Source organism: Massilia sp. LC238 (genome assembly GCF_000735635.1).
GTDB lineage: Bacteria > Pseudomonadota > Gammaproteobacteria > Burkholderiales > Burkholderiaceae_D > Telluria > Telluria varians.
The window spans coordinates 1-97,450 of sequence record NZ_JNNN01000025.1 but is presented as its reverse complement, the minus strand read 5'-3'; the positions used below and the strand labels follow the sequence as shown (position 1 = coordinate 97,450).

The following is a 97,450-nucleotide window of genomic DNA, read 5'->3' as shown; positions in this document are numbered from 1 at the left end:
CCTGCAAGGCTTTGGCGGGGTGCTGGCGGTCGTCCAGCGCGAGATTGTCGAGCGCAAGCGCTGGCTGACGCAGGAAGAATTCATCGAGGACTGGGCCGTGGCGCAGATCATGCCCGGGCCCAACGTGCTCAACCTGTCGATCATGATCGGCGCGCGCTGGTTCGGGCTGCCCGGCGCCGCGGCCGCGGTCGCCGGCCTGCTGGCCTTGCCGCTGCTGCTGGTGCTGGTGCTGGCGGCCTTCCACGCGCAGTATGCGGACCATCCCGCGGTGGCCGGCGCGCTGCGCGGCATGGCGGCCGTGTCCGCCGGCCTGATCGCCGCCACCGGCCTGAAGCTGTCGAGCGCGCTGGCCAGGAACCCGATCCCGCTTCCCTGCTCGGTCGGGATCGCTGCGGCCGCCTTCGCCTTGCTGGCCTGGCTGCGTGCGCCGCTGATCTGGGTGCTGCCCACGCTGGGTGCGCTCGGCTGCGTGCTGGCTTGGCGCAGGCTGCGATGACGGCGGCTCCGCTCGTTCTGGGATGGCACGACTGGCTCAGCCTGTTCGTCCATTTCCTGATGCTGTCGCTGATGCAGTTCGGCGGCGCGATCTCGGTCAGCGCCGACATGCAGCGCTTCCTGGTCGAAGACAAGGGCTGGCTGGCCCAGTCGCAGTTCAGCGATGCGATCGCGCTGGCGCAGGCGGCCCCGGGTCCCAACGTGCTGTTCGTCGCGCTGATGGGCTGGCACCTGGGCATGAACACCGGCAGCCTCGGCGCCGCGCTGGGCGGCGTGGCGCTGACCATGGCCGGCATCCTGCTGCCCTCCTCCATCCTCAACTACCACATCGCGCAGTGGGGACACCGCAACCGCGAGCTGCGCGCGGTGCGCGCCTTTCGCCTCGGCATGGCACCGATCGTGATCGGCATGCTGCTGGCCACCAGTTGGCTGCTCGCCGGCGCCGGGTCTGGCAAGAGCAGCTGGCCGGCCTGGCTGCTGGCCCTGCTATCCTGCCTGCTCATCTGGCGTACCCGTCTGCACCTGCTGTGGATGCTGGGCGCCGGCGCCCTGCTCGGCGCGCTCGGATTCGTGTGACTGGCAAGCTGCAACGCCACAGGGCATACTTGCGGGATTGACCACTCATCCAGCGAACCCATGCTCGAACTTCTCAGCGAACACGCCTGCTTCGGCGGCGTCCAGCGCTTCTACCGCTTCGATTCGACCGCCATCGGCCTGCCGATGCGCTTTTCCGTCTACCTGCCGCCCGGCGCCGAAGGCAAGCGCCTGCCTGTCCTGTTCTACCTCGCCGGCCTGACCTGCACCGAAGAGACCTTCATGATCAAGGCCGGCGCCCAGCGCGTGGCGGCGCAGGAAGGCCTGATCCTGGTCACGCCCGATACCAGCCCGCGCGGCGCCGGCGTGCCCGGCGAGACCGACAGCTGGGACTTCGGGGCGGGCGCCGGCTTCTATGTCGACGCCACCGAGGCGCCATGGTCGCAGCACTACCGCATGTACAGCCACATCCTGGAACTGCGCGAGCAGGTAGTAGCCCAGCTGCCGGCCGACCCGGCCCGTGTGGGCATCTTCGGGCACTCGATGGGCGGGCATGGCGCGCTCATGATGGCGCTGCGCAATCCAGGCCTGTTCCGTTCGGTGTCGGCCTTTGCGCCGATCGCGGCGCCGATGCGCTGCCCGTGGGGCCAGAAGGCCTTCGGCGGCTACCTGGGCGCCGACCAGGCGAGCTGGCGCCAGTACGATGCGAGCGAACTGATGGCCGCGATGGACACGGCGCCCTTCCCGGGCGGGATCCTGATCGACCAGGGGCTGGCCGACAAATTCCTGGCCGAGCAGCTGTATCCGGAAGCCTTCGAGGAAGCTTGCGCCCGTGCGGGCCAGCCCGTGACCCTGCGCCGGCATGAGGGCTACGACCACGGTTATTACTTCATTTCGACGTTTGTGGAAGACCACCTGCGCTTCCACCGCAGGCTGCTTGGCTGAGGACCAGGCGGACACACCTGTGCCCGCTTGAAAAGCTGCTGCCTCCATCCTATAAAGACATTGCCGGCACCCACCGGCACTCTTAGGACCTATCCCAGTAGGGAGGAGGAAGTTGATGGCGATGCATGGCAAGCGCGGGCAAGGCGCGAGGACGCCGCATGGCGAGCCATGCAAGGACGAGCAACGCGGCCCCCGCTTGTCAGGCGCGCTAGCAACGACTCATTCCCTACTGGGATAGGTTCTTAGTCCTTATCCATGGAGGCCATCATGAATCTCATTAGACGAGGCAATAGCCCGCTCCCGGCCTACCGTCCGGGCGCCGTCGAGGACCAGTTCGGGCGCATGGTCGAGAGCATGTTCCAGGACTTCTTCGCCCCGCTCGCACAGGGTGGGCAATGGGCCGGCGAAGCTGCCGCGACGCCGCGGCTGGACGTCAGCGAAACCGAGAAGACCTACGAAATCCAGGCCGAACTCCCCGGCGTGAACAAGGAGGACGTCAAGGTCTCGGTCGACGGGCAGCGTGTCACCATCGAGGCGGAATGCCGCTCGGCAAACGAACGCCGCGAGGGTGAAACCGTGGTGTATGCTGAACGCACCGCACGCAGGTTCATGCGCAGCTTCGCCCTGCCCACCGAAGTCGACGACGGTTCGGCACAGGCAAAGCTGGAGAACGGCGTACTGCAGCTGAGCCTGCCCAAAAAGCAGGGTACTGAAGCACGCCGCCTGACCATCCAGTAATCGCCCGGCCACGCGCCCGGCGCAGTCCATGGTCCGCGTCCCGCGTTGCGGCGCCCTGCCGCGGCGCGGCGCGGCCGTTTTGCGTTCTACCATGGCTACGTTTCGTTCTATGCGCTTCACCATGCCGGAGACCGAAGGCTACAAGGACCGCATCCACGCCGGCCGACAACTGGCGCGCTGCCTGCGGCATCTCGCCGGCCAGGCCGACCCGATCGTGCTCGGCCTGCCGCGCGGCGGCGTGCCGGTGGCCTTGGTGGTGGCCCAGGCCCTCGGCGCGGAGCTCGACGTCCTGCTGGTGCGCAAGCTGGGCATGCCCGGCAACGAGGAATACGCGATGGGCGCGATCGGCAGCGGCGGCGTGCGCGTGCTGCAGCCGGGCGTGCCCGGCCTGCTGGGCGTGACCCAGGAACAGGTGGACCAGGTGGCCGCGCGCGAACTGGCCGAGCTCGAGCGGCGCGACCGCCTCTACCGGGGCGGTCGCCCGCCGCCGCGACTCGAAGGCCGCTGCGTGATCCTGGTCGACGACGGCATTGCGACCGGGGCCAGCATGCTGGCCGCGGTCCAGGCGGTGCGCAAGCACCGGGTCGCGCAACTGGTGGTGGCGGCGCCGGTAGGCGCGCCCGACACCCTCGAACGGCTCGCGCGCGAAGCCGACGAAGTCGTCTGCCCGATTGCCCCGCCCCGCTTCCATGCGGTCGGCCAGTTCTACCGGTCGTTCGGGCAGACGGATGACGAAGAAGTACAGGACCTGCTGGCACAGGCATGGGCGGCGCCCGCCGCGCCGAATGGTGGGCAGCAGGGGAACAAGGACAACAGAAAGGAGCGGACATGAAACCAATTCCAACCGAGACGGCAACCGATGTGGGCAGCGTGGGTAAATGGCTGGGTGCGGCAGCGGCCGGAGCGCTGCTGATGTACCTGCTGGATCCCGAACGCGGCTCAGCGCGCCGTTCGCGCGCAGTGTCCGCGGTGCGCGCAGCCGGCGCCCGCACCGGGGCGACGGTCGACGGTGTGCTGCACAGCGCCGGCGACCGCCTGGTGGGGCTGAAGGACAGCGCCGCCAGCGCCCTGTCGCGCGGCGCCGACCGCGTGCAGGCCAAGGCGGCGCCGATGCTCGAACGCGCCCGCCACGGCGCCCAGGAGGCGACCCATCGCCTGGAAGACAGTGCGGAACGCGTGCGCGAGCGCGCCCGGGCCGCGGCCGACGGCAGCAGCATGCGCGGCTACGAATCCGATACCAGCCGTTCGCCGGCGCGCTACAACCGCTACGAGCCGGCCCGCGAGCTCGAGGCCGGGCAGCGTGCGCGCGGCGGACTGTCCGCGTGCCTGCGCGGCTCGCGCGGCAGCGCCCGGGACGAGCGCGGCCCCGACTATCTCGAAGGAGCCCATCCGGCCCTGGTGGGCGGCGGCATGCTGGGCCTGCTCAGCCTGATGCGCCGCTCTCCGGGCGGCCTGCTGATCGGACTGGCCGGCCTGGCCCTGCTGTGGCAAGGCACGCGCGACAAGACCTACCGCGTCAGCGACAACATGCCGGCCCGGCTGCCGCAGATGAACCAGCAGGACGAGCATGGCCAGGCGCCGATGATCCCCCCAAGCGAGCAATCCGGCAGCCGTTACCTGCACTGAGCGAGGCGATGCGTCCATGGCCAGCGTCACCGACCACGAAAGCGGCGTCCTGCGTGCGGCCGCCCGGCCTCTCACGGGCAGCGCGTCCGACTACGACCCGCTCCTCGAGCTCGTCGGCGATGCGCGCTTCGTGCTGCTGGGCGAAGCCACCCATGGCACCGCCGAGTTCTACGACGAGCGCGCGCGCATCACCCAGCGCCTGATCGAGGAAAAGGGCTTCACGGCGGTGGCGGTCGAAGCCGACTGGCCGGACGCCTGGCGCGTCAACCGCTACGTGCGCGGCGAAGGCGCGGACACCGACGGGCGCGCCGCCTTGTCCGGCTTCGAACGCTTTCCCGCCTGGATGTGGAGGAATACCTCGGTACTGGCTTTCGTGGAGTGGCTGCGGGAGCGCAACGACGCCGCGGGCGCCGGGGGTGGCAGGACCAAGGCCGGCTTCTACGGCCTCGACCTGTACAGCCTGTTCACCTCGATCCAGGAAGTCGTGCGCTACCTGGAAGGAGTCGACCCGGTAGCCGCCGAGGAAACCCGGCGCCGCTACGCCTGCTTCGACCACTACGACCAGGACAGCCAGCATTACGGCTATGCGGCCAGCGTCGGCCTGTCGGAGTCGTGCCAGAAAGGCGTCAACGCGGCGCTGCAGGATTTGCAGCAGCGCGCCTTCGACTACATGCAGGCCGACGGCGCCAGCGCCGAAGATGCCTTCTTCTACGCCCAGCAGAACGCGCGCCTGGTGAAGAACGCCGAGGAGTACTACCGCACCATGTTCCGCGGGCGCATCTCGTCCTGGAACCTGCGCGACAGCCACATGGCCGAAACCCTCGACGCGCTCGCGCGGCACTTGTCGCGCGAGGGCAAGCCGGCCAAGATCATCGTCTGGGAGCACAACTCGCACATCGGCGACGCGCGCGCCACCGAGATCGGGCGCCAGGGCGAATGGAACGTGGGCGAGCTGGCGCGCAAGGCCTATGGCCAGGATGCCTGCCTGATCGGTTTCACCACCTATGACGGCCGGGTGACGGCGGCCTCGGAATGGGACGGCCCTGCCGAACACAAACACGTCCGGCCCGGCATGCCCGGCAGCTACGAGCACCTGCTGCACAGCGTCGGCATGGAGCGCTTCTTCCTGCCGCTGCGCGAACCCGGCGCGGCACGCGACCTGCTGATGGAAGAACGGCTGGAACGCGCCATCGGCGTGCTCTACCTGCCGCGCACCGAGCGCCAGAGCCACTACTTCATGGCCCAGCTGCCGCGTCAGTTCGATGCGGTGATCCACATCGACCGCAGCAGCGCGGTGACGCCGCTGGATGCGACCAGCGGCTGGCATTCGGACGAGCCGCCGGAGACCTATCCGCAGGGCTTGTGATCTCGCGCCCAGGCTTACATTGTTGAACGGCCAAAGCAATCAAGTTCACAGTTACCCTCAGCACGTCGCCCCGGCGAAGGCCGGGGCCCAAGTTTCGTAGCGTTGCGGTGCAATCACCTTGAACCAGCTTGCATGAAAAATTGGGTTCCGGCCTTCGCCGGAACGACGTTGACGGGTCAGCGGGTCAAGCGCGCTGATGAGCAGTATCGAGGCTCAGCCCTCGAAAAACGCATACCCATTCCTCCCCTGCCCCTTCGCCAGGTACAGCGCGCTGTCGGCCGCCGCCAGCAGCTGTTCCTGCGGCTGGCGCGGCTGCGACAGCGCCACGCCGACGCTGGTCGAGACCTGCACCGGCCCGGAGCTGGTGCGAAACGGCACCCGCATGCTTTCCACGATCTTCCCCGCGATGTGCTCGGCCTCGACGCGCGTGCCGATTTCTTCGAGGATGACCACGAACTCGTCGCCCGACAGGCGCGCCGGGGTGTCGGTGGCGCGCACGCCGGCGCTGAGGCGGCGCGCGAATTCCTTCAGCACTTCGTCGCCGATGCCGTGTCCATGGGTATCGTTGATTTTCTTGAAATGGTCGATGTCCAGGTAGGCCAGGGCCAGCGGCTTGCCGCTGCGGCGCGCGCGGTCGAGCGCGTGGTGCAGGGTCTCGCCGAACATGCGCCGGTTGGCGATGCCGGTCAGGGTGTCGACCCGCGCCAGCTGCTGCAGCTGCTCCTCGACTTCCTTCACGTGGGTCATGTCGTGCACCAGCGCGTACGCACCCGCCACGCTGCCGTCCGGCTGCTGGTCCGGGATGTAGGTGCCCTGCAGGATGCGCGGTTCGCCCTGCACCCGAATGCGCACCTCGTGCGTCACCGCCTGCCCGCCGAAGGCCTGCTCCAGGTGCGGCGAGATGTCCGCCTCGGTTTCCGCACCCAGCAGTTTCGCCACCGGCATCCCGACCAGTTGCTCGGGCGTGATGCCGAACCACTTTTCGTAGGTGGCGTTCCCGAAGCGGAAGCAGTGGCGGCGGTCGATATAGGCAATCAGGACAGGCAGGTTGTCGGTGATCATGCGCAGGCGCCGCTCGCTGGCCGCCCGGTGGTTCTCGGCCAGCTCGCGCTCGGCCATCAGCGCATGGAAGGCCCGCCCCAGTTCGCCGATTTCGTCCTTGCGCCCGTCGCGCAGCACGTCGATGTCGGCGCCGTCCTCGCGAATCGCGGCGACGTTGTCGCGCAGGTCCTGCAGCGGCGCCAGCAGCCGGAACACCAGCACCCAGGCCAGCAGGCCGGAAGCCAGCGCCAGGCCGCCGGCGCTGAAGAAGGCGTTGTGGCGCATCCTGTCCATCGGGGCAAAGGCCTCCGCGCTCGGATAGCGCGCCGCCAGGATCCATCCGGTGGAGCGCAGGCGCTTGTAGGCGTAGATCGAATCGGTACCGTCCTTGCTTTCGGTTTCGAGCCAGCCCTCGAAGCCGGCCAGGGCGCGGTCGGTGCCCCGGTTCACGCCGGGCGTGCGGCCGACGTGCTGGAACAGGCGCGATTCGTCGGGATGGTCGATGACCATGCCCTCGGCCGTCATCAGGAACAGGTAGCCGGTCTTGCCCGGCTTGAGGGTGCTGATCTGGCGCAGGAAGCCGGAACGCCGCAGGTCCACGCTGCCGGTCAGCACCGCCGCCACCTTGCCCGACTCGTCCAGTACCGGCGCGCTGAAGACCACGATGTGGTTGCCCGTCAGGCGGCTGCGGATCGGCCGCGAGATCACGCCCTTGCGCGTCTGGAGCGTGCGCTCGAAGTAATCGGTGCCGCGCGCGGTGAGGGCCGCCGCCCCGGGCAATTCGCGCACCGACAGGCGCAGCTCGCCGTCGGCATCGAAGACCACCAGGTTCAGGTATTCGTTGGCGTCCCAGAACTTCATCTGGTCGGCGAGGAAAGCCCGCAGCCCGGCCCAGTCGGTGTGCAGACGTGGCGGAATGCCGGCGGCGAGCGCTTCGACCTGCCCCAGCCGCTCGGCCAGGCGGTCGTCCATGAACGAGGCCGCGCCGGACAGCAGGGTGTACTGCTGGTCGCCGATCACGCCCTTCATGTCGCGCTCGGCCACCGACAGCGTCGAGAGCGTTACCAGGAGGGTGGCAGCGAACACCAGTACGGCTGCCACCGAGGCCAGCCGCAGCTTGAGGTTCGCCGATGCCAGGCGTGGACCTTGTTGGGTCATGAAATATCACGAAACGGATCAGCAGGATGACAAAGTATTACACGTTCCTTGTATCCATACCGCTCCGTTAGACAGGCAATCCGTCAGTATTGTTCGGACCGTTCGATTGGATTAGCATGTCGGATTCGCTCTTATTTCTTCCCCGCAAACAACGAGGCTCCGCATGAGTAAATACACGCTGCACATCAACGGCAAGACGCAGGCCGTGGAGGTCGAACCCGACACGCCGCTGCTGTGGGCCCTGCGGGACAGCCTCGGCCTGGTCGGCACCAAGTATGGCTGCGGCCTCGGCCAGTGCGGCGCCTGCACCGTGCACATCGACGGCGTACCGGCGCGCGCCTGCCTGACGCCGGTATCCAGCCTGGGCAAGCAGAAGATCACCACCATCGAGGGCCTCGACCCGAAGGCGCAGCATCCGCTGCAGCTGGCCTGGCAGGAACTCGACGTGCCGCAATGCGGCTACTGCCAGTCGGGCCAGATCATGAGCGCCTGCCATCTGCTGAAGCAGCACCCGAAGCCGACCGATGCGCAGATCGACGAAGCGATGGCCGGCAACCTGTGCCGCTGCGCCACCTACACGCGCATCCGCGCCGGCATCCATCGCGCCGCCGAGATCGCTTCCACCGCAAAGGGCAAGAAATGAGCCAACTGAAGAGCGCACCGACCTCCCCTTCCCGCCGCAGCTTCCTGCGCACTTCCGCCGTTGGCGGCGCCTTCATGCTCGGCATGTCGGCCGAAGGCGTGCTGGCGGCGGCCGCGAACACGGCCGCCAGCGCCGATTTCACCCCGAACGCTTTCATTCGCATCGGCCGTGACGGACGCGTGACGCTCATCTCGAAGCAGCCCGAGATCGGGCAAGGCATCAAGACCTCGCTGCCGATGGTGATCGCCGAACAGCTCGAGGTGGATTGGAAGGACGTGCGCGTCGTCCAGGGCGACCTCGACCCCGCCCTGTACGGCCCGCAGGGCGCCGGCGGCTCGACCTCGACCCCGAACAACTACGAGAACTTCCACCGCCTCGGCACCGCCGCCCGCATGATGCTGGTGCAGGCCGCGGCCAATACCTGGAGCGTGCCGGTCTCCGAATGCGCAGCGGCCAAGGGCGCCGTCGTCCACGGCCAGAGCAAGCGCCGCCTCGCCTACGGCGCCCTGGTGGAAGCGGCGTCGAAGCTACCGGTGCCCGATGCGAAGAGCGTGGTGCTGAAAGACCCGTCCACCTACAAGCTGCTGGGCACCCGCATCGGCGGCGTGGACAACGCGGCCATCGTTGCTGGCCGTCCGCTGTTCGGCATCGACGTACGCCTGCCCGGCATGCTGTACGCGGTGTATGCCAAGTGCCCGGTCTTCGGCGGCAAGCCCGTCAAGGCCAACCTGGATGCGATCAAGGCCATGCCGGGTGTGAAGGATGCCTTCATCGTCGAAGGCACCAGCAACCTGAACGGCCTGCGCCCGGGCGTGGCGATCGTCGCCACCTCCACCTGGGCCGCGCTGCGCGCCCGCCGCGAGCTGCAGGTGACGTGGGACGAAGGCGAAGGCGCGAACCACAGCTGGGCCGATTTCACGGCCCAGGCCCAGGCCGCATCAAAGAAGGCCGGCGCCGCCACGGTACGCAAGGACGGCGACGTCCCGGGCGCGCTGGGCAAGGCCGCCAAGGTGGTGGAAGCGGCCTACAGCTACCCCTTCATCTCGCACGCGAGCATGGAGCCGCAGAACTGCACCGCCTGGTTCAAGGAAGACGGCGCGCTGGAACTGTGGGCGCCGACCCAGAACCCGGGCTCCGGCCAGGCCCTGGTGACATCGACCTTCGGCATCCCGAAAGAAAAAATCCTGCTCCACATCATCCGCAGCGGCGGCGGTTTCGGGCGCCGCCTGAGCTCGGACTTCATCGTCGAGGCGACCGCCATCGCGAAGCGGGTCGCGGCGCCGGTCAAGCTGACCTGGACCCGCGAGGACGACCTGCAGCACGACCACTTCCGCCCGGGCGGCTTCCACTTCCTGCGCGGCGGTGTGGATGCGGCCGGCAAGGCGGTGGCCTGGCACAACCATTTCGTGACCTTCGCCAACCGCGTCGAGCGCGAGGGCAAGAGCGTCCTGCAACCGGGTAGCGGCGGCAACCTCTCGAGCGACGAATTCCCGGGCCGCTGGCTGGAGAACTGCCTGTTCGAGCAGACCATGCTGGAAACCCGGGTGCCGATGGGCCCGTGGCGCGCGCCGGGCAGCTGCGTGTTCTCCTGGGTGCTGCACAGCTTCATCGACGAGCTGGCGCATGCCGGCGGACGCGATCCGCTCGAGTTCCGCCTCGAGCTGTTGGGCAGCAAGGACCTGGTGCCGGCCAGCTTCGAACGCGGCCAGCCCTACGACGTCAAGCGCATGCGCAACGTGCTGGTCGAAGTGGCGCAGCGCGCCGGCTGGGGCAAGAAGAGCTTCCCGCGCGGCCAGGGCCAGGGCATCGCCTTCCACTTCAGCCACCGCGGCTACGTGGCGCAGGTGGCCGAGGTGACCGTGTCGCGCGAGGGCAAGCTGAAGGTGGACCGGGTGATGGTGGCGGCCGACGTCGGTTCGCAGATCGTCAACCTGTCGGGCGCCGAAAACCAGGTGGAAGGTTCGGTCATCGACGGCCTGTCGACCATGATGTTCCCGGAGCTGAACATCGAGAAGGGCCGCATCGTGCAGAGCAACTTCCACGATTACGGGTTGCTGCGCATGCCGGATACCCCGACCAGGATCGAGACGCACTTCATCAAGACCGACAATCCGGTAACGGGCCTGGGCGAGCCTGCCCTGCCGCCGCTGGCGCCGGCGGTATGCAATGCGATCTTTGCCGCGACCGGCAAGCGGGTGCGTCAGCTGCCACTGAGCAAGACCGACCTTAGCTGGAGCTGATGGATAAGGGGCGCGGGATGGCGCCCGTTGCTTTAGTGTCTGTGCGCCGGGTCGTTGTCCTTGGCGCCGTGATACTCGAGGATTGACGCCGCCTTCTCGAGCCGCGATTCGTCGGCGGTGACGGTGACGACGCACTTGCCGATCTCGAGTCCCGGCGTGTACACGTCCTTGTAGTCGGTGCCGCCCTTCACCGCGGGCGAGTCGCCCACCGTGAAATTGGCTTCCGACGGGCCGGCCTCGTCGCCGGTATGGCTGATTTCGATGCCATCCCGGTCGAAGCCCGCGTCCAGCAGCGCCTGGCGCGCGCGCTCCGCATCCTGCACGTTTTCGATCACACGTACGATCTGCTTGTTCATGGTGCCTCCATCGATTCCTGTTGGAGAGACCGTACCAGAAATGCGCGCGGGCCGGCGCTCACCCTGCTTTTAGCGCCCCTTGCTGATCTGTTGCAGCAGCTTGAAGGCTTCGCTCTCCAGCACCGGCTGCGCATCGGCGAGCTCCTTGCTGGCCTTGACGTAGGCGGCGCGCTTGCGCTCCTTCTTCTCTTCCGGCGGCACGACCGGCTTGGCGCCCGGGAACATGATCTGCGGACCGCTGTTGAACTTTTGCTGGATGAGCTGCTTGCCGTAGGGCGTGTTGTAGAAGCGGGTCATCTCGGTCGCGGTATCGACGGAGATCACCTTCGCCATCGGCAGCGCCAGGCGCCGATGGACCTCGGCGGGCGGCGTGCGGTCGAGCTTGGCGAACACGTCCTTGCGCTGTGCTTCGCTCGGATAGCGGCTGCGCGCGGCGACGCCGCGCAGTGTTTTCTCGGCCTGCATGGCGGCCAGCAGGTCTTGCACGGCCTTGACGTGGGCAGGACTTTGCGCCGCAACCTGTGCCGGCGGCGCCGCGGCGGCGGCAAAGGCGGGGTTCACGGCGACCAGCGACAAGCCGAGCATGGCATGGACTGCAAACTTCATGGTTTTCCTTTCGGATGAGGATCTCATCGCGAATGATGCCATGTCCCAGCCTAAAGATATGCGTGGAAACTCACTTAAGGCTGGCTGCGCTCACGCTAGCGCCCGATGCCGATGCCGATCCCCAGGCCGCTGCGTCCCCCGCTGCCGAAGCCGCCGAAGATCGAGGTCGATACGCCGCCGCGTCGGACACCGTCGCGCTCGGCCAGCTGGACGACGCAGTTCCGCCAAGGGTCGGAATTGACTGCAAAACCCAGCTGGGTGCAGGCTGGTCCGAATTCGGTGATCAGGCGCTCCATCTCGGCTTGCTGCTGCATTGCCTTTTCCTGGGGCGTCGCACACCCGAGCAAGCAAAGGGCGCTTGCTGCCGTCACGATCAATGCGCGCATGGCGGTTCTCCCTATCTCAGGTTTGGTATCGCCAACTTACCGCGATGTGCAGAAAGGGGCAAGGTGCTCGACACTTGCCTTGACGTAGGAGCGCTCCTGCGGCGGCGTCCGCCCGGAACCTGGCGTGCCGCTCAGCGCCGCCTGGCTTGCGCCCCTTCCAGATAGGCGCGCAGCTCGTCGAAGCTGACGGCCCCGCGCCCCCGGGTATCGATGGCGTCGAAATGCCGGGAGACGAATCCAAACCCTTTCGCCTCCTCGCGCGACAACGTGCGGTTGCCATCCAGGTCGGCCGCCCGGAACTGCGCCTCCAGCTTGGCCAGCGCCTGCGCACGCAGCGCCGCCCCCGCCGCCGGCGACGCGTCGGCCGGACGGTTCCGCAATGCCGGCGGAAGCTGGGCGTCGGCGCCAAGCGGCACCTGCGCGTCAGCCGCACCCGCCGTACCCAGGAGGAAGAAAAAGAGCAGCATGATCTTCATTGTGCCACCGATACGCTGTTGTAGAAAGCACGCAGATCCGCCTTCTGGAGGCGGCGCACGCGGTCGTCCAGGTAGCTCATGTGGCCGCTGTCGTAGTTGCGGATCTGGATTGCGTTGCCTGCACCCAGGCGCGCCAGGTCGAGCTCGGTCTGGTAGAAGGGTGTCGCCAAGTCATGGTAGCCGCTCATGGCGATCGGTTTCAGCGCGGGATCGAGCGTCAGGGCTGCGGCGAGGTCCGGGATAAGGCCGACAATTGGCAGACTCAGCTTCCCTATGTGCTTGTTCACGGTGTTTGAAGAACTTCCCGAAGGTTCTGCCTGAGTTGTTCAGCCTTCTCTGGATGAGGAGCGTATTGGATAGCTAGTGCAGCAGCCGATTTGGCTTCCGCTTTTCTGTCCAGTGCGTAAAGCACGTGAGCCTCTTCCAGCCGTGTAAGCCAACTGCCTGGCGCATGGCTGAGTGAGGGAGCCAGGGTGTCAAGCGCACGTGCGCTTTCGCCAAGCCGAAGAAGATGGTCTGCGAGAAAATAGCGCGCAACGATAAGCGCCGGCGATCCTTCCACCTCGCCCTGGGCGATTTCGGTCTCCAGGGACTTTTCCAACTGGGTAGTCGCCTGATCATGTCGGCCGAGGTGCTTGAGTACACACGCGTACTCGCCGTGGTAGCCCGATAGCCTGTAGTGTTGTGGGTCAGCCAAAGCAATGGCTTCTTCATACAGCAGCCGGGATTGCTCATGCCGACCAGCTTGCCAGTGGTCAAACGCTTCGGTTGCCAGCCTCGATGCTTTCGCTTGATCGATCATTCAGTTCCAAACGCCTGTTCTTGCTACCGACATCTAGTAAAGCGAATCGCGCTGCCGCTGTGGCAGAGCACTGTCATACGCGCCGCCATCGATCTGGCCGCGGGTGAGCGCGGCCAGCATCGTCCCCGGCGACGGTACGCCCGCGGTATCGTGCTCCTGGGGATGCCAGAGCCGCGAGCGCAGGATCGAACGCGCACATTGGAAGAAGACCTTGTCGACGGCAATGCGCAGGACGCAGATCGGCCGCTTGCCTTCGTGTTCGAACGATGCGAGCAAGTCCGGCTCGACGGAGATCTGCGTGCGGCCCCGCACCCGCAGGGTTTCGCCGACGCCCGGAATCATGAACAGCAGGCCGGCGCGCGGATCGGCGACCAGGTTACGCAGGCTGTCGATGCGATTGTTCCCGCGCCGCTCCGGCAACAACAGCGTCTGTTCGTCGACGATCCGCACGATTGGTCCGGCGTCGCCACGCGGCGAGACGTCCAGTCCCTGCGGCCCGTTCGTGGCCAGCAGGGCGAAGCGCGCCTGCGCCAGCCAGCGCGCGTAGACAGGGTGCAGGCTGTCGGTTTCCTTGGCGAGCGACGGCGCCGCGACGTCGCCGAACAGGGCCTCCAGCGAGGCGAGGTCGGTCACGAGATGGTCGGTCATGGGCCTTCCGTTCAATCCGGCACCACGGCAGTCACTTCGATCTCGATGCGGGCGCGTTCTTCCATCAGCGCCGCCACCTGCACCGCGCTCATGGTCGGATAATGGCGCCCGATCACGTCCCGGTAGGCGGCGCCGAGCGCCGCGCCGGCCTGCAGGTATTCCTGCCGGTCGAGCACGTACCAGGTCATGCGCACGATGTGCTCGGGCCCGGCCCCTGCCTCCTTCAACACGGCGACCACGTTTTCCAGCGCCTGGCGCGCCTGCTCCACGAAATCGTCGGTCTGGAAGCGGCACTCGGCATCCCAGCCGATCATGCCGCTCACGTAGACCTGGCGGCCACGGGCGGCGACGCCGTTCGAGTAACCCTTCGGGCGCACCCAGCCGGGTGGTTGCAGGATATCCATCAGTTCCCCTCCTGGGCCAGCAGTTCGCGCGCAATGATCAGGAGCTGCACTTCGCTCGCGCCCTCGTAGATGCGCAGCGCGCGGATTTCACGGTAGAGCGTCTCGACGGTCTCGCCGCTGACCACGCCCTGCCCGCCGAACAGTTGCACGGCCGCGTCGATCACCTGCTGGGCGGTCTCGGTCGCGGTCAGCTTGGCCATGGCGGCTTCTTTCGTCACGCGCTTGCCCCCGTCGCGCAGCCAGGCCGCACGGTAGGTCAGCAGCGCGGCGGCATCGATCCCGGTGGCCATCTGCGCCAGCTTGGCCTGGGTCAGCTGGAAGTCGGCCAGGGTCTTGCCGAACATCGCCCGTTCGCGGGCACGCTTCAAGGCTTCATCCAGCGCCCGGCGTGCGAAGCCGAGGCTGGCCGCCGCCACCGAGGTGCGGAACACGTCGAGCGTGGCCATCGCCACCTTGAAACCCTGCCCTTCCTCGCCGATGCGGTTGGCAAGCGGCACCCGGCAGGCCTTGAAGCGCAGGCGCGCCAGCGGGTGCGGGGCGATCACCTCGATGCGCTCGGCGATCTCGAAGCCGGGCGTGCCGGCTTCGACGATGAAGGCGGAGATGCCGCGCGAACCCCTGCCGCCCTCGCCGCCGCCGTCGCCGGTCCGTGCGAACACGACATAGAAGTCGGCAATACCGCCGTTGGAGATCCAGGTCTTCTCGCCATCGAGCACGTAGCTGTCGCCATCGGGCCGGGCGGCGCACTGCATGGCGGCCACGTCCGAGCCGGCCTGCGGCTCGGACAGCGCGAAGGCGGCGATGGCCTGGCCGCCCGCCACGCGCGGCAGCCAGGTTTCCTGCTGCTCTGCCTTACCGAACAGCGAGATCGCGCCGCTGCCCAGTCCCTGCATGGCGAAGGCGAAATCCGCCAGGCCGGCATGGCGCGCCAGCGTTTCGCGGATCAGGCAGATGGCGCGGGTGTCGATCTGCCGGCCGGCGCCGCCAACGGCATGCTGCAGCCAGCCGCCGGCGCCGAGTTCCTTTACCAGCGCGCGGCAGGCAGCATCGACGTCGCGGCCATGCGCATGCTGCAGGTGTTCACCCGCCCACGCATCGAGCGCCAACGCCAGCGCGCGGTGACGCGGCTCCAGGAAGGGCCAGTCGAGGTAATCGCGGTCCGCCATCTCAATCCCCCTCGAAGCGTGGCGTGTCCTTGGCCACGAAGGCGTGGTAGGCACGGTGGAAGTCATTGGTCGCCATGCAGATCGCCTGGGCCTGGGCTTCGGCCTCGATGGCTTCGTCCACGCCCATGTTCCACTCCTGTTGCAGCATCTTCTTGGTCATGCCGTGCGCGAAGGTCGGGCCGTTGGCGAGCGTTGCTGCGAAGGCCTGCGCTTCGTCCAACACCGTATCCGGCTCGCACAGGCGGTTGAAGAAGCCCCAGCGTTCCGCTTCCTCGCCCTTCATGGCGCGGCCGGTATAGAGCAGCTCGGCCGCCCTGCCCTGGCCGATCACGCGCGGCAGCAGCGCGCAGGCGCCCATGTCGCAGCCGGCCAGGCCGACGCGGGCAAACAGGAAGGCGGTCTTGCTGCGCGCGGTGCCGTAGCGGATGTCCGAGGACAGGGCCAGGATCGCGCCGGCGCCAGCACAGACCCCGTCCACGCTGGCGACGATCGGCTGCGGGCAGGCGCGCATGGCCTTGACCAGGTCGCCCGTCATGCGGGTAAAGGCCAGCAGGCCGGGCATGTCGAGTTTGGTGAGCGGCCCGATGATCTCGTGCACGTCGCCGCCCGAGCAGAAATTCTCGCCCGCGCCTGCGATGACGATCGCCTTGACGTCGTCCGCGTAGGCCAGGGCGCGGAACAGGTCGCGCAGCTCGGCGTAGGAGTCGAAGGTGAGCGGATTCTTGCGCTCCGGCCGGTTCAGGGTGATGGTCGCCACCCGGTCCTGCACGGCGTACTGGAAGTGGGTGGCCTGGTAGCCGGCAAGGCTGGCGCGGCTGCCCGGCAGCCGGTGCGCTTCGCCCGGAGAATAGTGCATACGGTGACTCCTGATTAAATAAATTCAGCCTTCGAGCAGGCGTGCGGCCAGCTGCTGCGGCGTCAAACCGCTGCCGGCCGCGTGCATCTGGCGCTCGCGTTCCAGGTTGCGTTCGAGCTGCAGCTTGCCGGATTGGTACTGGCGCGGCCAGGCAGCGCCGGTGTAGCCGATGCGCGCCGCTTCGTTCAGCGTCCAGGCCGGGTTGGCCAGGTGTGGCCGGGCCACGGCGCACAGGTCGGCGCGGCCAGCCGAGACGATGCCGTTGACGTGGTCGGCCTCGTAGATGGAGCCGACCGCGATGGTGGGGATGCCGGCTTCGTTGCGGATGCGATCCGCGAACGGGGTCTGGAACATGCGCCCATATACCGGCTTTTCTTCCTTGCTGACCTGGCCCGAGGAACAATCGATCATGTCGGCGCCAAGCTCCTTGAACAGGCGCGCGATTGCCACCGCATCATCCGGGGTAATGCCGCCCTCGACCCAGTCGTGGGCTGACAGGCGCACGCTGATCGGTTTGTCTGCGGGCCAGGCGGCGCGGATCGCGGCGAATACCTCGAGCGGATAGCGGCAGCGGTTCTCCAGGCTGCCGCCATAGGCGTCCTGGCGGCGGTTGGTCAGCGGCGAGATAAAACTCGACAGCAGGTAGCCGTGGGCGCAGTGCAGTTCCAGCCAGTCGAAGCCCGCCTCGTACGCCGCGCGGGTGGCGCGCACGAAGTCGCGCTTGATGCGTTCCAGGTCCTCAGGCGTGGCTTCGCGCGCCAGCTGCGACACCCCTTTCAGGTATTGCTGGGGCGAGCTCGAGACCAGCGGCCAGTTGCCCTCCTCGAGCGGCAGGTCGATCCCGTCCCACATCGGCCGGGTCGAGCCCTTGGCGCCCGCGTGGCCCAGCTGCACGCCGATCTTCGCGTCGGAATTCGCGTGCACGAAGTCGACGATGCGCTTCCAGGCCGCCGTGTGTTCCTCCGTGTACAGGCCGGGGCAGCCGGGGGTGATGCGCGCATCGCTCGAGACGCAGGTCATCTCGGCCATCACCAGCGCCGCGCCACCGAGGGCGCGTGCGCCCAGGTGGGCCAGGTGGAAGTCGCCCACCGCGCCGTCCACCGCCGAGTACTGGGCCATCGGCGAGACGATCACGCGGTTCTTCAGCAGCACGCCGCGCACTTTATACGGGGTGAACATCGGCGGCGTGAAGCCACTTGGCGCCGGCACGCCGGCCTGCGCCGCCGCCCGCGCGGCGAACCAGCGCTCGAAGCCGGACACGTAGGCAGGGTCGCGCAAGCGCAGGTTTTCGTGCGACAGGCGCTGGCTGCGCGTGAGCAGCGAATAGGCGAACTGCTCGGCCTCCATGGCCGTATAGCGCTTGACGTTCTCGAACCATTCCATCGAATTGCGCGCCGCGCTCTGCAGCTTGAGGAGCTCGACCCGGCGCGCTTCCTCGTAGGCGCCCAGGGCCTGTTCCATGGGCACGGCAGGGTCGTCGAGGCAGCGCGCCAGCTCGATCGCGTCTTCCAGCGCCAGCTTGGTGCCGGAGCCGATCGAGAAGTGCGCGGTATGGGCGGCGTCGCCCATCAGGACCACCGGCACGCGGCGCCCGTCGATCTCGTTCCAATGCACCCACTGGCGGCAGGCGATGCGCGGGAAGCGGATCCACATGCTGGAGCCGCGCAGGTGGGCGGCATTGGCCATCAGCGGCTGGCCGTCGAGGTAGCGGGCGAACAGGCGCTCGCAGAAGGCCAGCGCCTCGCCCTGGTCCATCGCTTCCAGGCCGGCGGCCTGCCAGGTTTCCTCGGGTGTCTCTACGATAAATGTCGACGTGTCGCCGTCGTACTGGTAGGCGTGGGCCTGGAACCAGCCGTGTTCGGTCTCCTCGAAGGCGAAGGTGAAGGCGTCGAAGCGCTTGCGCGTGCCGAGCCAGACGAAGCGGCAGTGGCGCCGTTCGACCTCCGGCTGGAATACGTCCGCATACCGGTTGCGTACCGCGCTGTTGACGCCGTCGCAGGCCACCACCAGGTCGGCCTGGTAGGCGCGCGCCAGCTCGGCGTCGTCGCGCACTTCGTGCTCGAATTCCAGCCGTACGCCCAGCGCGGCGCAGCGCTCCTGCAGGATGTTCAGCAGGCGCCTGCGGCCGATGCCGCAGAAGCCGTGCCCGCCGGAGGTGACGCTGCGTCCCTTGAAGTGGACGTCGATCGCGTCCCAGTGGTTGAAGGACTGCAGGATGGCGCGTGCGCTGTCCTCGTCGGCCCCGGCCAGGTGGCCGAGCGTCTGGTCGGAAAACACCACGCCCCAGCCGAAGGTGTCGCTGGCGCGGTTGCGTTCGACGACGGTGACGGCGTAGTCCGGGTGGCGCTTTTTCATCAGGAGGCCAAAATACAACCCCGCCGGACCGCCGCCCACGCACACTATGTTCATTCCCGCTCCCACTTAGGTGTTGCCGACATCTTACATGCGCGAATGCTTTAAGTGTCAAGCAATGTTGGGGGCAGCTTGCAAGCGGTATATCCGACAGCATTGTTTTAGTACAATACAGAAACGCCTGCACCTTATTGGTGCATGGGCAACCGCACTTACCGAGACTGAATGAATCCTTTGCTCCAGCGCCTACGCCTGAACAGCCTGCGCAGCCGCCTGATGCTGCTGGTGGCGCTGGCGATCACCCCCATCGCGATCATGACCGTGCTGGGCGGCGTGCGCGAACGCGAGGCGGCGATCCGCGCCTCCGAAGAGAATCTGCAGCGCCTGACCGGCATGGCTGCCGCCAACGAAGCCCAGTCGCTCGATCGCGCACGCCAGATCCTGGTGGACCTGGTCAGCGTGCCGGACCTGATGGGCCCGACCGAGCGCTGCAACGCCCTGCTGGCCGACGTCCTCGACCGTAACGAAGGCTACGCCAATTTCGGCCTCATCCAGCTGGGCGGCGAGGTGACCTGCAGCGCGGTGCCGATGCTGCACCCGGTGAACCTGGGCGACCGCAGCCACTTCCGGCGCGCCATCGCCGAGCGCCGCTTCATCGCCGGCGACTACGTGTTCGGCCGGGTGATCCGCCGCCATACGATCAACCTCACCTACCCGGTCACCAACCGCAGCGGCCGCGTAGTGGCCGTGGTGTTCTCGGCCATGGACCTGGCCGGGCTCGACACCTTCGTCAACGAGATCAACCTGCCGGCCGGCTCGATCCTGGAGACGGCCGACGCCAACGGCCTCCTGATCTCGCGCCGGCCCGATCCGGAGCGCTGGTTCGGCAAGAAGATCAGCGCCCCCCTGCTCGCCGCCATGCGCGACCCGGCGCTGCGCCCGGTGCTGCTGCGCGGCGAGGACGGCATCGAGCGCCTGCATGCCTTTGCCCGCGTGGGCGGCCCCTCGCTGTCGGAATACACGGTGACCATCGGCGTGCCGGTCGAAACCATCACCGCGGCGGCGCGCGAGGCCCAGCTGATGTCGCTGCTGGGCCTGGGCGTGACCACCATGCTGGCCTTGCTGGCGGCCTGGCTGGCCGGCGACATCCTGATCGTGCAGCGGGTGCGCAAGCTGATGGACACCGCGCGCCGCATCGCCGCCGGCGAGCTGCAGGCGCGTTCCGGAATCAGTTCCGGCAACGAGGAGATCGGCCGCCTGGCCGTCGCCCTCGACGAGATGGCGGCCGCCCTGCAGGCCAAGGAGGCGGCGCGCAGCCAGGCCGAGCGCGAACTGCGCGCGGCCGACCAGCGCAAGGACGAATTCCTGGCGATGCTGGCCCACGAGCTGCGCAACCCGCTGGCGCCGATCAGCACCGGCGCCCACCTGCTCAAGCTGCTCCATTCGGACAACGCCCAGATCACCCAGACCTGCGCCATCATCGCGCGCCAGGTCGAGCACATGACCAGCCTGGTGGACGACCTGCTGGACGTCTCGCGCGTCACGCGCGGCCTGGTCTCGCTGTCGACCGGGGTGCTGGACCTGCGCAAGGTGGTGGACGATGCGGCCGAACAGATCCGCCCCTTGATTTCGGCGCGGCGCCACAAGGTGGTGCTCGACCTGCCGAGCGAGCCGGTGCGGGTGAAAGGCGACCACAAGCGCCTGGTGCAGGTGGTGGCCAACCTGCTGGGCAACGCCACCAAGTACACGCCCGAGGGCGGCCACATCACGCTGCGCCTGTTTGACGACGAGGACAGCTACGTGCTCACCGTCACCGACGACGGCATCGGCATGGAGCCGGCGCTGGTGGACCGCGTGTTCGACCTGTTCACCCAGGCCGAGCGCACCCCGGACCGCTCGCAGGGCGGCCTGGGCCTGGGCCTGGCGCTGGCGCGCAGCCTGGTCGAGCTGCACGGCGGCAGCGTCAGCGCGGCCAGCCCGGGACTCGGCAAGGGCAGCACCTTCACCGTGCACCTGCCGCGCTGCGGGCCGGAAGCCGAGGTGCAGGTGCTCGATGTGGGCCGCCATGCGGCCGCCGCCCAGGCGCCGCTGCGCGTGCTGGTGGTGGACGACAACCTGGATGCCGCCCATACCCTCAACCTGTTCCTGGCCTCCAGCGGGCACCGGGTCGAGATCGCCTACAACGCGCTGGACGCGATCGAAGTGGCGAAGGTGTTCTCGCCCCAGGTCTGCCTGCTCGACATCGGCCTGCCGGACATGGACGGCAACGAACTGGCGCGCCGCCTGCGCCGCCTGCCGCAGACCAGCGGCGCCCTGCTGGTCGCCGCCACCGGCTACGGCCGCCAGCAGGACCGCGACGCCGCCCGCGACGCCGGTTTCGACCATTACATGGTCAAGCCGGTCAATACGGTGCAGCTGAGCGAGCTGCTGGCCTCGGCCGGCGCCGCACCGGCCACCAGCTGAGGCAACAGGCCACACTCCCTGGGCGACGCCGCCCCGCCGGCGCTTCGCATATCATCGGGCTTTACGTCGAGGGGCGCGCATGGGTGAAGTCGGGGTGGTGCTGGCCATGTTGGTGGCGGTGGTGGCGAGCGGCTACCTGGTAAGGGTGCTGCCGATCGCCCTTCCGCTGCCCCTGGTCCAGATCGGGCTGGGCGTCCTGATCGCCAGCATGGGCTGGCATCCGGTGCGGCTCGATCCGCACACCTTCTTCATCCTGTTCCTGCCGCCGCTGCTGTTCCTGGACGGCTGGCGCATTCCCAAGGTCGGGCTGTTCCGCGACAAGAACGTGATCCTGGAACTGGCGCTCGGCCTGGTGCTGTTCACGGTGGTCGGCGCCGGCTTCCTGATCCACTGGCTGATCCCCGAGCTGCCGCTGGCCGTGTCCTTCGCGCTGGCCGCCATCCTGGCGCCGACCGATCCGGTGGCGGTCGGCTCGATCGCGGCGCGGGTACCGATCCCGCCGCGCCTGATGCACATCCTGGAAGGCGAATCCCTGCTCAACGATGCCAGCGGCCTGGTGTGCTTCCGCTTCGCGGTGGCGGCCGCCCTCACCGGGACCTTCTCGCTGTCGAACGCCGCGCTCACCTTCCTGTGGGTGGCGCTGGCCGGCGTCGCCTCCGGCGTGCTGGTCACGCTGGCCATGGGCGGCCTGCAGCGCCTGCTGGCCAAGCGCTTCGGCGAGGAGCCCGGCGCGCCGATCCTGCTCAACCTGCTGCTGCCCTTCGGCGCCTACCTGGTGGCCGAGCACATCGGCGCCTCGGGCATCCTGGCGGCGGTCGCCGCCGGCGTCACGATGAGCTACGTGGAGCTCAGCGGACGGGCACTGGCCACTACCCGGGTGCGCCGCAACGTGGTCTGGGATACCGTGCAGTTCGCACTCAACGGCGTGATGTTCGTGCTGCTGGGCGAACAGTTGCCGGACATCGTGCGCGCCGCGGTGAACGGCCCGGACCTGGCGGTGCCGCGCGACTTCTGGTGGCTGGCGGGGCACGCACTGGCGATCAGCTTCGGGCTGATCGTGCTGCGCCTGGTGTGGGTCTGGGTCTCGCTGCGGCTGTCCATGGCGGCAGCGCGGCGCCAGGGGCGTGCGGGCATCATGCCGCGCAAGCGCCTGATCCTGGCCACCTCGCTGGCCGGGGTGCGCGGCGCCATCACCCTGGCGGGCATCCTCACCCTGCCGCTGGTGCTGCCGGGGGGCGAACCCTTCCCGGGACGCGACCTGGCGGTATTCCTGGCCAGCGCCGTCATCGTCATCTCCCTGGTGGTGGCCAGCATCGGCCTGCCGCGCGTCCTGCACGGGCTGGAACTGCCGCCGGAAACCACGCTCGATGCCGAGGAGGACCAGGCCCGCGAGGCGGCCGCGCTGGCGGCGCTGGGCGCCATCGACAGCGCCGGCCCACCCCAGCCCTTCGACGAGAAGGATGCCGACCTCCATGCCAGCGCCGCCGAGCAGGTGCGCGGCATGTACCAGCACCGGCTCGGCGGGGCCGGCGACAGCCACCATCCGGGCCGCGCGCGGGTGGCCGAGGAAGCGGAACGCCACTACCGGCTGGCCGCGCTGGCGGCGGAGCGCAAGGTGCTGCTGCGGATGGCGCGCAACGGCCAGATTTCCGACGAGACAGCGCGCCGCCTGGTGCGCGAGATCGACCTGGTCGAGGCGCGCTACCAGCCCAGCCGCCAGCACTAGCGCACTACGTTAGCTCCCGTACGGCGCGGGCGCCGGCTTCGGCGTAGGATCGGGCAACCAGACTGGAAGGAAGCCCATGCACAGCGAAGAAAACGGCAGCGCCGACAACCCGCTCAGCGATCCACCCGCCGCCGCGAAAGCCGCCGGCCTGCGCTACGTCCACGACGACCGCCCCGGCATCCGGCGCGAAAAGTCCGGCGACGGATTCCGCTACCTCGACGCCGGCGGCGACCCGGTCACCGACGAAGCAAGCCTTGCCCGCATCAAGTCGCTGGTGATCCCGCCGGCCTGGACGGACGTGTGGATCTGCCCGCAGGCCAACGGCCACCTGCAGGCCACCGGCCGCGACGCCAGGGGGCGCAAGCAGTACCGCTACCACCCGAAGTGGCGCGCCGTGCGCGACGAGGTGAAGTACGAGCGCATGCTGAACTTCGGCCAGGCCTTGCCGGCCATCCGCAAGGAAGTCGACCGCGCCCTGTCCCTGCCCGGCATGCCGCGCGAGAAAATGCTGGCCACCATCGTCTATCTGCTCGAGGCGACCATGATGCGCGTCGGCAACGAGGAATATGCGCGCACCAACAAGTCGTTCGGCCTTACCACGCTACGCAACCGCCACGTCAAGGTCGACGGCAGCGACGTCGAGTTCCGCTTCCGCGGCAAGAGCGGCGTCTACCACAAGGTAGAGGTGCACGACCGCCGGGTGGCGCGCATCATCCGGCGCTCGCGCGACCTGCCCGGCCAGGAACTGTTCCAGTACGTGGACGACGAGGGCGAAACCCACAGCATCGACTCGAGCGACGTCAACGACTACCTGCGCTCAATCACCGGCGAGGACTACACCGCCAAGGATTTCCGCACCTGGTCGGGCACCGTGCTGGCTGCCCTGGCGCTGCAGGAGTTCGAGAAGTTCGACTCCGAGGCCCAGGCCAAGAAGAACATCGTGCGCGCGATCGAGTCGGTGGCCGAGAAGCTCGGCAATACGCCCTCGGTCTGCCGCAAGTGCTACGTGCACCCGGTGGTGCTCGACGCCTACCTCGACGGCACGGTGCTGGAAACCCTGCGCGAGCGCACCGAGCAGGAACTGAAGGAAGAGCTGCACGCCCTGCAGCCGGAAGAAGCCGCGGTGCTGGCCATGCTGCAGCAGCGCCTGCGCCATGAACAGGAACAGGAGCAGAAACGCGCCAGGGCCGCACCTGGAAAGTCCGACAAGCCCAAGCGCGCGCCGCGCCGCCGCAGCGCGCCCCAACCCATGAGAGGAGCAGCATGAGCAAGCAGTCAGGATGGTCGATCGAACAGGTCACCGCTTTCGAGCACCAGGTGACCGGCGTCTCGGTCTCGGAGGACAACCGGATCTTCGTGAATTTCCCGCGCTGGACCGAGGACAGCGCGGTGTCGGTGGCCGAAGTCGGCAAGGACGGCAGCCTGCGCCCCTACCCGGACCAGGAATGGAACGCCTGGCGCAACGCGCGCAAGGATGAACTGCCGCCCGACCGGCACTGGGTCTGCGTGCAGAGCATCGTCGCCGACGGCCGCGGCAGCCTGTGGGTGCTGGATCCGGCCGCGCCCGCGCAGGCCCACCTGGTATCGGGCGGCGCCAAGCTGGTGCAGATCGACCTGGCCACCGACCGGGTCAGCCGCAGCATCGCCTTCGACGAAGAAGCCGCCCCGCAAGGCTCCTACCTGAACGACGTGCGCTTCTCGAACGACGGCAAACATGCCTTCATCACCGATTCGGGCGTGGTCGGGGCGATCCTGGTCGTCGATCTTGCGAGCGGCAAGACGGTGCGCCTGCTCGACGGCCATCCGTCCACCCAGATGAAGAAGGGGCTGAACGTGAAGGCCGACGGCAAGGAGCTGCGCCGGCCGGATGGGCGCGGCGTCGAGTTCTCGGCCGACGGCATCGCCTTGTCCGATGACGGCCAGTGGCTGTACTGGCAGGCGATCAAGGGCGATACCCTGTACCGCATCGCCACGTCAAGCCTGCTGGGCGCGGGCATGCAGGGGCAGGACGTGGGCGGCGAGGTCGAGGAGTTCGGCAAGAACGGCGTCTCGGACGGCCTCCTGATCCCGCGCGGGACCAACCGGATGCTGCTCAGCGCCGTCGAGGACGATGCGGTGAAAGTGCGCGACCTCGACGCCGGGCCCGGCGGCCAGCCCGAGATCCTGGTGCAGGACAAGCGCCTGCGCTGGCCGGACACCTTTACCCAGGGCCTGGACGGCACGGTCTACGTGACCACCTCGCATATCCAGGATTCGGCCTTCTTCAAGCCGGATGCGCCGCCTGCCCTGCCGACCCAGCTCTGGAAGCTGGTCGGCGGACAGTTCTAGGCCTTACTTGATGTAGTAGCCGGACACTTTCCAGCTGCCGTCCGGCTCGCGCATCGGCACCACGGTCTCGACGCCGGCCTTGTTGGCGAACTCGGTCTGGTACTGGATCACGACATACTCGCCCGCGGGGGCGTTGGGAAGGCTCGTGGTGTGGTGGGCGCGCAAGAAGCTGCGCGACCGCACGGCGCCATACGGCGCGCGCGTCTTGCGCATGGCGTCATTCCATTGCTGCTGCGTCACCAGGCCGCGGAAGCTCGCTGCGGTCCGCGACCAGCTGCCGGCATAGTCGGCTCCATCGACCAGGGGCAGCCAGGCTTCGGCCGCGGCGGCGGCGGCCTGCGTCGGCGTGGCGGATTCCTGCGCGATGGCAGGCTGCACGCATACTGCAAGGCTCAATAAGGCGGCGGCAAACTTCATGGCGATCTCCGGTCGTGGCTGGTAGCGGTGCCACCAGCATACCGGATCATCTTCGCAACAATGTCTCGCATTGTTGCATCTAGCTCAAGCTACCTTGGCCTGGAATTCCGAAGAAGCGATATCGGCCAGGTCGCACAGCGCCTGCAGTTCGGCAGAGCGCAGGCGGCGCGGTTCGCGGTCGATCACGCACAAGGTCCCCATCGGCAGGCCGGAACGGTCGCGCAGCGGCACGCCCGCATAGAAGCGGATGTGCGGCTCGGCCAGCACCAACGGGTTCTCGCGGAAGCGCTCGTCGGTGGCGGCGTCTTCGACCATGAAGGGCGCATCCTGCAGGATGGCGTGCGAGCAGAAGGCCCATTCGCGCGGCGTCTCCTGTGGTCCCAGGCCGACGCGCGCCTTGAACCACTGGCGGCGCGCGGTCAGCAGCGACACCAGGGCGATCGGCGAGGCGGTGACGGTGGCCGCCAGGCGCACGATGCGGTTGAAGCGCTCTTCCTGCGGGCTGTCGACCAGCCTGGACGCCGCCAGCGCCGCCAGGCGGCGCGGCTCATCGGCGATGGTCGGGAAGGTTTCGTCCCCCTGCAGCAGGAATTCCGGATCGGTCGGCGCCTGCACCAGCGTTTCGCCGGAAAGCGCGCCCGACAAGGGTCCTGCACGGTCCAGCATGGCCTGGATCGTACTTTGACGGGTACGCCGATGGCCCCCCGGGGTTTTCCACGAGGGGATGGCGCCGCTCTCCATCCATAACTGAACGGTGCTGGTTGCGACGCCCAGCATGCGCGCCGCGGCACTGGTAGTGAGGATCGGGTCCTCTTCGGTGAACTTGCTCTGCATTAGCGGTCCTGGTTATCTCTTGAAGTATACCCGAAATGACGAAATCCCTCATTTAAAACACGCATTCTAGAGATGAGTTTCAGATATACACAATTAACTCAAATTCAGTTGCAATTAGGAAATTATACATACATACTCTTGCGCAATTTAAGCAGATTCAATTATTCAGTTACTAACTTTTCGTTCATTTACCTGAAAAGGTCATCATGCACTTCTTCCAGCGCGCGGGCATTACAGCCAGGCTAAGCACGGCATTTGCCCTGATTTTGTCGGTCACTCTCATCCTCGCGGCGTTCGCGGTGTCGCGCGTGAACAGCATCGAACGTGCACTGCACAGCTTTGACTCGGTCAGGAACAGCGAACTCGAACCCCTGTATGCCGCGCGCGAAGCACTGGCCCAGACCGGCATCGCGGCGCGCAATGCCTACATCTTCCAGGACGCCGCCGCGGCCCGGCGCGAGCTGGACCTGGTCGACGCGCGCAAGGCCGAGTACCTGGCTGCCCTCGCCCGCCTCGACCCGGTCCTGCGCGACAACGCGCAGTACGGCAAGGTGCGCGAGGGCATGCTGGCCATGGCACGCGAGCTGGAACGGCCGCGCGCCTATCGGGCGAGCGGCGACATGGAAGGCTTCGGCCGCTTCCTGGTCGAGGAATGCAGCCCGCTGCGCCGGAGCATCGTGGCCGACATCGACGTGCTGCTCAAGGGATTGCAGGCGCGTACCGCCGAGGCCGTCCAGCTTGCCAAGGCCGAGGCCGCGGGCACGCGCTACTGGATCAGCGGCCTGAGCATGCTGGCCGTGGTCCTGTGCGTGCTGGTGGCGCTGGTGCTGGTGCGCAGCCTGCTGGCCCAGCTCGGCGGCGAACCGGCCTACGCCGCCCGGGTGGCGCGCGCCATCGCCGGCGGCAAGCTGCACCAGGCGGTGGACACGGCCCGCGCCCGGCCGTCCAGCCTGCTGTATGCGATGAGCGCGATGCGCGACGGCTTGAGCGGCATCGTCGGCAAGGTCCGCGGCGGCACCGACGCGATCGCCTCGGCATCCATCCAGATCGCTTCGGGCAATCTCGACCTGTCGACCCGCACCGAGACCCAGGCCGCCGCGCTGGCCGAGGTGGCGAGCTCGATGAAGCAGCTGATCGAGTCGGTGCGCCGGAACGCCGAGTACGCGGCGCAGGCCAGCCAGCTGGCCGGCACCGCGTCGAGCATCTCGGTCAAGGGCGGCGCGGCGGTGGAGGAAGTGGTCACCACGATGCAGCTGATCGACACCTCCTCGAAGAAGATCGTCGACATCATCGCGGTCATCGACGGCATCGCCTTCCAGACCAATATCCTGGCGCTGAACGCGGCGGTCGAGGCGGCGCGCGCCGGCGAACAGGGGCGTGGATTCGCCGTGGTGGCGAGCGAGGTGCGCAATCTGGCGCAGCGCTCCGCCGCGGCCGCCAGGGAGATCAAGGCGCTGATCGAGGACTCGGTGAGCAAGGTCGGCCTGGGCGCGGCGCTGGTGGGCGAAGCCGGCGAAACGATCCGCCAGGTGGTCGACGGCGTGCACCGCGTCACCGACATCATGGGCCACATCAGCAGCGCGACCGGCGCCCAGCGCGCCGACATTGAACGCGTGGACGACGCCATTGCGCGCCTGGACGAGATGACGATCCAGAATGCGGCGCTGGTCGAACAGGCGGCAGCGGCGGCGCAGTCGCTGCGCCGGCAGGCGGCCGAGCTGGCGGCGGTGGTGGATACCTTCCAGCTCGAGGAGGAAAGGTCGTCGGCGCGCCAGGCGGCGCGCCCATGATCAGCCCGGGCCCGGGTGGTTGAACACCTGCCGCAGGTAGGCCAGGAAGGTCTCGTCGGTACACATCGACTTGCCCGGCGTATCCGACAGCTTGGCCACCGGCTGTCCGTTGCAGTGGGTGAGCTTCATCACGATGTTCAGCGCCTGGTAGGGCGTGTCGTTGGTGAGCTTGGTGCCGATGCCGAAGCCCAGCATGGTGCGGTCGGCGAAGTGGCGGTACAGGGCCAGCGACTTGGGCACCGTGAGCGCGTCCGAGAACACCAGGCGCTTGCTGCGCGCATCGATGCGCAGCTTGGCGTAGTGCGCCAGGGCCTTCTCGCCCCACTCCACCGGGTCGCCCGAATCGTGGCGCAGGCCGTCGAACAGCTTGGCGAAATACAGGTCGAAGTCGCGCAGGAAGGCGTCCATGCCGACCACGTCGGTGAGCGCGGTGCCGAGGTCGCCCCGGTATTCCTGCACCCAGTCTTCCAGCGCCGCCTTCTGGAAGTCGCGCAGGCGCACCCCGAAGGCCTGGTAGGCCTGCAGGTACTCATGCGCCATGGTCCCGATCGGCACCAGGTTGTACTTGTGCGCCAGGTAGACGTTCGAGGTGCCCTTGAAGAACTGCGGCAGCTCGCGCGCCATGGTCTGCACCACCTCGTCGTGCCACTCGCCGGAAAAGCGCCGGCGCACGCCGAAGTCGAAGAACTCGAAAGGCGTGGCGCGCGGCGGCTCCTTCGCGAAAGCGCGCAATTCGTCGATCTTCTGCTGCAGGCGCAGCCGCGCCTCGAGGATCGCGGCCTCCTGGTCGAAGCGGCGGAAGTACAACTCGTTGACGATGTAGAGCACGAAGATCTCGAAACCCATCACATGCACCAAAGGACCGGTGGCGCGGATGCGCAGGTGCGGGCCGTCGGTCTCGACCTGGATGAACTTGCGCTGGAAGCGGAACAGCGTGAGGAAGTCGGCGAAGTCGCTCTTGATGAAGCGCAGGTTGCGCAGGTAGGCGACTTCGTGGTCTTCGAACAGCATCGAGCACAGGTGGTCGAGCTCGCGCTCCACATCATCCTTGAGCTCGGCCAGCGGATAGGCCGGCTGGTTCCGGCACAGGAATTCGTATTCGCCGATCGCGTCCGGGTGGCTGTGCAGCAGCGCCTGCCACATGGTGAACTTGTACAGATCGGTCTCTAGCAGGCTGCGGACGACGGGCTTCATCAGGCTCCTTCAGGCGGTGGCGGGATTTTTCTTGGTACGCTTCTTCGGCGCCAGCATGGTGCCGGTGCAGCCGGGCGTGCCGCAGCGGCAGGCGAACAGCTTCTTGAGGGCCGGCGTGTGGCGCTCGTCGTAGATCAGGGCGTAATTGTAGTTCAGCTCTTCGCCGGGCGCGATGTCGCGCATCGCGTGGATGTAGACCCGCCCTTCGTCCTCGAAGGCTTCGCAGTTGGGCGAGCAGGCGTGGTTGATCCAGCGCGCCGCATTGCCGTGGCTGCCGCCATCGATCACGCGGCCGTCCGCCAGCGTGAAGTAGAAAGTGTGGTTGATCGGTCCGCCTGCCTCGGCCGCGCGCCGGGTCGCCTCGTCCCAGCTGATGCGTTCGCCCCGGTATTCGATGATGCGCTCGCCGACGCCGATCGGCTTGAGCGCAAACACGCCGTTGCCGTGGACGGGAGACTTCCTGACTTCATAGGCCTTGGCGGCGGCAGTGCGGGCTCTGGTGCTCATCGGGTCCTTGTCTGGTGTTGCATGTCGAGCACGTATTATGGAGCCAATCGCCGGCGCGATGCCGCACATTTTGATGCGCCGCAGCGCCGTCACTCCCGCGCCGATGGTTCCGGCGCGCAGGGCAGCATCCCGGTGCTGGCGATCAGGCGCTCCGCGCTCCAGCCGTCGCCGAGCAGGATCATCCGGGTATGGAAATCATCGCCCAGGCAGGGGGCGGCGCCTGGCGCCTGCTGGCGCAGCTTCTTGTCGCGCAGCGCCACGTACAGCAATTCGCGCCGCCGCGCCAGGGACAGCCAGAGCGCATGGGCGCCGGCCGACTGGCGCGCACCACTGATCAGGCAGTTCCCGCCTTGCAGCCACCAGCGGTAGATGGCGGTCGCGATCCCCTTGCGCTGGTAGGGAGGCGCAAACTTGGAATGCGGCGCGCGCAGGTGGCGGTCGGCGCGCCGGTCCAGCTCGACCAGGCGGTTGAACACCGTGTAGCCCGCCAGGCGGCGCAGCTGCAGGTCTTCCGCATACACATAATGCTCGCCGTCGGCCTCGCGGTGGCGGAACACCAGAGCGGGATATTCGCCGGGCGCCACCGGCACGGTGGCCATCCCGTGCAGCCGGTGGCCGGGGCGCTGCATGCGGCGGTACAGTTCATCGAGCTCGCGCCCCAGGTCGTCGGGGCGATGCACCACGTCGATCCGCAGTTCCGCGGGACGCTGCCAGGCCCAGCCGAAGCCCGGCGCCAGGATGCTAGCCATCGGCAGCTCCGCAGCGCGGCACCCAATGGCCGCTCAGCAGCTGGCGTGGCCGTTCGCTCGCGTGCACCTGCGCGCTGCAGTCCCAGCGGTCCTGCTGGATCGCCAGACCGGCGAACACGCCGTAGCCTTCCCCGGCACGGATCTCTTCGCCGGCCAGCAGGCTTTCGCCGGCCCGGATCGCCCCCGCGGCCACCAGGGCGCCGTTGGCCTTGATGCCCCAGGCGGCTTCGAGATGCCCGCCGCTCTCGATGCTGCCGCCCGATTCGATGCCGCGGCCGGCGCGGATGTCCGCCTGCCCCGTGATCGCACCCCCGGCGCGGATGCCCTGCTCGCAGCGCGCCGGGCCGCCCAGCACGATCTCGTGTCCGGCGCTGCAGTCGCCATCCAGGGACAGCGTGCCGCCGCAGGCGATGTCCCAGCCGGCCCGCAGGGAGCCTGCCACGCGCATGTCGCCCAGCACGTGGATGCCCCAGCCGGCGTCGACGCCGCCTCCGGCCGTCAGCGTGCCGGCGCACTGGATGCCGCCGCCGGCGCGGATGTCGTCGCCGCCTTCGATCGACTGGCCGGCGCGGATGCCGCCGCCGGCGCGGATGGCGCCGCCGGTCCTGAGCACGGTGTCGATCTCGATGTTGCCCTTCACCTCGAGCGAGCCGGCGAACACCAGGGCCTCGGCCTCGATCGCGTCGACCGTCATCACCGCCGAGCTCGGGCCGAACTGCCCCAGCAGCCAGCAGGCGTCGTCCACCCGTCCGGCGGCGACCAGGGCGTCGAGCAGGGGCTGGTAGTCGCTGCCCTGCGCGTGGTGTTGCAGGAACCAGCGGAAGCCTTCCGCACAGGGACGCTTCGTCTTGATGAAATTCTTGTTCAGATCCATGTGATTCTCTTCGTGCATAGAACGGCCGGCCGCGCTGCGACAGCGCGCGGCCGGCGGCAGTATCGGTGAAATCGGCGGGGCTGCCTATTCGCCCGGGTCCGTACGGGAAACCCTTAGAGGCGCGGCTAGGCTGCGGGTGTCGGGCTGGCCGGCAGGCAACGCCAGGATGTCGCAGTCGGAGCGGGCCAGCGCCTCGCCGACCAGGCTGCGCAGGAACAAGCGCCGCAGCCGCGCCGTCCGCTCGTTCGGCAGCACCAGGAGGTCCGGTTGCAGGCGCCGCTCCGCATACTGGAGCACGGTGGGCGCGTAGCCATGCTCGACGATGCGCACGACGCCGTCGGGCGCGCCCATGCCTTGCAGGGCGTCTTCGCGCTGCTGCTGGACGGAGGCCTCGATCCGGTCTTCGCCGGCGCCGGAGGCGCGCAGCCGGTTCTCGCCCTTGCGCTCGAGCGCCGCCAGCAGCACGATCTCGGCCCCGGGCGCGACGCCGCCGAGGTGGGCGAGCGTCTCGGTGATGGAGACGGCGGGGTCGACCAGCACCAGGGCGCGCCGATAGGCATGCGCGACGTCGCGCCGGACCATCAGCACCGGGTGTGCGGCGCCATGCGCGATGCCTGGTGCGAGGCGCAAGACATGGCGGCCCGGGCCCCAGGCGCGGTACCCTTCGACCACGCTCAGGCGCGCCTGGCCGAAGCGCTTGCACAGCTCGGCCCCGCTGCGCGGCGCGCCGCGGTGGGCTTCGACCTCGAACAGGAATCCGGTCTGGCGCTCGACCAGCTGGGCGAGCTGCTCCAGGCGTTCGCGCTGGTGCCGCGCGCAGGCCTCGGCGCTCATGCCGCGCACGAGATGCTGGAGACCGTAATGATGGAAGTGCACCAGCAGGCCCCGCTCTCCACGCTGCTGCGCGAGGCAGGCGGCGCGGCGCGCCACCTGCACGGTCCTGTCGGACCATTCGGCCGCAACCAGCGTCCAGTCGCGCGCCGCGCCCTCCTTCGTCATCTCCATCGGTCCTCCAGGGCGCCCAGTGCGCCCCCTGCGCATCGACGGCTGCCCGACGCCTCCAGTATAATGAGGCGCCGGTGCCACCACATCCGCAGCCCGCGTAAGGGAAGCCCTTAGCCTGGCGCGCCCGACACGACGGGGCGCATCCGAGGAATCCGCCATGTTCGATCTCCGTGCCGTCCGCGCCGCCTGGCTCGGCGGTGCTTTTTGCCTTGCCTATGTCGCCCTGGACGTAACCAGCGGTCCCGAGGCGCGCCACCAGACCATCGCCCCGGTCTGGCACCCCGCGGCGGGCCTGGCCCTGTTCCTGGTCCTGCGCTGCGGGCGCCGCGCGGCCCTGCCGCTGGTCCTGGCCGCCCTGCTGGCGGCCGCGATCACCCCCGCCCTGCCGGCGCGGCCGGCATTCTCGCTGCTCATCGGGCTGCTGCCCCCAGCCATCTACCTGGCCGTGGGCACGGCAATGCGCCGCCACCTGCCCGGCAGCGCCTTCCATGCGAGCCACCAGGGCCTGCTGCTGTGGGCGGTGTTCGCCACCATGGGCAGCCTGGCCGGCGCCCTCGCCTACGCCAGCATGCTGCACGGGCCGGAGGTGTTCGCCACGCGCGGATGGCTGGACGTGGTGGCGCGCTACGCGATCGCCGAGACCGCCGGCATGCTGGTGGTGGTGCCGATCTGCCAGTTCCTGCTCGACGAGGAACTGCGCGCGGCCTACCTCGGCCGCATCCTGCGCTGGGAAACCGCCGCCTACATCGCCCTGATGGCCGCGGTGCTGGCGGTGGCGCTGCAGCGGCCCGCGCCGGAATCGCTGGCCTACTACCTCCTGATCCTGCCGCTGGCCTGGTCGGCCGCGCGCCAGGGCATGGCCGGCGCGGTCACGGCCGCCCTGGTGCTCGAGATCGGCGTCACCGTGGCCTCGCTGCGCCCGATCGCCTATGCCGCGCAGATGCCGAACGTGCAGATGCTGGTGCTCACCCTGACCCTGTCCGGCTTCCTGATCGGCATCGCCGTCGACGTCGCGCGCCGCGCCAGCCATGAGCTGCGCCATTCGCTGCGGCTGGCGGCGGCCGGCGAGATGGCGGGCGCGGTCGCGCATGAACTGAACCAGCCGCTGACCGCCCTGTCGATGTACGGCAGCGCCTGCGAGCGCCTGATGGCGCGCGGCGACAGCGAGGAACTGCTGCAGAAGACCATCCGCGCCATGGTCGCGGAATCGCAGCGCGCCTCGGAGGTGCTCAAGCGCCTGCGCGAGTTCTTCCGTACCGGGACCACCTCGCTCGCGCCGGTGGCCCTGCCCGCGCTGGTGGGCGACATGCTCGCGTCCTTCGCCGACCAGGCGGCCCGTGAAGGCGTGCGCCTGGAAGCGGGGCCGCTGCCCGACGCCTGCGTGCTGGGCGACCGGGTGCAGCTCGAGATCGTGCTGCGCAACCTGCTGTCGAACGCCATCCACGCGGTGGCCTCGATGCCGGCGGGCGTCGAGCGCCGGATCGCGCTGGACGCCGGCGTGGAGGGCGACTCGGTGTGGATCCGCATCGCCGACAACGGCCCGGGCATCGCCGACAAGATCCGGGCGCGCCTGTTCGAACCCTTCATTTCGCTGAAATCCAGCGGCCTGGGCCTGGGACTGGCGATCAGCCGCGCCATCATCGAGACCCACGGCGGCGCACTCAGCGTCGAACCGGGGCGCCACGCCATCCTGAGAATCACCCTGCCGGCCCACAGCGAGGACGGCGAAAGGACCTCCTGACATGAACCGCAACCAGACCGTGTACATCGTCGACGACGATGCCGCCGTGCGCGACGCGCTCGGCCTGCTGCTGAGCCTGCATGGCTACCGGACTGCCTTCTTCTCCGACGCGGACTCGTTCCTGCGCGCGTGGACGAGCGAAGCCAGCGGATGCCTGCTGCTCGATATCCGCATGCCGGGAATGGATGGATTGAGCCTGCAGAAGAGGCTGCGCGAACTGGGCAGCCGCCTGCCGGTGCTGATCATCACCGGCCATGGCGACGTGCATTCGGCGCGCGAAGCGTTCCGCTCGGAAGCCGTGGATTTCCTGGAAAAGCCGCTGCAGGAAGGGCCGCTGGTCGCGGCGATCGAAGAAGCGCTGGCGCGGGCGGCGCAGCCGGACGCCGGCCAGGCTTCGCCCGAGTACCTGAAACGCCACGCCAGCCTGACCCCGCGCGAGCGCGAGGTGATGGAGCTGGTCGTGGCGGGGCGGCACAACCGCGAGATCGCCGAAGAACTCGGGATCAGCGTGCGCACCGTGGAAGTGCACAAGTCGCGGGTAATGGAGAAACTGCAGGTGGATTCGATCGCGGACCTGGTCCGCCAGCACCTGCAGAACCCGATCGGGTAGTCAGGCCGCGCGCAGCGCCTCGCCCTGCGCGGCAGGCGGCGCGCCGCCCGGCTGTGCCACGGCCACCTCGCCGAACATCAGCTGCCCGGCCAGCAGCGCCGCCAGCGCGGCGGCCATGGTCTTGAGCACCGTGCGCCGCCATTGCGCATTGCGCTCCACTAGGTGCTTCGCCAGGCGCCGCTTGCTGCGCCGCTCCATTCGCTGTTCCATCCGCTGCTTGGCGCGCAGCGCCGCATCCCGGCCAAACAATCCCGGTCGATACATTGACATTCCGTCCTCCAGTTCGCCCCTGCTGCGGGGCATTCATCATGTCGCGGCGCCTGGGCCGCGGGTCGTCGTCGCAAGGGGGCTCGGGAGCTGCGTAGCGGCGGGCCAGAAGGCCGCGCCGACGCAATCCCGAGCCCAGGCGAGGCCGGCGTGGCCTCGCATCCGGCGCAACCGGTACATGACGATGGGAGTGACGGGAATCATGCCGTCAGCCGTGCCGGCGTGCCAGCGCCGCGTCGAGCTGGCGACCGGCCAGCACCAGGCCTTCGCGCAGGGCGGCGGCGTCGCCGGTGCGCACCGCCAGCGCGGCTTCGAGCGCATCCCGGAACGGCAGCAGGGCCAGGGCCAGGTCCTGGTGTCCATACCGGGCCGCGAGCGCGAGATCGGCCGTGGCGCGCCGCCGTGCATGGCCGAGTTCCTCCACTGCCCCATCCAGCTGGCGCTGCAGCGCCGCGATACGGCGTCCGGTGGCGGCGATGCGCTCCTCGATGCCGCCCGCGGTACGCGGTCCGTCTTGCGGGTGGAACGACCCGGCACAGTTCATCTCGGTCATGGGGTTCTCCTTTCCGGTGGGTTGCAAACTGGGTGGTATGGCGCCGGCGGCGGGATGCGCGCCGGCGCGTCCACTCCGACAATGTCGACCAGCATGGAGCGCGCGTTCGGCAGCTCGATCTCCACGCTGCAGCCTTCGGCATGCCCGAGCAGCCCCAGCGCCAAGGGCGACAGGATGGTCACCCGCGCCAGCAGGGCGTTGGCGTCATACGGGCAGGCGATCACGATCGAACTCAGGTCGCGCGCGCCGTCGGACCGGTAATGAACCGTCGCCCCCAGCGTCACGTGGCGCGGCGCGGCGTCGGTCTCGGGCAGCGGCAGGGACGAGGCGAGCAAGGCGGCGAGCTTGCGTCCGGACGGGTCGCGCACCTCCGCACCGATGCCCTGTTCGCGTGCGAACCGATGGAGGATCGCCAGGTCGTGCTGGCTCAGGTAATGCTTGTTGCACATACAATGCCTTTCCCAGCCCAGTGGGCTGGCCGACAGTCAGGAAACCGGCCGCGCGCCGGAAGGTTCAAGCCGCACGCGCAGGCGGCAGCAGCAGCAGGTCGCACTCGGTACGGGCCAGCAGTGCGCGCAGGCGCGCGCGCCAGCGCCACGCCGCCCAGGGACCGCCCCCGCCATCGGCCAGCACCAGCAGGTCCGGGCGGGCCATGGCGGCATGCGCCGCGACCGCCGCGTGCCACGGCTGGCGCAGCACCACGAGCACCGGGCGGACCTCGCGCGGCGGCAACTGCGCGGCGAAGCGCCAGAGCGCCGCGCGCGCCGCGCCTTCGCTGCGGCGGCGGCAGGCGTCGAGCGCGGCGTCGCCGACACCCGCGGTGCGCATGCTGCCTTCGCCGCCGACGCGGCAGCCGTGCAGGAGCGTGAAGCGCATGCGCGGCAGCGTGCGCATCGCCAGGCGCAGGCTGTCCAGGGAGGACGGCGACAAGTCCGTCGGGAACAGCGCCTGGCCGTCGCGGCGCTCAAGGGGTTGCCGGCCGGCGCGCACCAGCAGCACGGCGCCCGCGCCGGCACGCAGCGCCGCCAGCGCGCGCCCGGCGTTATGCCTTACCGGCCAGCACGGGTGTGCCTGCCAGTGGAGCACCTGCATCTCGCCCGCGGCCGAAGCGGCGGCGGGGTGTCGGGTGAGGCCGCCCTGCCGCATGGTGGTGGTATCCACATCATTCCTCCTCGATCACATCGCCATGGCCGCGGCCTCGCCCAGCACCAGCAGGCTGGCCAGCATCGCCGCCATCCCCGCCGCCAGGCCGCCGGCAACCATGCGGCGCCAGCGGGCGCTGCGCTCCAGCAGGCGCTTCGCGAAGCGGCGCTTGCCCTTTCTTTCCATGCCGGGCCGCAGCTGCGCGGCGGCATCCGGGCTGCTTCCATCCGCTCGATTCCACTTCATGTCCATTCCTTCTTCGATTGATTCACGCCGCCAGTCGGCGGTCGATGCCGTCGCCCTGCCGGTCCGGTCCGACCAGGAGGTCGCATGCGCCCTCGTCCATCAGTTTTTGCATCACGTTGGTGCTCGACAGCCGCGCGCCGGGATGGCAGGCGCCCCGTCCCAGCACCAGCAGGTCGGCCTGCTGGCGCCGCACGCAGTCGCGGATGACTTCGTATGCGCGGCCGGCGTGCACTTCGCGCCGTCCCGGGGGCACATCGTGCAGGAACAGCTCGACAAATTCGTCCAGCTTCCTGCGCGCGGCTTCCCAGCCCTGCTCCCGGTAGGAGCGGATCACGCGCGGCGGCAGCTCCAGCTCGCGCATCATGGCGGTCTCGGGCTGCTGGAAGGCGTGCACGAACACGAAACGGGCGTTCGGCGCCAGCAGCGCGGCCGTGCGCGCCGCCGCCAGCGAAGCGCGCGAAAAATCGGTCGCCACCACCACGTTGCGGTAATCGTGGCGCGGCTCGCCATGCACCAGCAGCACGGCGCCGCGGCACAGGCGCACGACATCGGCGTCACGCGAGGGCCTCGCCCACAGCGGCAGGCGCGGCCTCCCGCTGCCCGCCATCAGCGTCAGGTCGGCCTGGATGCTGTCGGCCGTGACCGCGATCACGTCGGCCGGATGGCCGCGCCGGACCATCCATACCTTGTCCAGCTCGTCCGGTGGCGGGAAGTTGCCGAGCGCCCTGGCTTCGCCATCGACCAGCGCCCTGAGCCTGCCGCCATCCACCTGGACGTGGCTGTAGGCGGTGGTGGGGCGCAGGCCGTTGCCGGCGCGCTTGACGGCCAGCACGTCGAAGGCCTCGACGCCCAGCGCGGGCGCCAGCAGCGAGGCGCGCATTTCCACGCGGCCGGGATGGGCCTGGTGTATCGCGAGCAAGATCCGGTCGATTCTACGCACGGTGTCCTCCATGAATGCTGTCCTCCGGCGTGCCATGTGCCGGCGCGCTGGCCGGCTCCTCATGCCCGTAGCGCTCGGCCTGTGCGAGTCCGGCGGCCGCGCGCCCGCGCGTGTGGGCCAGCTCGGCAAGCGCTTCATCCAGCCGCCGCTGCAAGGCCGCGATACGCTGGCCGGCGGCCGCGATGTGCTCTTCGATGCCGGGCTTGCGCCCCGGCGCTGGCTTGTGCTGGATATCGGTCATGGCTTCTCCTTCAAGCACTCAAAGCGGCAGGGCCGCAGGCGGCTGGACCTCGACGATTTCCAGGCGCAGGGTGCGCCCGAGGGCCAGGTCGACGTCGACGGTGCAGCCCTCGGCGTGGCCGAGCAGGCCCAGCGCAAGCGGGGCCAGCACCGAAACACGCGGCGTCATGGCTTGCGCATCTTGCGGACAGGCGATGACGACGGTATCCAGGTCGGCGCCGCCCCGGGTGCGTTCATGGATGGCGGTGCCGCAGGCGGCGACGCGGTAGCGCACGCTCGCGCCGAGCGAGACGCGGCGCTCGCCGCCGTCGCTATCGCCGTTGGGAAGCGTGCGCGATACCGCGGTCAGGTGCGCGAGGCGGCGCACGGCGGCCTCGACCCGGCCCGGGTCGGCCGATCGAGCCCGCACGAAGCGTGTCAGGACAGCCAGGTCGTGCTGGCTGAGGTAAGTAGTGGTGCACATGGCTTGCCTTTCCCAGCCCGTTCAGGCTGGCCAATAAGAACGAATGGCGTGCCGCGGCAAATGCATCCGCATATGCGCAGCGCTTCAGACGATGCTTTGGAGGGGGCTCGGGAGAGTGGGAAGCTGGGCTTCGCCGGCTCTCGCCGAGCTCAGGAGAGGCAGGCGAGATCGCGCGTCGACAATTGTGCGAGACGAGCGTGGAAGACGCTCAGTCCGAGCGACAGGGGAAGGTGGGAGAAAACCTGCGAGACGCCGGCAGCGCACACGGCAACAGCGCGCGGGGTCCGCACGCTGGAGGAACAACCAATGCCGTAGGAAGAAATGCAGCGCATGCCGAAGTCGGATCTCATCAATTGGATACCGGACCAGTATATACCACCTGTTTTTTTCGTCAACCGAGCTGGACTGGGGCGAACGGCGCGCCCCGCCAGCGACGGGCGGCTCAGGCGGGGAACTCTTCCTCGCGGTATTCCACGCCCTGCCCTTGCACCTGCGCCGCCCCGGCGGCGCGCCCGGCTTCTTCCTTGCGCAGCTCGACGCGCCGGATCTTGCCCGAGATCGTCTTGGGCAGCTCGCGGAACTCGATGCGCCGGATGCGCTTGTACGGCGCCAGCCGCTCGCGCGCGAACGCGAACAGCGACGCCGCCAGCTCGCGCGAAGGCAGGACGCCCTGGCGCAGGGTGACGAAGGCCTTCGGCACCGACAGCCGCAGCGGGTCCGGGCTCGGCACGATCGCCGCTTCCAGCACGGCTTCGTGCTCGATCAGGACGCTCTCGAGCTCGAAGGGGCTGATGCGGTAGTCCGAGGACTTGAACACGTCGTCGTTGCGCCCGACGTAGAAATAATAGCCGTCCGCGTCGACCGTGGCGGTGTCGCCCGTATGGTAGTGGCCGGCGCGCATGACCTGGGCGGTCTTCTCTTCGTCGCCCTCGTAGCACATCATCAGGCCCAGCGGCGCCGGGTCGAGCGAGAGCGCGATCTCGCCTTCCTCTGCGGGCTGCTCGTCGATGTCGAGCAGCGCCACCCGGTAGCCCGGCAGCGGCCGCCCCATCGAACCGGGCTTGATCGGCTGGCCCGGCGGATTGCCGATCTGGCAGGTGCTTTCCGACTGGCCGAAGCCGTCGCGGATGCGGATGCCCCAGGCCTGCTCCACCTGCTCGATCACCTCCGGGTTGAGCGGCTCGCCGGCGCCCACCAGCTCGCGCAGCGGCGGGCGCCAGGCGCTCAGGTCTTCCTTGATCATCATGCGCCACACCGTCGGCGGCGCGCACAGCGAGGTCACGCCGCAGCGCTGGATCGTGTCGAGCGCGGCCTTGGCGGAGAAGCGCTCGTAGTTGTAGACGAAGATGGCGGCGCCCGCGTTCCAGGGCGCGAAGAAACAGCTCCAGGCATGCTTGGCCCAGCCCGGCGAGGAGATGTTCCAGTGAACGTCGCCCGGCTGCAGGCCGATCCAGTACATGGTCGACAGGTGGCCGACCGGATAGCTCTGGTGGCTGTGCAGCACCAGCTTGGGCTTGGCCGTGGTGCCGGAGGTGAAGTACAGCAGCAGCGGGTCAGTGGCACGGGTCTCGCCTTCCGGGGTGAAGACGGACAGGACGTCGCGACTGTCGGCGAAGTCGCGCCAGCCGTCCGGCTTCTCGCCCGCTGCGGCGCCCACGGCGATGCGGGTGAAGCTGCCCGCCATGCCCTCGAACTTGTGCGCCTCGGAGGCCTGGGCGATGACGTGCCTGACACGGCCGCGCTCGAGGCGGTCCTGCAGGTCGGCGCCCGAGACCAGCATGGTGGTCGGCACCAGCACGGCGCCGAGCTTGATCCCGGCCAGCATGATCTCCCACAGCTCGACCCGGTTGGGCAGCATCAGGAGCACGCGGTCGCCGCGCTTGACCCCGCATAACTGCAGGTACTCGGCCACCTGGCACGAACGCGAGGCCATGTCCGCGAACGAGATCTTCTGCTCGAGGCCGTCTTCTTCGACCACCCACAGCGCGGTGGCGTGGTTGTCCCTGGCCATCTGGTCGAAGTAGTCCAGGCCCCAGTTGAAGGCGTCGAGCCGGGGCTGCCGGTACTCGCGGTAGGCGGTGTCATAGTCGAGGCGGTGCTGTAGCAGGAAGTCGCGCGCTTGCAGAAAGCGCTGGGTCGGCGTCATGGTGTCTCCTGGTCGCTAAGGTGGCATGGCCGCGTTGGCCATCCCTGGCCATTTTGCCATGTTTGCAAACGCTGTTGTAGGGTAGGCGGGAGTAATTCAGGCCAGTGGCCTGCATGACAAACCGCCCACCCCACGAGCATCAGTCCCGCCTGAGGGCGGTGACGCGCATCTCGTCGCGCGGCTCCATCATGTCGATGACGCGGCAGTCGCCGCACATGCGCAGGCGGTCGAGGTGGCCGCTGAAGGCGGGATGCGAGGCCAGGCGGCCGAGCATGTTTTCGACCATCTGCAGGGTGCCGAAGGGCTGGTTGCAGCGGATGCAATGGAAGGGCTGGGACTCGTTGAGCACCACCGCCTGGGCCCGCGTCTCCATGAAGGACAGGCGCGGTGCGAGCGTGATGGCGTTCTCCGGACAGGTGCTGGCGCACAGGCCGCACTGGACGCAGTTCTTCTCGATGAAGCGCAGCAGCGGCGCGCCCTGCCCGTCCTGCAGCGCCCCGGCCGGGCAGGCGCCGACGCAGGACATGCACAGGCTGCACGCCTTGCGGTCCACCTCGATCGCACCGAACGGTGCGCCGGCCGGCAGCGCCACCTGCTCGGGCTTGAGCGGCGCATGGCGGTGCAGGTGCTCGAGGGCGTAGTCGAGCGTGTTGCGCTTGTCGTTCGCCAGGTGGAACACGGCCGGCTCGCCCGGCGTGCGGCCGCGCGGGGCGTGGCGCAGCGCCACCGCCAGTTCGTCAGGCGCATCCACGCGCAGCAGCTGGAAATGCGGGCCTTCGTAGCCGAGGCCGCCCAGTACCGCCTGGGCGATCTCCATCTGCTGGTCCAGCAGCGCGGCGTACTGGGGCGCCTCGCGTCCCGTCAGCAGCACCGAGATGCCTGCCGCGCCATAGGCCACGGCGGCGAACCAGACGTCGATGCCGGTCGAGGCGGTGTGCTGCAGCGCCAGCGGGATCACGCGCCCGGGCAGCGAATCGCCGAGCTGGGCCAGCAGCGCGGCGCCGTGTTCGGGGTCGTGCAGCACGAAGACCGGATCCTGTCCGCCGCCCTCGCGGTAGGAACGCAGCGCCGCCTGCATGCGCTTGCCGGTCAGCGCCGCCGGCGGGAAGGCATAGCTGATGGCGCCGGTCGGGCAGGCCGTGGAGCAGGCGCCGCAGCCGGCGCACAGGTAGGGGTTGACCTTGATCCGGTCGCCGTCGTCGGCAATCGCCTGGGCCGAGCAGATCTCGATGCAGGCGCTGCAGCCCTTCTGGCCGTTGCGGCCATGGGCGCAAGTGCGTTCCTTGTACGCGAAATACTTGGGCTTCTCGAAGTCGCCGACCATCTCGAGCATGCTCTCGACTGCCTCGTCACGGGCGGCCTCGTCGTAGATGGGTGCGTAATAGCCGTGCGGGCGTTGGTGGCTGGGGATCAGGCGGCTCGGGCTGAGGTCGAGCACGAGGTCGAAGCGGCCCTGCTGGACCGGCTGGCCGGGCGCCTGCCAGCGCGCCTCGAAAGCGCCCAGCCAGCCCGCCACCGCGACGGTGCGCGCCACCTGGACCGGATAGGGGCGCACCGGCATGGTTTGCTGGCTGTCGAGCAGCAGCACGGTGACCGGCAGCGCGCCGGCGAGCCGGTCGGCCCAGGGCAGGGCCTGTTCGGCCGAGCCCACCACCAGGGTACGGCCGCTGGATTGGTAGCTGACCGTGATCGCCGGCTCGAACACGGGAATGGCATCGGCGGCCAGGATGGCCGCGCCCCGGGCCTGGACATTGCGGCCTTCCTGGACCGGGTCGAGCGGCGGATGATCGGTAAAGCGGATGTTCATGCGTTCCCTTGTCGTGTGGACGGCGGCGCCTGCTCGTGTTCCCTCACTGGCTGCTGTTCCTGTGCCTGCGCTGCCGCCGCCTCGGCCTGCTGCTGCCGGTCGTCGAACAGGCGCGTGACCAGGCCCTGCGCATGCTTGAGCGAAGCCAGCATGGCCGGGGTGAGCGGCGCCGCCTTGTTGTAGTCGTTCATGTAGATATCGAGCCCGTCGATCGCGTTGAAATGCGGATCGGCGAACAGTTTTTTGAGCGCCAGGCGCCGCACCGATTGATCGACCCCTTTGGCCACGAAGGCGGAAAAGTCGGCGTCCGGCGTGAGCCGCGCCGCGTCTTCGAGGGTCGGCAAGGGTGCACGCGGGGCCGCTTCGGCTTCCTGCATGGCGCCCGCGGGAGGCTCGCCCACGGGTACAGGGGGCGCCGGGGCGCGCGGGTCTTCGGCCGGCGCGTCCCCGCCGGATGACTTCAGCCGCGCCCAGCGCCGGAAGAAACCTTCTTCGGACATGCTGGCTCCCCTCATCCGTGCTGGCGGCCGCGGCGCCCGCGCGGCTTGGGCTGGTAGTGCTCGCGCAGGTAGCCGGCCACCCAGGCATAGATCTCGGCCGGCATGGCGACGCCGTCGGCCTGTTCGCCCGAGTCGAACATGCGCGTGCCCTCGACGTAGCTGACCGAGGCGCGCACCGGGATGGCCTTGCCCTCCTCCATGCGCCACAGCACGAACACCTTCGATTCCGGCGCCATGCAGTTCTCGTAATAGCCTTCGTTCTCGTCGGTGTACAGCTCGAGTTCGAGGCCGGAGACGAGGTAGTAGTCGCGCTCCGGACTCTCGCTCAGCACCTGCAGGCGCGGCAGCTTGCCGCGGTCCGGCACCACGCCGACCGCCTCCCAGGCCTCGTCGGCCCAGCGGTGCTGCACGGCGCGGCGCTGCATGATCACCGCGATTGGCATGCTTCCCATCTTCATTGCTTGTTCGCCGTCTTGGGGCTGTGTTCCTTCTCCACCGCCGGTGCCGCGCCCTTGGGCACGGACCGGGTCTGCCTGGCCTTGACGTCCTCGCTCGGCGCCGCGGTACCCAGCTTTTCGCTCTTGATCGGGACGTTGGCCGCGTTCAGGGCCTGGGGACTGTAGGGCGCGGCGCCTGTGGCGGGCGCGGCGGCGGCGGGGCCGGGCGCCGCATTCGCCGGCGCCGCCGCCGGCATGCCGGCGTTGGGCGGCGTGACGCCCGGCGGCACAACGCCTGCCGCAGCGGCGGCACGGGCCGCGCCGGGCGGGGCGGCGCCAGGCGGCACCGGGTTGGCGACCTGGCCCGGCGCCATGCTGCCGGGGCCGGCCACGCCCGGGGCCAGGCCCTGTCCCGCGGCCACGGGGGCCGCGGCGACCGTGGTCGGCTGCACGATCTTGTAGCCCTTGGCCGGCGCTTGCGCACGCCAGCGCGCGCTGACCGCGTCCATCGACGCTGCAAGCAGTTCCTTGTCCTTGGCCGCCTTGGCATCCGCGGAGGCCTTCTTGGCGGCGGCTTCCTGCTGCTGGGCCGGAGTCGGCGGCTTCAAGGCCGCCCAGCTGGAAGCGCTGCAGACCAGCAGGCCGGCAAGCACCCAGCGCAGTCGGCGAGGTGTATTCATGTTCATTGCTTGGCTCCCAATGTTCCCGGCGCGGCGGGGCCCTGCGGGGCCGCGTTGGTGGCGGCCGGCGCCTCCACCGTGCCCGGCGCCGGCGCCGCCGGTTTGCCGTGGTCGCCGGGCTGGGTCTGCGTTCCCGGCTGTGGACCGGATGACGGCGCCACACCCGAGGCCGGCCCTCCGCCGGTTTCGCTCGTGCTGCCGCCGAGCTGCGCTCCGCCGGTATTGCCGCCTGAACCGCCCGCAGTGCCCGGTTGCCCGCCGGCATAGGTGGCGTCGGTGACCGGCTTGGCCGTGCTGGCGATGATGGCGCCCGCGGTGCGTCCGCCGGCCGTGACCTGGCCCGGGTACTTGGTCTGTTCGATGCCGCCCGCGCTCGGGTTGCGGCCGCGGTCGCAGCCGCTGGCCAGCACCGCAAGCAGGGCCAGCGCGCCGTGGGTGATGATGGTGGATGCTTTCATGGTGTTCCTCGGTGTGCCTCAGGCGGCCGGGCCCGGACGGGGGCTCGGGCGGCCCGGCCTGGCGTCGGGATGTTGACGGTGCGCCGGGTCGGTCGCCGTGCCGTTGCGGACCTGCTCCAGCCACAGCGAATGGTGGGCGGCGGCCCAGTTCTCGTCGACGTGGCCTTCGCGCATGGCCTGGTAGGCGCCCGGCGTGCCCCAGGTACCGATGTAGATGTGGCCCATGGCGGCGGCGATGTACAGGGCGGCGCCGCCGATGTGCAGGTAGTTCGCCACCTGCAGCACGTAGCGGGTCTGGCCGAAGGTGACGAAGTCCAGGATCAGGCCGGTGATCGACATGAGGATGCCCAGCAGGGTCACGCCGAGCCAGAACCAGGCCTTTTCGCCCGCGTTGAAGAAGCCGGCCGGCGGATGCTTGTGCGACACCAGCCCGCCGCCCTGCTTCACCCACTGCCAGTCGTTGCGGTTGAAGAAGTTACGGCGCAGGAAGGTGATGAACATCAGCACCGAGCAGACGATGAACAGCGGCCCGACGAAGTTGTGCAGGTACTTGGAGATGATGGCGAACCAGGAGAACAGGTCGTGTCCCATCCACGGCAGCATGATCTTCTTGCCGTACATGATGATGATGCCGGTGATCGCCAGGGCGATGAAGCTGTAGGCCGTGGCCCAGTGCACCTGGCGCTCCCATTTGGTGAAGCGCTTGATCTGGCGCCCGGACGGCGGCACTTCCTTGGCGGCGCCGACCGCCTTGTAGAACACGAAGATCAGGAGCGGCACGGCCAGCAGGATGAAGCCGGCGATGCTGGCGAGCGGGCCGTTGCGCAGGTGGCGCCAGGTGTTGCCGCCGCGCTGGACGATGACGTTGGCCTCGGTGGCGCCGTACTGGCCCAGGAAGTGGCGGTCCATGTGGACCCGGCCCGAGGCCGCGTTGGTCAGGCCCGGCTCCTTCACCACCGAATCGCCTTCGATCTGGAGCATGGTCTGCTCCTCGGCGTAGGCAGGCTTGGCGTCCTTGTTGGGTACGCCGGCCCAGGCGGCGGTCGACAGCAGTGCCAGCACCAGGCCAGTAATCAGCAACTGCGTCAGCAACAGCGACGCGCGCGAGGAAATGGCGTGCATGGTCGGCTCCTCAGGGGTTGGCCCGGTTGTATTCGTTCTGCTTCATGGCACGGTTCTGGACCGTCGCCGACCAGGCCAGCCGGTCATTGTGGAAGCGTTGCTGGAAATGGCGCTGGTCTTCCTTGCCGGCATATTCGCCGTGCAGCCAGCCGGGGAACTGCTCGACCTCGAGGCAGCCGGACAGCAGCAGCGGCAGCGCCAGGACACAGTAGCGGAATTTGTTCATGTTCATTGCACGATCCTCCCGGGGTCGTTCTGCACGTCGCCGACCTGCTGGTTCACCCGCGGCAGGTCGCCCTTGGCCTTGATCTCGCCGCCGCGCTTGGGCCGGCCGTAGGCGATCTTCCAGCCCCACAGCTCGGGGCCGTAGCCGCGCGTCTCGACGCGCTGGCGGTAGATGTCGGCGATCTGGTTCGCTTCGCCGCCCAGCAGGGCCTTGGTGCCGCACTGCTCGGCGCAGGCCGGCAACTTGCCTTCGGCGATGCGGTTGCGGCCGTACTTCTTGAACTCGGCTTCGGAGGTATCCGGTTCCGGGCCGCCGGCGCAGAAGGTGCACTTGTCCATCTTGCCGCGGTGGTTGAACATGCCGGTTTCCGGGAACTGCGGCGCGCCGAACGGACAGGCGTAGTAGCAGTAGCCGCAGCCGATGCACTGGTCCTTGCTGTGCAGGACGATGCCGTCCTCGGTGTGGTAGATGCAGTTGGTCGGGCACACCGCCAGGCAGGGTGCGTCGGTGCAGTGCATGCATGCCACCGACACCGAGCGCTCGCCCGGGATGCCGTCGTTGATGGTCACCACCCGGCGCCGGTTGATGCCCCAGGCCAGTTCGTGTTCGTTCTTGCATGCGGTCACGCAGCCGTTGCAGTCGATGCAGCGCTCTGTGTCGCAGATAAATTTCATTCTCGCGGCCATGCCGTTCTCCTCCGCTCTGCTCAGTTGAAAGCGCTGCGCCTCAGGCCTTGACGACCCGGCACTGCGATACCTTGGTTTCCTGCATCATCGTCACGGCGTCGTAGCCGTAGGTCCAGCCCGTGTTGCAGGCCTCGCCGCGCACCGTCGGCGCCCCGCCTTCCGGATAATGGCGTTCGAGGTCCTCGCCCATCCACCAGCCGCCGAAGTGGAAGGGCATCCAGACCAGGCCGATCGGCACCCGCTCGGTGACCATCGCCATCATCTTCAGGCGTGCCCCGGTCGGGGTCTCGACCCAGACGTAGTCGCCGACCTTGGCGGCGATCTGGGCTGCGTCGCGCGGGTTGATCTCGACGAACATGTTCTGCTGCAGCTCGGCCAGCCAGGGATTCGAGCGGGTTTCCTCGCCGCCGCCCTCGTACTCGACCAGGCGGCCGGAGGTCATGATCAGCGGGAAGTCCTTCGAGTAGTCGACCTCCTGCACCGACTTGAACAGCGTCGGCAGGCGCCAGAAGTTGGCCTTGTCGTCGTAGGTCGGGTACTTGGCGACCAGGTCGCGCCGCGGCGAAGCGAGCGGCTCGCGGTGGGTCGGCACCGGATCCGGGAAGTTCCACACGTTGCAGCGCGCCCGCGCATTGCCGAAAGGCGCGCAGCCGTGGGCGATGACGACGCGGATGATGCCGCCCGAGTTGTCGGTCTTCCAGTTCTTGCCCTCGGCCATCGCCTGTTCCTGTGGGGTGAGTTCGGCCCACCAGCCGAGCTTCTTCAGGAACACGTGGTCGAATTCGGGGTATCCGACGTCGAGCTGGCTATCCTTGTTGGTCGAGCCGTCGGCGGCCAGCAGCGACTCGCCGTTGTGCTCGACGCCCCAGTTGGCGCGGAACGGCAGGCCGCCCTCGGCCACCGACTTGTTCAGGTCGTACAGGATCGGCGTGCCGGGGTGCTTGAGTTCCGGCGTGCCCCAGCACGGCCACGGCAGGCCGTAGTAGTCGCCCTTGCAGGGACCGTCGTCGGCGCGCAGGGTGGTCGGGTTGAAGGTGTGCTTGTTCTCCATGTGGAGTTTCAGGCGCTCCGGCGAGCAGCCGGTGTAGCCGATGGTCCAGCAGGAGCGGTTGATCTCGCGCAGGATGTCTTCCACCACCGGCTCGTTGAGCACCACCTTGATGTTCTTGCACAGTTCGTTGTGGAAGCCCAGCTTCTTGGCGAACAGGTACATGATCTCGTGGTCGCTCTTGCACTCGAATAGCGGCAGGATGACGCGCTCGCGCCACTGGATGCTGCGGTTCGAGGCGGTGCACGAGCCCGAGGTTTCGAACTGCGAGGCGGCCGGCAGCAGGTAGACGCCGTCGGTGCGGCCGTGCATCGAGGCGGTCATGCTCGGGTAGGGATCGATCACCACGAGCATGTCGAGCTTCTGCATCGCCGCCTTCATGTCCGGCAGGCGGGTCTGGCTGTTCGGCGCGTGGCCCCAGTAGAACACCGCGCGCAGGTTGCTCGGCTGGTCGATGTACTGGTTCTCTTCGTTGACCGCGTCGAACCAGCGCGACACCGTGATGCCCGGCTTTTCCATCAGCTCCTTGGAGCCGAAGCGCGACTTGATCCATTCGTAGTCGACGCCCCAGACGCCCGCGAAGTGCTTCCAGGCGCCCTCGGCGATGCCGTAGTAGCCCGGCAGCGAATCGCCGTTGGGGCCGACGTCGGTGGCGCCCTGCACGTTGTCGTGGCCGCGGTAGATGTTGGCGCCGCCGCCCGGGACGCCGATGTTACCCAGCGCCAACTGCAAGATCGACAGCGCGCGCACGTTGGCGGTGCCCACCGTGTGCTGGGTGATGCCCATGCACCAGACCACCGAGGAAGGCTTGTTCTTGGCCAGCATCTCGGCGGCCATCTTGACCGAGGCTTCCGGCACGCCGGTAATGTCGGAGACTTTATCCGGGGTCCATTTCGCGACTTCCTTGCGCACGTCCTCCATGCCGTAGGTGCGGGCCGCGATGTATTCCTTGTCCTCCCAGCCGTTCTGGAAGATGTGCCACAGGATGCCCCACACCAGCGGGATGTCGGTGCCGGGACGCACCCGCACGTAGTGGTGGGCGAAGCGCGCGGTGCGGGTGAAGCGCGGGTCGATCACGATCATCTTCGCGCCCAGCTCCTTGGCGTGCAGGAAGTGCAGCATCGAGATCGGGTGGGCTTCGGCCGGGTTGGAGCCGATGAACATCACCGCCTTGCTGTGGTGCAAGTCGTTGAAGGAATTGGTCATCGCCCCGTAGCCGAAGGTCTGGGCCACGCCCGCGACCGTGGTCGAGTGGCAGATGCGCGCCTGGTGGTCGCAGTTGTTCGAGCCCCAGAACGAGACCCACTTGCGCAGCAGGTAGGCCTGTTCGTTGTTGTGCTTGGAGCTACCGATCACCATCAGCGCGTCCGGCCCGGATTTCTGGCGCAGCTCGATCAGCTTGTCGCCGATCTCGTTGATGGCCTGGTCCCAGGACATGCGCACGTACTTGCCGTTCACCAGCTTCATCGGGTAGCGCAGGCGGTGCTCGCCGAAGGCGTGCTCGCGCACCGAGGCGCCCTTGGCGCAGTGCGCTCCCATGTTGATGGGCGAATCGAAGGCGGCTTCCTGGCGCACCCAGACGCCGTTGGCCACCACCGCGTCCACCGAGCAGCCCACCGAGCAGTGGCTGCAGATGGTGCGCTTGATCTCGGTGGGCACCGGGGCGTCCGGCGCCTGGTCGGCCCGGGCCGGTTCGATCACGTTCAGCGGCAGCTGCCGGGCCAGGGCGCCGGCGCCGGCGGCGATACCTGCGCCGACCAGGAAGCGGCGCCGTTTGAGTCCGCTGTCGCGGACGGACTTCACGAGGGACATGCTGGTTCTCCCGTTGTGCTCACCAGTAGGCGGCGGTCTCGTAGTAACGACGGATGTGCTCGGTTTCGTGGTAGCCGCGCTTGACCTGCGGCTTCGCGGCGGGCTGGGGTGCCGGCGTATCGGCGGCCTCGGCGGTGCCTGCCACGACGGCCAGCGCTCCCAGCGGCGCGGCCTTCAGGAAGCCGCGGCGGCTGGGGTCCGGCACATCGTGCCCGGCGCCTGCGGCCGGCTTGCCGTCCGGTCCGTGTTCAAGTAGCTGCGGATGCTGTTCCATGCTGTGCCTCGCTTCAGTTAAACCATTGATTCATTGAGCGCTTCCCCGACCACGAAGGCTTCGGCTTCGATGGCGAGGAAGGCGCCGGCCAGGCGCGCGACCAGCCGGTAATAATTGGCGCCCTCGCTTGATGCGATGTCGGCCAGGCAGCGCTCGTACCAGGACGCGATGTGGACCTCGAAGAAGGCCTGCTGCCGCGCGAGCGGCTGGCGCGCAATGCCGGGGGCGCCGGTGATCAGGACGCGCATCGTCTCGCACAGGGCGCCAAGGTGGTCTTCGAACTCGCCGACGCCGCGCACCCGGCCTATGCCGAAGCGCGCCAGATCGGCGCGCAACTCGGCCAGCGGGGTGTTGTTCATGAAGCCGGCCAGGTAGCGCGAGCCGTAGGGATTGACGGGCGGCGTGCCGACGCTGATGAAGAGCGCATCGAATTCCTCGGACACCGCATCCGGGTCCATGACGCCCGAGGCCAGGCTCAGGGCTTCCCAGGCCTGTTCCAGGGCCGGATCGCCTCCTTCGGAAAGGATGGGGTCGGCATGCGCCAGCGCGTCCAGCAGCGCACCGTCCGGCGCCGCCAGCAGCAGGCGCGACAGCAGCGCGTACAGATCGGCGCGCGCCTGGTCCTCGCCCGACAGCGGTAGCGGTACGGCGACGGTGATGGCGGGATCGGCGGGACGGTTGATCGACGGCGCGTCAGGGTGGGACACGTGCTGCTCTCCTGTTGGCAAAGGGTCACCAGCAGTGTAGCCCTCCAGCGCAGCAGGCCGCGCACGGTTGATGACACGGTGCTATCAAATCATGCTCAACGCATGCCCAGGGCATGCATGAGGGTGCGGATCACGTAGGCTACCGCCGACAAGGTAAACACGCCACCGAGCCAGAGTGCCGCCAGCCAGGCCAGGCGCCGCAGCCATTCGCGCCGGGTCACCATCAGTGATACCCCGCGTCGGCCTTGACCTTGCCCCGGAACACCCAGTACGACCAGGCCGTGTACATCAGGATGATGGGCAGGATGAACAGGGTGCCGACCAGCGCGAAGCCCTGGCTGCTGGGCGGCGAAGCTGCTTCCCAGATCGAGATCGCGGGCGGCACGATATGGGGCCAGATGCTGATCGCCATGCCGCTGTAGCCGAGGAAGATCAGGGCCAGCGCCGCCACGAAGGGCACACGATGCGGGTCGCGCTTGAGCGAGCGCAACAGCAGCACGATGAACACCGCCACCAGCACCGGCACCGGCGCCAGGAACACGATGTTCGGGAAGCTGAACCAGCGCGCCGCCACCGCCGGGTCGCGCCAGGGCGTCCAGATGCTGACGATGAAGATGGCCGCGAGCAGCATCAGGGCCAGGGGACGAGCCACCTGGATCATGCGCGCCTGCAGCTCGCCCTCGGTCTTCATCACCAGCCAGGTGGCGCCCAGCAGGGTGTAGGCGATCATCACCCCGAACCCGGCCAGCAGCGGGAAAGGTGCGATCCAGTCGAGCGGCCCGCCAGCATAGCTCCGGCCCGACACCGCGATGCCGTCGAGAAAAGCGCCCAGCGAGACGCCCTGGAAGAAGCTGGCCACCACCGAGCCGCCGATGAAGGCCTTGTCCCACAGGTGGCGCTCGTGCTCCTTGGCCTTGAAGCGGAATTCGAAGGCCACGCCGCGGAACACCAGGCCGACCAGCATGAAGATCAGCGGCAGGTAGAGCCCCGACAGGATGATCGAATAGGCCACCGGGAAGGCCGCCAGCAGCCCCTCGCCTCCCAGCACCAGCCAGGTCTCGTTGCCGTCCCAGACCGGCGCCACCGTGTTCATCATGGTGTCGCGGTCGCGCTTTTTCGGGCTGAAGGGAAACAGCAGGCCGATGCCCAGGTCGAAGCCGTCCAGCAGCACGTACATGAAGACGGCGAAGAAAATGATGATCGCCCAGATGACGGTGGTGTCAATGCCCATGACCGGGTTCCTCCTTGTCGCGGCCGAGGCGATCCGGGCTGGCCTCGCCCTCGTCGTCGTCGTTCTGCACGTCGGCGGCCGACAGCGGCCGGCTGGGCGTGCGTTCCTCGCCCGGGCCGCCCCGGGCCGGCGTATGCAGCTCGAAGCGCTGCGGCCCCTTGCGCATCATGCGCAGCAGGTAGACGGTGCCGGTGCCGAACACGAAGATATAGGCCACCACGAACAGGACCAGGGTCAGGCCGAGCTCGGCGGCTCCATGCGGGGAGACCGCATCGGCGGTGCGCAGCACGCCATACACGACCCAGGGCTGGCGCCCCACTTCGGTGGTGGTCCAGCCGGCCAGAATGGCGACCAGGCCCGCCGGTCCCATCCAGACGGCGAAGCGCAGGAAGGGGCGGTTGTGCCACAAGCGCGGCTCCCCTCCCCGCTTGCGCCGCAGCCACAGGCTCCAGGCGCCGAGCGCGATCATGAGCAGGCCCAGGCCCACCATCAGGCGAAAGCTCCAGAACACGATCAGCGAGTTCGGCCGCTCGTCGCGCGGGAAATCCTTGAGTCCGGGGAACTGGCCGTTCCAGGAATGGGTGAGGATCAGGCTGCCCAGGTGCGGGATGCCGACCGCGTACTTGGTGCGTTCCTCTTCCATGTCGGGCACGCCGAACAGCAGCAGCGGGACCGCCTTGTCGCCTTCGTTCTGCCAGTGCCCTTCCATGGCCGCCAGCTTGGCCGGCTGGTGCTTCAGGGTGTTCAGGCCATGGAAGTCGCCCACCACCGCCTGGATCGGCGCCACCAGCAGGATCATCCACATCGCCATCGACAACATCTTGCGCACCGCCGGGTTGTCGCGGCCCTTGAGCAGCTGCCAGGCTCCGGTGGCGCCGACGATCAGGGCCGTGGTGAGATAGGCGGCGATCACCATGTGCAGCAGCCGGTACGGGAAGGACGGGTTGAAGACGATCGCCAGCCAGTCGGCCGGGACCATGCGGCCGCCCTCGATGGCATAGCCCTGCGGGGTCTGCATCCAGCTGTTGGCGGCCAGGATCCAGGTGGCCGAGATCAGGGTGCCGACCGCGACCGCGCAGGTGGCCCCGAAGTGCAGGCCCGGCCCGACCCGGGTCCAGCCGAACAGCATCACGCCCAGGAAGCCGGCCTCGAGGAAGAAGGCGGTCAGCACCTCGTAGGACAGGATCGGCCCCATGATGCTGCCGGCGAACTCGGACAGGTAGCTCCAGTTGGTGCCGATCTGGTAGGCCATCACGATGCCCGACACCACCCCCATGCCGAAGCAGACGGCGAAGATCTTGAGCCAGTAGTGGTAGAGGTCGACGTAGACCTGGCGCTTCGTGCGCAGCCAGCACAGCTCGAGCACGGCCAGGTAGCTGGCCATGCCAATCGTCATCGCCGGGAACAGGATGTGGAAGGACATCGTGAACGCGAACTGCACGCGCGCCAGATCCAAAGCGGACAAACCGAACATGCGGGCCCCTTTTGCTCGTCGTACTGCTATCAAGAAGGTGTGCAAACGTTTGCACCGTCCTCTTCCTGCCCCGAACCGTCTTGCCGACCGTATTCGTTTCTAACAGGCGTCACTTTCCCGCCTTCCGCCGGAAGCCTTCCGGCAGCAGTGCCCGGCGTCACCGCCTGACTCGCCACGGGTAGCGCCATTGCCGCCGCAAGGGCGCCGGTGGCGAGCCGGTGTAAGTTGACGGCCGCGTTGACGTCACGGTCGTGGTAAGCACCACAAATACAGGTCCAACTCAGTTCTCCCAGACCCAGCAAAGAATTCTTTGCCCCGCAATGCGAGCACAGCTTACTCGACGGATACCAGCGATCGGCCACCACGATCGTTGTGCCATAACGCAGCGCCTTGTACTGCAACTGGCGCCGGAACTCGTAGAAACCGATGTCGGAAATAGCTCGCGCCATCCGGCTGTTAGCCATCATTCCCTTTACGCATAAGTCTTCGATTGCCACCGCTTGGTTTTCGCGGCACAGGCGAGTCGTCAGCTTATGGAGGAAATCGCTGCGCACGCGGGCGATACGCGTATGAAGGCACGCCAGCGCATGCGCCCCTTTTTTTCGATTCTGAGAGAAGGTAAGCCGGGTGCCTTTCGGAATCTCGCCTGCTATCTCTGCCCCGGCCTTGGCAGCTTGCAGTTTGCGAGACTGACGCCGACTGCGGATGCGCATGCGCCGCAGCTCCGCGCTTAAGGGTAGTGGGGCAGCAAGCTTCTCACCGCTACTCAAGGTCGCGGCGACTGTTATTCCTAAGTCGACGCCAACGATGCTATCAGCACTCCGAGGAAGCAGGGCAGCGTCATCGAATACATCGACCTGTACAGCGAGAAACCAGTGGTTGGCCTCGCGCGACACACTCGCCCCCATGATTTTTCCAGGAAGACGTAGCGCCTCCGCGAGAAGAGCTCGTCCCACTTTCGGCAGGATCGCGCTTTTACCCTCTAGACGTAGCCTGTCGTTGGCAACGTAGAAACTGTCGCGGCAACGGCCCTTCCTCTTAAATGCAGGAGGATGTGCCGGCTTGCCCGCTTTAAGGGCGCTGAAGTAGCGGCCCCACGCACTGCCGAGGTTTGCGAAAGGCTGCGCGTGGGCATCACGGTGGATGGTTCGCAACCACGGTTTTCCTTCGCTGTCGAGCCAGTCCGAGTGAGTATACTTTATCGCGTTAAACTGCTTTTTCAGAACCACTACATCGGGTCGCTGGCCACAGGAAACCATTCGCTGACACTCGGCCAGGGCGAAATTCCAGACACGGCGTGCGGTGCCAGCCGCCCGCGCGAAGTAATCGCGCTGTTCGGATGTCGCTTCGATACGAATACGGTGCGACAGCAGCATTGTTGGAGGAATGCTTGAGCAGAATTCGTTCGACCGCACCGACCATGGCAGGTTCCAGCCGCTAAGACAGGGTAAGTGCGCGATGTCGTCCATGTCCGCCAATGTACATTCATCGTTTAAAGGCTCTAGTGTTCAGAATCTAGCATGCGGGAGGGGTGCGCACGCTTGGCGATGTCGATTTGATACGCCAAAACCTGGCTTCGGCGGCATGCGAGTCGCTTTTTATGCATGCGCAAGACCGGGTCTGCTTTCGGCGTCGAAACCTTTCACTTCCACAGAAAACTCGGGGTCACTGATCCATATTAATGACCCATCAGATCGATCCTGCCGACCCAATCCACTCGTCTATATTGGCTGACGATTCGAGCCCGGCGGCAGCCGGAATCCTGTGTATCCAGCATGCATGCGGACTCGCGATCCGGCGGCCCGGCCTCCGCCCTCGCCACGCGGTGGAACGGGCCATCCATCGATCGTCGATGTGAAAGGAGATGGTCATGACTACTCATCAGAACCACGCGGCGGCAACGCGGATCGCGGCGCGTGCCGGGGAAGCGGAGGTGCTGGTCACTTCCTCGGCCATGCCGGCCAGCTTCCGCGAACTGCGCCAGCAGGCCGATGCGGCCGCGGTCCGGCAACTGTTCGGGACCGCGCCGGCCCGGGCCGGCCAGCCCGAGCCCGAACTGAGCGGCACCGGTTTCACCTATCGTCACGACTGGGGCGCGCGGCGCGGCCAGTGGGTGCTGCGCCTGAACTGGGATGTCATCCAGCCCCCTCCCGGGTCCTGGTGGCGATCGGCGAAGGCGTGCCGGGCGGCCCGTCCGCCGGCAAGTTCATCGGCGCCGCCCGCTACACCCTGCACAACGTCGCCTCACGCTGGAACGGCGTCGACATCTGGGTCGACATCGCGTGGAGCAGCGACATCTCGCTCTACGCCGATTACCTGGTCATCAACCCTTGAAGCGCACCAGGAGATTCCCATGGCACCAAATGATCGTCTCGACCAGGACGCAGCACTGCTCCTCGATCCCGGAACGCAGGAGCGCGCGGATTCATCAAGCACCGAAGGCCCCTGGGCCGTCGCCGAAGCGAGCGTCGGCACGGAAGGCGTGCAGCCCGCGCTGCAGGGGACCGGATTTACCTACTGCCACGACTGGGGCATGCGCCGCGGCGAATGGCTGCTGCGGCTCAACTGGGACCTGATCCAGCCCGGCTCGCAGGTCTTCGTGGCCATCGGCGAAGGCGTGCCGGGCGGACCGCCCGCCGGCAAGTTCATCGGCGCGGCCCGCTACACCCTGCACAACGTCGCCCCGCGCTTCAACGGCGTCGACATCTGGGTCAACATCGAGTGGAGCGCCGACATTTCGCTCTACGTCGACTACCTGGTCGTCAACCCGCCCTCGGCGCCCCCTAGCCTGCGCACGGTCTCGGTCACGGTGCACCGCCACAGTAGCGTGGCCCTGAGCGAAGCCGAGGCCGACCGGATCCTGGCCGACATGGGCACGATCCTCCAGAACGACGACAGCGGGCCGGATGTCGCGACCCCGGTCCGTTTCGTGCGCAACGGCGCTGTCCGGCTGCTGCCGGCGAACATTCCCGGCACCATCCAGACCTCAAGCGACCTGAATGCCCTCCTGACCGCCGGCAGCGGGGTCAAGATCGTGCAGGCCATCCGCTGGTGCGGCGGGCCCGGCGACGGCATCATCGGCTGCGCCCCGGTCGGCAGCGCCTCGGTCAACGTGGCCGCGGTGCGCTTCACCGCCAACCAGGAAGGCCTGATCTGGGTGCACGAGTACGGCCACAACTGCGGCCTGCCCCACCGTACCGACGACCCGCGCGCGGTCATGTACCCGTCCGTCGGCGCCGACCACAACGTGGTCAACGCGGCCGAGTCCTCGGCCTTCCTTTCGGGCCCGCTCAGCATCAGCGGCAAGGTGATGGCCGCCGGCGGCTGCTCCTGCGGTGCGGGCGGCCTGGCGCTGCCAGCCGACGTGCGCGACTTCGTCTCCCAGCACTGGATCGAGGGCGTGCCATGGGAGCTGGCCTCGCAGTACGGCGAGAAGGACGCCCGCCTGCTGCTGGACTGGCTGGTGAACGAGCCGGAGAAGCACGAGGAGTTCCTGACCCAGATCGTGGCCACCCTCGGCTACATCGGCAGCGAGATCGCGGTCCAGCCGATGATCGACTTCGTCGAAAGTGCGCGCGCCGGCCGTGCCGTGTTCAATGCCAGGAACACGGCCCTGCTGCGCCTCGGCGACCTGGCCAACCGCTCCGGCAGCCGCGCGGCGCTCGATTTCCTGGCGCGGGTCGCCGGCGACATGGACCTGGCGCGTACGCTGGCGGCGCCCCAGGCCAGCGCCGAGCTGCAGGCGGCCAAGGCGCTGCAGGACGTGGTGGCGCCGAGCCTCGACACCCTGGCCGCCGAGCTGGCGGTGTCGGCCACCTTCGGGCTGGCGCTGGCGGGCACGGCGCAATCGCAGCAGGCCGTGGAAGCGCTCAAGGGGAACGCCGACGCCTTCGCGACCGTGAACCAGGCGGCCCAGGAAGCCGCCGAGATCGCCGCGACCGTGCGCGCCAAGGGCCGCCAGGAGTACTACAGGATGAAGGCGGAACACCGGCATCACCTGTAATCGGGCTTGTATTTTAGAAATGAAACCCGCGGACGCGGCCTTTGTCTATAATGGCCGCGTCCGCATTTTCGTTTCCCTGCCATGAACCAACCCATCTCGCTCCCGGGCGAAGCGAAGGTCATCCAGGCCCTCAAGGCCAGCTGCAGCGCGTGCAGCATGCACCAGCTGTGCCTGCCGATGGGCCTCGAGGATGCCGACATCAATCGCCTCGACCAGATCATCGGCCGCCGCCGCCGGCTCGCGCGCGACGAGCGCCTCTACGCCATGGGCGAGCCCTTCCGGAACCTGTACGCGGTGCGCTTCGGCCATTTCAAGACCTATCAGGTCAACGCCGCCGGCGAAGCCCAGATCACCGGCTTCCAGATGGCCGGCGAACTGCTGGGCATGGACGCCATCAGCGGCACCCACCACTGCGACGCCGTGGCCCTCGAGGACAGCGAGGTGTGCGAGATCCCGTTCTCGCGCCTGGAAGAGCTGTTCGGCCACGTGCCGGCCCTGCTGCGCCACTTCCACCGCATCATGAGCCAGGAGATCACGCGCGAACAGAACGTCATGCTGCTGCTCGGCAATATGCGGGCGGAGCAGCGTTTCGCCGTCTTCCTGGTCAACCTGTCGGCACGCTACGCGGCGCGCGGCTATTCGCCGCACAGCTTCCAGCTGCGCATGTCGCGCGAAGACATCGGCAACTACCTCGGGCTCACCATCGAAAGCATCAGCCGCCTGCTGTCGCGCTTCAAGAAGCAGGGCTGGCTGCAGGTCGACAAGCGCGAAGTCACCCTGCTCGACCCGGCCAAGCTCAAGGCGCTGGCGGCCGGCACCGACGTCTGCAGCCCGATGGGCTAGCGACACCGCCATGGCCGCTGCCCTGCTCGACCTGCATCTACGCAGCTATGGCGCCGCGCGCAGCTCGGACCGCCACGAGTTCGGCCAGCTGGTGCTGCCCGTGAGCGGCGAAGTCGCCCTGGAAATCGAAGGCCGCCAGGCCAGGCTCGATCCGCTGCGCGTGGCGGTGGTGGCGCCCGGCGCCTGGCACTCGCAGTGCAGCCCGGTGGCCAACCGGTCGCTGATCGTCGACCTGGGACCGGATACCTTCGCGCAAGGACCCTGGCAGCGCCTGCTCGAGCAGCCCTTCGGCGCCATCGGTCCCGCAGCGCGCAAGCTGGTCGAATTCATGGGCATCATGGCCGCCACCGCCCCGCCCGCGCCTTCCGTGCTGGCCGGCTGGACCCCGCTGCTGCTCGACACCCTGGTGCTGGGGGCGCCCGCGCCAAGCTCGCGCCTGGCCGCCCTGCTCGCCCGCATCGAGGCCGAACCCGGCCTGCCGTGGACCACCGAGGCCATGGCGCGCGCCTGCAGCCTGAGCGTCAGCCGCCTGCATGCGCTGTTTCGCGAAGAGCGCGACAGCACGCCCCACGACTGGCTGCTGGACTGCCGCCTGCGCCATGCCTGCGAATGGCTGCGTGCGACGGCGCGCCCGGTGGCCGAAATCGCGCTGGCAGCGGGCTTTTCCGAGCAGAGCGCGCTGACCCGTGCCATGCGCAGGGCGATGGACACCACGCCCGCGGCCTACCGGCGCGCGTATCGCGAGAATCTGTCAAACCAGCAGTAGCCAGGGTCAAGCGCGCCGCGGGTATCCGGCCGACAATCTCCCTTCCCAAGGAGATCGTCCATGCTTTCGCAGATTCACGCTACATCCCACACTACCCAGCTCAGCATCGGCGCCGGCATCACCGCGGGCGCCTTCTGGGGCCTGGTGTTCCTGGCCCCGGAACTGGTGCCGGGCTTCTCGGCCCTGCAGCTGTCGGCGGGCCGCTACCTCGCCTACGGCATCGTCGCCGCCATCCTCGTCGCCCGCGCCTGGCCGCGGCTCAGGCAGCGCCTGACCCGGGCCGACTGGCGCGGCCTGGCCTGGCTCAGCCTGGCGGGCAACATCGTGTACTACCTGTTCCTGGCCCAGGCCGTCCAATTGGGTGGCGTGGCCATGACCTCGATCGTGATCGGGCTGCTGCCGATCACCGTGACCCTGGCGGGCGCGCGCGAGCACGGCGCGGTGTCCTTGCGGCGCCTGGTCCCCTCCCTGCTGCTGGGCGGGGCAGGCCTGGCCTGCATCAGCTGGGATTCCTTGTCTTCCCTGGACGGCGGCTCGGGCATCGGCCTCTTGTCGGCGATCGGCGCGCTGCTGTCGTGGACCTTCTATGCGGTCGTCAACCGGCGCTGGCTGGCGCGCCTCGAGGGCATTTCGGCCAACGAATGGAGCCAGCTGGTGGGGGTGATGACCGGCGCCCAGGCCCTGCTGCTGGCGCTGCCGGCCTTCCCGCCCGGCGGCGCCGCGCACACGGGCAGCGAATGGCTGCAGTTCATCGGGGTGGTGACGGCGGTCGGGATCTTCTGTTCCGTGATCGGCAACGCCTTGTGGAACTACGCCAGCCGCGCCCTGCCGATGGCGCTGATGGGCCAGATGATCGTGTTCGAGACCGTGTTCGCCTCGCTCTACGGCTTCCTGTGGGAGGCGCGCTGGCCCAGCGGCCTGGAGGCGGCGGCGCTGGTGCTCTTGTTGGCTGGCGTGGTGTCCTGCGCCGCCGCCCACCGCAGTTAAATCTCGATCACCAGGTCCGGGCGGAAGGCTTCCTGCTCGCCCTTGCTGAGGTAGCCGAGCGGGTTGGCCACCACGCGGCAGGACCAGGGCCGGCCGGCATCGACGCCGCTGACCACGTAGTCGTTGGCGCAGTGCAGGTGGCCGTGGATCCAGATGTCGGCCTGGGGGAACAAGCCGTCGAGCGCATTGCAGAAGCCCGCGGTGCCGGGCGTGAGGCCGTAGCGCGGATCGGCGCTTTGCAGGCTGGGCGCGAAATGGGTCACCACCACCGTGCTGCCCTCGAAGGGCGCCGCCAGCGCCCCGCGCAGCCAGTCCTGGCAGTCCAGCGCCAGCTCGCGGATGCCCTCGGCCAGCACCTTCTCGCCGTTCTTCAGGGTGGTGTTCTTCGACAGGTACCAGTTGGCGGCGCGGAAGGCCTTTTCGCGTTTTTGCAGCTGCTTGCTCAGCTCCTGCTCGCGCAGCGCCAGCGCGTCGAAGTCGCTCCACAGGGTGGTGCCGATGAAGCGGATATTCCCGATGACGAGCGTTTCGCGGTCCAGCCATTCGATGCCGAGGCGCGCGCAGCTGGCGCGCAGGCGCGCGTAGGCTTCGTCGTAGTCGAGGCCATCGAATTCGTGGTTGCCGGGGATGTACAGGACGCGCGCGCCATTGGCGCCGGGGCGCAGCGGCGAGAAGCGTTCGAGCCCGAAATCGGCGTCGGTCAGGCGCGACCCGGCCTGGTAGGAGCCGATGTCGCCCGCCAACACGACGACGTCGGTGTCGGCGTGGATCTGCGGATTGAAACCGGCGTAGCGTTCGAGGTGCAGGTCGGAGAAAATCTGGATGCGCATGGTCGGCGCAGTATAGCGGTTTCCACCGCAGGCTGCGCCGCCGTGTCAGAAGCTCACGCGCACGTAGGGCGCGCTTTGCTTGGCCTCGCCGTGGTAGACGGCTTCGATGTTGTTGCCGTCCGGGTCCAGCACGAAGGCGCCGTAGTAGCCCGGGTGGTAGGCGCGCTCGCCGGGGCGGCCGTTGTCCCTGCCGCCGGCGGCCAGGGCCGCGAAATAGAAGGCATTGACCATCTTGCGGTCGCGCGCCTGGAAGGCCAGGTGGTGGCGACCGGTGAGCACGCCTTGGGCGGCCGCGCTGTCGCGGCTGGAGATGAAGAGTTCGTCGGCCCAGAAATAATCGTCGCCCGCGCCGCCCAGCGGAATGCCCAGCACCTCGAACACGGCGCCGTAGAACCTGCGCGATGCGGGCAGGTCCCTGACCACGAGCTGGATGTGGTCGATGAGTCGGCCGCGGTAGATTTCTTGTGTTTCCATGCTGCGCTCCTGCGAAAGAAGGTCGTGAAAGACAGCGTGTGCGCGAGCAGTGTAGAGGGAAAGCAGAACCGTGGCAACGATTGCCGGGCGCTTACTCCCAGACCGGAGGGAGCCTGCCGTTTGCGGTGTCGCGCAACATCGCGAGGGTGTTCCCAGCGATGCGCGAAACGCCGGTCGGCCACCACCCAGAACAAGGCTTGTGCAAGCGCGCGCAGCCAGTCGGGCACTACGGTGCTCCTTCCTTCGGTGCGGCGATCGCGCCGCGGTACAGGGCGTCCGTGATGCGCTCCTGGAAGCGCGCCTCGGACGAGAAGCGTCCGGGGTGGCGGTCGGGGTCGTCGCCCACGCCGCTGGCCACGTAGATCATGCCGTTCTTCGTTGTCGGATCGAACACGAACAAGGCGTTCAGGCCCCAGGACCAGCCCAGGTGGCCGACGCCGGTGAAGCCGCCGCCTTCCACCAGGCGGTCGCCGCTGGCCCGGCCGTCCGCTACGATGCTGGTGTCCGTAAAATGCTGGTTGCCCAGGCCCCAGGCGTGGTACAGGCCGCGGAAGTTGTCGCTGTCGCCGTTGCCGCTGCCCGGCCGCAGGGTCCATTGGCGCGCCAGCATTGCGGACACCGTTTCCGGCTTCAGTATCTGCCGGCCCTGATGGTACCCCCCGTTCATCAGCATCAGCATGAGCTGCGCCAACTCGCCGGCCGAGATGCGCAGGCTGCCCTGCGGGCCGAACAGGGTGCCGTTGGTGCCCACGACGTAGTGCTCCAGCCTAGGGGGCGCAAGCGGCGCCTTGACGTGGAAATCGTCGGACTGCGCGATCCACGGGCCTTGCGGGTCCCAGCGTTCGTCGCCGTCCTTCTCGCGGCGGCGGTACAGCGTCGCCGCATCCTCGATCCTGGCTGGCGCGAAGTCGGCCAGGTAGAAGCCGGCCTTCAGACCCATCGGATCGAACACCAGGCGCCGCATCAGGCGGTCGAAGCGCTCGCCGCCGGCGCGCTCCATGATGGTGGCGATGATGCCGGAATTGAAGTTGACGTATTCGAAGAAGCGCCCCGGCGCATGGGTGCTGGACCACATGGCGCCCTTGCCGTGCAGGCGTCCGCCCGGCTGCAAGACCTCCTTCAGGTCGACCGCGGGGTCGAACTTGAAGCCGCCCTCGTCGCGCAGCGAGGAGGTGTGCGTGAGCAGCATGCGCAGGGTGATCGGCTGGTCCGGGAACTGCGGATTGCGCAACCGGTAGCCGAGCCAGGCGCTGACGTCCTGGTCCAGCGCCACCCTGCCCTGCTCCACCAGCTTCATGGCGCCCAGCGCGGTCACCAGCTTGGACACCGAGGCGATGCGGAACATCGTATCGGCATCCATCGGCTGCGCAGGCAGGCCAGGGCTGGCCAGGCGCTTGTAGCCGAACTGGCGGCTGTAGACGATCTCGCCGCCACGGACCGCCACCACCGCCAGGCCGGGCAGCGAGATGGCGGGGTCGTCGACGATGGCCGCTAGCTGCCGCGTCAGCGCCTCGGCCTGGGGTGCGGACAGGGGAGCGGCTGCGCTCGCACAGGACAGCGCCGACAGCGCAAGCATGGCCAGCGTCGACTTCACGGCCCCGTCACGCCTTCATCTGCTTGGCGATCCAGCCGTCCACCAGCTCGCCCAGCACGTCGAGCGGCACCGAGCCCGCGCCCAGCACCAGGTCGTGGAAGCCCGGGAGCGAGAACTTGTCGCCCAGTTCCTTCTTCGCCTTCTCGCGCAGCTCGATGATGCGCAGCATGCCGATCATGTAGGCATTCGCCTGGCCCGGCCAGACGACGTAGCGCTCGACTTCCTGGGCGCCGATACCGTAGTCGATCGCCTGCTGGCGGGTCCAGCCCTTCGAGTGCAGGCCGGTGTCGACCACCAGGCGGCGGGCGCGGAACAGCTCCGAACCGAGCGCCCCGAGCAGGCCCGGCACGTCGCCTTCGTACCAGCCCTGCTCCACCGCCAGGCGTTCGGTGTACAGCGCCCAGCCCTCGGCATGGGCGCTGCCGCCGCTGAAGATGCGCTGGCTGCGGAATTTCGGGATGCCGGTCAGTTCCTGCTGGATCGCCAACTGGAAGTGGTGGCCCGGCACCGCCTCGTGGTAGGCCAGGCTGCGCATGCGGATCATGTCGAAGCTGGGCCCGCGCAGCGGCACCCAGAAGATGCCCGGACGGGTGCCGTCCGGCGCCGGCAGCGTGTAGTGGGCGGCGGCCGAGGGTTCGGTCAGCGGCGGCACGCGGCGCACCTCGACCGGCGCGCGCGGCTTCAGGTTGAACAGCGGGGCGCTGCGGCGCTCGGCGTCCTTCACCATCTCGCCGTAGCTGGCGATGATGGCCGGGCGCGGGTCGCCTTCTCCCTTCGGCTGGAAGCGCGCATCGAGCTGCTTCATGCGGGTTTCGATGTTGCCTTCAAGGAGGCCGAGCGAGCGCAAGTGGCGATCCATCTCGCCTTCGATGCGCGCCACTTCGCGCAGGCCGATCTCGTGGATCTCGTTCGGCGACAGCTTGGTGCTGGTGAAGTTCTCGACCGCGCGCGCATAGGCCGCGGCGCCGTTCGGCAGGCGCGAGATGCCGGCCACGTCACCGGTGCGCGGGTGGATCTCGGCCATGAATTCCTGCACCCGTTTGTAGGCCGGGCGGATGCGCTCGTCCACGATGCGGGCGGCGCGCGCCAGTGCGGCGTTGCGCACGTCCGGGTTCAGGCCTTCGATCTTCTCGGTGCGCTGGGCCAGCGAGGTGACCAGGACGTTCTCGTTCGCCGCCGGCTTGAGGAAGCTGTCGACCTGGAATTGCGCGCGCTCGAGGATGAAGCGCGGCGGGATCAGGGACTTGGCGGCGGCCTCGCGGGCACGCGCCAGCGCTTCGTCCATGCGGGTGCCGACCTGCTCCAGGCGCGCCAGGTAGCTGTCGAGGTCCTGCGGGTTGCGCAGCGGATGGGTGGTGTTCATGAAGTTGACCAGGCCGACCTGGACGCCGCTGAACTGCGAGAACACGAAGGCATGGTCCTCGTAGGGCTCGTTGGCGATCACGTTCTGCAGCGACCAGCGCATGACCGCGGCCGAGATGCGCTGGTTTTCGTCGAGCGGGCCGGCCATCCACTTGTCCAGGCGCGCCAGGCCGGTCCTGGCCAGCGCCTGCATCTTCTGGCGGTGGGCTTTCGTCATCGGCGTCAGCTCGCGGTCCAGCTTCGCCTGCGCGGCGCCGCTGAAGTACTGGGTGGACGTGGCCATCTGCGGGTTCAGGCGCACCCAGTCTTCGGCAAACTTGTCGGCCCAGGTATCGAAGGCCTTGTTCGGCTTGGCGCTGGCAGCCTTGGCCGCGGGCGCGGCCAGCGCGGCGCTCGGCAGGCTTGCCGCCGCGATGGCGGCGGGGATGAACAGGGCGGCGATGGCGGCGCGCAAACTGCGCTGGCGGAGGGATGGCATCTTGGTCTCGTATCCTTGGTCGTTGTGGTGTCGGTCGACGGCGCCGGGCGCCGTGCTTGCCGCGGAGGAATCTAACATGGAAAAGCTCAAAGAAACAACGCGCCCGTGGTATGTACAGACAGGCCGTCCATACGCTGCTAGACTGGGCCGGAGCCATCCACGACGACCCGACATGCGCATGCTCCGACGCCCGTTAGCCTCCCTTGCCTCCCTGGCCTTCCTAGCCTTCCTGCTGGCGGGGATCGATGGCCGCGCCGCTGAACCCACCTACCCGACCACCATGGCCGAATTGCCGGACGCGGTGCGCGAGCTGCTGGTGCGCCGCGAGGATGGCATGGCCGACGTCGGCGGGCCGTTCAGCGAGGCTTGCGTGCGCAAGCCCGGCACCTTCCATGCGCGGCTGGTCTGGGCCGAAGTGCGGCCGGATACGGTGCTGGTACGCTACGAGCGCGGCGGACTCGCCGGCCCGCGTCCCTACCAGGTGGAGTTCACCAGGATCGGGGACAGCTGGAGCGAAGTGGTCCAGCATACCCGTCTTACCTGGTCGGGCCGGCCACGCGTGTTCGGCCCCGCACATTAAGTTCGATTATTGAACTATTATTGCCCTTGCCTTCAGGCATCCGCTCACTGCCATTGTTGCGGTGGAATAATAATTCATAATCGAGACAAAAATGAAATTTTCTTTCATGGCGCCGGCATTGCTGTGCGCTTCCCTGCTGGCTGCCTCGCCAGCCCAGGCCGAACAATTCAACGTCCTCGTGTTCACCAAGACCGCAGGCTGGCACCATGACGCCGTGCACGCGGGCGTCAGCGCCGTGGAGGAACTGGGCAGGCTGCACGACTTCAAGGTCTTCTGGACTGCCGACGCGGGACGCGTGATGAACGACGCCGAACTGTCCAAGTACCAGGCCGTCGTCTTCCTCTTGACCACCGGCGACGTGCTCGACGACAAGCAGCAGGCCGCCTTCGAGCGCTACATCCGCAAGGGCGGCGGCTTCGTGGGCGTGCACAGCGCCTCGGACACCGAATACGGCTGGCCGTGGTACACCAAGATGGTCGGCCACATGTTCCACGTGCACCCGGCGGTGCAGACCGCGGTGCTGCAGGTCCGCGACCGCAACTTCCCCGGCATGGAGCGCTTCGCGCCGCGCACCCTGTTCACCGAGGAATGGTATGAGTTCGGTCCGCCGACTTCCGGCAAGCTGAATTACCTCTTGAGCGTCGACGAGTCCACCTACAAACCCGAAACCGGCAAGAGCAAGGGCATGGGCGCCTTCCACCCGATCAGCTGGTACCAGGCCTACGATGGCGGGAGCGCATTCTACACGGCGCTGGGGCACATGCAGGCCACCTACCGCGACCCGGTGTTCCTGCACCACCTGTATGGCGGCATCTACTGGGCGGCGACGGGGCGCGGCTTCAAGGCCGAGTAGGATGTCGTTGCAGCGCAAGCGGCTGCAGGTGGCGTGATGCCTTGCTGCCGCATGTCAAGAGCGCTGCTGTGATGACCAACTATGCTGTTTCCACATGAAAACCCAATGGAGGCAGGCATGGACAAAACGGCAGACAGCATCCCCATCACCGATAACCAGGCGATCGCGTTATGGAACCCGACCGCCGCCGCACTGTGGAGCCTGGTCTTCACACCGGCCTTCGGCGCCTGGCTCCACATGCGCAACTGGGAGCGGCTCGGACAGCCGGACAAGGCCAGGCAAGCGCGCTACTGGTTCGCCGGCATGCTCCTGATTGCCATCGCCAGTTACGCCGCCGGCGCCGCCGGCGCCCTGCTTGGCCGCGACGATCTCTCCGTGCCCTGGTGGGCCTCGCTGGCATTGTTCGGCGCCTGGGGTGCGGGGTCGGCCTACCAGCAGATCAAGCATGTCGACGACCACCACGGCGAAAGCTATGCGCGCCGTTCCTGGGCTGCGCCGATGCTGATCGGCGTGGCGGCGATCTGCGCCATTCCGTTTGCGGCCGGTGTCGTGACCGCCTTCCGGGTCGCGGCCGCGTAATCCGCCGCGGGCCCGAGCGCGCTGGCCGGCGAGCTTACTGCCCCGCGGCGGCCAGCGCGCCGCCCTCCTCGAGCCGGCGCCGCAGCAGGTCCTCGGCCACCCCGAGCGCCTTGTCCGGCGCCGCCGCAATGTCCGGAATCACGCCCGCGCCCTCCCAGTTGGACCCGGTGATCGGGTTGATGGCGCGCCTGCTGGGAATGAAGGCAAGGAAATGCTCGCCGATTACCGTGCCGCGCTTGAGCGCCTGCATCGTGTAGACGAACTCTTCGCCTGCCGACTTGGTGTCGGGGTCGACCAGAATCAGGACCGGCTGCTTGCTGCCATAGCGCTTTCCATCGAGCTTGTCGACGCTCCAGTGCTGCTGGCTGGTGCCGGTGCTGCGATCCCAGATGTCGTTGAGGCGGGTACGCTGGTCCACGAAATAGCTGATGAGCAAGGCCACGCCTTCCGGATTGCCGCCGCGGTGCCCGCGCAGGTCCATGATCAGGCCATCGGTGCCGGCAAGCTCATCCATGGCAGCGGCGAACCTGCGGCCCGAGATGAAGGGTGGCGGGAAACCGGAGATCTTCAGGTAGCCGATGTTGCCGTCCAGGTGCTCGACCTTGTCGACGGGGTTCGCCATGACGTAGGTGATCTGGCGCATCACGAAGTTGTTGCGCCGCTCCCAGTCCGCCTGCGTCTCCGGCCGCGGCCCGCCCTTGCTGTCAGGAGGGAGCGGGTCGGCGCTGAACCCGACCATCATGTGGCGGTCAGGGCCGATGCGCTGGACGTCGTCGGTGAGCTGCTGCGCCAGCTGTTCGGCGTCCGTTACCCGATCGTAGATGCCCTCCTGCTGGCGCTGGCGCAGGAGGGCCTCGACCTGCTTCGCCTTGTCGGGCAAGACATAGTGCCTGTCAGCTGTCATGGAAGAGGCACCCCGAATCAGGGCTTGGCGCCGCTCCCCGCCTCCACATCCGCCGTGATCGCCAGCACCGGCTCGCGCTGCCAGCTCCAGCTGCGCGCCAGGCGCCAGTCGCGCGCGCTCCCTTCCACCACGACCTGCCAGTGGGTCGCCTCCAGTCCCGGCGCCTGCGCCACGAAGCGGCCGCGGGCGTCCGGCAGGGCTTCCAGGACGCGGTCGCGTTCCGGCTGGGTCGGATGCGCGAGGCGGATGTGGAAGGGTGCGCGCACCGGCTCGCCATGGCTGAGCAGGGTGCCGGTGACGCGCCCGGCCGCGGCATCGTAGCCGGCCTCGAAGCGCAGCCCGAGGCGGCTGGCGGCGCGGTCGCGCTTCAGTTCCTGGTTGATGGCCTTGCCCTGCTTGTAGTAGTCGCCGACCACCATCGCGTCCGGGCGGCTCAGCGCCAGCGAGAGCATGACGAAGCCGCCGACCAGCACCAGCACGGGGCCGATCATCAGGAACCAGGGCCAGCGGTGCCGGTACCAGGGGGCGGCCGGCTGCAGGCTCGTATTTGCTCGCATCTTGTTTGCTCCTTTTTACTTGGGCACGATGAATGCCGCTTCTTCCGTCACCTGCAGCGCGGCGCCGTCTGTCGATGCCAGCGTGAAGGCGATCCGGTTCGAGCCGGGCCGGCCATCTCCACCGGCGATGCGCACCCGCACCGGCACGGCGCGCGTGGTGGCCGCATCGATCTCGACCACGTCCTCGTCCACCACGTTCGCCGAGGCGATGCCGTCCACCGTGATGCGCAGGCGCTGCGCCTGTTCCAGCGTGTTCATCACCTGCAGCCGGTACACGTTCTCGATCATCCCGTCGTCGACTTCCCGGCCCATCGAGCCGCGGTCGCGGATCACGTCCAGCTTGAGCGGGTTGCGCAGCGCCAGCGAGGCGACCATGGCGCTGCCGAGGATCGCCAGCACCGCGGCATAGATCATCACGCGCGGACGCAATACGCGCCGCCGCACCTGGCGCGGAGAGAGTTTCGCCGCCAGCGCGTTCTCGGTCGCATAGCGGATCAGGCCGCGCGGCCGCTCCACCTTGTCCATCACGCCGTTGCAGGCGTCCACGCAGGCGGCGCAGCCGATGCATTCGTACTGCAGGCCCTTGCGGATGTCGATCCCGGTCGGGCATACCTGCACGCACATGCTGCAGTCGATGCAGTCGCCGCCATTCGGGGTCCCGGTGCGGGCATGGACCGCGCCACGCGGCTCGCCGCGGGCGGCGTCGTAGGTGACGATCAGGGTGTCCTTGTCGAACATCGCGCTCTGGAAGCGCGCATACGGGCACATGTACTTGCACACCTGCTCGCGCAGCCAGCCGGCGTTGCCGTAGGTGGCGAGCCCATAGAACAGTACCCAGAAGCTTTCCCATGGTCCCAGCCCGAACGTCGCGATGTCGAAGCTCAGCTCGCGCACCGGGGTGAAATAGCCGACAAAGGTAAAGCCGGTCCACAGCGCCACCAGGCCCCAGGCCGCGTGCTTGCCGCCCTTTCGCGCGATCTTTTCCAGCGTCCAGGGCTGGCGGTCGAGGCGGATGCGGCTGCTGCGCGCGCCTTCGAACTTGCGCTCGATCCACAGGAAGATCTCGGTGTAGACCGTCTGCGGGCAGGCGAAGCCGCACCACACCCGGCCCGCCACCGCCGTCACCAGGAACAGCCCGTAGGCGCACAGGATCAGCAGCGCGGCCAGGTAGATGAAGTCCTGCGGCCACAGCACCAGTCCGAACAGATAGAACTTGCGGCTGGCCAGGTCGAACAGCACCGCCTGGCGGCCGTGCATCTCGAACCATGGCAGGCCGTAGAACAGCAGCTGGGTGAGCCAGACGCAGGCCCAGCGCAGCGAGGCATAGCGGCCCTTGATCTCGCGCGGGTAGATCTCTTCGCGCGCCGCGTACAGGCGGACCACCGCCTCCTGAGGGGAGTTCATTTTGCTTGCGCCGTCACGATGGGTTTCAATTCCGCCCCGTTCGACAGGCTCCATACGTAGGCTGCCAGCACGTGCACCTTCTCTTCGCCGAGGAACTCGCCGAAGGCCGGCATGGTGTTGGTGCGGCCCTTGCGGATGGTCTCCATCACGGTTTCCGGGCTGCCGCCGTACAGCCAGGTCTTGTCCGCCAGGTTGGGCGCTCCCATGGCCGGATTGCCCTCGCCTTTCACGCCGTGGCAGGCCACGCAGGCGGCAAACTTCGGCTTGCCGAAGGCGACCTTGATCGGGTCCGCCGGCAGGCCGGACAGGTCGCGCACATAATGGGCCACGCTTTCGATGTCCTTGTCCGAACCGAGCGCCGCGCCCATCGGCGGCATGACGCCGACCCGGCCCTGCATGATGCTCTGCTTGATGACGTCGGGCTCGCCGCCGTGCAGCCAGTCGCGGTCGGCCAGGTTGGGGAAACCCTTGCTGCCGCGCGCATCCGACCCGTGGCACTGCGCGCAATAGGTCAGGAACAGGCGTTCGCCGATGGCATGGGCCTGCGGGTCGGCGGCGACCAGCTTCAGGTCCTGGTTGGCGTATTTGGCGAACAGCGGGCCGAACTCAAGCCTGGCCTGTTTCAGCTCGGCCCTGTACTCGCCGGTGGTCGTCCAGCCCAGCTTGCCGGCATAGCTGCCCAGGCCCGGATACAAGGCCAGGTAGGCAAAGCCGAACACGATGGTGAGCCAGAACAGCACGATCCACCAGCGCGGCATCGGCGTGTTCAGTTCGGTCAGGTCTTCGTCCCAGACGTGGCCGGTGGTTTTCTCGGGCGTGCCGTCGGCGCCCAGCTTGACGCGGTAGCTCGACTGCGACCACAGCAGGATGCCGCAGCCCAGGATCGACAGCACCGTGATGACGGCCACGTACCAGTGCCAGAACTCGTTGAAGAAATCAGCCACGCTCGTTCTCCCCTGCCTCGTCCGCGAAGGGCAGCGCGGCAGCCTTGTCGAAATCGCTGCCCTTGCGCAGCACGTAGGTCCAGCCGACGATGCCCAGGAAGGTCACGAAGCTGATCACCGTCATGACGCTGCTTGCGTCATCAAAGATTTGTTGGAGTGCCATGTTAGTTCCTCGTCTTGATCTGGGTGCCCAGGCCCTGCAGGTACGCGATCAATGCGTCCTGCTCGGTCTTGCCCGTCACCTCGCTCGGGGCGGCGGCGATCTCGGCCTCGGTGTAGGGCACGCCCAGGCGGCGCATCGCGCGCATCTTCGGGATGATCTCGCTCGGGTCCAGCTTGGCCTTGGCCAGCCACGGATAGCCCGGCATGTTCGATTCCGGCACCACGTCGCGCGGGTTGTCGAGGTGGGTGCGGTGCCATTCGTCGCTGTAGCGGCCGCCCACGCGGGCCAGGTCGGGACCGGTGCGCTTCGAGCCCCACTGGAACGGGTGGTCGTAGACGAATTCGCCCGCGACCGAATAGTGGCCGTAGCGCTCGGTCTCGGCGCGGAACGGCCGGATCATCTGCGAATGGCAGTTGTAGCAGCCTTCGCGGATGTAGACGTCGCGCCCGGCCAGGCGCAGCGGCGAGTAGGGCTTCAATCCCGCCACCGGCTCGGTGGTGGACTTCTGGAAGAACAGCGGCACGATCTCGACCAGGCCGCCGAAGGAGATCACGAGCAGCACCAGGCCGATCAGGAGCCAGGGGTTCTTCTCGATCCATTCATGCGTAAACTTCTTCTTCATTGTGTGCTCCGGTGGTTCAGGCGTGCGCCGCTTCGGGCTGCACGTGGTTCGGATGCGGCTTGGCCGGCCCAAGCGGGATCAGGGCATCCACGCTCTTCGTGCCGCTCAGCGTCTTCCAGGTATTGAAGGCCATGATCGCCATGCCCGACAGGTACAGGAAGCCGCCGGTGAAGCGGATCACGTAGTAGGGATAGGTGGCCTTGACGCTTTCGGCGAAGGTATACGTCAGGGTGCCGTCCGGGTTCACCGCGCGCCACATCAGGCCCTGCATCACGCCGGCGATCCACATCGAGGCGATGTACAGGACGATGCCGATGGTGGCCACCCAGAAATGGGTATCGACAAGCGTCAGGCTCCACATCTGCTTTTTCCCAGCCAGGCGCGGGATCAGGTAGTAGATCGAACCCATGGTGATGAAGCCGACCCAGCCCAGGGCGCCGGCATGGACGTGGGCGACGGTCCAGTCGGTGTAGTGCGACAGCGAGTTGATGGTCTTGATCGACATCATCGGGCCCTCGAAGGTGGCCATGCCGTAGAAGGACAGCGAGACGATCAGGAACTTCAGGATCGGGTCCGAGCGCAGCTTGTGCCAGGCGCCCGACAGGGTCATGATCCCGTTGATCATGCCGCCCCAGGAGGGCGCCAGCAGGATCAGCGAGAACACCATGCCGATCGACTGGGTCCAGTCGGGCAGCGCGGTGTAGTGCAGGTGGTGCGGGCCGGCCCACATGTAGGTGAAGATCAGGGCCCAGAAGTGCACGATCGACAGGCGGTAGGAATACACCGGGCGCTCGGCCTGCTTCGGGATGAAGTAATAGACCATGCCGAGGTAGCCGGCGGTCAGGATGAAGCCCACCGCGTTATGGCCGTACCACCACTGGATCATCGCGTCCTGCACGCCGGCGTAGGCCGAGTAGGACTTCATCGCCGACACCGGCATCACCGCGCCGTTCACCACGTGCAGGATGGCGACCGCCAGGATGTAGGCGCCGAAGAACCAGTTGGCCACGTAGATGTGCTGGACGCGGCGCTTGATGATGGTGCCGAAGAAGACCACCGCATAGGCCACCCAGACCACGGTGATCAGGATCGCGATCGGCCATTCGAGCTCGGCGTATTCCTTGCCGCGGGTGAAGCCCATCGGCAGCGAGATCGCGGCCGACACCAGCACCGCCTGCCAGCCCCAGAAGGTGAAGCTGGCCAGTTTGTCCGAGAACAGCCGCACCTGGCAGGTGCGCTGCACCACGTAGTAGGAAGTGGCGAACAGGCCGCAGATGCCGAAGGCGAAGATCACCGCATTGGTGTGCAGCGGGCGCAGGCGTCCGTAGCTCAGCCAGGCGATGTCGAAATTCAGCGCGGGCCAGGCCAGCTGCGCCGCGATGAAGACGCCGGCGGCCATGCCGATCACGCCCCACACGACGGTCGCGATGGCAAACTGGCGCACGATCTTGTAGTTATAGTTTAGACTGGTGTCCAAGATGCTCTCCTGAAAATACCTTGATGGATGACAATCAGGAGTGTCGTTTTTCGCAGTGCAAAAATCCTTGATGTGAATCAAATTGTTCAGCATCAGATGAGCTATGCAACAGCATCTTGCGGCCGAGTGCGCGAGGCGTGTTGACTGAAAAATCAAGGCTGCGATTTGAGATCATTCAAGGATCTCGACGGACACTCGGAAAGGAAGGAACCGCGCCATGCCGCCTCTATCGCAATCCGTATCGGAAGAACTCAGCAAGCGCCTGCACCAGGCGCGCCAAGATTTGCTCGACACCGTGCGCTCGCGCACCGGCCCGCAAGATGACGAAGCGCCAGCCATCGGTCCCCTCGCCCACCAGGGCCAGAGCGACGATGCGCCGCAATCGGAAATGATCAGCCACAACGAGCAGCACCTGGCCGACCACGAATCAAGCCTCCTGCACGAGATCGACGTCGCCATCGGCAAGCTCGAATCGGGCGGCGCCGGCATCTGCGAATCCTGCGGGCGCGACATCCCGGACGCGCGCCTGCTGGCCACGCCCACGGTGCGGCTGTGCATCGCATGCCAGGAACAGCTCGAGAAAGACCAGCATACCGGGCGCGGACCGTCGATGTAGATCGAGGAATATCTGAACAGCCCTCGCACTGCTCTTATTCGTTAGCTCGTGAGTCGTCATTCCGGCGAAGGCCGGAATCCAATTTTTTTCGAATACCGCCTACGTAAGTGCTTGTGGTACGCAACGAACTTGGGTCCCGGCCTTCGCCGGGACGACGTTCATACGCTATCAATAAACGCGATCAACCCGGCCGATCATCGTCCACCAGGATCCGCATCCCCGGCCCTTCGAGGTCCTCGAACTGCCCGCTGTCCGCCGCCCCGAAGAAGATCCATACCGCCAGCGCGACCAGGATCACGCTCAGGGGTATCAACAAATACAGTGCTTCCATATCAGTCCTTGCGCAGCCGCAGCGCGTTCAGCACCACGATCGCCGAGCTGGCCGCCATGCCGATGCCGGACAGCCAGGGGTTGAGCAAGCCGGTCGCCGCCGCCGGGATCGCGGCCAGGTTGTAGACCGAGGCCCAGATCAGGTTCTGGCGGATCACCGCCAGGGTGCGGCGCGCGGTAACGGCGGCGTCGGCCAGCGGCAGCAGGCTGTCGCCCAGCAGCACGCCGTCGGCATGCACCTGGGCCAGTTCGGCGCCGCGTCCCATGGCGAAGGAAACGTCGGCGCCGCGCAGCACGGCCGCATCGTTGCTGCCGTCGCCCACCATCGCCACCACCGCGCCATCGGCCTGCAGCTCGCGCACGAAGGCGAGCTTCTCGGCCGGCAGGCGGCCGCCGAAGGCGCTGGCGATGCCGAGCTGGCGCGCCACCGCAGCCGTTGCGGCCTGGTCGTCGCCGCTGAGCAGGATCACGGTCTTGCCGCCGCGCTGGAAGCGCCGCACCACCTCCCGGGCCTCCTCGCGCAGTGCGTCGGACAGGTCGAAGCGCGCCAGCCACTGGCCTTCGCAGGCCAGCCAGGCGGTGCTGGTGCCGGCCGGCGCCGCCGAACCCACCACGCCGCCGGCCAGCTCCTGGACGTAGTCCGCGGTGCCGATGCGGTAGACGACGCCGTCGATGCTGCCTTCGATGCCGCGCCCGATGTCGGCGCGCAAGCCGCGCGCGCTCAAGCCGTGGCCGGGCATCGCGGCGCGGATCGCCATGCCGATCGGATGGGAGTTATCGGCCTGCAGCGCGGCGCCGATGCGCAGGCACAGGTCGCTGTCGAGCGCACCGACCGGCTGCACCTGGCGTAGCACCGGGCGGCCCAGGGTCAGGGTGCCGGTCTTGTCGAACACGACATGGGTGGCGCGCTCGAAGGTTTCCAGCGTATGCGGGGCGACGGCCAGCACGCCGCGGCGCAGCAGCCGGTCGGTGGCCGCCGCCAGCGCGGTCGGGGTAGCCAGCGACAGCGCGCATGGGCAGGACACCACCAGCACCGCCACTGCCGCATGCCAGGCACGTTCGGGGTCGACCGTGCTCCAGATCAGGTAGACCGCCGCGCTCAAGACCAGCAGGGCCAGCACGAACCAGGCGGCGACGCGGTCGGCCCACAGCGCGATCGCCGGCTTGCCCTGGCCGGCCCGTTCGACCAGCCTGACCAGCATCGCCAGCGTGCTGTCGCGCGCCGACGCGGTGATGCGCACCACGATAGCCTGGCCGGCATTGACGGCGCCGCCCGGCAGCACCTCGCCCGGTCCCATGCGGCGGGTCCGGCTTTCGCCGGTCAGCAGCGAGAAATCCAGCTCGGTCGTGCCCTCATCGATGACTCCGTCCGCCGGCACCGCCCGTCCCGGCGGCACCAGCACCAGTTCGCCCACCGCCAGGCTTGACGCCGGCACCAGCTCGGTATCGCGCGCGGCCGGATCGCCGAGCAGGCGCAGGCCCGAGGCCGGCACCCCGCCGCGCAGGGTGTCGAGCGCCTGGGTGGCGCGCCGGCGCGCGCCCAGCTCGAGGTAGCGGCTGCCCAGCAGCAGGAACACGAACATCGTGATCGAGTCGAAGTAGACCTCGCCCTTGCCCGAGAGGAGCGTGGCGCAGCTGCCGGCGAAGGCGGCCGCGATGCCCAGCGCCACCGGCACGTCCATGCCGGGCACGCCGCGCTTGACGTCGCGCCAGGCGCCCGCGAAGAAAGGCAGGGCCGAATAGAACACGGCCGGCAGGGTCAGCGCGAACGAGGCCCAAGCCATCAGCGCGCGCATGTCGGCGTCCATGCTGCCGTCTTCGGCCAGGTAGACCGGCACCGCATACATCATCACCTGCATCATCGACAGGCCGGCCACGAACAGCTGGCGGAACAGGGTGCGGCGTGCGCGCTCGATCCGTTCGGCATGGCGCTGGGCGTCGTAGGGCGCGGCGAAGTAGCCGATGGCGCGCAATGCGCGCACGATCGCGCTGGGGCGGCACAGGGCCGGGTCCCAGCGCACGAACACGCGCCCGGTGGCGACGTTCAGCGCCACTTCCTGCACGCCGGCCAGTTGCCCCAGGCGGCGCTCGACCAGCCAGACGCAGGCGCCGCAGCGCACCCCTTCGATCGAGAAGCTGCCCTCGCCCTGCATGCCTTGCTGGTCGAACAGCGCCAGCTCGGGTTCGTCCGCCCTGGCGGCATTCGATGCCGCGTATTCGGTACGCACGCTGTAATAGTCGGCGAAGCCGCCGGCGACGATCGCCTCGGCCGCGGCGGCGCAGCCGGGACAGCACATGCTGCGCGGCGCGCCGTCGACCCGGGCCTGCCAACGGCTGCCTTCCGGGACCGGGGAGCCGCAGTGAAAGCAGCCCGCGGCGGCGGCGCCGAGGTCGGCGCTGCGCAGGGCATCGTTGGCGGCGGCTGCCTCGGCGCCCTCCACCGCCCCTACCGGCGGCGCGACCTGTGCCAGCACCGCGCTCATGCTTCAGCTCCCGACGCCACGCACAGGACGTCGATCCAGTGGGCCCACATCCCGTGGGCCGCGGCGCCGGGCGCGGACATCCCGCCGGCGGCGCGCCACAGCCCGAGCAGGCCGAAGCCGAGGATCAGCAGGCCGCAGGCCAGGCGCACCTGGCGCAGCTGGAACAGGGTGCGCAGGCGCACCCCGGCCATGCCGATCGCCGCCAGCATCGGCAGCGTGCCCAGCCCGAAGGCCAGCATCACGCTGGCGCCACCCAGCGCGGAGCCGCTCAGCATGGCCGTCACCAGCATGCTGTAGACCATCCCGCAAGGCAGCCAGCCCCACAGCGCGCCGGCCGCGAACATGCGTCCCGGCGTGGCGCCCGGACCGAGCTGGCGCAGCAGCGGGGAAATGCGGCGCCACAGCGCCTGCCCGCTTCGCTCCAGCAGCGCCAGGCCGCGCCAGGCATCCATCAGGTAAAGTCCCAGCGCCACCAGCATCAGGTTGGCCAGCACGTAGGCCCCGAGCTGCAGCGCCGGCAGCCCGGCAAGCCTGGCCGCGCCGCCCGCCAGGCCGCCGGCCAGGGCGCCGGCAGTGGCATAGCTGGCGATGCGACCGGCGTTGTAGGCGCCCACGTGCGCAGCCACCGGCGCCAGGCGCTGGACGGCCACGGTGCGCACCGGGACCGGGAATGCAGGCCGCGGCGCGACCGACAGTGCGCCCACGATGCCGCCGCACATGCCGGCGCAGTGGACACTGCCGGCCAGGCCGACCAGGAATACCGGGAACAGGCTGACGTTCATATGGTCTGCGAATGGTGCCGCGACATGTCGCGGCACGGCCCCTCACTCTTCGGAGCGAGGTAGCGGTCGAACACCATGCACACGTTGCGGATCAGGAGGCGTCCCTTCATGGTCACGGTCAGCCATTCCGGACCGACGCTCACCAGGCCGTCCTCTTCCATCTGGCGCAGGCGCGCCAGCTCGGGCGCGAAGTAGTCGCGGAACACGATCGGAAAGGCCTGCTCCAGCGCCGGGATCGACACCTCGAACTGGCACATCAACTTCTGGATCAGGCTGCGGCGCAGCGCGTCGTCCATGCCGAGCCGGATACCGCGCGCCACCGGCAGCTCGTTCTGGTCGAGCAGGTCGTAGTATTCCTCGAGGGTCTTGACGTTCTGGCTGTAGGTGGCGCCCACCGCGCCGATGGCCGAGACGCCGCAGGCCACCAGGTCGGTGTCGGCATGGGTCGAGTAACCCTGGAAGTTGCGGTGCAGGCGGCCCTGGCGCTGGGCCACGGCGAGGTCGTCGTCCGGCTTGGCGAAATGGTCCATGCCAATGTAGACGTAGCCGGCCGCGCCCAGGCGTTCGATGCACAGCTGGAGCATCGCGAGCTTGGTGTCGCTGGACGGCATGTCGGCTTCCACGATGCGGCGCTGCGGCTTGAACAGGTGCGGCATGTGGGCGTAATGGTAGACGGCGATGCGGTCCGGGCTTGCCGCCACCACCTTGTCGAGGGTCTGGCGCATCGTCTCCAGGGTCTGCTTCGGCAGGCCGTAGATCAGGTCGATGCTCACCGAGCGGAAGCCGGCGGCGCGCGCGGCATCGATCACCGCACGCGTTTCATGCTCGGGCTGAACGCGGTTGACGGCGCGCTGCACCTCGGGGTCGAAGTCCTGCACGCCCAGGCTGATGCGGTTGAAGCCCTGCCGCCGCAAGGTATGCACCCGCTCGCTTGAAACGGTGCGCGGATCGACCTCGATCGAGTATTCGCCTACCTCGTCCGGCGCGAAGCGGAAGTTGCGGCGCAGGTGGGCCATCAAGTCGTCCATCTGGGCGTCGGAAAGATAGGTCGGGGTGCCGCCGCCGAAATGCAGCTGCTCGACCTCGTTCATGCCGGCGAACAGCGCGCCCTGCATGGCGATCTCGCGCTTCAGGTAGGAGAGATAGGTCGCGGCCTTGTCGCGCTTTTTGGTGACGATCTTGTTGCAGGCGCAGTAGTAGCAGACCGTGTCGCAGAACGGAATGTGCAGGTAGAGCGACAGCGGGCGGGCGCCGCCGCGGGTGCGCAGGCCGGCCACGGCATGCAGGTAGTCGCGGTAACCGAATTCCTCGCCGAAGCGGTCGGCGGTCGGATACGAGGTATAGCGCGGGCCGTTCTTGCCGAGGCGCTTGAGCAGGTCGACGTCGACGTCGACGCTGGAAGTTGCGACGGTCTGGGTTGCCGGGTGGGCAAGAATGGGAACCACGGGCTTGCCCACGGCCGGTAACACTGTTGCATGCATGTCAATCAACTCCTGCTGCTGCCGGTTTGCGGAACTGCAAAACGGCTCGAATAACAGGCAGTTTATTGATCAGCGTCTTGGAAATCCTTGACTTGCATCAAATACGGACGAGTCTGCTGAAGCAGATGGTGCGTAGGGTGGGCGGCTCTATGTCACAAGGTGATGAGCGGTGCCATTCGCGCCGCCCACGCGGCGATAGTTCGCAGCGAGATCATCCGGCGCGATGACGGAGCCGATAACAATCACCGCGTGGGCGGCGCACGCGGCGCCTCTTCTCTGCCTGCTGGGTGGAGCCGCCCACCCTACCGTACCGCACCGGCGAGCATTCAGCGCCGCGCCGGCGCCTGCTCGTCGAGCTTGAACACCGACAATGCCTGCACCAGGTGGAAGGCCTCGTCGGCCACGTTGGCCGAGGCATTCGCCGATTCCTCCACCAGGGCGGCGTTCTCGCGGGTGATCTGGTCGAGCTGGGCCATGGCCGCGTTCACCTGGGCGATGCCGGCGCCCTGCTCGCGGCTGGCGCCAGTGATGCCGTTCATGATCGCGGCCGCTTCGGCTACCTTGGCGACCACTTCGCGCATGGTCTGGCCGGCGTCGCCCACCAGCACATTGCCTTCGCCGACCTGCCGCACCGAGGTTTCGATGAGGGTCTTGATTTCCTTGGCCGCCGCGGCCGAGCGCTGCGCCAGGCTGCGCACCTCGCCGGCGACGACGGCGAAGCCGCGCCCCTGCTCGCCGGCACGGGCCGCCTCCACCGCCGCGTTCAGCGCCAGGATATTGGTCTGGAAGGCAATGCCGTCGATCAGGCCGATGATGTCCACGATGCGGGTGGCCGAGGCGCTGATGTGGCCCATGGTGTCGCCCACCCGGCCCACGGCCTCGCCGCCGCGTCCGGCGACGTTCGAGGCCGCCACGACCAGGCCGTCGGCGCGTACCGCGCTGTCGGTGTTGTGGCCGGCCGCCGCGGCGATCTGCGCCAGGCTGCTCGCGGTCTGCTCGAGGCTGGCCGCCTGGGCTTCGGTACGGCTGGCCAGGTCGCCGTTGCCGGCCGCGATCTCGCGGGTCGCATGCTCGATCGAGCCCACGTTGCGGCGCACGTCGCCGACGATGGCCTTCAGGTTGACGTTCAGCTGGCGCAGCGCCAGCTGCAGGCGGCCGATCTCGTCGTTGCGGCCCGGCTCGCATGGATGCGACAGGTCGCCGCCGGCCAGCGCATACACGGCGGCGGTGGCCTCGCGCAGGGGACGGGCGATGGTGCGCTGCAGTTCGGCCCAGGCCGCCAGCGTCGCCACCACGCCTGCGCCTGCCAGCAATTTCCACAGCAAGCCGTCCGCCGCCAGCCCGAGGCCGGCCATCAGCACCGCCTGGCCGCCCATCATGATGCCGATGCGGCGCGACAGCGGCAGCGAACGCAGCGCACCGAGGCGGGCGCGCCAGCCGAGGCGGCGTGCGGCGCCACGGTGGATCGTCAGCCCCTTCGCCTCGCCGGCGCGGAATTTCCGATACAGCTCGCTGGCCGCCGCCACCTGGTCGCGGCTCGGCGCGGTACGCACCGACATGTAGCCGGTGACGCGTCCGCCCTCCTTGACCGGCACCACGTTGGCGACCACCCAGTAGAAGTCGCCGTTCTTGCGACGGTTCTTGACCAGGCCGGTCCAGGGCTCGCCCGCCTGGAGCGTGCGCCACAGGTCGGCAAATGCTTCGGGCGGCATGTCCGGATGGCGGACGATGTTGTGCGCCTTTCCGAGCAATTCGTGCTCGTCGAAGCCGCTGACTTCGATAAAGCTGGGGTTGACGTAGGTGATGCGGCCCTTGGTGTCCGTCTTCGAGACGATGGACTGGCCTTCCTGTAACAGGTATTCGATGCCGGTAACCGGCAGGTTGGTTCGCACGATGACTCCTAGTTGCCCATGGGCAATAAAATCCAGCGCACGATTCTAGCAAGCGAATCGTCAGAATTTTTGACTTGGATCAAATTTAACCGTGACCACGCGGCGCAGAACCAGCAAAAAACCTTGATTTACGTCAAACGTTGCCATTGGTGTAAGCTTTTGGCATGGACAACATGACACACTCGCTCGTCGGCCTGGCCCTGGGAGAACTGGTCGAGCGCGCCCTGCCCGCGGCAAGCGATCCGGCCCGGGGCCGCACCCGCCGCCGCGCCCTCCTGCTCACCGGCCTGCTGGCCAGTAACTTCCCCGACCTCGACCTGGTGCTCACGCCGCTGCTGCCGGCGCCGCTGGGCTACCTGATCCACCACCGCGGACACACGCATACCCTGCTGTACGCGCTGCCGCAGGTACTCCTGCTGCTGGCCCTGACTTGCTTGCTGTGGCCGGCAGCGCGCCGGCTGCTGCAGGAAGATCGCCGCGCCCGCCACGCCGTCGTCGCCACCGCCCTGCTGGGCATGGTGCTGCACCTGTCCTTCGACGGGCTGAACGTGTATGGAGTCCATCCCTTCCACCCCTTCGATTCGCGCTGGCTGTACGGCGACCTCGTCTTCATTGTCGAGCCCGTGTTCTGGACCGCACTCGGCTTTGCACTGGCCCTGCTGTCGCGGCGCACCGGCTTGCGCTGGCTCGGGCTGGGCTTCTTTGCAGGCATGCCTGTGCTCTTTACCTGGATGGGCTTCCTGCAATGGGGCTCGCTGGCCGGGCTGGGCGCGGTGGCGCTGCTGGTCGCCGGCGTCAGTCTCAAGCTGGGGGCGCGTGCCGGACTGGTGGCGGCCTTCTTCGCCTGCGTGGGCTTCGTCGGCATCCAGGCGGCGGGCGGTCAGCTTGCGCGCGCCGAGATCCGCAGCGCGCACGAGAGCGTGGCGCCGGGCAGCCGCGTACTCGACATCGCGCTGTCGTCCTTCCCGGCCAATCCCTTGTGCTGGTCCTTCGCCACCGTGTCCGACAAGCCGGCCGCCGGCAGCTATGGGGTGCGGGTCGGCGTGCTCAGCCTGGCGCCCGGCCTGAGCCCGGTCTGGGCATGCCCGGAACGCTTCGGCGGTGTGCCCGACAGTGCAAGCGACGCCGCCGGCAGGCCGGTGCTGCGCGACGAACAGGGCCGGGGGGCCGAAGCGGCGGCCCGGGCCGTGCCTGCGGCGACAGCGGCACTGGCCTGGAAATTCAGCGAGAGCGGCAGCCTTCAGGACTTCCGCGCGCTGCAGCGAACCAATTGCCACTTCGATGCCTGGCTGCGCTTCGCCCGCGTGCCTTCGCTGGCCGGGGGCAATGCCACCGATATCCGCTTCGGCGCTCCCGACCAGCCCAATTTCTCGACCTTGCCGTATGCCGCCCGCGCGGCCGAACCCTGCCCGTCGCCGCTGGCGGCATGGGGCTATCCGCGGGGAGATCTGCTCGGCTGGAAAGGGCAGCAAGCGCGCTAGCGTGCGCGCAGCGGCGCTCGCAACTGCCCGCCGGCCCGGACCCTCCCCTGCCTGCCGGCCTGGGCGATGACGTGCCCGAAGAAGTCTACCAGGCCGGGCGCGTGCAGGTCGAAGCAGAAGCCGTCGCGCACCTGCCACACGCGCTCGCGCAGCGCGGCCATGGCGGCGCAGTCGTGCAGCTGGCGCGCCAGGTCCTCGATGCTGTCGAAGAACACCCCGATGCCGAGGCGCCGGGCCAGCGCCTGGGCCGCCACGATGGCGCCGCCGTTGTCGAACTGGATCATCGGCAGCCCGGCCGCCGCCAGGGTCGCGGCACGCGCCGGAATGTTCAGGTCGTCCCAGTCGGCGCGCCGGATGTCGCCGCCGTTCCGGCTGCGAAACACGTGCAGCCAGCCGGCGTCGTATTGCGAGAATTCGCGCACCCATCCGTCCGGGTCGACGTTCCGGTGCAGGTGCAGGTGTTCCGGGGCCAGCGCCTGTGCTGTCCTTATCCACTCGCGCCACTGGCCCTGCGTAAAGTCTCCATAGAAATGCAGGTGGATGCCGTGGCGCGCCAGCTCGGCCACCGTGGGCGGATGCAGCCCGATCGGCCGCCCCGGCACCACGGTGTGCACCTGGCCGCCCGCGCCCGCTGCGGACAACAGGGGCGAGCGCTCCTGCAGGAACCAGGCGCGGCGCGGCAGGTCGCCGTCGAGCACATGTTCAAGACGGGGCGCAGGGCGCGCGGCGGGAAGCCCGGGCACGGCGGTGGCGAACCAGTCGCGCATTTCAGGGCTGCTGTAGATGCAGCCGTCGGCCAGCCGCACCAGGTCGGCCAGCAGCGGCCAGATGCCCTTCTCGATGCAGATGAAGGGGCCTTCCTTGAAATGCCAGACAAAGGGAATGTCCGGCGTGTGCATCAGCACTTCGTGGGCAAAGGGCACCGCCTGCCAGTTGAGCTGGGCGTAGACGAGGTCGGGTTCGATGCGCGCCAGCGCCTCGCGCCAGCCATGGCGCGGCAGCTCCTCGACCTGGCCGAAAGGCAGTGGCCCGACCGTGTTGAACCAGCTCGGTGTCGGCGTCCACAATCCGTACAGCCGGTGTCCCAGGGCCTCCAGCGCCAGCACGCGGTCGGCGTTGTAGGCCAGCTCGCCGGCCAGCACGATCTTCAAGCCCTTGCGTGGGCCCTGCGGGCGGGCCGCGCGCACCTGCGCATACAGCCGCTCCTCGTCGATGGGGTTGCCGGTGCTGGTATGGAAGCGCAGCGGTCCGGCTACCCGGTAGTGCTGGCGGAAGGGGTTGATGCCCCCGAGCGGCTCGCGCATGCGCTTGTGGCGCTGGCCCGGATGGTCGACCCACTCGCAGCTGATCTCCCCGGTCGCCACAAACGGCCCCTGGGCGCGCAGCCCGGTCCAGAACACGCGGTCGAGGTCGTCGCTCTCGAGCTCGGCGTGCTCGCGCCAGCGCAGCGCGGTGCGGCGGTGCAGGCATTGCACGGGTTGCAGGCATTCTCCCGGAACGATGCCGGCGGCGCTGCGGTTGTAGTGGTGGCGCACGCCGGCATAAGCCAGCACCGCGCCGGGTTCGCGCTCGAGGCAGGCGACCAGCTGCGCCAGGTGCCCGGCATACCAGACGTCGTCGCTCGGCAGGTAGGCCAGCAGTTCGCCGCGCGCGGCGTCGAGGCCGGCGTTGATGGCGCGGCCCAGTCCGCCATTGCTGTCGAAGCGCAGGTAGCGCACCCGGGAGTCGGCCAGCCAGGGCGCCAGGGCGCTGGCGGTGTCGTCGCAGGAGCCGTCGTCGACGATGACGAGCTCCCAGTCGGAATAGGTCTGCGCCCACAGGCTGTCGAGGGCGCGGCCGATGAAGGCCGCCTGCTCGAAGGTGGGCATGAGTACGCTCACGCGCGGGGAATCGGGGACGGACGGCTGGCTGCTCATGGCGATGGCTGGTTGTGGGAGCCTCCCCAGATTAGAAGGCGGCGCCCGGCCGCGTTTGCGGCAGGTCAGCAGTGCGCTGGGGGCGGCGCGGCGTCGCGGACGCAAGCACCGGACCCGCTGCAAGGCTATACTCGCGGCATGGATCCCGACCAGCCCCTTCCCGATACCGCCTGCTACTGCTCGGCGCTGCGCCAGGCCTCGCGCTACGTCACCTCGTTCTACGACCAGATGCTGTCCGGATCGGGCCTGCGCGTGACCCAGTTCGCGATCCTGTCCCGGCTCAGGCCGCGCCCGGCCAGCGTGACCCAGCTGGCACAGAGCATGGTGATGGACCGCACCACGCTGGCGCGCAACCTGCAGCCCCTGGTGCGCGAACAGCTGGTGCAGGTGCGTCCCGGCGAGCAGGACCGGCGCGAGCGCGTCATCGAGCTGACCGCGCTCGGGCGCGACAAGGTCGAGGCTATCCTGCCCGCCTGGCGCCGCGCCCAGGCCCGCTTCGACGCGCAGTTCGGCGCGGACCGCGGCGCCCAGCTGCTGGCGACCATGCGCGCCGTGGTCGACAGCGGCCTGCACGAATCCGGCGAATCGGCGCCGGCCGAACCGGACTGAACGGCATGGCGGACGCAGCACTTGCCATTTTTTCAGTAAAATCGTCAGTTTCCCCACCGCTCGAAGCGCCGTGCCCCCTACCGAACCCATGCTAGCCTTCCTGTCGAACGGCGGCGCCCTAGGTGCCCGGATCCACGCGCACGACTGGAACGCGCACCCGCTCGGACCGATTACCGCCTGGCCGGCGGCACTGCGCACGACCCTCGGCATCGTGCTGGGTTCGTCGTTCCCGACCTTCCTCGCCTGGGGCCCGCGGCTGGAGCTGTTCTACAACGATGCCTACCTGCCCCTGCTCGGCAACAAGTCCGCCGACGCGCTCGGCCGGCCGCTGCCCGAGGTCTGGGACGAGGCGTGGGACGCGGTCGGCCCGTATGCCAACCGGGTGCTGGCCGGCGAGTCCTTCTTCTTCGAGAACTATGCCATCACGGTGGAGCGCCATGGCTACCGCGAGCAGGCCTGGTTCACCTTTTCCTACAGCCCGGTGCGCGACGACCAGGGCCTCGTGTGCGGCTTGCTGTGCACGGTCATCGAAGTCAGCGACAAGGTGCGCGCGCTGGCCCGGCACAAGCAAGCGGAAGAGCACCTCGCCCTGTCGCTCGAAGCCTCGGGCAACATCGGCACCTGGTCCTACGACCTCGACACCGCCGCCACGTATGTGGACGAGCGCTTCGCGCGCCTGTTCCAGGTCGACGCCGCGCTCGCCCGCGAGGGCACCGAGCTGGTGCGCTTTACCGACATGATCCACCCCGAGGACCGCCCGGCCGTGCTGGCCGCGATCGACCGCGCCATCCTGACCGAGACCCTGTACGACATCGAATACCGGATTCCGCAGCGTTCCGGCGTGGACGTGTGGGTCAACGCGCGCGGCAAGGTGTTCGCCGATCCGGACACCGGGAGCCGCCGCTTCGCCGGCATCGCCGTCGACATCACCGAACGCAAGCACGCAGAGCAGGCGCGCATCGAGAGCGAGCGCGCGGCGCTGGCCGCGTCGCAGCGCGCCGACGAAAGCGCGCGCCGGCTCGACGTGCTGCTCGACGCCGCGCCGGTCGGCATCGTCTACGCCGACGCTGCGGGCCAGCTGCTGGTGGCGAATGCCACCAACCGCCAGATCTGGGGGGCGCATCCGATGCCGGGCGAGGTCGGCGAGTACGCCGAATGGAAAGGCTGGTGGCCGGATGGTTCGGCGCAGGCCGGACAACGCGTGCAGGCGCACGAATGGCCGATCGCGCGCGCGCTGCTGGGCGAGGTCCAGGCCGCCGGGGTGTTCGAGATCGAACCCTTCGGCGATCCCGGCACGCGCCGCACGATCCTGGTGCGGGCCGCGGCGATCCACGACCGCGAGGGCGCGATGGTGGGCGCGGTGGCCGCCAACATGGACATCACCGCCCAGGTCGAGGCGGAACGGGCGATGATCGAAAGCGAGGCCAAGTTCCGCCTGATCGCCGACGCCATCCCGCAACTGGCCTGGTCGGCCGACGCGAGCGGCGCCAACGATTACCTGAACGCGCGCTGGAGCGCGTTCACCGGCCTGCCGGTCGAACGCATCGGCGGCAACGGCTGGGACAAGGTGGTCCACCCGGACGACCTGGCGGCCCTGCTCGCGGCCTGGCGCAACAGCCTGGCCGAAGGCAAGCCCTACGAGATCGAGCACCGCCTGCTGCACCATTCCGGCGAGTACCGCTGGATGCTCAACCGCGCCCTGCCCCTGCTCGACCAGAACGGCAAGGCCACGCGCTGGATGGGCACCCTCACCGACATCCACGACAAGAAAACCGGCGAGGAAGAGCTGCGCGCCCAGGCGCGCCGCAAGGACGAGTTCCTGGCCATGCTGGCGCACGAGCTGCGCAACCCGCTGGCGCCGATCAGCAACGCCGCCCAGCTGCTCTCGATGACCACGCTCGACCCGCAGCGGGTGCGCCAGTCGAGCGAAGTGATCATCCGCCAGGTGCGCCACATGACCTCGCTGGTGGACGACCTGCTCGACGTCTCGCGGGTGACGCGAGGCCTGGTGGAACTGGAGCGCGAACGGGTCGACGTCAAGGCGGTCGTCGCCAGCGCGGTCGAGCAGGCCAGGCCGCTGATCGAAGCGCGCGGCCACGCTTTCGACCAGCACATGACGTCGCGGCGCTGCTGGGTGTTCGGCGACCGCATCCGGCTGGTGCAGGTGATCGTCAACCTGCTGGGCAACGCCGCCAAGTACACCGCCCAGGGCGGCACCATCGCGCTGTCGGTCGAGACCGACGCGGCAAGCGTGACGATCGCGGTGCGCGACAACGGCATCGGCATCGACCGCGCCGTCCTGCCGCACGTGTTCGACCTGTTCACCCAGGCCGAGCGCACCCCCGACCGGTCCCAGGGCGGGCTCGGGCTGGGCCTGGCGCTGGTGCGCAGCCTGGTGCAGCTGCACGGCGGCCAGGTCGCCGCCCACAGCGACGGCCTGGGCAAGGGCAGCAGCTTCACGGTGACGCTGCCGGTGTTCGACGGCGAGCCCGGTACGGCGCCGGGCGAAGGGCAAGCGGCGGCGCCCGCCCGCTCGGGCGCCGGCCGGCGCATCCTGGTGGTCGACGACAACGTCGATGCGGCCCTGTCGCTGGCCGAGGTCCTGCGCTCGCTCGGTCACCTGGTGCACACCGCGCACGATTCGCAGGACGCGCTGGCGCAGGCGGAGCGCGAATGGCCGGATGTCTTCATCCTCGACATCGGCCTGCCCGACATCGACGGCTACGCGCTGGCGCGCCGCCTGCGCGACAGCGAGCGTGGGCGGGCCGCGACCCTGCTCGCCCTGACCGGCTACGGCCAGGCCCACGACCGGGTGCTGGCCAAGACGGCCGGTTTCGACCATCACTTCGTCAAACCGGTGGACCTGGCGCCGCTGGTGCAGATCATCGAACGCGCGCCGCGCTCGGGATTAAGGCAGGCTTAACCGGGGGCGCCCCATGCATTGCGCATTGCCCGGGGAACGGGCAAGGAACTATGCTGGCGCGGTCGCCGGCTGGTCCGGCCATTCACGAAGGACACCCATGCCGCCCCGCCGCGCCACCGCCGCCCTGTTCCTGTCCACGCTGTTCGCCTCGCTGCCGCTGCACGCGGCCGCGGCCCCGTCCTGCTCCCCGCTGGAAGCCATACCGGCGGCGGTCGCGGACGCGCCCTTCCTGGTGCTCGGCGACGTGCACGGCACCCGCGAGGTGCCGGCCTTCGTCGCCGCCTACCTGTGCGCCGGCGCGAAACAGCAGCGCAGCATCACGCTGGCCATCGAGCTGCCGTCGAGCGCACAGGACGCGCTCGACGCCTTCCTGGCCAGCCAGGGCGCGCCGCAAGACGTCGAACGCCTTACCGGCGCTGGCCTGTGGCGCAGCCCGCGCCAGGATGGCAGGACCAGCATCGACATGCTGCGCCTGATCCAGCAGGTGCGCACGCTGCGTGCGGAAGGCGCCGACATCCGCATCGCCGCGATCGATACCGTGGCCGCGACGCCGCAACGCAGCGCCGCGATGGCCGAGCGCCTGCGCGCCGAACTGCGCCAGGCCAAGGGGCGCCAGGTGGTCACACTGGTTGGCGCGCTGCATGCGATCCACAGCAAGGGCAATCGCTTCAATCCACACTACGAGTCGGCAATCTACCTGCTGGCCGACCAGCGTCCGCTCTCGCTCACGGTCGGCACGGCGGGCGGCACGGCCTGGGTGTGCCGCGGCGCCACGCCCGACACCTGCGGTGCGACTGCCTGGGACATCAACCGCGTCGACCCGGCCCCAGCCGGCCCGTTCTCGCTGGTGCCGCCGTCGCCGCAGTACGACGGCGTGTTCTACGTGGGGGCGACGAGCGCATCGCCGCCGGCCGTTCAGTGAGGGAAAGGGCTTGCCGTGTCGAAGGGCTTGCCGTCGGGCGCCCGCGGCAGGCCCGCGTCCTGCAGGCGCTTCACCGACGCCAGCGCCGCGGCCGCGCCTGAAGCGGTGAGCGCGTCCGTCACCAGCTTGCGTTCAGCCGGCGCCAGCGCGGCCACGCTCGCGGCATACTGCGGCGCTTGCGCTTGCCCGCTCGCCTCGAAGGCCGTGGCGACGGCGCGGTAATAGGCTGCCGGGCGGCCCTCCCCCACCAGGATGACGTCGGCCTGCGCCGCGGCGCCCGGCTGGAGCGTGCGGCGCGCCGACCGGTTCTGGTACTTCAGCTTGTCGAAGCTGGCGTAGCGGGCGCTGCCCGGCACCTCCAGGCGATAGTGGCCGGCCGCGTCGGTCAGGGCGGCCTTGAGCAGCTTGCCGTCCTTGTCCTCGATGTTGACCGTGACGGCGGGAATGCCCATCCCGCGCGCGCCGCCATCGACGACCCGGCCGTGGATGATCTCGGCCGCAAGCGACTGGCCGGCAAAAGCGATCGCGACAAGGGCGATCACGTACGATCGTTTCATGCTGCGCATTCCATCCTCCCGGGGCAAGCTGCTTGGCCGTCGATGCTGACCGAGAGTAAAGCATACTCTGCCGGCCGCGCCTAGCCCTGGCTGCCGGCCGGGGCTGCTTGGCTCGACAGGGACGCTGAGGACTCAACCATAACGCGCGGAAACGAATATTTCGTCCGTTACGGTTTGGAACAATTTCGAATCGTGCATACCTGCAGCCGGGATTACGATTTATTCATGAACTTCAGCTTTTCTACCCCAATCAGCGGCGCGTGCCTGGTGAAGCTCTGGGCCAGCGGACGCTACGGCTTTTCGCTGCCGAAGAAGGTCGAGATCACCGGACCGAATGGCGTGACCTCGACCTATCTGTATCACAGCCGAAAAGTCGGGCTGACGTCCGAACTCACCAACCGCACGCTTGTCAGAATCGCGATTGCCCAGTACCTGGAAGGCGCGGCGGGCGAGGTCCACCAGATCGACGATACGGTGGCGCCCTTCCCCGGCACCCTGACGCAGATCCGGCCCTTCGCCCCACCGCCGCCGCCGCCGCGCGTGCGGCCATCGCGGGTGATGCCGCGCGCGGGCTCCGTCGCCAAGGAGGCGGCATGATTTCAACACGGAAGACGAGGTAGACGCATGCGTATCACCTTCACTCCCGGCCAGGTCGCCATGCTTATCGGCAGGGCCGAACGCCAGCTCGAACAGATCGTCGCCGACTCGATCCGCGAGGCCGGCGGCGGACGCAACATCGCGCGCGGCGCGCAGCACATCCTGCACGAGACGGTGGTCACCCTGATCCGCCTGTACCGCGAACAGGTGCCGGGCGGCGCGCCGGTCGCAACCCGCATCGCACGTGCCTACGCCAAGGGAGCCGACGCCCATACCGGGGTGCCGACCCTGGCCTGCGTGCGGACCATGCTCTCGATCATGCGCGACGCCAGCGCGCTGCTGGCGGACCCGTCGCAGCCGCAGCTCGATGCGCCGCAGTTGGACGCGCCGCAGCATCGGCCGGCAGCCGTGAGGCTCGGACCGGCCTAGGCTGCCTGCCCGGCCGTGCCGGCCTTTCGCGCACGGGTACTGCCGCCCACCCCTACCGCGGTGGCGATCGCCAGCGCCTGGAACAGCGCCACGCCCGCGAACACCCAGCCCGGCCGGCCCGCATCCATCACCAGCCCGAACAGCAGCGGGCCGATCGCCAGGCCGCTGTCCAGGCCCGAATACACGACGCCATAGACCCGCCCGGTCGCGCCTTGCGGTGCGGCGGCGCGGATCATCAGGTCGCGCGAAGGACCGGCCACGCCCGAGCACAGGCCGATCAGGCCCATCAGCGGCAAGGCCATCCAGGACGGGCCGGCGCCCGCCGCCAGCACCAGGGCCAGCAGCGCCGCGACCGCGAAGGCCGCCGCCACGGTCCGGTCGTGCTGCTTCGCATGCGCGCCCAGGAAGCCGCCCGCCACCATGCCCAGCGCCGAGGCCAGCATGTAGGCAGTGTAGGAACTGGTGGCGAGCGCATGCGAAATGCCGTACAGCGCTTCCAGGCTGATCGTCGCAAAGCTCTGGATGCCGCCCAGCGCCACCGCCGTCAGCAGGAAGAAGCCAAAGCACAGCCAGACGGCGCGCAGCTTGAGGAAACCCAGCGTGCCGCCCTGGGCAGTCCCGGCCGTGCGCTTGATCGGATCCGGGTACAGGACAGCGCGATTCAGCACCAGCAAGGCCAGCACCGCCATCGGCAGCAGCGCCGCCCACAGCAGCGCGGCGCGCCAGCCCTGGCTGGCCGCGATCGAGGTCAGGAAGATCGGCGATGCGGCCCAGCCGATGTTGCCGCTGATGCCGTGCACCGAAAAACCGTGCGCCAGGCGCTCGCGCGAGACGCGCTGGTTCAGCAGCGTGTAGTCGGCCGGGTGGAAGATCGCATTGCCGATGCCGGCCAGCAGCGCGCCCGCCACCAGGCCGGCATAACTGTCCACGCGCGCGAGCACCAGCGCCGACACGCCCAGCATCGACATGCCGAAGAACAGCACGGCGCGGGCGCCGACGCGGTCGACCACGAAGCCGGCCAGGGCCTGCCCCACGCCCGAGACCACGAAGAACACCGTCATCAGGAGACCCAGCTCGGTGTAGCTGAGGCCGAAGGCGGGCTTGAGCCAGGGGATCAGGGCCGCCAGGATCAGGTGGTAGAAGTGCGAGGTGCCGTGCGCCAGGCCGACCAGGCCGATCACGCGGGCATCCTGCTTCAAGCTGTTCTCGTTGTTCATCGCATCCCTCTTGCCGAAAAAGCCAGTGTAAGCACATTTCCGGCGTCCGATTTAAGATAGCCTGTCAAGATTTGTCGAGAACCTGCCATGCCGCTTGCGAGAACCGCGCTTCCCCCGACCCCGGGACCGGGCCCGACCAGAGAGCGTCCGGTCAGCCTGGTTGCGCGCGACCTGCCCGCCGACGTCTCGGTGGGGGCCCACAGCCACGAGTGGGGGCAGCTGACCTATGCGCACAACGGCCTGATGCGGGTGAGCGCTGAAAACAGCAGCTGGATCGTGCCGCCGCAGCGCGCGATCTGGATCGCGCCGCACGTCGTCCACGCAGTCACGATGATGGAGGCGGCCCGCCTCAGTCCCTTGCGCATCCACGCCTCGCGCGACCCGTTCCGCGGCGAGACCTGCCGCGTGGTGGAAGTGAGCGGCCTGCTGCGCGAACTGATCGCCGCCCTCGAGACGGGCGAGCAGCCGCGGGACCCGGGACGGGCCGCCCTGATCGGCGAACTGATCCTGGACGAGCTGGCGCGCGCGCCCTCGCGCCCGATCCGCGTGCCGCTGCCGCGCGACAAGCGCTTGCAGAGCCTGTGCGAAGCCCTGCTCGCGGCGCCCGGCGACACCCAGACCCTGGCCGGCTGGGCGCACGCGGCCGGGGCCTCGGAACGCACGCTGGCGCGCCTGTTCGAACGCGAGCTGGGAATGAGCTTCGGCCAGTGGCGCCAGCAGGTGCGCCTGGCCCACGGCGTTTCCCTGATCGCGCGCGGCATGCCCCTGTGGCAGGTGGCGCAGCAGCTCGGCTACGCCAGCCAGTCGGCCTTCAGCGCCATGTTCAGGAAGACCTTCGGCAGCACGCCATCGAGCTTCTTCGCGGACGACCGCGCTGTCGGAAGCCGATCGTTAAGAAACTGATGACGAAGCGCCCCCCGATGCGCAGGCGCTGCGCGAGTAAGTCAGCGCTTCCCTGCGGGCTGCTCGGCAGCCACCGCAGGGGATGCCCCCTGGTCCGGCGCCAGGAAGCGGGTCGACGGCCGGCCATCGGCGTTGTGCTGCACGATGCGCACCGGCCGGCCTTGCGCGTCGAGCCACACCTGGCCGATACCGGCGCCATTCCAGACGCGCTCGCCCTCCTGGCGCTGGTCGGGCAGGTGCGGCGTGAACACGAGGTCGCGGCGCTGGGTGAACCAGTTCAGCGGCGAGCGCGGCGAGTACAGCCAGCGATTCAGGCGATCGAGCCAGTCGAGCAGGCGGCGCGGGAATTCGTTCTTGATGCCGCTGCTGGTGATCTGCCAGACATGCGGCACCCGGTCGGAGTCGCGCACCTCGACGTCGTAGGCGAACGAATAGTGCACGTCGCCCGACAGGACCACATAATTGCCCGGGGTGCGCGAATGCTTGAAGATATTCAGCATGCTGCCGGCCGCGCCGCGATGCGCCATCCAGTTCTCGGCGTCGACGGTCAGGGCCGCACCCAGGAAGGTGGCAAGCCGTTGCACCACCTCGATCAGCTTGACCCCGAACATGGGCGTCGGCGAGACGATGACGGCGGCGGTTTCGTCCAGCAGCTCGTGCTGCAGCTCGGTGAGCGATTCCCAATCCATCAGGCCCGACGGGTGGCCGGGCCGGCCTCGGTTGCGCCAGCGCCGGGTGCGGGTATCGAGCACGATGATCGTGGGCTGGGTCCGCAGCACGAAATCCCACTTGCGGAACGCCAGCAAACGGTCGATCAGCGCATCCTGCCTTGGGGCGTCGAAGCGGTCGTCGCCAGCCGCCGTGTCGATCAGCCCCGCCAGGTCGTCCAGCGCCGCCCCGAAGACCTCGGGGCGATTGCCCCAGCCCTGGCACAGCATGTACGCGACCAGCGCATTGCCCACGATGCGGCGCGAGAACGGGTGCTCGTAGGCGGTGGTTTCCCACTTGGCCGAGAGGTTCCAGTCGTCGGTGATGTCGTGGTCGTCGAAGATCATCAGGGTCTGGACGTGCGCCAGCAGCCGGGCGGCGCGCGGCAGGTCGCCGCGAAAGCCCGCCAGCGCCTGCGACTCGCACTGCCAGCGCTGCGCATGCCTGGGTTCCAATGCGGGCGGAGCGGCATCCGCCACCAGCCGCCATGGCACCGGCGACCAGACCAGCAGGTACATGGCCATCACCTCGGACAGGGTGACCAGGTGGTTGTGCGCATTGGCCGTGGTGAAGATCGGCTTCTCGCTGCCGCCGAAGAAGCGGTCGCGCAGCGCGTCGTTGGATTTGACCGCGGGGAGCAGCTCTTCGCGCCGGTAGTAACTGGCCGGATGGCGGTACAGCGCCTCGCTGTCGGCGACCACCGCGCCCTGCAGGCATTCGGCATACAGGCCCAGGCGCCGGATCAGCGCGTGGATCGCCGCCAGCATCGGGCCGGCCACGTCGTCGGCATACACCTGGTCTCCGCACAGCATGAGCATGGCGGGCCGCTCCTCGGCCTGCTCGACCTGATCGGCCAGCAAGGCGTCGGCGCGCGCCAGGCCGTCGCGCGCGGGATGGTGCGGCTTGCGGCAGGAACCGAACAGGATATTGTCGCTGCGGCTGCGCAGCACCAGGTTCGGCCGTGTGGCGCCGGCATGCAGCAGGTGCGGCGCCCATTGTGCGATGCCGGCCTCCTTGCCGTCGTCCTGCGTGACGAGCAAGTCGTATTCGATGATCGTGTCCTGCGGCAGCGGCTCGGTGAGCGCGACATCGATCAGGTGCACGCAGGCGTGGCGGCCGACGCGGATCACGCGACAGCAGCCCGCGTCCAGGGGCAGGCGGCGGGATGCCTCTCCCTCCGGCGCCAGCACCAGGGTCAGGTCGAGCGGTGCGCTGCCGACCAGCCATAGCACCAGGCGGCCCGGCTCGAGGCGGCGCAGGAGGGGACCGGCGAGGACGGGCGGCAGGCCTTCAGGGGCTGGAGTCGGGGTCAATCGGGTGGACCAAACTGGTTTGATGAACACGCGAGTGTAGCAGACGCACCGGACAGCTTGAGCACACAAACGACTTAGGCGGGCGCGCGATTATCGGCAGACCCACGCCGACGAAAACGCTGGGCGGCCAGATATCTTCTGAGCCTATGTTGGACATCATGAAATGTCATTGGACCATTCTGCCGTACCGCCGCATCATGCTCCCGTCTCCTCTACTTTCTCCTCCAAGAAAATAGATTCATGCCCGCGCTCAGCGGGCATTTTTTTATCTGGATGCCGACCCAATACACCATTCAGTCGTACAGCGTTCGCGCTTTGCGATCTCGGCGGATGCGCACACGGCACAGTCCGGAGACGTGCTCGGCACGCCGCTGTTCCCGAAGGCGACGGTGAAACTGGAGAACGGCCGGACCCTGGCGGTGCGCGCGCGCGGCGACGGCCGCTACGTCGACGCGCTGCGCGTCAACGGCAAGCCGGTGGGCCGCAACTGGCTCGGCCACGCCGAACTGACGCAAGGCGCAAGGCTCGACTTCAGCATTGCAACCCGGCCGAACACCACGCGCGGCACCCGCGAACAGGATGCGCCCTATTCCTTCTCGCGCGATCCGGCCCGCCCGGCCGTGCTGCGGGAGGAAGACTAGCGCCATGCCGGCCACCATCCGCGACATCGCGAAGGCGACCAATTACTCGATCGGCACCGTCTCGCGCGCCCTGAAGAGCCAGGACGGCCTGACGGAAAAGACGCGCGCCCGCATCCGCGCCGTGGCGCGCGAGCTGGGCTACGACTTCGGCAAGCTGCGCCAGGGAGAATTGCGCCGCGTCGCCTTTCTGCTGCACCGCCAGCACGACACCCGGTCCAGCAGCCCCTTCTACCTGCCGGTGCTGCACGGCGCCGAGGAAGCCTGCCGCCGGCGCGGCATCGCCCTCTCCTTCGTGGTGGTCGGCCCTGCCGAACCGGTGCTGGAACTGGTGCGGGTGCACCAGCCGGACGCCCTCTTGTGCGCCGGCTTCTTCGAGGCCGAACTGCTGGACGCCCTGCGCGAGACCGGCAAGCCGCTGGTGCTGCTCGACATGCGCCTGCCCGGCTACCGCAGCGTCAACCCGGACCACCAGCTGGGCGGCTACCTGGCCACGCGCCACCTGCTGTCCCTCGGGCGCAAGCGCATCGCCATGCTGTGCGGCTCGCTGGCCCACCACAGCATCCACGAGCGCAGCCGCGGCTTTCGCAAGGCCCTGTTCGAGGCGCGCCTGCTGGCCGATCCGGAGCTGGAGGTGCAGCTGCCGCGCGTCGGCGACCCAAGCGACAACGTGCGGCGCGCGATGGATGCGCTGCTGGCCCTGCCCAAGCGCCCCGACGCCCTGTTCTGCTACAACGACAGCACCGCGCTGGCGGCCATGCAGCACTGCCTCGAGCGCGGCCTGAAGATCCCGCACGACCTGGCGATCGTCGGCTTCGACGACATCCAGGCGGCGGCGAGCGCCATTCCGCCGCTCAGCAGCATCGCCATCGACAAGGAAGCCCTCGGCGCGCTGGGCGTCGAGCTGCTGCTGGAAAAACACCCTGCGCCCGATGCCGACCGGACCCTGCCCGTCCAGCTGGTCGTGCGCGAGAGCAGTGACGACAGCTAGGAAAGACCGAGGACGCCATGGAGCAACTGCCCGACTTCTTCTCGCCCGCCGTGCTCGAACGGCACATCGCCCACACGATGTCGTTCTACTACCCGCGCTGCGTCGACCCGAGCGGCGGCTTCTACCACTACTTCCGCGACGACGGCAGCATCTACGACCGCCGTTCGCGCCACCTGGTGTCGAGCACCCGCTTCGTGTTCGTGTTCGCGCAAGCCTGGCGCCAGTTCGGGGACCCGGACCACCGGCAGATGGTGCGCCACGGCGTCGACTTCCTGCGCCGCGTGCACCGCAATCCGGATACCGGCGGCTACGCCTGGCAGCTGGAATGGGAAGACGGCAGCGCACGCGTGCTGGACGCCGATAACCACTGCTACGGCCTGGCCTTCGTGCTGCTGGCCTCTTCGCACGCCCTGATGGCAGGCGTCGAAGAGGCGCGTGGCTGGATCCTTGATACCTTCGCGCTGATGGAGAAGCGCTTCTGGGAGCACGAACACGGCCTGTACGCCGACCAGGCCAGCGCCGACTGGGCACTCCGCGATCCCTACCGCGGCCAGAACGCCAACATGCATGCCTGCGAAGCCCTGCTGGCGGCCTTCCGCGCCACCGACCACCTGCCCTACCTGCACCGCGCCGAGCTCCTGGCGCGCAACATCACGCAACGCCAGGCCGGACGCGCCAATGGCATGGTCTGGGAACACTACACGCGCGACTGGCAGCCGGACTGGGAGTTCAACCTGCACGACAAGGCCAACCTGTTCCGCCCCTGGGGCTACCAGCCCGGCCACTTCACCGAGTGGAGCAAGCTGCTGCTGCAACTCGAGGCCCATGGCGCCCGGCTGGCGGGCGGGCGCGACTGGCTGCTGCCCGCCGCCCAGGATCTGTACGCCAAGGCGCTTCACTACGCCTGGGACAACAGGCACGGCGGCCTGCACTACGGTTTCGCACCGGATGGCAGCGTCTGCGACGCCGACAAATACTTCTGGGTGCAGGCCGAAACCCTGGCCGCGGCGGCGCTGCTGGGCGCGCGCTCCGGCGCGGAACGCTACTGGGTGGATTACGAGCGCCTGTGGCGCTACTGCTGGGCGCACTTCGTCGACCACGAGCATGGCGCCTGGTACCGCATCCTCACGGCCGACAACCGCAAGTACTCCGACGAAAAGAGCCCGGCCGGCAAGGTCGACTACCACACCATGGGCGCCTGCTACGACATCCTGCCGGCGCTGGCGCAACGCAGGCCGCCGGTATCGAGCTAATCAGTGCCGGGCGGAATCAAGCGCTTGCCGGCGCCGCATTGCGCTAGGATGGCCAGCCACCACAGCAAAGGAGACGATCATGGGCGAAATGGCAAACGTACAGTCGTGCATCCAGGCCTGCATCGATGCGATGCGGGCCTGCCAGGTATGCGCCGCGGCCGACATCCGCGAAGGCCAGAACAATTGTGCGCTGATCAACCTCGACTGCGCCGACATCTGCGCAGCCACCCTGAACGTGCTGTCGCGCGGCTCGCCCCACCACGGCGACTTCTGCGCGCTGTGCGCCCACATCTGCCGCGCCTGCGCGGCGGAGTGCGCCAAGCACGCATCCATGCACCAGCATTGCGCCGACTGCCAGGCCGCATGCGAGCGCTGCGCCGCCGAGTGCGACAAGCACGCGCGCGAACGCCACATCTGAGCTTCGGCAGTTCCCCGCTGCCATCCCCCCTGCCC

At 68.4% G+C, this 97,450-nt stretch carries 99 protein-coding genes and 1 pseudogene; 36 read left to right on the top strand and 64 right to left on the bottom strand.

What is annotated here, in order from left to right; translation table 11 throughout:
* The 7 genes from FG94_RS05830 to FG94_RS05800 form a co-directional block, all read left to right on the top strand.
* Positions 1-496: chromate transporter (locus FG94_RS05830; protein ID WP_036208367.1), on the top strand; the 496-nt coding region annotated here is incomplete at its 5' end.
* The gene (locus tag FG94_RS05825; RefSeq protein ID WP_036208314.1) at positions 493-1,071 is read left to right on the top strand and encodes a chromate transporter; all 579 of its coding nucleotides are present in this window, start codon (positions 493-495) and stop codon (positions 1,069-1,071) included. The genes FG94_RS05830 and FG94_RS05825, both read left to right, overlap by 4 nt.
* A 60-nt stretch (positions 1,072-1,131) precedes the next feature.
* Positions 1,132-1,974, top strand: coding sequence for an S-formylglutathione hydrolase (gene fghA, locus FG94_RS05820; protein ID WP_036208312.1), 843 nt, complete (start codon positions 1,132-1,134; stop codon positions 1,972-1,974).
* Between the two features lie 267 nt (positions 1,975-2,241).
* Positions 2,242-2,712 (top strand): Hsp20/alpha crystallin family protein, encoded by a 471-nt coding sequence (locus FG94_RS05815; protein ID WP_036208310.1) that lies wholly within the window; start codon positions 2,242-2,244, stop codon positions 2,710-2,712.
* A 109-nt stretch (positions 2,713-2,821) separates the two neighbouring features.
* On the top strand, positions 2,822-3,544 hold the full coding sequence (locus FG94_RS05810; protein WP_036208307.1) for a phosphoribosyltransferase: 723 nt from the start codon (positions 2,822-2,824) through the stop codon (positions 3,542-3,544).
* Entirely contained in the window at positions 3,541-4,338 is a 798-nt protein-coding gene (locus FG94_RS05805; protein WP_152570862.1) for a hypothetical protein, read from the top strand. The genes FG94_RS05810 and FG94_RS05805 overlap by 4 nt, the downstream gene beginning before the upstream one ends.
* Positions 4,339-4,354: 16 nt before the next feature.
* Positions 4,355-5,704 carry an erythromycin esterase family protein gene (locus tag FG94_RS05800; protein WP_036208302.1) on the top strand — a complete coding sequence of 450 codons (1,350 nt, stop codon included), beginning with the start codon at positions 4,355-4,357 and terminating at the stop codon, positions 5,702-5,704.
* Positions 5,705-5,917: 213 nt separating this feature from the next.
* On the opposite strand, the gene FG94_RS05795 is transcribed toward FG94_RS05800, so the two are convergent.
* On the bottom strand, positions 5,918-7,903 hold the full coding sequence (locus FG94_RS05795) for a diguanylate cyclase domain-containing protein (RefSeq protein ID WP_036208300.1): 1,986 nt from the start codon (positions 7,901-7,903) through the stop codon (positions 5,918-5,920).
* A 163-nt stretch (positions 7,904-8,066) separates the two neighbouring features.
* Between FG94_RS05795 and FG94_RS05790 the strand changes: the two genes are divergently transcribed.
* Positions 8,067-8,546, top strand: a complete 480-nt coding sequence (locus FG94_RS05790; protein WP_027863559.1) for a (2Fe-2S)-binding protein — start codon at positions 8,067-8,069, stop codon at positions 8,544-8,546.
* The gene (locus FG94_RS05785; RefSeq protein WP_036208298.1) at positions 8,543-10,786 is read left to right on the top strand and encodes a xanthine dehydrogenase family protein molybdopterin-binding subunit; all 2,244 of its coding nucleotides are present in this window, start codon (positions 8,543-8,545) and stop codon (positions 10,784-10,786) included. Before FG94_RS05790 ends, FG94_RS05785 begins: the two co-directional genes overlap by 4 nt.
* Positions 10,787-10,818: 32 nt before the next feature.
* Here the strand turns inward: FG94_RS05785 and FG94_RS05780 are convergent, their stop codons facing one another.
* The 11 genes and pseudogenes from FG94_RS05780 to FG94_RS05730 all read right to left on the bottom strand — a co-directional run bounded on the left by FG94_RS05780 (position 10,819) and on the right by FG94_RS05730 (position 18,895).
* Complete coding sequence (locus FG94_RS05780; RefSeq protein WP_036208296.1) at positions 10,819-11,142, bottom strand: hypothetical protein; 324 nt, start codon at positions 11,140-11,142, stop codon at positions 10,819-10,821.
* A gap of 69 nt (positions 11,143-11,211) precedes the next feature.
* Positions 11,212-11,748 (bottom strand): hypothetical protein, encoded by a 537-nt coding sequence (locus FG94_RS05775; protein ID WP_051996263.1) that lies wholly within the window; start codon positions 11,746-11,748, stop codon positions 11,212-11,214.
* A 95-nt stretch (positions 11,749-11,843) separates the two neighbouring features.
* Positions 11,844-12,062 carry a hypothetical protein gene (locus FG94_RS05770; RefSeq protein WP_051306099.1) on the bottom strand — a complete coding sequence of 73 codons (219 nt, stop codon included), beginning with the start codon at positions 12,060-12,062 and terminating at the stop codon, positions 11,844-11,846.
* A gap of 203 nt (positions 12,063-12,265) precedes the next feature.
* The gene (locus FG94_RS05765) at positions 12,266-12,610 is read right to left on the bottom strand and encodes a hypothetical protein (RefSeq protein WP_051996262.1); all 345 of its coding nucleotides are present in this window, start codon (positions 12,608-12,610) and stop codon (positions 12,266-12,268) included.
* A pseudogene (locus FG94_RS05760) lies at positions 12,607-12,870 on the bottom strand (peptidase S10); the annotation flags it as partial. The gene FG94_RS05765 and the pseudogene FG94_RS05760, both read right to left, overlap by 4 nt.
* A 23-nt stretch (positions 12,871-12,893) precedes the next feature.
* Positions 12,894-13,412 (bottom strand): tetratricopeptide repeat protein, encoded by a 519-nt coding sequence (locus FG94_RS05755; RefSeq protein ID WP_036208289.1) that lies wholly within the window; start codon positions 13,410-13,412, stop codon positions 12,894-12,896.
* 33 nt (positions 13,413-13,445) lie between these two features.
* On the bottom strand, positions 13,446-14,060 hold the full coding sequence (locus FG94_RS05750; RefSeq protein ID WP_036208286.1) for a pyridoxamine 5'-phosphate oxidase family protein: 615 nt from the start codon (positions 14,058-14,060) through the stop codon (positions 13,446-13,448).
* An 11-nt stretch (positions 14,061-14,071) separates the two neighbouring features.
* Complete coding sequence (locus tag FG94_RS05745; protein WP_036208283.1) at positions 14,072-14,464, bottom strand: RidA family protein; 393 nt, start codon at positions 14,462-14,464, stop codon at positions 14,072-14,074.
* Positions 14,464-15,630, bottom strand: a complete 1,167-nt coding sequence (locus FG94_RS05740) for an acyl-CoA dehydrogenase family protein (RefSeq protein ID WP_036208280.1) — start codon at positions 15,628-15,630, stop codon at positions 14,464-14,466. The genes FG94_RS05745 and FG94_RS05740 overlap by 1 nt, the downstream gene beginning before the upstream one ends.
* A 1-nt stretch (position 15,631) precedes the next feature.
* A complete protein-coding gene (locus FG94_RS05735; RefSeq protein ID WP_036208277.1) occupies positions 15,632-16,486 on the bottom strand; it encodes an enoyl-CoA hydratase family protein in 855 nt (284 codons plus the stop codon).
* A gap of 24 nt (positions 16,487-16,510) precedes the next feature.
* Positions 16,511-18,895, bottom strand: a complete 2,385-nt coding sequence (locus FG94_RS05730) for a bifunctional salicylyl-CoA 5-hydroxylase/oxidoreductase (RefSeq protein ID WP_036208274.1) — start codon at positions 18,893-18,895, stop codon at positions 16,511-16,513.
* Positions 18,896-19,063: 168 nt separating this feature from the next.
* Between FG94_RS05730 and FG94_RS05725 the strand changes: the two genes are divergently transcribed.
* From FG94_RS05725 to FG94_RS05710, 4 genes are all read left to right on the top strand, one after another.
* Positions 19,064-21,301, top strand: a complete 2,238-nt coding sequence (locus FG94_RS05725; RefSeq protein ID WP_036208271.1) for an ATP-binding protein — start codon at positions 19,064-19,066, stop codon at positions 21,299-21,301.
* Positions 21,302-21,380: 79 nt separating this feature from the next.
* Entirely contained in the window at positions 21,381-23,027 is a 1,647-nt protein-coding gene (locus FG94_RS05720; RefSeq protein ID WP_036208268.1) for a Na+/H+ antiporter, read from the top strand.
* A gap of 76 nt (positions 23,028-23,103) precedes the next feature.
* Entirely contained in the window at positions 23,104-24,294 is a 1,191-nt protein-coding gene (locus tag FG94_RS05715) for a DNA topoisomerase IB (RefSeq protein ID WP_036208265.1), read from the top strand.
* On the top strand, positions 24,291-25,355 hold the full coding sequence (locus FG94_RS05710; protein WP_036208261.1) for an L-dopachrome tautomerase-related protein: 1,065 nt from the start codon (positions 24,291-24,293) through the stop codon (positions 25,353-25,355). The genes FG94_RS05715 and FG94_RS05710 overlap by 4 nt, the downstream gene beginning before the upstream one ends.
* Before the next feature lie 3 nt (positions 25,356-25,358).
* Here FG94_RS05710 and FG94_RS05705 read toward each other — a convergent pair whose 3' ends face one another.
* Both FG94_RS05705 and FG94_RS05700 read right to left on the bottom strand, forming a co-directional pair.
* Positions 25,359-25,772 (bottom strand): DUF4019 domain-containing protein, encoded by a 414-nt coding sequence (locus tag FG94_RS05705; protein WP_036208258.1) that lies wholly within the window; start codon positions 25,770-25,772, stop codon positions 25,359-25,361.
* Positions 25,773-25,856: 84 nt separating this feature from the next.
* A complete protein-coding gene (locus FG94_RS05700; RefSeq protein WP_036208255.1) occupies positions 25,857-26,606 on the bottom strand; it encodes a GAF domain-containing protein in 750 nt (249 codons plus the stop codon).
* Between the two features lie 308 nt (positions 26,607-26,914).
* Here FG94_RS05700 and FG94_RS05695 point away from each other — a divergent pair, with 308 nt between their 5' ends.
* Positions 26,915-28,396, top strand: a complete 1,482-nt coding sequence (locus tag FG94_RS05695; protein WP_229445872.1) for a methyl-accepting chemotaxis protein — start codon at positions 26,915-26,917, stop codon at positions 28,394-28,396.
* Here the strand turns inward: FG94_RS05695 and pncB are convergent, their stop codons facing one another.
* The 5 genes from pncB to FG94_RS25840 form a co-directional block, all read right to left on the bottom strand.
* Positions 28,397-29,590, bottom strand: coding sequence for a nicotinate phosphoribosyltransferase (gene pncB, locus FG94_RS05690; protein ID WP_036208250.1), 1,194 nt, complete (start codon positions 29,588-29,590; stop codon positions 28,397-28,399).
* A gap of 9 nt (positions 29,591-29,599) precedes the next feature.
* Positions 29,600-30,097 carry an SET domain-containing protein gene (locus tag FG94_RS05685; RefSeq protein WP_036208248.1) on the bottom strand — a complete coding sequence of 166 codons (498 nt, stop codon included), beginning with the start codon at positions 30,095-30,097 and terminating at the stop codon, positions 29,600-29,602.
* Positions 30,098-30,186: 89 nt separating this feature from the next.
* Positions 30,187-30,846, bottom strand: a complete 660-nt coding sequence (locus tag FG94_RS05680) for a hypothetical protein (RefSeq protein WP_036208245.1) — start codon at positions 30,844-30,846, stop codon at positions 30,187-30,189.
* The gene (locus FG94_RS27110; RefSeq protein ID WP_036208243.1) at positions 30,839-31,720 is read right to left on the bottom strand and encodes a hypothetical protein; all 882 of its coding nucleotides are present in this window, start codon (positions 31,718-31,720) and stop codon (positions 30,839-30,841) included. Before FG94_RS27110 ends, FG94_RS05680 begins: the two co-directional genes overlap by 8 nt.
* An 84-nt stretch (positions 31,721-31,804) precedes the next feature.
* On the bottom strand, positions 31,805-32,725 hold the full coding sequence (locus tag FG94_RS25840; protein ID WP_051996261.1) for a universal stress protein: 921 nt from the start codon (positions 32,723-32,725) through the stop codon (positions 31,805-31,807).
* A 157-nt stretch (positions 32,726-32,882) separates the two neighbouring features.
* Between FG94_RS25840 and FG94_RS05665 the strand changes: the two genes are divergently transcribed.
* Both FG94_RS05665 and FG94_RS05660 read left to right on the top strand, forming a co-directional pair.
* Positions 32,883-34,466: an ATP-binding protein gene (locus FG94_RS05665; protein WP_051996260.1), complete on the top strand. Its 1,584-nt coding sequence runs from the start codon at positions 32,883-32,885 to the stop codon at positions 34,464-34,466.
* Position 34,467: 1 nt separating this feature from the next.
* Positions 34,468-35,076, top strand: coding sequence for a response regulator transcription factor (locus tag FG94_RS05660; RefSeq protein WP_036208240.1), 609 nt, complete (start codon positions 34,468-34,470; stop codon positions 35,074-35,076).
* Here the strand turns inward: FG94_RS05660 and FG94_RS05655 are convergent, their stop codons facing one another.
* The 25 genes from FG94_RS05655 to FG94_RS05540 form a co-directional block, all read right to left on the bottom strand.
* Complete coding sequence (locus tag FG94_RS05655) at positions 35,077-35,346, bottom strand: hypothetical protein (protein ID WP_152570860.1); 270 nt, start codon at positions 35,344-35,346, stop codon at positions 35,077-35,079.
* A 205-nt stretch (positions 35,347-35,551) separates the two neighbouring features.
* A complete protein-coding gene (grpE, locus tag FG94_RS05650) occupies positions 35,552-35,896 on the bottom strand; it encodes a nucleotide exchange factor GrpE (protein ID WP_051996259.1) in 345 nt (114 codons plus the stop codon).
* Complete coding sequence (locus FG94_RS05645) at positions 35,893-36,345, bottom strand: GreA/GreB family elongation factor (protein WP_036208235.1); 453 nt, start codon at positions 36,343-36,345, stop codon at positions 35,893-35,895. Before FG94_RS05645 ends, grpE begins: the two co-directional genes overlap by 4 nt.
* Before the next feature lie 64 nt (positions 36,346-36,409).
* Positions 36,410-36,988: a hypothetical protein gene (locus FG94_RS05640; RefSeq protein ID WP_152570859.1), complete on the bottom strand. Its 579-nt coding sequence runs from the start codon at positions 36,986-36,988 to the stop codon at positions 36,410-36,412.
* Between the two features lie 84 nt (positions 36,989-37,072).
* Positions 37,073-37,285 (bottom strand): hypothetical protein, encoded by a 213-nt coding sequence (locus tag FG94_RS05635; protein ID WP_152570858.1) that lies wholly within the window; start codon positions 37,283-37,285, stop codon positions 37,073-37,075.
* Positions 37,286-37,307: 22 nt separating this feature from the next.
* Positions 37,308-38,237: a universal stress protein gene (locus FG94_RS05630; RefSeq protein ID WP_036208227.1), complete on the bottom strand. Its 930-nt coding sequence runs from the start codon at positions 38,235-38,237 to the stop codon at positions 37,308-37,310.
* Entirely contained in the window at positions 38,218-38,466 is a 249-nt protein-coding gene (locus FG94_RS27605) for a hypothetical protein (RefSeq protein ID WP_036208224.1), read from the bottom strand. The genes FG94_RS05630 and FG94_RS27605 overlap by 20 nt, the downstream gene beginning before the upstream one ends.
* A gap of 18 nt (positions 38,467-38,484) precedes the next feature.
* Positions 38,485-38,928, bottom strand: a complete 444-nt coding sequence (locus FG94_RS05620) for a GreA/GreB family elongation factor (RefSeq protein ID WP_036208220.1) — start codon at positions 38,926-38,928, stop codon at positions 38,485-38,487.
* A gap of 442 nt (positions 38,929-39,370) precedes the next feature.
* Positions 39,371-41,074, bottom strand: a complete 1,704-nt coding sequence (locus FG94_RS05615) for an AMP-binding protein (protein WP_036208217.1) — start codon at positions 41,072-41,074, stop codon at positions 39,371-39,373.
* A gap of 139 nt (positions 41,075-41,213) precedes the next feature.
* Positions 41,214-42,881, bottom strand: coding sequence for a 4Fe-4S binding protein (locus FG94_RS05610; RefSeq protein ID WP_036208213.1), 1,668 nt, complete (start codon positions 42,879-42,881; stop codon positions 41,214-41,216).
* The gene (locus tag FG94_RS05605; protein WP_051996258.1) at positions 42,878-43,381 is read right to left on the bottom strand and encodes a DUF3306 domain-containing protein; all 504 of its coding nucleotides are present in this window, start codon (positions 43,379-43,381) and stop codon (positions 42,878-42,880) included. Before FG94_RS05605 ends, FG94_RS05610 begins: the two co-directional genes overlap by 4 nt.
* A gap of 11 nt (positions 43,382-43,392) precedes the next feature.
* Entirely contained in the window at positions 43,393-43,833 is a 441-nt protein-coding gene (locus FG94_RS05600; RefSeq protein WP_036208347.1) for a DUF3305 domain-containing protein, read from the bottom strand.
* A gap of 2 nt (positions 43,834-43,835) precedes the next feature.
* Complete coding sequence (locus tag FG94_RS05595) at positions 43,836-44,498, bottom strand: hypothetical protein (protein WP_036208210.1); 663 nt, start codon at positions 44,496-44,498, stop codon at positions 43,836-43,838.
* 2 nt (positions 44,499-44,500) lie between these two features.
* Positions 44,501-44,956 (bottom strand): hypothetical protein, encoded by a 456-nt coding sequence (locus tag FG94_RS05590; RefSeq protein WP_036208207.1) that lies wholly within the window; start codon positions 44,954-44,956, stop codon positions 44,501-44,503.
* An 18-nt stretch (positions 44,957-44,974) separates the two neighbouring features.
* On the bottom strand, positions 44,975-46,078 hold the full coding sequence (locus FG94_RS05585) for a formate dehydrogenase subunit gamma (protein ID WP_081925824.1): 1,104 nt from the start codon (positions 46,076-46,078) through the stop codon (positions 44,975-44,977).
* Between the two features lie 10 nt (positions 46,079-46,088).
* Positions 46,089-46,310: a hypothetical protein gene (locus tag FG94_RS05580; protein ID WP_229412972.1), complete on the bottom strand. Its 222-nt coding sequence runs from the start codon at positions 46,308-46,310 to the stop codon at positions 46,089-46,091.
* Positions 46,307-46,990, bottom strand: a complete 684-nt coding sequence (fdh3B, locus tag FG94_RS05575) for a formate dehydrogenase FDH3 subunit beta (protein ID WP_200879948.1) — start codon at positions 46,988-46,990, stop codon at positions 46,307-46,309. Before fdh3B ends, FG94_RS05580 begins: the two co-directional genes overlap by 4 nt.
* A 40-nt stretch (positions 46,991-47,030) precedes the next feature.
* Entirely contained in the window at positions 47,031-49,850 is a 2,820-nt protein-coding gene (locus FG94_RS05570) for a formate dehydrogenase subunit alpha (RefSeq protein ID WP_036208204.1), read from the bottom strand.
* A 19-nt stretch (positions 49,851-49,869) separates the two neighbouring features.
* Complete coding sequence (locus tag FG94_RS05565) at positions 49,870-50,124, bottom strand: twin-arginine translocation signal domain-containing protein (RefSeq protein ID WP_051996256.1); 255 nt, start codon at positions 50,122-50,124, stop codon at positions 49,870-49,872.
* A gap of 17 nt (positions 50,125-50,141) precedes the next feature.
* Entirely contained in the window at positions 50,142-50,831 is a 690-nt protein-coding gene (locus tag FG94_RS05560) for a molecular chaperone (protein ID WP_229445871.1), read from the bottom strand.
* Positions 50,832-50,926: 95 nt separating this feature from the next.
* Positions 50,927-51,055 (bottom strand): DUF2474 domain-containing protein, encoded by a 129-nt coding sequence (locus tag FG94_RS26445; protein ID WP_081925822.1) that lies wholly within the window; start codon positions 51,053-51,055, stop codon positions 50,927-50,929.
* Positions 51,055-52,062: a cytochrome d ubiquinol oxidase subunit II gene (gene cydB, locus FG94_RS05555; protein ID WP_036208200.1), complete on the bottom strand. Its 1,008-nt coding sequence runs from the start codon at positions 52,060-52,062 to the stop codon at positions 51,055-51,057. Before cydB ends, FG94_RS26445 begins: the two co-directional genes overlap by 1 nt.
* The gene (locus tag FG94_RS05550) at positions 52,052-53,536 is read right to left on the bottom strand and encodes a cytochrome ubiquinol oxidase subunit I (RefSeq protein WP_036208195.1); all 1,485 of its coding nucleotides are present in this window, start codon (positions 53,534-53,536) and stop codon (positions 52,052-52,054) included. Before FG94_RS05550 ends, cydB begins: the two co-directional genes overlap by 11 nt.
* A gap of 29 nt (positions 53,537-53,565) precedes the next feature.
* Positions 53,566-55,005, bottom strand: a complete 1,440-nt coding sequence (locus FG94_RS05545) for a transposase (protein ID WP_229445870.1) — start codon at positions 55,003-55,005, stop codon at positions 53,566-53,568.
* A 412-nt stretch (positions 55,006-55,417) separates the two neighbouring features.
* Positions 55,418-55,603 carry a hypothetical protein gene (locus tag FG94_RS05540; protein ID WP_036208186.1) on the bottom strand — a complete coding sequence of 62 codons (186 nt, stop codon included), beginning with the start codon at positions 55,601-55,603 and terminating at the stop codon, positions 55,418-55,420.
* A 42-nt stretch (positions 55,604-55,645) separates the two neighbouring features.
* On the opposite strand from FG94_RS05540, the gene FG94_RS27105 reads away from it, so the two are divergent.
* From FG94_RS27105 to FG94_RS05520, 5 genes are all read left to right on the top strand, one after another.
* Positions 55,646-55,870 (top strand): hypothetical protein, encoded by a 225-nt coding sequence (locus FG94_RS27105; protein WP_152570857.1) that lies wholly within the window; start codon positions 55,646-55,648, stop codon positions 55,868-55,870.
* Between the two features lie 19 nt (positions 55,871-55,889).
* Positions 55,890-57,539 carry a hypothetical protein gene (locus FG94_RS05535; protein WP_036208183.1) on the top strand — a complete coding sequence of 550 codons (1,650 nt, stop codon included), beginning with the start codon at positions 55,890-55,892 and terminating at the stop codon, positions 57,537-57,539.
* Between the two features lie 81 nt (positions 57,540-57,620).
* Positions 57,621-58,382 (top strand): fumarate/nitrate reduction transcriptional regulator Fnr, encoded by a 762-nt coding sequence (gene fnr / locus FG94_RS05530; protein WP_027863600.1) that lies wholly within the window; start codon positions 57,621-57,623, stop codon positions 58,380-58,382.
* 10 nt (positions 58,383-58,392) lie between these two features.
* A complete protein-coding gene (locus FG94_RS05525) occupies positions 58,393-59,148 on the top strand; it encodes an AraC family transcriptional regulator (RefSeq protein ID WP_036208180.1) in 756 nt (251 codons plus the stop codon).
* A gap of 60 nt (positions 59,149-59,208) precedes the next feature.
* Positions 59,209-60,135: a DMT family transporter gene (locus FG94_RS05520; RefSeq protein WP_081925821.1), complete on the top strand. Its 927-nt coding sequence runs from the start codon at positions 59,209-59,211 to the stop codon at positions 60,133-60,135.
* Here FG94_RS05520 and FG94_RS05515 read toward each other — a convergent pair.
* From FG94_RS05515 to FG94_RS05500, 4 genes are all read right to left on the bottom strand, one after another.
* Entirely contained in the window at positions 60,132-60,965 is an 834-nt protein-coding gene (locus FG94_RS05515) for a metallophosphoesterase (RefSeq protein WP_036208177.1), read from the bottom strand. The two genes, FG94_RS05520 and FG94_RS05515, sit on opposite strands and share 4 nt — an antisense overlap.
* Positions 60,966-61,010: 45 nt before the next feature.
* Positions 61,011-61,439 carry a VOC family protein gene (locus FG94_RS05510; protein WP_027863604.1) on the bottom strand — a complete coding sequence of 143 codons (429 nt, stop codon included), beginning with the start codon at positions 61,437-61,439 and terminating at the stop codon, positions 61,011-61,013.
* A gap of 226 nt (positions 61,440-61,665) precedes the next feature.
* The gene (locus tag FG94_RS05505; RefSeq protein WP_229445869.1) at positions 61,666-63,033 is read right to left on the bottom strand and encodes a serine hydrolase; all 1,368 of its coding nucleotides are present in this window, start codon (positions 63,031-63,033) and stop codon (positions 61,666-61,668) included.
* A 7-nt stretch (positions 63,034-63,040) separates the two neighbouring features.
* The gene (locus tag FG94_RS05500; RefSeq protein ID WP_036208175.1) at positions 63,041-64,873 is read right to left on the bottom strand and encodes a DUF885 family protein; all 1,833 of its coding nucleotides are present in this window, start codon (positions 64,871-64,873) and stop codon (positions 63,041-63,043) included.
* 172 nt (positions 64,874-65,045) lie between these two features.
* Here FG94_RS05500 and FG94_RS05495 point away from each other — a divergent pair, with 172 nt between their 5' ends.
* From FG94_RS05495 to FG94_RS05485, 3 genes are all read left to right on the top strand, one after another.
* Positions 65,046-65,453: a hypothetical protein gene (locus tag FG94_RS05495; RefSeq protein WP_036208172.1), complete on the top strand. Its 408-nt coding sequence runs from the start codon at positions 65,046-65,048 to the stop codon at positions 65,451-65,453.
* A gap of 91 nt (positions 65,454-65,544) precedes the next feature.
* Positions 65,545-66,306: a ThuA domain-containing protein gene (locus tag FG94_RS05490; RefSeq protein ID WP_036208169.1), complete on the top strand. Its 762-nt coding sequence runs from the start codon at positions 65,545-65,547 to the stop codon at positions 66,304-66,306.
* Between the two features lie 117 nt (positions 66,307-66,423).
* Positions 66,424-66,885, top strand: coding sequence for a hypothetical protein (locus FG94_RS05485; RefSeq protein WP_152570856.1), 462 nt, complete (start codon positions 66,424-66,426; stop codon positions 66,883-66,885).
* A 34-nt stretch (positions 66,886-66,919) separates the two neighbouring features.
* Here FG94_RS05485 and FG94_RS05480 read toward each other — a convergent pair whose 3' ends face one another.
* From FG94_RS05480 to ccoN, 7 genes are read right to left on the bottom strand one after another with little or no spacing between them, the layout of a single operon-like run.
* On the bottom strand, positions 66,920-67,789 hold the full coding sequence (locus tag FG94_RS05480; protein WP_081925820.1) for a S41 family peptidase: 870 nt from the start codon (positions 67,787-67,789) through the stop codon (positions 66,920-66,922).
* 17 nt (positions 67,790-67,806) lie between these two features.
* A complete protein-coding gene (locus tag FG94_RS05475; RefSeq protein ID WP_036208162.1) occupies positions 67,807-68,346 on the bottom strand; it encodes a FixH family protein in 540 nt (179 codons plus the stop codon).
* 15 nt (positions 68,347-68,361) lie between these two features.
* Positions 68,362-69,750, bottom strand: a complete 1,389-nt coding sequence (ccoG, locus tag FG94_RS05470) for a cytochrome c oxidase accessory protein CcoG (RefSeq protein WP_036208159.1) — start codon at positions 69,748-69,750, stop codon at positions 68,362-68,364.
* Positions 69,747-70,694, bottom strand: a complete 948-nt coding sequence (ccoP, locus tag FG94_RS05465; RefSeq protein ID WP_036208156.1) for a cytochrome-c oxidase, cbb3-type subunit III — start codon at positions 70,692-70,694, stop codon at positions 69,747-69,749. Before ccoP ends, ccoG begins: the two co-directional genes overlap by 4 nt.
* A complete protein-coding gene (locus FG94_RS05460) occupies positions 70,687-70,857 on the bottom strand; it encodes a cbb3-type cytochrome c oxidase subunit 3 (RefSeq protein ID WP_036208152.1) in 171 nt (56 codons plus the stop codon). The genes ccoP and FG94_RS05460 overlap by 8 nt, the downstream gene beginning before the upstream one ends.
* Before the next feature lies 1 nt (position 70,858).
* Positions 70,859-71,479 (bottom strand): cytochrome-c oxidase, cbb3-type subunit II, encoded by a 621-nt coding sequence (ccoO, locus tag FG94_RS05455; protein ID WP_036208150.1) that lies wholly within the window; start codon positions 71,477-71,479, stop codon positions 70,859-70,861.
* A 16-nt stretch (positions 71,480-71,495) separates the two neighbouring features.
* Complete coding sequence (ccoN, locus tag FG94_RS05450; protein ID WP_051996255.1) at positions 71,496-72,956, bottom strand: cytochrome-c oxidase, cbb3-type subunit I; 1,461 nt, start codon at positions 72,954-72,956, stop codon at positions 71,496-71,498.
* A gap of 217 nt (positions 72,957-73,173) precedes the next feature.
* On the opposite strand from ccoN, the gene FG94_RS05445 reads away from it, so the two are divergent.
* Positions 73,174-73,572: a TraR/DksA family transcriptional regulator gene (locus FG94_RS05445; protein ID WP_036208145.1), complete on the top strand. Its 399-nt coding sequence runs from the start codon at positions 73,174-73,176 to the stop codon at positions 73,570-73,572.
* Between the two features lie 181 nt (positions 73,573-73,753).
* On the opposite strand, the gene ccoS is transcribed toward FG94_RS05445, so the two are convergent.
* The 5 genes from ccoS to FG94_RS05420 all read right to left on the bottom strand — a co-directional run bounded on the left by ccoS (position 73,754) and on the right by FG94_RS05420 (position 80,540).
* Complete coding sequence (ccoS, locus tag FG94_RS05440) at positions 73,754-73,903, bottom strand: cbb3-type cytochrome oxidase assembly protein CcoS (protein WP_036208143.1); 150 nt, start codon at positions 73,901-73,903, stop codon at positions 73,754-73,756.
* Position 73,904: 1 nt separating this feature from the next.
* Positions 73,905-76,385: a heavy metal translocating P-type ATPase gene (locus FG94_RS05435; protein ID WP_081925819.1), complete on the bottom strand. Its 2,481-nt coding sequence runs from the start codon at positions 76,383-76,385 to the stop codon at positions 73,905-73,907.
* A complete protein-coding gene (locus FG94_RS05430) occupies positions 76,382-77,167 on the bottom strand; it encodes a sulfite exporter TauE/SafE family protein (RefSeq protein WP_027863620.1) in 786 nt (261 codons plus the stop codon). The genes FG94_RS05435 and FG94_RS05430 overlap by 4 nt, the downstream gene beginning before the upstream one ends.
* A complete protein-coding gene (gene hemN, locus FG94_RS05425) occupies positions 77,164-78,648 on the bottom strand; it encodes an oxygen-independent coproporphyrinogen III oxidase (protein WP_081925818.1) in 1,485 nt (494 codons plus the stop codon). Before hemN ends, FG94_RS05430 begins: the two co-directional genes overlap by 4 nt.
* 326 nt (positions 78,649-78,974) lie before the next feature.
* Positions 78,975-80,540, bottom strand: coding sequence for a PAS domain-containing methyl-accepting chemotaxis protein (locus FG94_RS05420; RefSeq protein WP_036208139.1), 1,566 nt, complete (start codon positions 80,538-80,540; stop codon positions 78,975-78,977).
* 173 nt (positions 80,541-80,713) lie between these two features.
* Here FG94_RS05420 and FG94_RS05415 point away from each other — a divergent pair, with 173 nt between their 5' ends.
* Complete coding sequence (locus FG94_RS05415; RefSeq protein WP_229445868.1) at positions 80,714-82,021, top strand: metal-dependent hydrolase; 1,308 nt, start codon at positions 80,714-80,716, stop codon at positions 82,019-82,021.
* Here FG94_RS05415 and FG94_RS05410 read toward each other — a convergent pair.
* Positions 82,018-83,937: a glycosyltransferase family A protein gene (locus FG94_RS05410; protein WP_036208134.1), complete on the bottom strand. Its 1,920-nt coding sequence runs from the start codon at positions 83,935-83,937 to the stop codon at positions 82,018-82,020. The two genes, FG94_RS05415 and FG94_RS05410, sit on opposite strands and share 4 nt — an antisense overlap.
* Before the next feature lie 138 nt (positions 83,938-84,075).
* Here FG94_RS05410 and FG94_RS05405 point away from each other — a divergent pair, with 138 nt between their 5' ends.
* From FG94_RS05405 to FG94_RS05395, 3 genes are all read left to right on the top strand, one after another.
* Positions 84,076-84,546, top strand: a complete 471-nt coding sequence (locus FG94_RS05405; protein ID WP_036208132.1) for a MarR family winged helix-turn-helix transcriptional regulator — start codon at positions 84,076-84,078, stop codon at positions 84,544-84,546.
* 70 nt (positions 84,547-84,616) lie between these two features.
* The gene (locus FG94_RS25835) at positions 84,617-87,469 is read left to right on the top strand and encodes a PAS domain S-box protein (RefSeq protein WP_152570855.1); all 2,853 of its coding nucleotides are present in this window, start codon (positions 84,617-84,619) and stop codon (positions 87,467-87,469) included.
* Between the two features lie 97 nt (positions 87,470-87,566).
* A complete protein-coding gene (locus FG94_RS05395; protein WP_036208129.1) occupies positions 87,567-88,391 on the top strand; it encodes a hypothetical protein in 825 nt (274 codons plus the stop codon).
* Here FG94_RS05395 and FG94_RS05390 read toward each other — a convergent pair.
* Positions 88,385-88,948, bottom strand: a complete 564-nt coding sequence (locus FG94_RS05390; RefSeq protein ID WP_161783942.1) for a carboxypeptidase-like regulatory domain-containing protein — start codon at positions 88,946-88,948, stop codon at positions 88,385-88,387. The genes FG94_RS05395 and FG94_RS05390 overlap by 7 nt on opposite strands.
* 225 nt (positions 88,949-89,173) lie before the next feature.
* Between FG94_RS05390 and FG94_RS05385 the strand changes: the two genes are divergently transcribed.
* Both FG94_RS05385 and FG94_RS05380 read left to right on the top strand, forming a co-directional pair.
* Entirely contained in the window at positions 89,174-89,545 is a 372-nt protein-coding gene (locus FG94_RS05385) for a hypothetical protein (RefSeq protein ID WP_036208125.1), read from the top strand.
* A gap of 27 nt (positions 89,546-89,572) precedes the next feature.
* Positions 89,573-89,974 carry a hypothetical protein gene (locus FG94_RS05380; RefSeq protein WP_036208122.1) on the top strand — a complete coding sequence of 134 codons (402 nt, stop codon included), beginning with the start codon at positions 89,573-89,575 and terminating at the stop codon, positions 89,972-89,974.
* Here FG94_RS05380 and FG94_RS05375 read toward each other — a convergent pair.
* On the bottom strand, positions 89,971-91,191 hold the full coding sequence (locus tag FG94_RS05375) for an MFS transporter (RefSeq protein ID WP_036208118.1): 1,221 nt from the start codon (positions 91,189-91,191) through the stop codon (positions 89,971-89,973). The genes FG94_RS05380 and FG94_RS05375 overlap by 4 nt on opposite strands.
* A gap of 87 nt (positions 91,192-91,278) precedes the next feature.
* Between FG94_RS05375 and FG94_RS05370 the strand changes: the two genes are divergently transcribed.
* Positions 91,279-92,094 carry a helix-turn-helix transcriptional regulator gene (locus FG94_RS05370; RefSeq protein ID WP_036208115.1) on the top strand — a complete coding sequence of 272 codons (816 nt, stop codon included), beginning with the start codon at positions 91,279-91,281 and terminating at the stop codon, positions 92,092-92,094.
* A gap of 41 nt (positions 92,095-92,135) precedes the next feature.
* Here the strand turns inward: FG94_RS05370 and FG94_RS05365 are convergent, their stop codons facing one another.
* Complete coding sequence (locus tag FG94_RS05365; RefSeq protein ID WP_036208112.1) at positions 92,136-94,115, bottom strand: hypothetical protein; 1,980 nt, start codon at positions 94,113-94,115, stop codon at positions 92,136-92,138.
* Between the two features lie 356 nt (positions 94,116-94,471).
* Here FG94_RS05365 and FG94_RS05360 point away from each other — a divergent pair, with 356 nt between their 5' ends.
* The 4 genes from FG94_RS05360 (at position 94,472) to FG94_RS27600 (ending at position 97,415) form a co-directional block, all read left to right on the top strand.
* Complete coding sequence (locus tag FG94_RS05360; RefSeq protein ID WP_036208110.1) at positions 94,472-94,756, top strand: glycoside hydrolase domain-containing protein; 285 nt, start codon at positions 94,472-94,474, stop codon at positions 94,754-94,756.
* A 4-nt stretch (positions 94,757-94,760) separates the two neighbouring features.
* Entirely contained in the window at positions 94,761-95,744 is a 984-nt protein-coding gene (locus FG94_RS05355) for a LacI family DNA-binding transcriptional regulator (RefSeq protein WP_036208107.1), read from the top strand.
* A gap of 17 nt (positions 95,745-95,761) precedes the next feature.
* Complete coding sequence (locus FG94_RS05350; protein WP_036208104.1) at positions 95,762-96,997, top strand: AGE family epimerase/isomerase; 1,236 nt, start codon at positions 95,762-95,764, stop codon at positions 96,995-96,997.
* A gap of 79 nt (positions 96,998-97,076) precedes the next feature.
* Positions 97,077-97,415 (top strand): four-helix bundle copper-binding protein, encoded by a 339-nt coding sequence (locus FG94_RS27600; RefSeq protein ID WP_051996253.1) that lies wholly within the window; start codon positions 97,077-97,079, stop codon positions 97,413-97,415.
* Positions 97,416-97,450 lie beyond the last annotated feature (35 nt).

Bases quoted from the DNA above. Each gene is read 5' to 3' on its own strand.
- FG94_RS05825 (WP_036208314.1), top strand. From the start codon at position 493: ATGACGGCGGCTCCGCTCGTTCTGGGATGGCACGACTGGCTCAGCCTG.
- fghA (WP_036208312.1), top strand. From the start codon at position 1,132: ATGCTCGAACTTCTCAGCGAACACGCCTGCTTCGGCGGCGTCCAGCGC.
- FG94_RS05815 (WP_036208310.1), top strand. From the start codon at position 2,242: ATGAATCTCATTAGACGAGGCAATAGCCCGCTCCCGGCCTACCGTCCG.
- FG94_RS05810 (WP_036208307.1), top strand. From the start codon at position 2,822: ATGCGCTTCACCATGCCGGAGACCGAAGGCTACAAGGACCGCATCCAC.
- FG94_RS05805 (WP_152570862.1), top strand. From the start codon at position 3,541: ATGAAACCAATTCCAACCGAGACGGCAACCGATGTGGGCAGCGTGGGT.
- FG94_RS05800 (WP_036208302.1), top strand. From the start codon at position 4,355: ATGGCCAGCGTCACCGACCACGAAAGCGGCGTCCTGCGTGCGGCCGCC.
- FG94_RS05795 (WP_036208300.1), bottom strand. From the start codon at position 7,903: ATGACCCAACAAGGTCCACGCCTGGCATCGGCGAACCTCAAGCTGCGG.
- FG94_RS05790 (WP_027863559.1), top strand. From the start codon at position 8,067: ATGAGTAAATACACGCTGCACATCAACGGCAAGACGCAGGCCGTGGAG.
- FG94_RS05785 (WP_036208298.1), top strand. From the start codon at position 8,543: ATGAGCCAACTGAAGAGCGCACCGACCTCCCCTTCCCGCCGCAGCTTC.
- FG94_RS05780 (WP_036208296.1), bottom strand. From the start codon at position 11,142: ATGAACAAGCAGATCGTACGTGTGATCGAAAACGTGCAGGATGCGGAG.
- FG94_RS05775 (WP_051996263.1), bottom strand. From the start codon at position 11,748: ATGAAGTTTGCAGTCCATGCCATGCTCGGCTTGTCGCTGGTCGCCGTG.
- FG94_RS05770 (WP_051306099.1), bottom strand. From the start codon at position 12,062: ATGCAGCAGCAAGCCGAGATGGAGCGCCTGATCACCGAATTCGGACCA.
- FG94_RS05765 (WP_051996262.1), bottom strand. From the start codon at position 12,610: ATGAAGATCATGCTGCTCTTTTTCTTCCTCCTGGGTACGGCGGGTGCG.
- FG94_RS05755 (WP_036208289.1), bottom strand. From the start codon at position 13,412: ATGATCGATCAAGCGAAAGCATCGAGGCTGGCAACCGAAGCGTTTGAC.
- FG94_RS05750 (WP_036208286.1), bottom strand. From the start codon at position 14,060: ATGACCGACCATCTCGTGACCGACCTCGCCTCGCTGGAGGCCCTGTTC.
- FG94_RS05745 (WP_036208283.1), bottom strand. From the start codon at position 14,464: ATGGATATCCTGCAACCACCCGGCTGGGTGCGCCCGAAGGGTTACTCG.
- FG94_RS05740 (WP_036208280.1), bottom strand. From the start codon at position 15,630: ATGGCGGACCGCGATTACCTCGACTGGCCCTTCCTGGAGCCGCGTCAC.
- FG94_RS05735 (WP_036208277.1), bottom strand. From the start codon at position 16,486: ATGCACTATTCTCCGGGCGAAGCGCACCGGCTGCCGGGCAGCCGCGCC.
- FG94_RS05730 (WP_036208274.1), bottom strand. From the start codon at position 18,895: ATGAACATAGTGTGCGTGGGCGGCGGTCCGGCGGGGTTGTATTTTGGC.
- FG94_RS05725 (WP_036208271.1), top strand. From the start codon at position 19,064: ATGAATCCTTTGCTCCAGCGCCTACGCCTGAACAGCCTGCGCAGCCGC.
- FG94_RS05720 (WP_036208268.1), top strand. From the start codon at position 21,381: ATGGGTGAAGTCGGGGTGGTGCTGGCCATGTTGGTGGCGGTGGTGGCG.
- FG94_RS05715 (WP_036208265.1), top strand. From the start codon at position 23,104: ATGCACAGCGAAGAAAACGGCAGCGCCGACAACCCGCTCAGCGATCCA.
- FG94_RS05710 (WP_036208261.1), top strand. From the start codon at position 24,291: ATGAGCAAGCAGTCAGGATGGTCGATCGAACAGGTCACCGCTTTCGAG.
- FG94_RS05705 (WP_036208258.1), bottom strand. From the start codon at position 25,772: ATGAAGTTTGCCGCCGCCTTATTGAGCCTTGCAGTATGCGTGCAGCCT.
- FG94_RS05700 (WP_036208255.1), bottom strand. From the start codon at position 26,606: ATGCAGAGCAAGTTCACCGAAGAGGACCCGATCCTCACTACCAGTGCC.
- pncB (WP_036208250.1), bottom strand. From the start codon at position 29,590: ATGAAGCCCGTCGTCCGCAGCCTGCTAGAGACCGATCTGTACAAGTTC.
- FG94_RS05685 (WP_036208248.1), bottom strand. From the start codon at position 30,097: ATGAGCACCAGAGCCCGCACTGCCGCCGCCAAGGCCTATGAAGTCAGG.
- FG94_RS05680 (WP_036208245.1), bottom strand. From the start codon at position 30,846: ATGGCTAGCATCCTGGCGCCGGGCTTCGGCTGGGCCTGGCAGCGTCCC.
- FG94_RS27110 (WP_036208243.1), bottom strand. From the start codon at position 31,720: ATGGATCTGAACAAGAATTTCATCAAGACGAAGCGTCCCTGTGCGGAA.
- FG94_RS25840 (WP_051996261.1), bottom strand. From the start codon at position 32,725: ATGGAGATGACGAAGGAGGGCGCGGCGCGCGACTGGACGCTGGTTGCG.
- FG94_RS05665 (WP_051996260.1), top strand. From the start codon at position 32,883: ATGTTCGATCTCCGTGCCGTCCGCGCCGCCTGGCTCGGCGGTGCTTTT.
- FG94_RS05660 (WP_036208240.1), top strand. From the start codon at position 34,468: ATGAACCGCAACCAGACCGTGTACATCGTCGACGACGATGCCGCCGTG.
- FG94_RS05655 (WP_152570860.1), bottom strand. From the start codon at position 35,346: ATGTCAATGTATCGACCGGGATTGTTTGGCCGGGATGCGGCGCTGCGC.
- grpE (WP_051996259.1), bottom strand. From the start codon at position 35,896: ATGACCGAGATGAACTGTGCCGGGTCGTTCCACCCGCAAGACGGACCG.
- FG94_RS05645 (WP_036208235.1), bottom strand. From the start codon at position 36,345: ATGTGCAACAAGCATTACCTGAGCCAGCACGACCTGGCGATCCTCCAT.
- FG94_RS05640 (WP_152570859.1), bottom strand. From the start codon at position 36,988: ATGCAGGTGCTCCACTGGCAGGCACACCCGTGCTGGCCGGTAAGGCAT.
- FG94_RS05635 (WP_152570858.1), bottom strand. From the start codon at position 37,285: ATGAAGTGGAATCGAGCGGATGGAAGCAGCCCGGATGCCGCCGCGCAG.
- FG94_RS05630 (WP_036208227.1), bottom strand. From the start codon at position 38,237: ATGGAGGACACCGTGCGTAGAATCGACCGGATCTTGCTCGCGATACAC.
- FG94_RS27605 (WP_036208224.1), bottom strand. From the start codon at position 38,466: ATGACCGATATCCAGCACAAGCCAGCGCCGGGGCGCAAGCCCGGCATC.
- FG94_RS05620 (WP_036208220.1), bottom strand. From the start codon at position 38,928: ATGTGCACCACTACTTACCTCAGCCAGCACGACCTGGCTGTCCTGACA.
- FG94_RS05615 (WP_036208217.1), bottom strand. From the start codon at position 41,074: ATGACGCCGACCCAGCGCTTTCTGCAAGCGCGCGACTTCCTGCTACAG.
- FG94_RS05610 (WP_036208213.1), bottom strand. From the start codon at position 42,881: ATGAACATCCGCTTTACCGATCATCCGCCGCTCGACCCGGTCCAGGAA.
- FG94_RS05605 (WP_051996258.1), bottom strand. From the start codon at position 43,381: ATGTCCGAAGAAGGTTTCTTCCGGCGCTGGGCGCGGCTGAAGTCATCC.
- FG94_RS05600 (WP_036208347.1), bottom strand. From the start codon at position 43,833: ATGGGAAGCATGCCAATCGCGGTGATCATGCAGCGCCGCGCCGTGCAG.
- FG94_RS05595 (WP_036208210.1), bottom strand. From the start codon at position 44,498: ATGAATACACCTCGCCGACTGCGCTGGGTGCTTGCCGGCCTGCTGGTC.
- FG94_RS05590 (WP_036208207.1), bottom strand. From the start codon at position 44,956: ATGAAAGCATCCACCATCATCACCCACGGCGCGCTGGCCCTGCTTGCG.
- FG94_RS05585 (WP_081925824.1), bottom strand. From the start codon at position 46,078: ATGCACGCCATTTCCTCGCGCGCGTCGCTGTTGCTGACGCAGTTGCTG.
- FG94_RS05580 (WP_229412972.1), bottom strand. From the start codon at position 46,310: ATGAACATGAACAAATTCCGCTACTGTGTCCTGGCGCTGCCGCTGCTG.
- fdh3B (WP_200879948.1), bottom strand. From the start codon at position 46,990: ATGGCCGCGAGAATGAAATTTATCTGCGACACAGAGCGCTGCATCGAC.
- FG94_RS05570 (WP_036208204.1), bottom strand. From the start codon at position 49,850: ATGTCCCTCGTGAAGTCCGTCCGCGACAGCGGACTCAAACGGCGCCGC.
- FG94_RS05565 (WP_051996256.1), bottom strand. From the start codon at position 50,124: ATGGAACAGCATCCGCAGCTACTTGAACACGGACCGGACGGCAAGCCG.
- FG94_RS26445 (WP_081925822.1), bottom strand. From the start codon at position 51,055: ATGGTGACCCGGCGCGAATGGCTGCGGCGCCTGGCCTGGCTGGCGGCA.
- cydB (WP_036208200.1), bottom strand. From the start codon at position 52,062: ATGGGCATTGACACCACCGTCATCTGGGCGATCATCATTTTCTTCGCC.
- FG94_RS05550 (WP_036208195.1), bottom strand. From the start codon at position 53,536: ATGTTCGGTTTGTCCGCTTTGGATCTGGCGCGCGTGCAGTTCGCGTTC.
- FG94_RS05545 (WP_229445870.1), bottom strand. From the start codon at position 55,005: ATGGACGACATCGCGCACTTACCCTGTCTTAGCGGCTGGAACCTGCCA.
- FG94_RS05535 (WP_036208183.1), top strand. From the start codon at position 55,890: ATGGCACCAAATGATCGTCTCGACCAGGACGCAGCACTGCTCCTCGAT.
- fnr (WP_027863600.1), top strand. From the start codon at position 57,621: ATGAACCAACCCATCTCGCTCCCGGGCGAAGCGAAGGTCATCCAGGCC.
- FG94_RS05525 (WP_036208180.1), top strand. From the start codon at position 58,393: ATGGCCGCTGCCCTGCTCGACCTGCATCTACGCAGCTATGGCGCCGCG.
- FG94_RS05520 (WP_081925821.1), top strand. From the start codon at position 59,209: ATGCTTTCGCAGATTCACGCTACATCCCACACTACCCAGCTCAGCATC.
- FG94_RS05515 (WP_036208177.1), bottom strand. From the start codon at position 60,965: ATGCGCATCCAGATTTTCTCCGACCTGCACCTCGAACGCTACGCCGGT.
- FG94_RS05510 (WP_027863604.1), bottom strand. From the start codon at position 61,439: ATGGAAACACAAGAAATCTACCGCGGCCGACTCATCGACCACATCCAG.
- FG94_RS05500 (WP_036208175.1), bottom strand. From the start codon at position 64,873: ATGCCATCCCTCCGCCAGCGCAGTTTGCGCGCCGCCATCGCCGCCCTG.
- FG94_RS05495 (WP_036208172.1), top strand. From the start codon at position 65,046: ATGCGCATGCTCCGACGCCCGTTAGCCTCCCTTGCCTCCCTGGCCTTC.
- FG94_RS05490 (WP_036208169.1), top strand. From the start codon at position 65,545: ATGAAATTTTCTTTCATGGCGCCGGCATTGCTGTGCGCTTCCCTGCTG.
- FG94_RS05485 (WP_152570856.1), top strand. From the start codon at position 66,424: ATGGACAAAACGGCAGACAGCATCCCCATCACCGATAACCAGGCGATC.
- FG94_RS05480 (WP_081925820.1), bottom strand. From the start codon at position 67,789: ATGACAGCTGACAGGCACTATGTCTTGCCCGACAAGGCGAAGCAGGTC.
- FG94_RS05475 (WP_036208162.1), bottom strand. From the start codon at position 68,346: ATGCGAGCAAATACGAGCCTGCAGCCGGCCGCCCCCTGGTACCGGCAC.
- ccoG (WP_036208159.1), bottom strand. From the start codon at position 69,750: ATGAACTCCCCTCAGGAGGCGGTGGTCCGCCTGTACGCGGCGCGCGAA.
- FG94_RS05460 (WP_036208152.1), bottom strand. From the start codon at position 70,857: ATGGCACTCCAACAAATCTTTGATGACGCAAGCAGCGTCATGACGGTG.
- ccoO (WP_036208150.1), bottom strand. From the start codon at position 71,479: ATGAAGAAGAAGTTTACGCATGAATGGATCGAGAAGAACCCCTGGCTC.
- FG94_RS05445 (WP_036208145.1), top strand. From the start codon at position 73,174: ATGCCGCCTCTATCGCAATCCGTATCGGAAGAACTCAGCAAGCGCCTG.
- ccoS (WP_036208143.1), bottom strand. From the start codon at position 73,903: ATGGAAGCACTGTATTTGTTGATACCCCTGAGCGTGATCCTGGTCGCG.
- FG94_RS05435 (WP_081925819.1), bottom strand. From the start codon at position 76,385: ATGAGCGCGGTGCTGGCACAGGTCGCGCCGCCGGTAGGGGCGGTGGAG.
- FG94_RS05430 (WP_027863620.1), bottom strand. From the start codon at position 77,167: ATGAACGTCAGCCTGTTCCCGGTATTCCTGGTCGGCCTGGCCGGCAGT.
- hemN (WP_081925818.1), bottom strand. From the start codon at position 78,648: ATGCATGCAACAGTGTTACCGGCCGTGGGCAAGCCCGTGGTTCCCATT.
- FG94_RS05415 (WP_229445868.1), top strand. From the start codon at position 80,714: ATGACACACTCGCTCGTCGGCCTGGCCCTGGGAGAACTGGTCGAGCGC.
- FG94_RS05410 (WP_036208134.1), bottom strand. From the start codon at position 83,937: ATGAGCAGCCAGCCGTCCGTCCCCGATTCCCCGCGCGTGAGCGTACTC.
- FG94_RS05405 (WP_036208132.1), top strand. From the start codon at position 84,076: ATGGATCCCGACCAGCCCCTTCCCGATACCGCCTGCTACTGCTCGGCG.
- FG94_RS05395 (WP_036208129.1), top strand. From the start codon at position 87,567: ATGCCGCCCCGCCGCGCCACCGCCGCCCTGTTCCTGTCCACGCTGTTC.
- FG94_RS05390 (WP_161783942.1), bottom strand. From the start codon at position 88,948: ATGAAACGATCGTACGTGATCGCCCTTGTCGCGATCGCTTTTGCCGGC.
- FG94_RS05385 (WP_036208125.1), top strand. From the start codon at position 89,174: ATGAACTTCAGCTTTTCTACCCCAATCAGCGGCGCGTGCCTGGTGAAG.
- FG94_RS05380 (WP_036208122.1), top strand. From the start codon at position 89,573: ATGCGTATCACCTTCACTCCCGGCCAGGTCGCCATGCTTATCGGCAGG.
- FG94_RS05375 (WP_036208118.1), bottom strand. From the start codon at position 91,191: ATGAACAACGAGAACAGCTTGAAGCAGGATGCCCGCGTGATCGGCCTG.
- FG94_RS05370 (WP_036208115.1), top strand. From the start codon at position 91,279: ATGCCGCTTGCGAGAACCGCGCTTCCCCCGACCCCGGGACCGGGCCCG.
- FG94_RS05355 (WP_036208107.1), top strand. From the start codon at position 94,761: ATGCCGGCCACCATCCGCGACATCGCGAAGGCGACCAATTACTCGATC.
- FG94_RS05350 (WP_036208104.1), top strand. From the start codon at position 95,762: ATGGAGCAACTGCCCGACTTCTTCTCGCCCGCCGTGCTCGAACGGCAC.
- FG94_RS27600 (WP_051996253.1), top strand. From the start codon at position 97,077: ATGGGCGAAATGGCAAACGTACAGTCGTGCATCCAGGCCTGCATCGAT.